Below are 115343 nucleotides of genomic sequence, written 5' to 3'. Positions count from 1 at the left end.
AGCCTCGCTACTTAATGGGCGTAGGCACGCCTGAAAACATTTTAGACGCTATCGGTTTAGGGGTGGATATGTTTGATTGCGTGATGCCCACCAGAAACGCCAGAAACGCCACCCTTTTCACGCATTCTGGCAAAATTTCTATCAAAAACGCACCCTATAAATTGGATAATACGCCTATTGACGAAAATTGCACCTGTTATACTTGCAAACGCTATTCTAAAGCCTATTTGCACCATTTGTTTAGGGCTAAAGAACTCACTTACGCCCGTTTGGCTAGCTTGCACAATTTGCATTTTTATTTAGAGTTGGTTAAAAACGCCAGAAACGCCATTTTAGAAAAGCGGTTTTTGAGTTTTAAAAAAGAATTTTTGGAGGAATACCACTCCCGCTCTCATTGAATGATGGAAGTTTTTTTAAAACAAAACCCTATCTTTGATAAATCTCAGGGTGGGTGCTTTTAAAACGCCTGTGGAACCAAAAATAACTTTCCGGATGCTTTCTAATCACTTCTTCGCACAAACTCGCTTGCGCTTGCGTGCATTCTAAAATATCGTTTTCAGCGTTATCGGTGATTTTAGATCGGATACTTGGGTAATAGGTCGCTGTGTAATGCGAATAATCGTCATTAAAATCAATGAATACCGGCTGGATGTCAATATTGTAGCGGCGCGATAAAATAGAAGCGATCGTGGTGTGCGTAGCGTCTTTATTGAAAAATTTCACCACCACCCCATCTTTAGGTGCAACATTTTGATCCACTAAAATCCCCACAAGGCCATTGCCTTGATTATACATTTTAATGAGTTCTTTCATCGCTCCCACTTTATTGACAAAACGCACCCCAAACGCTTCTCGCCTGCTCATAATCATGTGATTGATGGGGGCGAATTTAGTCAAACGCCCCAAACACCCCCTACCATAATCCTTATAATATTGTGCTAAAGTCGTGCCTACCGCTTCCCAATAGCCAAAATGCATGCATAAAGTGATCGCTTGGCCTTCCTTGTTTAAAGACTTCCACACGTTTTCTTCATTGATGAGCGTGAAACGAGCGTCGTATTCATCTTTAGGGATAAAAATCACTCTAATGGTTTCTAAAATAATGAAGGCAAAATTTTCATAACCCTTTTTAATAATCCTTTTTTTCTCTTCTTCGCTTTTAGAATCTCCAAACACAAAATCCAAATTGGCTTTAGCGTCAAAATAACGATGTCTATCAAAAGTTTTCATCAGCCACGCCACAGCTTTAATACACCTTAAAAACCACGAATGGGGCATTTTAGCTAAAATAAACCCTAAAATATTCACTAAAAATTCCACGATAAAAACGCTCAAAATGCGCAATTCTGTTTTAAAACCCTTATCGTCTTGTTTTAATATTTTTTCGTGTATGAGTCGTTCTTTATAAGTCATTCTTTTTCCTTTAAAATGTTTAAAACGCATTCTTTAATTTTTTTAGGCTCTATGTTTTGGATAGAAAAATCCTTTTTATGGTAGTTGGCGTTTGAATTACCGGTGAGCGAAACATTGATCGGGCTTTCTAGTTTAAAACGCTCCATGGGCGTGTTGCCATAAAGGGTGATGCTGGGTTTTTGCAACGCCCATGCTAAATGCGTAATACCCGTATCGCCCCCAATAATCAAATCCATTTTAAAGAGCAACGCCTTAACCTCGTTTAAAGTGAGTTTAGGGAGCAATAACACATCGCGCTGGTTTTTTAAAGTGTGATAAAGCGCAGTGGCCTTATCTTCACTAGCATGCCATAACAAGCAAATTTGAAAATTTTCTAACGCTAACGCTAACTCTTTAAAACGCTCTATGGGGTAGGTTTTATTGATTTTAGAGGTTTCTAAAACAAAAAGGATTTTTGGCTTGTTTTCATTCAAACTTAACGCATCAATTTTTGGAGAATCTTGATAAGAAAACACTTTAGATCTAGAGCTTAAGCCCTCTGAAATTTCTTTTTGGGGCAAGTTTAGGGCATGGAATAGGAGCGTGAAATTGCGCTTTAAAACGGGCTCATTATAAGCGATAGAAACTTTTTGCGAGTAAAAAAACGCGCTCAAACCCTCCCTAGCCGAAGTGCAATCAAAGCCGACTTTTTTAGGGGCTTTTAACATTTGAGTGATGAGAGCGGATTTGATCAAACCTTGCATGTCAATGACTATATCGTATTCATAAGCCCTTAAAGATTTAAAAAGTTTGAAAATCTTCAAAGGGTTAAAGGTCGTAAGAGTGCTTTTTAAAGCGATGGGGTGTAATTTATCAATATAAGGGGAATGCTCTAAAATCGCGCCAAATCTTTCATCCACGAACCATTCTATTTGAGCGTTAGTAAAACGCTCTTTAATCAGTGCTAAAAACACCGCGCTCACGATAATATCCCCAAGCGCTGAAAGCCTAACAATCGCTATCTTCAAGCAAACTCTATCGTCAAAGGAATGGGTTTAACGAGTTTTGGGAGCATCTCTTTAGCCAAGTAAAGCGTGTCATTAGAATGGATCACAAGCTTGTTTTTTTCTAGCGTGTATTTTAGATGGTGGTTGTCTGTCAGGCACAGATTTTCGGCTAAAGAAAGGATGAAACTCAGCCATTGTAAGGTTAAAAGGCTTGGCATCATCGTGCTCATGTGGGCGATAGCGTTGTCTTTAGGGATTTTTTTATGGCTGAATTGCGCCAATAAGCAAATGATCGCTCTGTCTTGGTGGCTAAAGCCATAACTCAAAGCGTTTAAGATAAAATACGCGCTGTGCTTGTGGGCTAAATAGACGCTTAAAATCTTACCCATGCTCGCTAATTCCCCCGCAATCTTTAAATGGAAAAGGTATTTTTCATCTATTTTATGCAAAGGCGATAAGGCTTCAAACAATTTCACGCATTCTTTTTTGACCTTTTGGCTGTGCTTTTCATGGGGTAAAAAGCGATCTTTTAAAGAGATCAGAGAGGGGTTGATATTGGGGGGGAATTTATGGTAATGATGGCGCAATAAATCGCTTAAAAACACGCCTTCTCTCACCCCTACGCCGCTGGTGATCATCAAAGAAGTTTTTAAATGCTCCAAAACGACTAGTAAAATCAACGCCCCGCTCCTGATACTATCCAAACGCTCTTCATTCACCCCTAAAAGCCGTAATTGATCTTCTTTGAGCGTAACAATTTTTTCAATGAACACTAAATTTTTATGTGCATCTATTTCATAACCATGCAAAGAATCAATGGGGTAATCAAAGCGTTTCATCAATACCTTACTCAACGCCCTAATCGTCCCCCCCACCCCAAAGGCGTTTTTATGCTTAAAGGGCAGTTTAGAAACCTCTTTTTGGATAAAAGCTTTAGCGGTTTTGGCATCTAAGTCTTTATCTAAAAACATTTCTTTAATGCGAATCGTGCCAACATCAAGCGAGATGAGATCCTTAATCTTGCCTTTTTCAATCAACGCGCACTCCGTGCTACCCCCTCCAATATCTATCGTGATCCCTGAATTTTTATGCAACAAATTCGCGCACGCAATCCCGCCATAGAGCGCTTCTTTTTGCCCGTCAATGATTTTGATTTGCAAACCGCAAGCCTTTTTCACTCTCGCCACAAACTCCAGCCGATTAGGGGCATCGCGCACCGCTGAGGTCGCCACGCATAAGATTTTTTTGCTTTTGTATTTAAGGGCGATTTCTTTAAATTCGCTCAAGGCTCTAATGGCTCTTTGCATGGGGATTTCTTGCAAAACTCCATCAAACGCATAACAGCCCTCTGAAATCCTAACCCTAGATTTGGTCTCAAAAAGCAAGTAAAACCCAAACTGGCTCGTCTTTTTAAAGATAGCCAAACGCACCGAATTGGATCCTATATCAATCACGGTTGTGATTTTAGCCATTACTAGCCTTTAATCTTGCTCTTTTAAGCTTTCGTATTTGTATTTCAATTCCTCTTTGCTCTCTGCATTGTTAGGATCCGGTAAAATCGCATCTACAGGGCATACGCTCACGCAACGCGGCTCATCATCATCATACCCGTAACACTCTGTGCATCTGTCTGGATCAATATTATAAATGGGATCGCCCTCTTCAATCGCCTCACTAGGGCATTCTTCTCTGCAAGCATCGCACGCAATGCATTCATCATTCACCAATAATGACATGACTAACTCCTTTTAAAAGTTTGAATACGATTTTTACTCTAAATTAGCTTAAAATTCAATCTAAAAAAACTATTTTTTTTTGATTTTGTTGAGAATGGGGGACTTTTTCTAGCACGCCTAAAACCCCTAAATCTTTTAAATGGGTGTAGTCTTTTTTGTGGGTTTCTACAAACACGCTTAAGCCCAAACGCCAAGCGAATTCTGTCATGCCCTTTAAATCTTCTTTCAAAAGCTCTTCATCTAAAATGACCCCATCAGAGCCTTGAACAAGCGATTCTAAAAGCTGGTAATGGCTGATGAAAAGATCCTGATGGACAATCAAAGAACTCGCATGGCGGCGCAATAACCCTAAAACTTCTAAATCAAACACGCTTGGCGTGCCTATTTCGTATAATCCTTTGAAATTGACAATAACGCATTCTGTGCGGGTATTTTCTTCCAAAAGCTTTCCTAAAACCTCATCAGGGGTTACAAAAACACAATCTTTAGTTTGAGGAATGACTCTAGGCAAGTAAGGGTTATACGATAGGCTTTTACCTAGCATTTCATAAGAAAGCATGCCCTCTTTTAAGGCCAAGCTTTTTTGTAAATTTTCTAAAATCCTTATTTTTTGCATTCTTGAATGATTTTATTGTGTTCTTTTAATTCGGGTTCGGCTTGAATAGACTCTTTAGCGATGCTAGAAAAGATTTTTTTAGCCTCCAAACAATTCCCTAATTTGTAATAACCCCATGCTAAAGAATCCAAATAAAGCACTGAGCCAGAATCCAACGCTAAGGCTTTCCTCACAAAATCCATACCCCTTTTAATATCTAAGTCATAATCTATTAAGGAATACCCTAAAAAATTATAAAAGAAAGCGTCTTGCGCGTCTTCTTTGTCTTTAGTTTTAGCGAGGATTTGCTGGCGCTCTTTGGTGGCTTGCTCTAATTTTTGAATGATAGGCAGCATCTCTTGTTTGGTGAGTTTTTTATTTTTTGCGCTCAAGCTCTCATAATGATAAATAGCCTCTAATCCTAAGAATTTAGGGTCTTTTTTTTCTTGATAGATCAAAGAAGCCTGTTTGGAAGCTTGAGCGAATTTTTTTTGTGCGGTGTATAAGTCTAATAACAAACGCCTATCAAATGGGAATAATTCTGCGATTTGCTGGGCCTTATCAAACTCTTTTAACAAGATTAATACCCCTATATAAAATTGGGCGTTTTGAACAATAGGGTTTTTTTCATACAAACGAGCAAAAGTCGTTTTAGCCAAATCAAGCTCGTTAAATTGCGTGAAAGTGTTGAGCGCTTTTTGGCACAATTGCTCTGAGCAACCATACCTGTCTATATGAGATTGCAACAAATCCAAGCCCTCTTTTTTACGATTTTGCAAAAAATAGATCGTAATGAGTTTTTCTAGGCTGTCTTCATCATGCACTTGGTTATAAAACTTATTCAACAACGGGAAAGCCTTATCCAAACGCTTTTGAGTCAAATACAAAGTCCCTAACACATTGTCTGTGGCTATGGTCTTTTCTTCTTTACGGATTTTGTGTAGCAATTCAATCGCTTTATCAATCTGCCCCATTTGCGCATAGCCATCCACTAAAATCTTATTGATAGAAACATCATTACGATTATTGGTGATTTTTTGATAGAGCATGGCTAAATGCATCGCGGTTTTAATATCCCCTAAACTCGCCGCTGAAATGGCCGCTTCTTTAGCATACACCACCTTATTGGTTTGCTTATAGAGATTCATATAGCCTTTTTGAGCACTAGCAAAATCCCCTCTATGGAAAGCGTCTGAACTCAACAGGATTTGATGATCTTCTGAAAGGGTTTCAGCCTTAAGGCAAAACAGGCTAAAAAGCAATAAACTTGCTAAAAATCTTTTCTTTGTTTGAATATTCATTATTTTATTTCCTTTTTTGTATCACTATAGTGAATTTTAGCGCACTTTAGTTTCTTTGGTTTTTTGTGTAATGCCCGGACAGCTTTGACAAAAAGCTTCTTTTTGCTCTTTAGAGAAAGTTTTCACGCCCTCCCAAAAAGGAAAAGTCTGGCATTGTTTAGGGCGCACGCTATAAATCTGGCATTTTTTGGTTTCTAAATCCAAAAACACGCACGCCAAACCCAACTCTTTAGCGTCTTTTTCTAGTAAAGAGAACTTATACCCCACCTTTTTAACGTATTTTTGACTGAATTCTTCTAATTCTAATTGTAAAAAAGCGCTAATTTTTTGCATTTCTTAGATATTTAAAAAAATATACCCGCTTTCCCCCACGCAACACTTTGCCCCACAACCCTCGCATGCCTTAGGATTAAAACTAAAATCAAAATCTTGCATTAAACTACCCCTAATCCTATTGGAGATCAATACTCACGCTAAATTGCACCAACAACCCTTCATCATCTTTAGAGATTTTTAAGGGCAATTGGCTTTGAGCGCTCGGTAAATACTTGTTGATTAAGGTGAAAAAAAGATAGGTCTTTTCTAATTCGCTCGCTCTGGCCATGATAAAAAATTGGGTTTTTTGAAGGGGGTTTTGAGAGAGTAAGGGTTTGATTTTATAGGCATCAAAACATTTTTTTAAAATCTTTTCTAAAATCCGCCTGGACTCTTCATCATTAAAAATCTTTAATAAGGATTCGCCTGTTTCTTTTTGATTGCGGTAATTGGTTAAAGCTGTTTCAAAATGCCTTTGTGCGTATTCTAAAACGCTTTTTTTACGATTTTCTTCTAAAAGGATTTTTTTCAATTCCAGCATGCTAGGCCATAGAAAATACTCGGTATTCAACCAACCAAATAAGGAAAAAACCCCTAAAAAAACGAGGTTTTTGATGATAAACCCCACATCGCCTGATTGCTCTCTGTCCAGGTGTGAAAAATGCAATGGCTTCATTTAATAGACTCCGGGTTTTTTATCAGTAAGGAATTAGAAAAGTTGGTGGAGACAAAATTAAACCACCCATCGCTTAAGGGGAAAAATTCCGCCCTAGAATAATCAAACATGGGGTTTAGTTTGTTTTGAAACAAAAAATAAAAGGCTTCTTTAGAAGGGGTTTTACCACTAACCACCACGCTTTGCTGGTCTATTTCAATGCTATTAATAGTAATGAGATCCGGCACAATGTTTAAAAGCCCTTGCAAAACATCTCGTATATCATCATTGTAATTCAAACGCTTTTTGGCTTCTTTAATGAGTTTTAAGGTTTCATCAGTTTTAACCTGCAAGCGGCTGATTTCATGGCGATAAAGCCTTTCTTGGATCGTCAAATCAGACGCATTATTTTGAGTGTTTTTAATAGCGTTATGCATAAACCACACTAACCCCCCTATTACCACAAAAGATAAAAAAATGTAAAAAACCCAAATTTTGGAAAGCTTGCTGATAAGGTATTTCGCTCTTGGCTCAATGTAGCTAAAACGCATACTTTTCATTCTCCATGCACGCTAAAATATTCAAGCGCTCCACTAAAGAAAAATCAATCCTATCCACTTCTATCATCAAAGTTTCTTGCAAATGCATTAACGCTTTTTGGTGGATTTGACAGCTGTCTAAAACAACCACTTTTTCTACAAAGTCCATATCTCTAGAATGATAGACGCTGCGCAATCCCTCTTGCAAAACGCCTGCAATTAGGGGGATATTCGTCATGCCTTCAATCAAACTATAAGCGTCCTCATTTTTTTCGCTATTATCCTTACTGCTATCTAGGCCTATCGCTTCTTCAAGGCTGTCAATATCTTCTTGGATTTCACTCAAAAACAAATTCACAGCTTCATTATCCATCTCCATAGAATCCTCCTCCTTGCTCTCTATAAACTCTTCAGGTTGCTCTTCTAAAAACACGGATTTGGCTAAAAAAATCTCTTTTTTATCCGCAATCAAAAAATAGAATCTTGAACGCTCCAAAAGCAAATACAACAACGGCTTTTCTTCTAAATTATCGCGCACAAAATCATAAATAAGGCTAAAAGGCGAAAACAAAAAATCCACATCCTGGATTTTAAAACGCTTGAAATCCTTTAAAAAATCCTTAGATTCCACATAAACGCAATACTTTTGATTGACTTCACAAGCCCGATAATCTTGATTTTCTCGTTTGATTTGTTCAAACGCCTGCTTTTCGCATAAAACCTCTTTAGCTTTACTCATCGCGCTAAAATAAGTGTAGGGGTATTTTTGGCTATAAGTTCTGGCGATTTTTAAGGCTTGAATGGGGACTTCACCATTTTTAGTCTCCACTTTAGTTTCAAAAGTTTTAAAAAATTTCTCTTTAATGCGGTGGTTTTTGATCCTTAAAATTTGAGCGGATAAAAGATTGTGATCCACATTAAAAGAAATATACACTTGAGAGCAAAACCTCTCTTTGAACGCTTTTTTTAACCCTTTAAGCACCCAAACCCCTTTGAGATTCTTCAAATCCAACAGAATCCATGCGCGTCTTTAAATATTCTTTAGCCTTTGAAAGCTCCCATTCTTTAGGGATGATTACAGATTCTAGCATGTAATAATACACTTCGCTAAAAGGCTTAGGGATTTCAAATTGATCCCAAGTGTTCAATCGCCATGCGTTTTTACAAACCACCCGACAAGCGCTAATCCCCACGCCTGATTTTTGAGCCAAAGCGATCACCCCATCCGCTATGCTGTGTCGTGGGCCTTTGGGGCCATCAGGAGTGATAGCGACATCGCAACCTTCTTTCAAACGCTTAAGCCCTTCTATCAAAACCTTAACCCCCCCTTTTTTGCTAGAACCTCTAATGTTTTTAAAACCAAAGCTTTCAAACAAACCCGCCGCAATAGAGCCGTCAAAATGCTGGCTTGCGATCACATAAACAGAAGGTTTTTGAAGCCTTAAATACGCAAACCCAATCATGCCAAGCTCCCCATGCCAACAGCTTACAATAAAGGGTTTTTCTTTTAAATTTTGAGCTAAAAAATAGCGGTTTTTACAAGTTTTATGCAACAACCAAAGGACTCCAAACGCCAAGCGTGGGACAACCTTTAAAACGATATTTTTCCTGAAAAATTTTAAGCTCAATTCTCGCCTTTAAACCCGCTTTTTCATTGGTTATTTTTATTAGTTGCCTTTAGCGGTCGCTATCAAGCGCCCTTTAGAATGAGAAACAATCTCCACTTTTACAAGCTCGCCCGGACTTCTTTTTTCTTTACACGCTACTTCAATGAATTTCCCCGTATCGCTACGCCCTTCAAAACCCACGATTTGATTGTCAATTTCACGCCCATTTTCCACCAACACCACATGCGTTTTACCCACTTCTAGCTTGGCTTTTTCTTCTAAAATTTCTTTGTGCTTGTTTTGCAACCTCTCCAACCTTGAAGATGAAACCTCTAATGGCACTCTTTCCTTCCAAGCTCCCGCTTCAGTGAAAGGGCGTGGGGAGTAAATGAAACTATAGAGCGTGTCAAAGCGCACTTTTTCTAGCACTTCCATCGTGTCTTCAAAATCCTTATCGCTCTCATTAGGGAAGCCTACGATAATATCCGTGCTAATGCCCACTTCAGGCACTAAAGCCTTTAACCTCTCCACCCTATTTAAAAACCACTCCTTACTATAACCCCTTCGCATCATCTTTAACACCGCGCTAGATCCGCTCTGTAAGGGCATGTGGATACTCTTGCACACTTTAGGGTTTTTGGCAAAGCGCTCTAAAAATGCATCATTCATGTGTAAGGGGTGAGGCGAAGTGAATCGTATCCTTTCAATGCCTTGGATTTCGCTCAATTTATCCAACAAATCGCTAAAATCCACTTTCGCATGCTCGCTACTGAAACGCACGCCGTAATTATTCACATTCTGCCCTAAAAGCATCAGCTCTTTAGTGCCGTTACTCGCCAATTTCTCAGCTTCTTTTAAAATCAAATCCATAGGGATAGAAATTTCTTTTCCCCTAGTGTGCGGGACAATGCAATAAGCGCATTTCTTATCGCAACCTATAGAAATATTTAGTAACGATCTGATTTGAGCCTTTTTTTCAAAAAATTCAAACGCATACGCGCTTTCATCATAATCAATCGCCACTTCAACCGCTTTTTCTTTATGGATCACTTGAGAGATTTTAGACACATTCCTAGCCCCTAACACAAAGCTCACGCTCGGGGCTTTTTTCAAAATATCCGCTCCCATGTGGCTTGCAGTGCAACCGCAAACCCCGATTTTGGCGTTGGGTTTTTTGATTTTAGCGAATTGACCGATTTCTGAAAACAATTTCCGTTCGGGTTTTTCGCGCACGCTGCAAGTGTTGATTAAAATCAAATCCGCTGTTTTAGGGTCGCTAGTTTCTTTATAGTCTAGTTTGGAGAGCTCGCTCAACAAATGCTCGCTATCCCTAGAGTTCATGGCGCAACCCATGGTTTCAATATAAACTTTCAATACAAGCCTTTAAATAATGTGCAATTCATAAAGAAAATCTTTTTCATCGCTGCTGACCCTCACCTCATCTAAATAAGCCGTATGGCCTTTTTCTTTGAAAAAATCCACCGCTTTGAGCATGTCTTTGTGGGCGTTTGTGGGGGCAAAATAGAAAATAGAACGCTTGTCTTCACTAAATTTGTGATACAAATCCTCTAATTCCACGCTCTTAGCGTCTGATTTTCTTGTATTCTTGGCTAAAACTAATTTCATTGACTCTTTCCTTAATTGATTTAGATTTCTCATTTTAACGCATTCTGTCTTTAAAACAAATTAGATCACCCTTTTCCCCCCCAAAAACAAGCGTTCCACTTCTTTAGCATGCAATAAAAATTGCAAAATCGCTTGCTCTTTAATGAATTTTTCACCAAAACCAAACACGCTCAAATCCGCTCTTTTATTAGCTTCTATCTCGCCATTATTTAAAGCTAAAGCTTTAGCCCCATGCCTAGTCGCTCCTAAAAGAGCGATCTTGGCTAATTTTAATAACGGCATGTTATGGGTGAGCAAGAACGCCCTTAATTCGTCTAAAAGGCTCAGCGAAATGTTAGAACTCAAGCCATCAGTGGCCACGCTCACGCTCAAACCGGCCTCTTTGATTCTTTCTAAATCCAACGCTTGCCCGCTCAATAGGCGGTTAGAAAAGGGGCATGTGATTAAAAAAGCGTTTTTGACTTGAGATTTAATCCTTTTTAACGCTTCCAAAGAAGCGAACTGGTTATGCACGAATAAAGTGTGCGTGTCTTCAAACATGTCAATGTAATCGTTCGCGCCCTTATAGAGCGATTTGAAATGAGACTCCTTTAAAAAATGCTGGTAAAAATTTTCAAACCACCCTTTAGAATTTTCCACCCATTCTAATTCTTCAAACGATTCTAAAAAATGCGTAGAAAGCAGGCTTTGTGAATCTTTGGCTAATTGGATGACGCTTAAAGCCATGTCTTTTTGAACCGAATAAGGGGCATGCACAGCAAGAGCGGCTTTAAGCTTTTTGTCTTCTGAATCTTTTAACTCTTTGAATTTTACCTCAAACGCTTTTAGTTTTTCTAAAGAATAGCTACTCCCTAAAAACTCTAAAAACACGACAGCACTCAAGGGGCTTTCTTTTAACAAATTAACTTCTATCAGGTGGTTAGAAATCGCTCCCACGCTCCCCACACCGCTTTTTAATTGCGTAATGATAGCGTTTTGAATAGCCCCTTGGCAATTTTCTAAAATCGCTCCCCCATTGTTTAACACGCTCCCTAACCAGCCAGAAAAACTCCCGTAATCAAAACTCGCCTTGTTGTTGGAAAATTCAAAATGGGTATGCGCGTTGATAAAAGCGGGCAACAGAACGGAATTTTCAAAAAACTGCGCCTTTAAGTGGGGGTATTTAAGCGTTAAACTTTTATAATCGCCCGCTTCAACAATCTTTTCATCAAAGACCACGCCATAATCTTCTAACACTTCGCATTGTTCATTGCATAAAAAAACTAAAGACGCTCCTATGATTTCTTGCATGCACTCTCCTTAATAAATATGGTTTGCCCTTTTAAGATCATTCTTTGAACTTCGCCATATAATTCTAAACCATAAAAGGGCGAATTTTTATTAATAACTCTTGTTTGGGCGCTCAAATCCACAATCATGAGATTGGCTAATTGATTTTTTTTAACCTCACCTGCATTGAGTTTTAAAAATCTCGCTTGATTAGTCGCCATGACTTTAATGAGCTGTTGGAAGCTGATAACCTTTTTTTGAACTAAAAAAGTATAAGCCACGCCAAAAGCGTCCTCTATGCTCTCACACCCAAAAGCGCTTTCTTCAAAAAGCTCTGCGTTAGAGTTTTTAAAAACATGGAGGCTTGTGAGCATGGCGATTTCATCATTCTTTAGGGCTTCTTTTAAGGCGTTTTGGCTTTCTTTATCCCTTAAAGGAGGGGCGATTTTAAATCTAGGCTCATAATCTTCATACACGCTCTCATCTAAGATTAAATGGCTTAAGGGCGTTTGGGCCTGCAGGTACGCTCCTAAATTGTTAAAGGCTTTGATGAGTTTGAGCGTGGCGGTGCTGCTCACTTTATCTAAAAGCATAGGGATTTGTAACGCTCTAGAAACTTCCATAAAACGCACCAAGCGCGTGTTTTCAAACGCATTTTCTACAAAATTCTGCCCCAATTCATAGGCTAACACCCCGCTATTTAGGGCTTCAAAAGAATTTTCTAAAGAGATTAAAAGAGGCAAGTTGTAGGATTTGGCGTAATGGCTGATGAGTTCTAAAAAAGCGTCAGATTGCGCGATTAAAATTTCCCCTCCTTTATTTTTAAGCGTAGCGATGTCGGCTAGCTGGTTGTTTTTAACCGCCATAATATTTTTAATGCCGCTTTGATCGCAATTAAAAACATTGAGTAACCCTACCCCCCCTTTAAAAGCCTTTTGCTTTAAATTTTCATAACCCTCCAAACCAGTAACGCTCAAATCAATGAAGCTTGGCAGCACGAATAAATTCGCGCACTCAATTACTTCTTCATTTTTAATAGGGCTTAAGTTTTCTTTAATCTCTGCAATGAGAGAATCTTTTAAGCGGATATCCGCTCTTTTTAAAACCTCACCATCATAAAACGAAGCGTTTTTTAACAGCATCAAACCCTCCTATTTTTGCAAGAAATCCGTCAAGCTTTCTAAAGAATTTGTCATGATCAATATCCCCATTAAAATAAGCACCAATCCTGAAACAATTTCAATCGCGCGGTTGTATTTCTTTAAGGATTTTAAAAACAAAAGCGCTCTTTCTAGCATTAAAGCCACCAATAAAAAAGGGATCGCCAAGCCCACCACAAACACCACCATAAGCATTAAGCCATAAGCGTCCTTACTTGCGCTCATGATCACTATAGAAGTGAATATCGGCCCGATGCATGGCGTCCAGCCCAAAGCGAAACTCATGCCTAAAAGAAAGGGGTAAAAGCGCTGCATGCTATTAGATTTGCTCGCTAAACGAACGCTTTGGGTTTTATACAAAAATGCAAAACGAAACACGCCTAAAAAATGCAAACCAAAAAGGATCACAATCCCCCCAGCGATATAATTCACCCAAGAAAACGAAAAGCTATGGATAAGCTTGGCCATAGACATGCCCACGCCCAAAAACACGAGCGAAAACCCCACCACAAACATCAAAGATTTTAAAAAAACCGAAACCCTTTTAGCCTTGCCATCTTTAATATCCTCTAAAGAAATTTGAGAAATATAAGACATATACGCCGGGATTAAAGGCAACACGCAAGGGCTTAAAAAAGTTAAAATCCCGGCTAAAAGCGAAGTCAAAAGAGGCGCTGTGTCAAAGAGATTAACAAGCGTGTTATCAAACATCATTGAATCCTTTTTTAAAAATAATCATTTCTTGTCTTTTTTAGGATAACAAAAGCTCACTTAATCTTAGGCACAATTTCGTTATTTTCTACCACAAACGCCACGCTGTCATTCTCTTTAACTTTATCCTCTAAAATGAGTTCAGCGAGCTTGTCTTCTACCATTTCATAGAGCGCACGCTTCAAGGGTCTAACGCCATAAAATCTGTCAAATCCCACTTCAGCGATCAATTCTTTTGCCTCTTCGTCTAGGGTTATATTAATGCCTCTTTCAAGCGCTTTTTTTTGAATGTTTTCAAAGAGTATCCCCACGATATTAGCGACAGCATGGCTATCTAGGGCGTTAAAGGAGATGATTTCATCTAAGCGGTTTAAAAATTCCGGCTTGAAGAATTGCCTCAAACTCTCTTTAATCGCTTTTTGTTTATCAGCTTCACTCAAACTCTCTTCTAAAAGCGCGCCGCTAGCCACATTGCTGGTTAAAATCAAAATCGTGTTTTTGAAATCCACCCTCACGCCCTTACTATCGGTCAAATGCCCTTCATCTAAAACCTGCAACAAAAGGTTAAAAACATCCGGATGGGCTTTTTCCACTTCATCTAACAGCACCACGCTATAAGGTTTTCTGCGTACCGCTTCGGTCAATTGCCCGCCTTCTTCATAGCCCACATACCCAGGAGCGGCCCCAATAAGACGGCTTATGGCATGTTTTTCCATGTATTCGCTCATGTCAATTCTTATAAGATTTTTATCGCTATCAAACAAGAATTGCGCCAAGGCTTTAGCGCTCTCGGTTTTACCCACGCCCGTTGGCCCTAAAAAGAGAAAGCTCCCTATGGGTTTATTGCTATCGCTAAGCCCGGCCTTATTCCTTTTAATCGCTTTAGCGATCGCTTTGATTGCTTTTTCTTGCCCCACCACTCTTTTTTGCAACTCGCTTTCAATGTTTAAAACCCTATTTTTTTCGCTCTGGAGCATTTTTTGGACCGGGATATGCGTCCATTGGCTCACGATCTCAGCGATGTTGTTTTCGGTTAAAGCGTTTTGCAATAACGCTCCGTTTTGTTGCATCGCTTCCCATTTGTGTTGCAATTCTTCTTCTTTCTTTTTGTTTTCAGGGATTTTAGAGTATTCAATTTCACCCGCTTGCTGGTAATCCCCATTGCGCTTAAACCTCTCAGCCTCTTTTTTCAAGCTTTCCGTTTCCATTTTCAAGCGTGAAATTTCTCTAAACACTTCTTTTTCGTTTTCAAATTGCGCTTCTAATTGGATTTTTTCTTCTTTTAAATCGCTCAATTCTTTAAGGATTTCTTGCATGCGTTTGGCATTGCTCTCTTTTTTTTCCATTTCAAGGGCTTGTTTTTCCATTTCTAATCTTTGAATGGAGCGCTTAACGCTAGAGAGTTTTGCCGGCTCGGATTCCATTTGCATTTTTAATTGAGCCGCCCCCTCATCAATCAAATCAATCGCTTTATCGGGTAAAAACCTATCAGTGATATAACGGCTAGAGAGTTTAGCGCTCGCTATGAGCGCGGAGTCGTTGATGGTGATATTATGGTGCGTTTCTAAAGTTTCTTTTAACCCCCTTAAAATCTGTAAAGCCTCATTGATGCTAGGCTCATTGAGTAAAATGGGTTGGAAACGCCTTTGTAGCGCCATGTCTTTTTCAAAATACTTGCGGTATTCTTTCAAAGTGGTCGCTCCAATCGTGTGCAATTCCCCCCTAGCGAGCGCGGGTTTTAAAATATTAGCCGCATCCATGCCCCCCTCACTCGCTCCAGCCCCTACAATCGTGTGGATTTCATCAATGAATAAAATCACATTCGCGCTTTTTTTAACCTCTTCAATCACCTTTTTCAAGCGCTCTTCAAACTCGCCTCTGTATTTGGCTCCAGCCACCAACAAACTTAAATCTAAAGCGACGACTCGTTTGTTTAAAAGCGTTTTAGGCACTTCCTTATTCACAATGCGTTGGGCCAAACCCTCCACAACCGCCGTTTTCCCCACTCCAGGCTCACCCAATAAAATAGGGTTATTTTTTGTTTTTCTTATCAAAATTTGCATCATGCGAATGATTTCTTCATCCCTCCCAATCACCGGATCGAGCTTATTTTCTAAGGCTTTTTGCGTCAAATCAATGCCAAATTTTTCCAAACTTTCCAAATTAGAATCATCGTTTTTATCTTGGATAGTCGCGCCTTTTCTTAAAGCCTCTAAAGTTTTTTGCAATTCCTTAGTGTCTAAATAAGGTTTTAGAACGCTTTCAAAAAGGCTCATGTTCGCCAAAAGATACACATCTGTAGCGATGAAAGAATCGCCCATTTTAGCCATCAAGCCTTGAGCGTTTTCTAAACTTTGGATTAGAGCTTGGTTTAATTGGATATTTTGCTTGTTGATTTGTGAAACTTTAGCCAACTTATTCAACTCGCTTTGAACGCTAAGCCTTAAGGCTTGAATATCCACAGACATTTTTTGTAAGGCTTGAATGAGGATGCCTTGGGAGTTATTGAGCATGACAAAAAGCATGTGCAAGGGCGTTACTTCAGCGTTTTTATGGTGTAAGGCTAGAGCGAGCGCGCTGTCTAAAGTCTCATGCAATTGGTCGGTCATTTTTTCAAATAAATTCATTATCAATCCTTTTTGAGTTTTAAAATCTACTATTTTACACTATTTTGACCCTCAAAGGTTTTTTAAAACGCTCGCACTAATGATAAACTCTCTAAAATACGCTTTTTAGACAACTCGCAATATTCTTTTTCAATCTCTAAACCCACGCTAAAACGCCCTAAAGCGTTCGCCTCTAAAATAGTCGTGCCCGATCCGCTAAAAGGATCAAAAATCGTGTCTTCCAAAAAAGAAAACAATTTAATGCAACGCCTGGGTAATTCCCTTGGGAATGGGGCTGGGTGTTTTAAGCGCTTTTTGGATTCGCCGCTAAAACTCCATAGCCCATTCGTGTAGAGCAAAAACTCCTCTTTACTGATTGTAGAAGTTTGCTTTTGGCGTTTGTATTCGTTTTTATAAAAAACAACGATCAACTCCACAGGAGCGATAGCATAAGGCGCGCTAGCTTGCAACCAACTCCCCCAAGCGGTGCGTCTTGAGATATTACTCTCATTCCAAATAATCGTATTTTGGTATTTCCAACCGCATTCTTTAGCTATTGCAATCATATCAGCCCCTAAACTTTGCTTGCCATGTTTATTCGTGTCTAAAGGGACATTCAAGCACAATCTCGCATGCTCCTTGCCCCAAAAATAGCAATTTTTAAGCCAATTTTTGCACCAATTTAAATAATCATCATAAACTCTAAAATCATTACTCCCTTGATATTCAATACTCAAATTATAGGGCGGTGAAGTGATACACAAATCATAAAAACCTTTTTCAAAAGTCTCTAAAACGCTGGCATCGCCATGGTATAAATCCAATTTTTCCAAACTGAAATAAGGTTTCATAAAAGCCTTCTTAAATCTTCTAACAAACTTTCTATACCCTTAATTTTAGAGCTTTGATCAAAATGGCTTTTGGCTAAATAGAGGCCGTTTAATTCATGCTCCATCATGATCCTGGCTTTTTTAGGCCTGTCTTTAAAGCTGATTTCATCATCGTTATCCGGCGTTATCATAAAGACTTTAATGTGAGAAGTTACGGGCGATTGCAGAAGTTTTAATTTACATCTGTAACTCTCTAAACGAATTTTTTACCGACAAGATCGCTAGGATTTTGACATTATCCTTGTTGGTTTGATAAAGAACAATATCTGGCAAAACGCTATATTCTCCAAAATGCACCAATAAAGCCCGTTTGACTTTATCTAGCTCGTCATTAATGCGCTTAGCCCTTAAGATTTTATCGTTCGTCATTTTTACATTGTTTTTAATACAAAAATCTTTTAATAAAAGTTCTATGATTTTTTCTAACACCCTTCCTATGGTGCTGACAAAACCTTGTCTGGCTAAAATACTAGCTTCTTCCTTGCCTTTATTTTGCTTAATATAATCGTTCATTCTATCATTTAAAAAGCGTTCTTTTTCTTGTGCGTAAAAAACTTGCAAAAACTTGTAAGGCTCAGGTTGTTCTCTCATAAAATCTTTAAAACGCTCTAAAAAAATATCGGCTAAACTCAATTCAAACACCTTAATCAATAGAAATCAGTCAAATTATAATACAAAACTTTTTGATAATGGCTGGTGTTTAAACAAGCTTATGATAAAAATGAAATGCAAATTTTAGATATTCTGCTTAAAAGTATTGCTAATGAATAATATATTTTCACTAAAATAATATTGACAGAATTTAATCAAAGGGCTAGATATGCAATTTTTAAATCAATCTTTGGGATTTTTTAATAAAGGACACTTTGAGCCCATTGATAGAAACTTCATTGCAGAAAGCTATCAGGCATTAAAGCCGATTGAAGAAATTCAAAATAAATACAATAAACATGACAACGATTCATTTTTGAATGAACTAAGAGACAGCATGGTGGCTCTATATTTAGATTATGAGCTTATCAATATTCAAAAGCATGGTCTTGATGCCAAAAGAAGTTCAAGCGATGAATTTTTAGAAATCAAACAAGTATCCTTTCAAAGTAAAACTTGGAGCGCGACTTTTAATGACACCACTTTAGAAAAAGCCAAAGTTTTTTGCGATATTAAAACGACTTTAGCCGTGGGCGTTTGGAATAATATTTCTAATCTTTTATTCATTGTTTATGGAAAGCACCCTAAAATTGGCTTGTATTTAGAACAAAAAGTAAAAGAGTGTCATAATGAGAGCAGGCGTTCAACTCAAACGGTAGGAATTAGTAAATTAATTAAAGAATTTGATTTTAAAATGAAACCCATTGATTTAAAAGAACAAGAGCTTATCAATCTCTTTTTAATCTTAAATTTGGTCATTTTTCTTGGGAAAACCATCTTGCATAAAGTTTTTATTATGGAAGCTTTGGAGTGTTTGAAAAGAATAGAAAAAGAAAGTATCCAAACTATCTATATAGACCCCCCTTATAACACTAAGAGTTCTAACTTTGAATATGAAGACGCTCATGCTGACTATGAAAAATGGATTAAAGAACATTTGATTTTAGCAAAGGCTGTGTTAAAACAAAGTGGTTGTATTTTTATCTCTATAGATGATAATAAAATGGCTGAAGTTAAAATCATTGCCAATGAAATTTTTGGAACGCGCAATTTTTTAGGCACTTTTATCACTAAACAAGCCACAAGGTCTAACGCTAAACACATCAATATTACCCATGAATATGTTTTAAGCTACGCCAAAAATAAAGCGTTCGCTCCTGGTTTTAAAATCTTACGAACGCTTTTGCCCATTTATGCTAAACCATTAAAAGATTTAATGCGAACGATTAAGAATGTTTTTAAACAAAAAGGACAAGCTCAAGCCCAACTTGTCTTAAAAAAACAAATCAAAGAGTTATCCCAAAAAGAACATTTTAATTTTTTAAAAAATTATAATTTAGTGGATGAAAAAGGTGAGATTTATTTCGCTAAAGATTTATCAACGCCTTCAAACCCACGCAGTGTAGCGATACAAGAAATCAATCTTTTTTTAGAACCCCTAAAAAGCAGAGGGTGGAGCAGTGATGAAAAGCTTAAGGAATTATATTATCAAAATAGACTTATTTTTAAGAATAATCGCCCTTATGAAAAATATTACCTAAAAGAATCACAAGATAATTGTTTGAGTGTGCTGGATTTTTATAACCGACAAGGCACAAAAGATTTAGAAAAATTAGGCTTAAAGGGGCTTTTTAAGACGCCAAAACCTGTAGAACTGATTAAATATTTATTATTATGCTCCACCCCTAAAGATTCTATTATTTTAGATTTTTTTGCAGGTAGCGGGACAACAGCGCAAGCGGTTATAGAAGTTAATAAGGATTATTATTTGAATTGGTCTTTTTATTTGTGCCAAAAAGAAGAAAAAATTAAAAATAACCCACAAGCTACTAGCATTTTAAAAAACAAGGGGTATAAAAACACGATTTCAAACATCATGCTGTTGCGTTTAGAAAAGATCATCAAAAGCCATGAGTACGAAATATTAAAAACAAAATCTATTTTATTTTAAATATTCTTTTTCAAACCCCTACACCCTATCCACGCTTAAAATAGTAGCGCTCGCTCTAGCTTTTTCATCACTCAATTCAATTTTATCGCCTCTTTTTAATGCCTCTAATTCTATCGCTTGGTTATTTTTGCTCACAAACGCCCCAAATTGGGGCAATTTCAAATTTGCATGAGCGAGTTTAAGGGCGTTTTCTAGTGCGTTCAATCGCTCTGTTTTAGTTTGTAAAAAAGGGCTTGTTAATGTTTGAGTAGAGATTTTTTCTAAAAGCGTTTTTTTGAAGCGTAAAAATTCTAGGGTTTTATTTTCTAGAGCGATTTTTAATTTCTCTAGTTTTAAAGCGTTTAAATGGTGCTTGTTTTCAAAACTCAATCGTTTTAAAGAAGCCTCTAAATGTTCTAAATGTGCCTTTTTTTGATGGAGCAAAATTTTAAAAGAGCGGTGCAATTTCACATTAAACCCATCAAGTCTTTGCCGCCATTCATCGCTATTAGGGAGTAAAATCTCCATCGCGTTTGAAGGCGTAGAAGCCCTTAAATCCGCTACTAAATCGCTCAATAAAAAATCGCTCTCATGCCCAATAGCTGACATGCTGAAAGTTTTAGCCAAATGCAATGCATCAGCGATTTTCTCATCATTGAAAGAATACAAATCCTCCATGCTCCCCCCACCCCTAGCCACCACAATCGCATCAAAAGCATTTTTTGTGCCATGAAAGCTATCCGCATAAGCGATGCTCTCCACCACGCTTTGAGCGCAGCCCTCCCCTTGCATTAGAGTGTTGATGCAAACCAATTCACACATCGGCCATCGTTTGGAAGCGATCTTTTGCATGTCCGCCCAAGCGGCTGAATTTTGAGAAGTGATGACTGCCACTCGTTTAGGAAAATGCGGTTTGGGTAATTTATTGGCTTCATCAAAATAGCCCTTAAGGCGTAATTTTTCTTTCAATTGCTCTAAAGCTAGGGTTAATGAACCTATATCTTTAGGCTCTATTTCAAAGCAATTGATTTGATAATCCCCCCTTGGAACATACGCGCTAATGCCCCCAAAAACAACCACTTCCTGCCCTTCTTTTAAAGCGAATTTGAGCTTGTTAGCGTTCCCTTTAAACAGCACGCATCTGATGACTGACTGGCTGTCTTTGAGCGAAAAATACGCATGGCCGCTCACCTTATGGATAGTCAAATTGCTCACTTCCCCTTGAACCCTAACTTGCAAAAAAGTCGCTTCTAAAAGAGCTTTGATTTGTGCATTGATTTCGCTCACGCTCAATACATCCACCAATTCCCCCTTTTATAGCAAACGAGTGATGTCATTGAAAAGCCCTAAAAACATGATAAAAACCAAAAACCCCACACCCGCTAGCCACAACGCATTTTGCATAAATGCTGGCAAAGTGATCTTAAAAATATTTTTAAAAACAACCCCTAACATTTGTGCCCCATCTAGCGCTGGAATGGGTAATAAATTTAAAATCCCTAAATTGATAGACAAAAACGCCCCAAACAACAAAAGCATGCTCAAACTACTCGCATGGCTTAACGCTCCCACAATGCCTACCACCCCGCTCAATTCTTTAACTGAAGCGCTTCCCATAATCAAACGCCTTAAAGAATCCACAATCAAAACAACGCCCTCTTTAAACCGACTCAAGGCCTGCTCAAACGCTTGAAACAAGGAATAAGAGACAACGCCTGTTTTTTGCATGTCCGGTTTAATGCCTATTACTTTATATTTGATGATTTCATTAGGATCGTTAGAATCGCTTATCACCGCCACGATTTTGGGGGTCAGTCGTTTTTCTAAAATCTGATGGTTGCGCTCTATTTCTAAAACCAACTCGCCTCTAGCATGCGCCACTACGCTTCTAATCTCTCTAAAACTCGCTATTTTTTTGTGGTTGATAGAAAGGATTTTATCCCCCTTTAATAGCCCGGCTTCTAGCGCGTTTTTTTCTAAATCGCCAATGATGGGCAGTAAGACTTTTTCCCCACCCAATGCCAGAAAAAAATACACTAAAATCGCAAAAAGAAAATTAAAAAACGCCCCCCCAAATAGTATCCATAGCTTTTGGAAAGGGCTTTTTTGCGCGTAACTATCATTCGCACTTTCATTCGTTTCATTTTCTTCTTTATCCATGCCCTTTAATTTCACATAGCCCCCAAGCGGGATCAAAGACAAAGCGAATTGCGTGCCAAAAAGCTTAAAAAAACAGAGTTTTTTACCAAAACCAATGCTAAATACTTCTACCTTCACCCCACAAATCCTAGCGATAGTGAAATGCCCTAATTCATGGACAAAGATTAAAAACGCCAGCATTAAAACCGCTACAATGAACATCATACCCCTGCAGGCTCTTTGGCGTTAGGATCTTTTATCATCGGCTCTTTAGGAGGTGTGGGTGCTATAGGAGGCGTGGGTGGTATGGTTTTTGGGCTTTCTTTATTTTCTCGTGGGGGTTTTTGCCACAACTCTGTCAAAGCCGCCGCTTTTTTAGGATCCATTTTGGCTAAAATTTTACCTAATTCTTGGGGTTTTAGCGCCATTAAGATTTCTAAGGCGTTTTGAGTGGGTAGATTTTCTAAAATCAAGGCGGACTTAGAATCTTTCATTTTAGAATAAGTCTCGCCAATCTTGCTGTCTTTAGCCTGCTTGATTTCTCTTAAAATGCCTTCGTTTTCTTCTATCAAATTTTTAAGGCGTTTTTTTTCTTCCGTTTGTAAGGTTTTAAAGGCTTCTTCTTTAGCGGCTAAATTTTTCAGTTTTTCTTCCACTTCTTTTTCTTTTTTGTTTAACAGATCGTTTTTTTCATCTAAAAGGCGGGCGTTTTCGGTTTGCAAGATCCTTAAAGACTGCTCTTTTTCGCTCAATCGGCGCAAATCGTCTTTCAATTCGGCTTTTTTGGATTCAAAAATCGCAGAGCATTGCAACAATTCTTGCGTAGCTTCTTCGCCAAAGAGCGTTTGTAAAATCAGACCCATTAACAAGATTTTACGCATGCAAGCCCTCTTTTTGCCAGTGTAAAATCATGGCGTTTTCGTCTAAAAGAGCCTGCTCTTTTTTTTCCAAAACTTCCTTTTCTTTTCGCTTTTCATTTTCTAAAATGATTTTAGCTTTTTCTAATTCCTGGTTAGCCAAAAGACAATCTTTTTCTAAAATTTTTAAATCCTTAATTAAATTCTCGCCCTGTTGTTGGTAATATTCTATCTCCATTCTTAGAGCGCTTTTTAATTGCTGGGTTTGTAAAAAAAGGCTCATTCCCCCCAATTCAGGGTTTTTAAACGCGCTCAGTTGGGCTTGTTTGTCCAAAATTTCTCGCTCATTTTGCCGCCATTCTAAACGCTTGCTTTCAAGCTTTTGCTCTATTTTTTCTAACGCAAGGGCTTTTAATTGCACCCATACAGAAGCGAATTTTTTCATAGAAAAATCGTGTCTTCTCTTTCAGGGCTTGTAGAAATAAGACGGATTTTTACACCCACTTCTTTTTCAATAAAATGGATATACTCTCTAGCGTTTGGCTCTAAATCGTTCAATTTTCTCACGCCCGCGCTTTTTTCCCAGCCTTTAAAAGTTTGATAGATCGGTGTGCAATCTTTCAGATCGCTAGGGAAAGCCTCTAATCTTTCGCCCTTTCTTTCATAAGCCACGCACACCTTAATCGCATCAATCCCGTCTAAAACATCTAATTTCATTAAAGCCAATTGCGTGCAACCATTCAAAGCGCAAGCGTATTTTAAAGCCACCAAATCCAGCCACCCGCAACGCCGTGGGCGCTTGGTTGTCGTGCCAAACTCCGCACCCCTAGTCCTTAAATGATCGCCCATGGGTGTAGTGTCTTCGCTAGGGAAAGGCCCATTACCCACACGAGTAGAATAGGCTTTCGTGATGCCTATCACTTCATTGATCGCTTTAGGGTTTAAGCCGGTGCTCACGCATGCGCTAGCGCTCGTGGTGTTAGAGCTTGTTACAAAAGGGTAAGTCCCTAAATCAATGTCTAAAAGCGTGCCTTGCGCCCCTTCTAGTAGGATTTTTTCACCCTTTTGGTTCGCTTCTATCAGCATGCTTGTCGTGTCTTTGATAAAGGGGCAGATTTTTGGAGCGTAAGTTTTAAAATACTCTCTCAAATCTTTTTCGTAATTCTCGCCCAAATCATACGCTTCCTTAAAAGGCTCAATAGCTTTGAAATGAGCGTTTAGCCTTTCTTCTAAGATTTTATCGTCTAATAAATCCCCCATTCTTATCCCGCTCCTCGCCATTTTATCCTCATAGCAAGGGCCTATGCCTTTTTTAGTCGTGCCGATGTTTTGAGATTGTTCTTTAAAAGCGTCTTTTTTGGCATGATAAGGCAAGATCACATGGGCTCTGTCGCTGATAAACAAACGATTTTCTAAATCCTCAAACGCGCTGATTTCTTCGCACAAATCCTTAATGCTCACGACCACTGCGCTAGAAATGATGTTCTTGCATTGGGGGTATAAAACCCCTGAGGGCATTAAATGCAAAGAATGCTTAACCCCCTTATGCACAATGGTATGCCCGGCATTATGCCCGCCTTGATAGCGCACCACAAAGTCATAATCTTTAGCGATCCTATCAACAATTTTTCCCTTCCCCTCATCTCCCCACTGAATCCCCACAACGACATCTGCCATAAAATATTATCCTTAAAACAAAGTAGATTGGATGGTTTAAAAGCTTGTTAGAATACCAAAAAAAAGTAAAGAGCCTCTTTATAAGCCCTAAAAAGAGCTTAAAAACCTATCGTGTAATTGATATAGAACGCATACAAACGCCTGTAATCCACATCAGCCCCATTCGCTTTCAAATACCTTTGATTGATAGCTGGGATTTTCACGCCAAATTCCATACCATGCTGAATGCTTTGAGACGCGCTCAAAAACCGGCGGTGCATGGTGCTGGCAAAATGAGCCCTTAAGCCCAAATTGAATAAAAATTGGAAATTCGTGGGAGTGGGGTATTCTTTAAACGAGTTTTCAATTTGACCTCTTAAAGAGCTATCCCAAGTGTTACCCGCTATTTGAATGCCCCCAAACACCCCCACATTCAAGGACTGATCGCTAAAAACCCTCCTGAAGATATTCCATAAAAAGTCTGTGCCAGCGCCATAAGTAAAGATATTCGCTTTAACAGCGCTGCTAAGACTGCCCAATTGCGTAAAGCCATAATCAAAGAAAGCGTAATATCGTAAGCCTATATTCCTCTTTCTCCCAAAAAATTGCTTATAGCCCATTTGAATGCCAAAGCCATTAATAACCCCATGCTGAGAGCTTTTGCCTGGCCCAAATTGGGGCAAGTAGGGCTCATCGTAATGATTCAGCATCCCTCCTAGCTGTTTTAGATTCTCTTGGTAAGTAGCGATTCGATCCGAGATGGTTTTCACATCCTTTTGGAGCATTGATCCTGCACCACCGCTCTTATTCAAGCCTTCTGCGATCTGGCCTAGCTTTGTTGAAGAAGTGTCATTAAAAAGCTGCATTTGGGCTAAGAGCCCTTTTAAAAACACCGAATTACTATCCAAATTCACCCTTGTAAGCGCGTTTAAAAGCGCCACGCTCTCCGTGGCTAAGAGACTGAATTCATTTTGAGAACCATAGAGAACCTTTATAATCCCTACATATTCAGGAACCACTCCATTAATACTGCCATTATTACTATTATTAACCAAGTTATAAAGCACATTACTCAAATACACTTGCAAGGCTTGAACGCTATAAGCGTTTTTATTCGTCTCAAAGCGTTGCTCAATTTGGGGGAGTATTTTTTTAAACTGGGTTAATTCTGCGTTGTTGTTGCCAACAGCTGTATTAGTATTGATAATTTGATTACCTATCCCTAAAAGAGCGTCCATGGTCGTGTTTGTCGCTAAGGCTAAAAGCCCATTACTCCCTGCCATACCCACTCCCACTTGGCGGAAATCATCAATGACATTATTCCTTAAAGTGCTGCCTTTGTTATTGATGTTTTGTTGCGCACCGCCGATTTGATAGCCCACTCCCATATAAAAGCCATTATCTTCAGCTAACGCCATGCTTAAAGGAAGGCTAAAAAGCAGAGCGGTTTTTAAAAGCCCTTTTTTGAGCGCGTGGTATTGACTATAACCTTTTTTCATTCTTATATTCTTTATCTCTTTTATATTGGTATTTTTCATCAAGAGCCTTCCTTAAAAACCGACTGAATAGCCCACATAGAAGCTAAAATTCCTCATATAGCTCGCGCTTGAGCCTTGGGTTGCGAAATATTTATGAGCGATAACAGGGATTTTCACCCCAAATTCTATCCCTTGGTCTAGCTTGTGCTTATTGAAATTGGTTTTTGCAAAGTTGGTGCGCACGCCCAAATCAAACAAGAATTGGAACGAACTGGACTTCACATCAGGCCTTTGCCCGCTCAATAAATTCGTTACATTAGTGCTCCAAGTTTGCCCTGCAATTTGAGCACCAAAGAAAAGGCCGATTGTAGTCCTTTCTCTCCTTCTAGAGCGTTCATACACGTTGTATAAAAAATCCGTTCCTACCCCATAAGTAACAAGATTCGCTCCCACTTTTAAATTCGTATCGCCAAAATTCGCATAGCCATAATCCAAAAACCCATAATACCTTAAGCCGATATTTTTCTTATGGGTGAAAAATTGTTTATAACCCATCTTAGCCCCAAAGCCGTTCATGCTCGCTGACTGGTAATCTCTGAGCGAAAAGAGATTAGGGATATAAGAAATCTTATAAAGAGAACTAGCCGAATATTCAAACTGACCTAAGCTCGCACTGATGATGTTTATGACTCTATCTAGCCCTTTCTTATAGATAAGCTGATTCCCACTAAAACAAGACGATGCGCTGCTACAGATATTTTTTTCAATAAAACTCCCTAACCCCAAAGTCTCACGATCTAAAGAAATCCCGCTCTTAATCAAAGCGTTGATCTCGCTAACCGTAGAATTAGCCCCTATCAAGCCCGTTTGCGAAGAAAAATTTTGCATGCCTGTGGCAATATCGCCCACACTCACGCCATTATACGCTCCATTAGTCCCGCCTGCACCTAAAAGCATGACTTTCACAATGTTTTCGTATAGCTGTTTGTTATTATTGTTTTGTTGGATTTTGCTCAAATCCACTTGCCCTAAAGCTAAAACGATGTTTTGAGCCACTGAGAGCATGCTGTCAGTGATACCGATTTGCTCTTTCCCTACATCCACCACCAAAGGCTTAATGACACCCTGATTAGCGTATTGTTGGGATAGATCCAATAGCTTTCCTAAAATCTCTAGAGATTGCTCTAAATTGACTAAGGCTTGGTGTGATGGTCCGTTTTGCTGTGATGCTTGCGCATTGCCTTTCATGCTTTCACTCAAAAGAGTTTTTGTTTTATTCCCTAAAATATCCAAGTAGTAGGATAAGGGAATGGCAGAAGTTTGCAACCTCACAGCCCCATCTCTAATCAACTGCTTTAATTCTTGCGCTTGAGTGAGGCCTGGATTTTTCAATTCCTGTCTGGCCAAACTCGTTTGATAATCTATGACAAAAAACGCCCCATCTTCTTCAGCGTTACACAAAGACATGCTCGCTAGCAAGGAAAGAGCGATCGTTTTTTTAAAGGAGTGGTTTTTCAAAAATATCCTTTTTGCTTTGGCTTTGATAAGTGATTTTACTTAATCCATAAAAGAAACTTCCTAATTTTAAGATAATCATTCTTAATTTGCTATTAAGCGTTTCAAAAAAGCATCAAATTGACATCTTTTAAGCAAAATGTTATAATGCTCGCTTAATTTTAGTGGGGTGTTAGCTCAGTTGGGAGAGCGCAACGCTGGCAGCGTTGAGGTCAGGGGTTCGAACCCCCTACACTCCACCATTAATTATTACGCTTATCATCTTTCTTTATGGATCAAACCCATTTTCTTGCTAGTATTACCCATAATTAATTATAATCTTAGGAATTGTTTTTCATCAAGGGAGTTTGAGCGTGAGCAGTTTGTTTAAAATGCGCATTCTTAGTTTTAAAAAGAATAAGCGGGCGGTGTTTTCGCTCTATCTTTTTATCGCTTTATTAGCGCTTTCTCTTTTAGCCCCCTTATGGGTCAATGATCGCCCCTTATTCATCTATAAAGATAATAAAGCGTATTTCCCCATATTCAAAAACTATGCGGAAGTGGAGTTTGGAGGCGATTTTTTCACCCCCACAGATTATAACGATCCTTATGTGAAAAACACGCTTTTAAAAGACGCTTTCATCATCCATGCGCTCATCCCCTATAGCTACGATACGATCATTATGGATTTAGACTCGCCTGCCCCCACCCCCCCAAGCTTCAAACACTTTTTAGGCACAGACGATCAAGCCAGAGATGTGTTAGCCAGACTGGTTTATGGCTATCGTGTTTCGTTAGTGTTTGGGATTTTACTCACCCTTTTTAGCGTTCTTATTGGCGTGAGTTTGGGAGCGTTTCAAGGGTATTATGGAGGGTTAATAGACTTAGTGGGGCAAAGGTTGAGCGAGATTTGGAGCGCGATCCCTATGCTTTTTTTACTCATTGTGATTTCTAGCGCGTTTAATTCTAATTTCTGGATCATTTTATTTCTAGTCTTGCTCTTTAGCTGGATGGGGCTTTCTCAAGTCGTGCGCACGGAGTTTTTAAAAGCAAGAAACATGGACTACACCAAAGCCGCTAGAGCGCTTGGGGTGAATGATTTAAAAATCATTTTCTACCATGTTTTACCCAACGCTTTAGTAGCGACGATCACTTATGTGCCGTTTTTAATGGCGGCTAGTATTTCTACTTTAGTGTCTTTGGATTTCTTGGGTTTTGGCATGCCTATAGGGAGCGCGAGTTTGGGAGAATTAGTCAATCAAGGCAAAGATAATCTCACCACGCCCCATTTAGCCATCGTTGCATTTGTGGCCATTAGCTTGTTGCTTTCTGTTTTGGTGTTCATTGGCGAAGGGGTGCGCGATGCTTTCAACGCTAACATGCTCAAATAAGGGGGTTGCATGCTAGAAATCAAAAACTTGAACTGCGTTTTAAACGCGCATTTTTCGCTCCAAAACATCAATATTTCGTTAAATCCTAGCGAAAGGGTGGCGATCGTGGGCGAGAGCGGGAGCGGGAAAAGCTCTATCGCTAACATCATCATGCGTTTAAACCCTAGATTCAAGCCCCATAATGGGGAGGTGCTGTTTGAAACAACCAACCTTTTAAAAGAAAGCGAAGAATTTATGCAGCATTTAAGGGGTAATGCGATCGCTTACATCGCTCAAGACCCCCTATCCAGTCTAAACCCCTTGCATAAAATCGGCAAGCAAATGAGTGAAGCCTATTTTTTACACCATAAAAACGCTTCTAAAACGCTCCTTAAAGAAAAGGTTTTAAACGCCATGCAACAAGTCCAATTAGATGAAAAATTTTTGAATCGTTACCCTTATGAATTGAGCGGAGGGCAGTGCCAAAGGGTGTGTATCGCTATGGGCATCATTAATGCACCCAAACTGCTCATTTGCGATGAGCCTACCACCGCATTAGATGCGCAAATCCAAAACCAGATTTTAGACTTGCTCAAGCAATTGAGCGTGGAAAAAAACATCGCCCTTTTATTCATTAGCCATGATTTGAAAGCGGTCAAACGCTTGGCTGATAGGGTTTATGTGCTAAAAAAAGGCGAGATAGTAGAAACCAATGCCACTAAAGAGCTTTTTAATGACCCCAAGCACGAATATTCAAAACTCTTGATTCAAGCTTCAAACTTGCCCGCTAAAAATTTAAAAGCGCTAGATGAAACGCTTTTAGAGGTGAAAGATTTTAGCGTTTATTACTTGCAAAAACGCTTTTTTAGGCCTTCTTTAAAAAAGCCCCTTATCGCATCAGTCAATTTTTCCCTCAAAGCCAAAGAAAATATCGGCATCATTGGCAGAAGCGGGAGCGGGAAAAGCTCTTTAGCGTTGGGGCTTTTAAAACTTGCGTTAAATAGCGGGGAAGAAAAGATTTTAGGCCAAAGCGTGGGGCTTTTAAATTCTAAGGCGTTCAAACCCTACCGCAAGATTTTGCAAATGGTGTTTCAAGACCCTTACGCATCACTAAACCCTCGCTTAAGCATTCAAAGCATTTTAACAGAGGCTTTGCGCTTTGCTTACCCCAAAGCTTCCAAAAAAGAATGGCACCATCTCGCAAAACTTTGTTTAGAAGAAGTGTGTTTAAACCCTGAATTGCTTAACTTTTACGCTTATGAACTCAGCGGTGGGGAGCGCCAAAGAGTGGCGATCGCTAGAGCGATTGCCTTAAAACCTAAAATCATTCTTTTAGATGAGCCCACTTCTGCTTTAGATAAAAGCATTCAAAAAAGCGTGTTGGAATTGTTGTTGGATTTACAAGAAAAGCAGGATTTGAGCTATTTGTTTATCAGCCATGATTTAGATGTAATCAAAGCGTTTTGCGATAAGGTGTTAGTGATAAGCGAGGGGAAAGTCGTAGAAACAGGCGCTATTGAAGAGGTGTTTGAAAACCCAAAACACGCTTATACGAAGCGTTTGTTAGAATCCAGGCTTTAAAAACGCTTTGTTTTAAAAATTTATGTTTTTTAGCGTTTTTAACCGCTTTTATAATGAATGTTATCTCGGGCGTTATCTTTTAGCTTTCTACAAACAAAACAAAGAAACTTGATAGGGGGCTGTTTTTGAATAAGGGTAGTTGTCAATAAAGAATGAAAAAACCTTGGATTCTTCAGGCAAAATCCTTTCTTTAAATGTTTTTTCATAGCTTTTTTTGACAAACCATTTAAACGCATGCTCTTCTACAAAATTGTGAGGGTTTTTAAGCACTTCTAGGCGTAAAACGCATTTGTTTAAAGTAAATTTGGAATTGTTTTTGACTCCCACTTGCAAAGAAAAAGCGTTGCTATAACTTAAAGGGTTAGCGTGCAAGATGCGTGTTTCTATGGGGTAAATCGTTTGAGTGAGTAAAACCTTCAAAACAAAAGGCATGCTTAAAAACGCGCCCAAAAAAGCCGCTACCGCTATGTATCTGGCCAAGCGGTTCCTTAAAAGCAAAGCCAAAAGGAGCAAAATCGTGCAAAAAAGGATTAAAACGCTCGCTATTAAAACGCTAATTAAAGTCGCTTGACTTAAAAAGCCCTTAAAAGACTCCAAAAAAACTTGGATAAAGGCAAGAGACGCCATGCGTTTTTAAGGCTCTTTAGTCTCGGCAATACTAGATTTAACCTTACTTTTAGTGTCAATCCAAATATTAGGCACAGCCCCACCTGGAGTGAGCATGATTTGAGCGTTATTGTTCGTTTTTAACGCTTCATTAAACTGGCCTTGAACTTCAATTTGGCGCAGTCTTAAAAGCTTGTCGCTCAAGCTTTGCGAAATGCTTAAATTAGCTTGAGATTTCGCCTTAGCTTCAATCACGATCGCATCCGCCACGCCCTGAGCCTTAATCCTGTTAGCGTCCGCTTCCCCTTTAGCCAGAGCGGCTTGCTTTTGAGCTTCTTGCTTGGAGCGCTCCACCTCGTATTTCACCCTTTCTGATTCTTGGCGCGCGATTTGGACTTTTTCAATTTGCTCTTTAATCTTAGCGGGCAAGACGATCTCTCGCAACTGGATAGAGCTTAATTCCACAGGGGTGTTGGGGAGCTTAGAAACTTCTTTATTGATACCGCTATTGATCAAAGCGGCGATTTCATTGCGTTTAATGGGTAAATCTTCAGCCGGGTAGCGCCCCACGACAGAGCGCACCACATCGCGCACCACAGGGTTGATGATTTTTTGCTCCCAAGATAAGCCATAAGTAGCGATCGTTTGGGGGGTGGTTTGAGGGTTTAGGCGGTATTGCACGGTGAGTTCAATAGAAACGGTCAAACCCCTACTATCCATCACATTAATAGCGTCGTTTCTAAAAATCCCTTGGTTTTTACCCGCCACGCCCATGTCTTCAGTGCGTGAAAAATTGATATTTCTGATCCTTGTATCCACAATGAGGATGTCTTGAATGATAGGCACAAAAAAGTGGATCCCTGGCTGTAAGGGGGTGGGTTCGTATTTCCCGGCGGTGATTTTAATGCCAATTTCTCCTGAGCTAATCACTTCAAAAGGCTTAGCCAAAAAAGCGATAACGCCTAAAAGGACAATGACAATTAAAACCGATAGTTTTTTAGAATTAAAAGAGTTAGACGGCGGGATGAAACGCCCCCCATTATTAGGCGTATTAGGCGTGGGGGTTTCTCTTTGAGAATTTTTCTTTTTTAAATGTTCGTTCAAATCAATGGGCATGAATTTCCTTTTTAAATATTTTAACGGCGTTTGGGTTTTTTAGAATGGTGGTTCGTTTTAGAGCCTTTTTCTCTGTAATGGCTCTTTTTGAAAGAACGCACTGGCTCATGCGGGTGCGTTTTTTTGTTAGAGAGTTTTGGCGTTTTCTCTTTAGGGTTTTGAATCGCATCAATTTCTTGCTGGTTCAAGCCGATTTTGCTGGTTTCAAACTGCAAACTCAAAAGTTTTAAAACCAATTGAGACGGCTCAAAAATTTCGGTAAGCTGTTCATAAAGGCTGATGATTCCTTCAGACACTTTAGCGTCATGCAAGGTTTTGATGATCTGATTTTCGTTAATGGTGGGGATTTCAAAAAGTTCAATCTCTGAATCAATTTCTTTTTGCATGCGTAAAAGCTCTTTGTATTCTAAGGGGGTTACTAAAGTGATCGCCATGCCTTTTTTGCCCGCTCGCCCGGTTCTCCCGATGCGATGGATATAGCTTTCGGTATTTAGGGGCAAGTGGTAATTAAACACATGGCTTACACCGCTAATGTCTAGCCCACGGCTCGCCACATCTGTAGCCACCAACACATCAGCGTCATTTTTTTTAAACGCCATGATAGAAGAGCGCCGATCCCTTTGATCCATATCCCCATGCAAGGCGGTGCTTTTGTAATTTTTAGAAGCAAGGAATTGGTGCAATTCATCGGCTTCTTTTTTGGTGCGCGTGAAAACAATGCTCTTTTTGGGCGCTTGGGTGTCTAAAAGGCGCATGATCGCTTCAGCCCTCTCATGCTCATTGATCACATAAAAGCGTTGGGTGATGTCAGTGTTAGTGATATTAGAGGGGGCGATATGGATTTTAATAGGGTTTTCTAAAATCTTATCCGCTAGTCTTTTAATCGGCTCTGGCATCGTGGCTGAAAAAAGCAAAATCTGCGCTTCGCTAGGGAGGTAGTCAAAAATCTCTTCAATATCGTCTAAAAACCCCATATCCAGCATTTCATCGCTTTCATCTAAAACGACCACTTTAGGCACAAATTTATGGATGCGTTCGTTTTTTAAATGATCCAATAGCCTTCCTGGTGTAGCGATCATCACTTGGGGGTTTTTCTTAATAAATTCGCATTGCTTTTTAACGCTCTGGCCTCCATACACGCACACGGTTTTAGTCCTGGTGTGTTTGCCCAATTTGAAAATCTCATCGCTAATTTGCATGGCTAATTCTCTGGTGGGCGTGATCACTAAGGCCTCTATGGTGTGGTTGTTTTTAAGGTTGTTGATAATGGGCAAAGCGAAAGCGGCGGTTTTTCCTGTGCCTGTTTGGGCTTGCGCGATGACATCTCGGCCTTGCAAAACAGCCGGAATGGCCTTTTCTTGAATGGGGCTTGGGGAAGTGAAACCGGCTTCATAAACGGATTTTAAAACCGATTCTTTTAAGCCCAAATCATTAAAACTCGGCTTATGGTAAGCGTCATCATCAATTTCTGTAGGGAGTGGTGGTTGGTTAAATTCCATGGGAGATTCATACCTCAATTTAATTTGAAACTTTATAAAAAGCTAATAAAAGGCTAAAATTAAAATCTTTGATTTAAAGTTTATAAGATTTTTGAGTATAGCATAAAAATACGCTCAATTAGGTTTAAAGTTTTTATAAAAGGCTTATGCTAAAATAATTAGAATTTAAGGAATAAGAAAGGGTTTGATTGAAACGGGTGTTTTTGTGGCTTATTTTTGTATTAGCCTTTCACAAGCTTTTCGCCGAAAAAATAGGCGATATAGCGAGCGTGGTGGGCGTAAGGGATAACCAGCTGATTGGTTATGGGCTTGTGATTGGCCTAAATGGCACAGGCGATAAATCCGGCTCAAAATTCACCATGCAATCCATTTCTAACATGCTAGAGAGCGTGAATGTCAAAATCTCTGCAGATGATATTAAATCTAAAAATGTCGCTGCAGTGATGATTACAGCCTCCTTGCCCCCCTTTGCAAGACAGGGCGATAAAATTGATGTTCAAATTTCTTCTATTGGGGATGCAAAATCCATTCAAGGAGGGACTTTGGTGATGACCCCTTTAAATGCGGTAGATGGGAATATTTACGCCCTCGCTCAAGGGGCTATCACTTCGGGTAATTCTAATAACTTGCTCTCAGCCAATATCATCAATGGAGCGACTATTGAAAGGGAGGTTTCGTATGATTTGTTCCATAAAAACGCTATGGTTTTAAGCCTAAAAAATCCCAATTTTAAAAACGCTATCCAAGTGCAAAACACTTTAAATAAGGTATTTGGCAATAAAGTAGCCATAGCGCTAGATCCAAAAACCATTCAAATCACTCGCCCAGAGCGTTTTTCTATGGTGGAGTTTTTAGCCTTAGTGCAAGAAATCCCTATCAATTACAGCACGAAAAATAAGATCATTGTAGATGAAAAATCAGGCACAATCGTTTCAGGAGTGGATATAATGGTGCACCCGATAGTGGTTACAAGCCAAGACATCACGCTTAAAATCACTAAAGAGCCTTTAAGTGATTCTAAAAACACGCAGGATTTAGACAATAACATGTCCTTAGACACCGCTCATAACACGCTGAGTTCTAACGGGAAAAATATCACCATTGCCGGGGTGGTAAAAGCCTTACAAAAAATTGGCGTGAGCGCTAAGGGGATGGTTTCAATCTTGCAAGCCCTAAAAAAAAGCGGCGCGATTAGCGCTGAAATGGAGATACTATGATAAACAACAATAAAGCCATGTTAGAGCAATACAATGTTTCTAAATTAGCGAGCGAAGAGAAATTAAAAACGCTAGCTCAAAATAAAAACGACAAGCTCCTCAAAGAACAAACCGATTCTTTTGAAGCATTGCTTTTAAAATTCATGCTAGATAGCGCTATGAAAATGGATAACCCTTTGTATCCTAAAGCCCCAGGCGATGAGATTTACACTTCCATGTATAAGGACACCCTTTCTAAAGAATTGAGCGGGAATTTTGGCTATAGCGAAATGCTGTTTAATTTCTTAAAAGAGCAAGAAAAACAAAAACCATGAAAAAATCCAAGCGTTTAAAACGCCCTTATTTAAAGCGTTCCCATTTGAAACACTCTGATAAGGCTTCTTCTTTCAAGGGGTTGTCAAAAAAAGAGGATAATGTGATTTCATTAGAAAATTTTAAATCTAAAGAGAGCGAAGATTTATTAGAAAATTTTTCCAACAAAAAAGACATGCAAGAATTGCTAGGGCTTTTAAACCAATTTATTTTACAAAGCTACAAGGTAGAAAAGGAATTTAAGGATTATAAAGCCCTTTATGAATGGGTCATAGAGATTTTACCGCAAGCCATTTGGGTGGTGAATGAAAACGGGAGCTTTTTTTATAAAAATTCTTTAGCCAATCAAAGCCATGAGGTGTTCAATAAGGCTAAATTAGAAAATTTTAACACTGAAATTGAACATGAAAATAAAAGCTATTTAGTCCAGCAAAACAGCATTCAAGGCAAGCAAATCATCACCGCAACCGATATTAGCACTCAAAAACGCCAAGAGCGGCTCGCTTCTATGGGGAAAATCTCAGCGCATTTAGCCCATGAGATCAGAAACCCTGTAGGCTCTATCTCTCTTTTAGCTTCGGTGTTATTAAAGCATGCGAACGAAAAGACTAAGCCCATTGTTATAGAATTGCAAAAAGCTTTATGGCGCGTGGAAAGAATCATTAAAGCCACCTTGCTTTTTTCTAAAGGCATTCAAGCCAACCGCACCAAGCAAAGTTTAAAAACGCTAGAGAGCGATCTCAAAGAAGCCCTAAATTGCTACACTTACTCTAAAGACATTGATTTCCTTTTTAATTTTAGCGATGAAGAAGGGTTTTTTGACTTTGATTTAATGGGGATTGTGCTACAAAATTTCTTGTATAACGCCATTGATGCGATTGAAGCCTTAGAAGAGAGCGAACAGGGTCAAGTGAAGATTGAAGCGTTCATTCAAAACGAATTTATTGTCTTCACCATTATTGATAATGGCAAGGAAGTGGAAAACAAAAGCGCTTTATTTGAGCCTTTTGAAACCACTAAATTGAAGGGTAATGGCTTAGGGTTAGCCCTGTCTTTACAAGTGGTTAAAGCCCATGAAGGGAGCATTGCGCTATTAGAAAATCAAGAAAAAACCTTTGAAATTAAGATTCTTAACGCTTCTTAACTTTGATAACCATCCCCCTTAAAAAATGAGTTTTACTATAAAACAAAATTTTAAAAAGATTAAATAATATTAAATTGAATAGGGTTTATCAATATTTAACAAAAATAAGATCAAAAAAATTTTTCATTAACTCTTTTGGTATAGAATGGCGGTCAAGGTTTTTATGAAAATAAAAGCCTAAAACAATTTTAAAAAAAGGATTTTTGATGAAAACATTTGAAATTTTAAAACATTTGCAAGCGGATGCGATCGTGTTGTTTATGAAAGTGCATAACTTCCATTGGAATGTGAAAGGCACGGATTTTTTCAATGTGCATAAAGCCACTGAAGAAATTTATGAAGAGTTTGCGGACATGTTTGATGATCTCGCTGAAAGGATTGTTCAATTAGGACACCACCCCTTAGTCACTTTAACCGAAGCACTCAAACTCACTCGTGTTAAAGAAGAAACTAAAACGAGCTTCCACTCTAAAGACATTTTTAAAGAAATTCTAGAGGACTACAAACACCTAGAGAAAGAATTTAAAGAGCTCTCTAACACCGCTGAAAAAGAAGGCGATAAAGTCACCGTAACTTATGCGGACGATCAATTAGCCAAGTTGCAAAAATCCATTTGGATGTTGCAAGCCCATTTGGCTTAAACTCCCCAAAAGAAGCCAGCATGAGAGATTACAGCGAGCTTGAAATTTTTGAGGGAAACCCCTTAGACAAGTGGAATGACATTATTTTTCATGCGAGTAAAAAGCTTTCTAAAAAAGAGCTAGAAAGGCTTTTAGAGCTTTTGGCTCTCTTGGAAACTTTCATAGAAAAAGAAGACTTAGAAGAAAAGTTTGAATCTTTCGCTAAAGCTTTAAGAATTGATGAAGAGTTGCAACAAAAAATAGAGAGCAGAAAAACAGACATTGTGATCCAATCCATGGCGAATATTCTCAGTGGGAATGAATGAGCTTATCCGCTATGGCTTGATATTTCTCTTTTTTTTAAAGGCGTTTGGGCTTGATTATGGGATAGATAAAACGCTAGAATTAAAAAAAGATGAAGTGTTTAAAGCGGTTATCAAAGACACTTCAAACGAACAAACCAAAGAAATCACGCTCTATTGGACGCTATATGCAAATAAAGGTTTAGTCATCAACATGCGTTTTAACCATTTCCCTTACCAGTTTATTTTATACACCGATCATGCGAGAAACACCTATAACCTCAAAGTTTTTGAAGAAAAATTTTCTTCTAACAGCACTCTGTCGCTTGTGTTTAAAGACTTTAAAGAAGATAAAGCCACTTTAAGGCTTTTAGCCCTTATACCCCTTGTTTTTTCTCCTAAAGAGCCTTAAGGAATTTGCATGCAAGAAAAACAACTCAAAGCCATTCAAAATAAGATCGCTTCTTGGATCAAAGAAATAGAAAGTGCCTTTATAGATGAATTGTTTTCTAAGATTGGCCCTTCAAAAATGCTGCGCTCCAAACTCATGCTCGCTTTATTAAATGAAAAAACGGACGCTATTTTATTGGATAAAGCATTCAATTTGTGCGCGATTGTAGAAATGATACAGACCGCTTCTTTATTGCATGATGATGTGATTGACAAGGCGACCATGCGCCGAAAGCTCCCCAGCATTAACGCTCTTTTTGGTAATTTTAACGCCGTGATGCTTGGAGATGTGTTTTATTCTAAAGCCTTTTTTGAACTCTCTAAAATGGGTGAATTAATCGCTCAAGCCCTCTCTAATGCGGTTTTAAGGCTCTCTAGGGGCGAGATTGAAGATGTGTTTGTGGGGGGATGTTTCAATAGCGACAAACAAAAATACTGGCGTATTTTAGAAGACAAGACCGCTCATTTCATAGAAGCGAGCCTAAAAAGCATGGCGATTCTTTTAAATAAAGACGCAAAGATATATGCGGATTTTGGATTAAATTTTGGCATGGCGTTTCAAATCATTGATGATTTATTAGACATCACTCAAGACGCCAAAACTTTAGGTAAGCCCAATTTTAGCGATTTTAAAGAGGGCAAGACCACTTTACCCTACTTGCTTTTATATGAAAAATTAAATCAGCATGAACAAGGGCTTTTAATTTCTTATTTTAAACAAGATAGTCATGAAATCATAGAATGGACTAAGGAAAAATTCAAGCAATATGGTATCATAGAAGAAACCCTTAAAACCGCTCAAGTTTATTCTAAAAAGGCCCTTGAAGCCATTAAAGGGGAAAACAATTTGATTTTAGAAAAACTAGCACAAGATGTCATCTATAGGACTTTTTAATGGAGTTAGAAACTCATTTGTCAAAATATTTCACCCTAGCCTTTACGCATAAGAGCATGAGCTTAGAAATGCGAGAAAAACTCGCTATCAATTCGAGCGCAACGCTTAAAGAATTTTTACAAACCATTAAAAACCATTGCCCTAACATCAAAGAGTGCATGGTGTTATCCACATGCAATCGCTTTGAAATCTATGCGAGCCTAAAGCATGGCGCTCACGCTAACGAGCAAAAAAGCGCGTTATTAAAAATTTTGGCTCAAAATAAAAAAATGAGCGTGTCTGATTTAGAAAAATGCGCTCTAATGAGCGTTGATGAAAGCGCAGTCCATCATGTCTTTAGCGTGTGCAGCAGTTTGGATAGCCTAGTGGTGGGGGAAACTCAAATCACGGGGCAGATGAAAAACGCCTATAAATTCGCTTTTGAAGAGAAATTTTGCTCCAAAGATTTAACCCGATTGCTCCATTTTGCTTTCAAATGCGCCGCTAAAGTGCGCAATTTAACCGGCATTTCCAAGCAAGGGGTTTCCATCTCTTCAGTGGCGGTCAAAGAAGCGCTTAATATTTTTGAAAAAGAAAGGATTAAGGATAAAAAAGCCCTTGTGATAGGGCTTGGCGAGATGTCTCAATTAGTCATCAAGCACCTTTTAAACAAGCAATTTGAAACGCTTATCTTAGGGCGTAATGCGGCTAAATTTGAAGATTTCATCAAAGAATTAGAAGAGCCTAAAAAAGTGAGCTTTCAAAATATAGAAAATTTAAACGCTTATATCAATGAATGCCAACTGCTTTTTTGTGCCACTTCTTCGCCGCATTTTATCGTGCAAAATTGTATGTTAAAAGAAACGATTTTCAGGCGTTTTTGGTTTGATTTGGCCGTGCCACGGAATATTGAAAAGCCGGTATTGGATAATATTTTCTTATACAGCGTGGATGATTTAGAGCCTATGGTTAAAGAAAATGTGGAAAACAGGCAAGAAAGCAGAACGAAAGCTTATGAGATTGTAGGGCTTGCCACAATGGAGTTTTACCAATGGATCCAAAGCTTAGAAGTAGAGCCTGTGATTAAGGATTTAAGGGAATTGGCTAGGATTTCAGCCCAAAAGGAATTGCAAAAAGCGCTTAAAAAACGCTATGTGCCTAAAGAATGCGAAAGCAACATTGAAAAGATCTTGCACAACGCTTTCAATACCTTTTTACACCACCCCACCATTGCCTTAAAAAAGAACGCTCAAAAAGAAGAATCCGATGTGCTTGTGGGCGCGATTAAAAACCTGTTTAATTTGGACAAATCTAACGCTAACCATGCTCAGAATTTGAATCTCTATAAATGCGAATATTACGAGGAATAATGCATGCTATTTTCAAAACTCTTTGCCCCCACCCTCAAAGAACCCCCTAAAGATGCCGTGTTAAAAAGCCATAAACACTTAGCTCAAGCAGGATACATTTATCAAGTAGGCAGCGGGATTTATAATTTCTTGCCCTTAGCTAAAAAAGTGCTAGACAAGATAGAAAACGCCACGCACAAACGCATGCAAGAGCATGGGGCGCAAAATATTTTAATGAGTTTTGTCGTTTTGGCGAGTTTGTGGGAAAAATCAGGCCGTTTGGATAAATACGGCAAGGAATTATTGGTTTTTAAAGACCGAAAAGACAATGATTTTGTTTTAAGCCCCACTTTAGAAGAAAATATCACCGAAATTGCCGCTAATTTCATTAAAAGCTACAAGCAATTACCCGTCCATCTCTATCAAATCCACACGAAATTCCGTGATGAAATCCGCCCACGATTCGGGTTAGTGAGAGCGAGGGAATTTATCATGAAAGATGGTTATAGCTTTCATGAAGACGCTGAGAGCTTGGATAAGGAATTTTTAAACATGCAAAGCACCTATAAAGAGATTTTAAGCGATTTGGGTTTGGATTTTCGCGTTGTGGAAGCGGATAGCGGGGCGATTGGGGGGAGTAAAAGCAAGGAATTTGTCGTTTTAACCGAATGCGGGGAAGACACGATCGTAGTGTGTAAAAATTGCGATTATGCCGCCAATATTGAAATCGCTAAACGCTCTAAAAGGCCTGAGCCTTTAAATGTCCCAAAAGCGCAATTAGCGAAATTCCCTACCCCTAATACCACTAGTGCGCAAAGCGTGGCGGAGTTTTTTAAAACAGAGCCTTATTTTGTTTTAAAAGCGGTTGTTAAAAAAGTGATCCATAAAGATAAAGAAACCCTAGCGTGCTTTTTTGTCAGGGGTGATGACAATTTAGAGGAAGTTAAAGCCCTAAACGCCTTGAACATTATAGGGGCGAACGCCTTAGAATTGAGAGAAGCGAGTCAAAAAGATTTGGATAATGCGGGGTTAATAGCGGGTTTTATAGGGCCTTATGGCTTGAAAAAGCATGTTTCTTACATTATTTTTGATGAAGATTTAAAAGAGGGCGATTGCTTGATCGTTGGGGCTAATGAAAAGGATTTTCATGCGGTGGGTGTGGATTTAAAAGGGTTTGAAAATCTTGTTTATGCGGATATTGTCCAGGTTAAAGAAAGCGATCATTGCCCTAATTGTCAAGGAGAATTGAAATACCATAAGAGTTTGGAAGTGGGGCATATTTTCAAACTCGGGCAAGGCTATGCTAAAAGCTTGAAGGCTAGTTTCTTGGATAAGAATGGTAAGGAGCGATTTTTTGAAATGGGGTGCTATGGGATAGGCATTAGCCGATTGCTCAGCGCGATTTTAGAGCAAAAAAGCGATAATCTAGGCTGTGTATGGACGAAAAATACCGCTCCTTTTGATGTGGTGATCGTGGTTTCTAATTTAAAAGATGAAGCGCAAAAAAAACTCGCTTTTGAAGTGTATGAAAGGCTGCGTCAAAAGGGCGTTGATGCACTGTTAGATGACAGAGACGCTCGTTTTGGGGCGAAAATGAGGGATTTTGAATTGATTGGGGAACGATTGGCACTCATTGTTGGGAAGCAAACTTTAGAGAGTAAAGAATTTGAATGCATCAAACGCGCTAATTTAGAAAAACAAACGCTTAAAGACACAGAATTAGAAGAAAAAATTTTAGAAATGTTAGAAAGCGAATAAGGGGGAGTGAGTGGGAAATTTAGTGATTGGCTCTAGGGGGAGCGAATTAGCCTTATGGCAAGCGAATCACATTAAAGAACGCTTGAAAAAAGAATGCCTTATAGAAAGCGAGATTCAAATCGTTAAGACTAAGGGCGATAAAATCTTAGACACCCCTTTAAATAAGATTGGCGGTAAGGGGCTATTCACTAAGGAATTAGAAGAATTGCTTTTAAAAGGCGAAATTGATTTGGCAGTGCATTCTTTAAAAGATGTGCCGGTCGTGTTTGAAAAGGGGTTAGACTTGGCATGCATCACCAAAAGGGCTGATGTGAGAGACACTTTTTTAAGCGTGAAATTCCCTGATTTGATGAGTTTGCCTAAAGGGGCAAAGGTTGGCACGACTTCTTTAAGGCGCTCCATGCAGCTCAAACTGAAACGCCAGGATTTGGACACAGAAAGCTTAAGGGGGAATGTCCAAACCCGTTTGAAAAAGCTTGAAGGCGGAGAATTTGACGCTATCATTTTAGCTGAAGCCGGGTTATGCCGCCTAGAAATTCAAGGAGCAAAATACCGCAAGGCTTTTAGCGTGGAAGAAATGATTCCTAGCATGGGTCAGGGGGCTTTAGGGGTAGAAATGCTCAAAAACCACAAGCATTTTATTACGCTTCAAAAACTCAACGATGAAGAAAGCGCGTTTTGTTGCCATTTAGAAAGGGAGTTTATCAAGGGGCTTAATGGGGGGTGTCAGATCCCTATAGGCGTGCATGCGAGTTTAATGGGCGATAGGGTTAAAATCCGGGCGGTTTTAGGCTTGCCTAACGGGAAAGAAGTCATCACTAAAGAAAAGCAAGGGGATAAAACTAAAGCGTTTGATTTAGTTCAAGAGCTTTTAGAAGAATTTTTGCAAAGCGGGGCCAAAGAGATTTTAGAAAAGGCGCAGTTGTTTTAATGCGTTTGTTTATCGCGCTAGTTTTGTTTGGGTGGTGGTTAAGTTTGAACGCTAAAGAAGCGGATTTCATCTCTGATTTAGAATACGGGATGGCTCTTTATAAAAACCCTAGGGGTGTTGCGTGCGCGAAATGCCATGGCATTAAAGGCGAAAAACAAGAAATCACCTTTTATTATGAAAAAGGCGAGAAAAAAATCCTCTACGCCCCTAAAATCAACCATTTAGATTTTAAAACCTTTAAAGACGCTCTGAGTTTAGGCAAAGGCATGATGCCTAAATACAATCTCAATTTAGAAGAAATCCAAGCGATTTACCTTTACATCATCTCTTTAGAGCATAAAGAAGAGCGTAAGGATTCTCCTAAGCCTTAATCAAAGCGCTTGATTTATGCTAAAATGGAGCGTTGCATTTTCTGTTTTGATTGAGGAAAGGTTCTAAAAATCAGAATTTAAAAGAAGGTAAGAATGAGTGTCAAAATTTTAAAAATATTAGTTTGTGGGTTATTTTTTTGGTGCTTGAATGCCTATTTATGGGGGAAACAAGACAATAGCTTTTTAGGGGTTGCTGAAAAAGCCTATAAAAGCGGGAATTATTCTAAAGCTGCATCTTATTTTAAAAAAGCATGCAACGATGGGGTGAGTGAAGGTTGCACGCAATTAGGAATCATTTATGAAAACGGGCAAGGCACTAGAATAGATTATAAAAAAGCCCTAGAATACTACCAAAGCGCATGCCAGGCTGATGATAGGGAAGGGTGTTTTGGTTTAGGGGGGCTTTATGATGAGGGATTAGGCACGACTCAAAATTATCAAGAGGCCATTGACGCTTATGCTAAGGTGTGCGTTTTAAAACACCCTGAGAGTTGCTACAATTTAGGCATTATTTATGATCGAAAAATCAAAGGCAATGCCGCTCAAGCGGTTACCTACTATCAAAAAAGCTGTAATTTTGATATGGCTAAGGGGTGTTATGTTTTGGGCGTGGCTTATGAAAAAGGCTTTTTAGAAGTCAAACAAAGCAACCATAAAGCCGTCATCTATTATTTGAAAGCGTGCCGATTAGATGATGGGCAGGCTTGTCGTGCGTTAGGGAGTTTGTTTGAAAATGGCGATGCAGGGCTTGATGAAGATTTTGAAGTGGCGTTTGATTATTTGCAAAAAGCTTGCGGGTTAAACAATTCTGGTGGTTGCGCGAGTTTAGGCTCTATGTATATGCTAGGCAGGTATGTCAAAAAAGATCCCCAAAAGGCTTTTAATTTTTTCAAACAAGCATGCGATATGGGGAGCGCGGTGAGTTGCTCTAGGATGGGCTTTATGTATTCCCAAGGGGACGCTGTTCCAAAAGACTTGAGGAAAGCCCTTGATAATTATGAAAGAGGTTGCGATATGGGCGATGAAGTGGGTTGCTTCGCTCTAGCGGGCATGTATTACAACATGAAAGATAAAGAAAACGCCATAATGATTTATGACAAGGGCTGTAAGCTAGGCATGAAACAAGCATGCGAAAACCTCACTAAACTTAGGGGGTATTGAAAATTTAACCAACCCCCTAAATTATCATCGTGTTTGACTCAAAACTTTTCAAAGATTTGGCTCTGTTTTAAGAGCTAAAGCAGAAACCCACCCTATTAATTTTTAATCTTTAGTGTTTTTGGGGATTTGTCTATTTTCAAAAAGAAAACTTTTTGAATGTTTTTTGCGGTTGTTTGGTTGTGTTTGTAGTGTATTTTTATGGTGTAAATTTTTGTTAGGTTAGCTTGAAGTGGGTTTTAGGTTTAAAAGTCCTACAAAAATGTTTTAGCGTGTTTTTGCGCTATGGATAGATATGCGTTTGGTTGTGTTTTTCCAATGGCTTCAATTTATGGCTTTTGCGTGGTTGTTATTATAAGCACGCTACAAACACGAATCACACAATAATAGAGCGGTATGCGCACGCTATAAAAAGACTTGATAAAAATAACGAAAAATAGTTAAATTTCAAGCGTTCTTTTAAAAAATGTTGTCAGATGAGACAGATAAAAACGCTTTTAGTTTAAAGATAGAGTTTTAGGGGTTTGTGGGTTTAGTTATTCTTTAATTTTTTAAAAAATAGGGTTTTTAAAACTCATAAAAGGATAAGGGGTATTTTGAAATCATTCCCCTACAACCCCCTTTTTTAAAATCCCCCTAACCCCCTAAGAACGCGTTATGAGAAATTATCGCTTACGCAAGCTTTTTTATTTTGGTTGTCAAAACGCCCAAAAGGTATTTTTTAGATTTCATGACCAATATCCAAAACAGAGCTGATATTTTAATCCTACAAAGACCAATAGATCGCTCCAAAGAACACCACACTCCCTATCAAAACGCTTACAAACATGCGTTTAGTGTCCTTAAAAGCCACCATTAAAAATGCGCTCAAATAAAACAACAATAAAAACACGCAAAAAATCCCCGAAAGCGCCTTAAACACAACGCCCGCCTTAGCCTTATGCAGCATGATGAGTGCGCCCAAAAAGCCCCTTTCAATGGTTTTGATTTTTGTTTGAGCGCCTTTAGTTTCAAGGTTGATTTCATACAAAGGCGTGCCAATAACCAACGCTCCCCTATACTCTCTAGGCTCTATCTTTTTAGGCATAGCGACATGGTTTTCTTTTAGAAAGTCTTTCAAAAAATCCAATCGTTCTTCTTTTTTTAAGGATTTTTCTAAAACCCACTCTTTGATAGTAGCGCCAGTGTCTTGGCGCACCCCAAAGAGCAATGAAAGCCCGCTAACCGCAAAAAGAAGCGCCAAAGGGAAGAAAAAAGTGGTCGCATAGATGTGGAAATAACGCATCATTGCAGTCATTACTGCAACCTGTGGCTCACGAATTTAGAAAAATTATCCAAAATTAACCCCCCTTTTCTAAACCCTAACGCACAAGATTCATAAGCAAAAAACACATTAGGCTGATAATACAACCCGTTATGCGAATTGAGCTCGTAAAATTCTTGATAAATGGGTTTGTGGTTAGAATAAACGCCATCCGTTTTTAAAAGCGATTGCATGGAAGCTTCAAAAATTTCACTATTCGCCCCTTCCCTACCAAAAGCCACTTTTTTGATTTGCTTTTTATTGGCTAAAGGCTCATAACTCGTTTCTAACAATAAGGGGTGGTTGGGGTATCTGTCCCATAAAAGTTTTAAAAAACGCTTGGATTGGAAAAGGATCGTATAAGCCGGGTTTAAAAAAATCGTGTTTTTATTCTCCATCATGCCTTGCATCAAAAGGGCTAATTCTGGCTCATCAATAGCGATATTTTCCCATGGGATCAGTTTGAATAAAAACTCATAATTCAAGCCGTTTTTAAACACGCCCTCTTCTATATTAAATTCCACCTCATCAATGTAAGAAAAATCCGTTTCAAACCCCACGCTCTGAGCAACATCTTGCAAAAAACGCATGGTGCGCTCTTCTTCAATATTCCCCCTAACGCTTGAAAAAAGGATTTTCCACCCCTCATACATTTCCTCAAAACGGCTCGTGTCTTCGCCTAAAGTTACCATGCGTTTAAAATTCTCGCCAAGCGCTTCATAAAGGTTATTGAATTGCTTGTTTTCATCATAGCCATTCGCTTTGAGTAACGCCCATTGAATTACCGCCGTTTCATAGAGCATGGTGGGGGTATCAGCGTTAAATTCTAATAATTTAATAGGCTTGCCATCAAGCCCCCCGGCTAAATCAAAACGCCCGTAAATATGCCAATGCACTTCTTCTTCAAAACTCTGTTTGATCATAGGAATGAGCACGTTAGGAATATCCAATTCAAAAAAGCGATCGTTTTGAATGGCCCATTCAGCCGTCTCTACAAACATGTCATAAAGTTCATTACAAGCGTCATAATAAGCGTCCGCTTCTTTTTGAGAAACAACCACCATTTCATCAGCGATATAAGATGACATGTCGTCATTAGTGTGCCAATCTAAGCCGATTTCTTCTAAGGTCTTATTGTCTAAAGGTTTTAAAGGAATCACTTGCATTTTTTAGCCTTAAATAGATTAAATTATGAGTTAAAGCCCCTTGTCCCAGAGCTTACCGCAGGCGAACTAGTAGGCCTACTAGAGCCAAAAAACCCGCTCTGTCCCTTACTCGCTCCTCCCATGCTTGAAGCGCTAGGTGCGCTTTTAGAAAAGGAATTTTGAGAGCGTTGGTAAGCTTGTGGGGATTTGTAGGTCCGTTGGGCGTTTTGCTGATAATTAGGGTTATTGAAAAGCTTATTGCCAATATAACTCCCTAAAATCGCCCCCGCCGCACTCCCTAAAATCGCGCTCCCCAAGCCAAAGCCTGAGCCTTCATTACTCCCACCTCCATTATTAGGCTGAATAAGCTTGCTCGTGCCGTTATCAATTTTGGCTTCTTCTTCTTTGATGAGCTTTTGAATCTCTTCATTGCTTAACACTCGTTCATTGCCTTGCAAATCGCGCACTACAATGTGGGTTCTTGAGCTGGGGTATTCTTCAACAACCTTATAAGATTTATCCTTTTGCTCTTCTAAAATCACAAACGCGCCTTTTTGAACGCTTTGACTTAAAGAGCTTTGTTCTTTTGGTTTGTCATCGGCATTGCTCTTACACCCCACAATGCTTACCATCACTAACGCGCTCAAACCACCCACGATCGCATAATCAGAAATTTTTCTGTAGGGTTTTTTCATGAGAGTAACCTTATATCATGCCTTATAATGGTATAAGAAAGGTACACCCTTAATCATGCCAGATTCAAAAATCTTTTTAGTGGTATTTTCCACTTTAGTGCGTAAATCTTCAGGCTCTTTTTGAGCGTTAATATCGTATTGGGTGGAATAAATCTTTTCAAGGATAGAGATTTTATCTTCCACGCTCGCTCCCCTAGCCCTAGCTTTCGCCATTTCTTCTTGGATCAAAGCCGCTTTTTTAGCTGAATTGACTCCAAGCCACCCCACCACAACCATTCTCACGGTGTTTTCTTTCAAGTGATCCCTGAGTTTAGTGAGCTCTTTTTGGCAATGCGGGCACATGGGATCAGAAACAATATAAAGGATTTTATCCTTATTTTTAGCGTTAGTAGAGGGCAACTCTATCGCATAATCAGCCGGTATTTCATTAAAAATAGCGTTCAATTTCGCGCTATTTTGCTGGGTAGCGTTAAGGGCTTGGACTTTTTGATTGGTTTCTGCGACTAATTGCACATCTTCGCTTTTATTGCTAAAAAAGATATTGCTAAGCCCTATGATTAAATTGCCATCCTTACTCACCACAAGCGGGATATTGTATTTAGTGTCCGGATCTTCAATAACGACCATTTTTAAATCCTGGCTGGATTTTAAAGGTTTGATTTCTAAAATACGCACCTTTTTATTGGTCTGTTTTTCAATCACGCTCACTAAATTATCCTGCATCCGTTTGTCATTGGCTGAAACTGAATGTTTAGGGGCTGCCCCTAAGCCTACAAGAAGTAACGCACTCAACACACTCGCTCTTAATATCATTAAAACTCCTAAAGTTCAATAGCCTAAACCCTTACAATAAAAGGAATAAGCTTTTAATGGGTATAATACCATAAAAATCCCCTATTTTCATAAGGCTTAAAAAGGTTTAAAGATGATTATCATTCCTGCTAGATTAAAATCCAGTCGTTTTGAAAATAAAGTGCTAGAAGATATTTTTGGCTTGCCTATGGTCGTGCGTTGCGCTAAAAATGCAAATCTGGTAGATGAATGCGTAATCGCTTGCGATGATGAAAGCATCATGCAAACATGCCAAAAATTCCACATTAAAGCGGTGCTAACCTCCAAACACCATAATAGCGGCACAGAACGCTGTTTGGAAGCGGCGCAAATTTTAGGGTTAAAAAACGATGAAAGGGTTTTAAATTTGCAAGGCGATGAGCCTTTTTTAGAAAAAGAAGTCATTTTAGCGTTATTAGAAGCCACCAAAAACGCCCCTTTCATGGCGACTTGCGCTAAAATCATTGATGAAGAGCAAGCCAAAAGCCCTAATTTAGTCAAGGTGGTTTTAGATAGCCAAAATAACGCCTTGTATTTTTCGCGCTCCCTTATCCCCTTTTTACGAGACGCTGGTGCGAAACGCCAAACCCCCCTTTTAGGGCATATCGGTATTTATGGCTTCCACAATAAAGAAATATTAGAAGAATTGTGCGCTTTAAAACCTTGCGTTTTAGAGGAACTAGAAAAATTAGAGCAATTAAGGGCTTTGTATTACCAAAAAAAGATTGCAGTCAAAATCGTTCAAAGTAAAAGCGTGGGCATTGACACCAAAGAGGATTTAGAAAACGCTTTGAAAATTTTTAGCCCCAATCTCCTTTGAGCGCTAAAATTTACTCAAAACATTTTCACCATCAAAAACCTCTTTTTAAATCCAAAAAAAAGCAAAATTTCTTAATTTTTGCTCAATTTTATTAAAAATTCAATAAATTTATGGCATAATTTAAACGCATTGTAAATAAAGTTTCAATTTGATACAATTTTACAAATAAAACATTACTTTAAGGAACATTTTATGAAAAAAACGATTTTACTTTCTCTTATGGTTTCATCGCTCCTCGCTGAAAATGACGGCGTTTTTATGAGCGTGGGCTATCAAATCGGCGAAGCGGTTCAACAAGTGAAAAACACCGGCGAAATCCAAAAAGTCTCCAACGCTTATGAAAATTTGAACAATCTTTTAACCCGCTATAACGAACTCAAACAAACGGCCTCTAACACTGATTCAAGCACCGCTCAAGCGATTGACAATCTAAAAGAGAGCGCTAGCAGATTGAAAACGACCCCTAATAGCGCTAATCAAGCCGTGTCTTCAGCGCTCAGCTCTGCGGTAGCCATGTGGCAAGTGATAGCCTCTAATTTAGCCAGTGGCACGCTACCCACTAGCGAATACGACAAAATCAATGCGATTTCTCAATTGCTCCAAAATACCCTAGAAAATAAAAACAATAATCTCACGATTGCAAATGACTACGATCAGCTTTTAACTCAAGCTAGCACCATTATTAGCACCCTTCAAAGCCAATGCCCAGGAATAGACGGAGGCAATGGCAAACCATGGGGCATTAATGCAAGCGGGAACGCATGCACTATTTTTGGCAACACCTTTAACGCCATCACTAGCATGATTGATAGCGCTAAAGAAGCCGCCGAGCAATCCCGAAGAACTAGCCCAGAAAGTCCAAACCAACCAAACACTTTTACCAACGCTGATTTCAATAAAAACCTTAATCAAGTCTCAAGCGTTATTAATGACACTATCTCTTACCTCAAAGGGGACAATTTAGCAACCATCTATAACACCCTTCAAAAAACGCCCGATTCTAAAGGGTTTCAAAGTTTGGTGAGCCGATCTAGCTATAGTTATTCTCTCAACGAAACCCAATATTCTGAATTCCAAACTACCACCAAAGAGTTTGGCCATAACCCTTTTAGAAGCGTGGGATTGATTAATTCTCAAAGCAATAACGGAGCGATGAATGGCGTGGGCGTGCAATTAGGCTATAAGCAATTCTTTGGGAAAAATAAATTTTTTGGGATCCGTTATTATGCCTTTTTTGATTACAACCATGCCTATATCAAATCCAACTTTTTCAACTCCGCTTCTAATGTTTTCACTTATGGCGCAGGCAGTGATCTTTTATTGAATTTCATCAATGGCGGATCCGATAAAAACCGCAAAATCTCTTTTGGCATTTTTGGAGGCATCGCTCTAGCCGGCACAACATGGCTTAATTCGCAATTTGTGAATTTAAAAACCACCACTAGCATCTACAGCGCTAAAATCAACAACACCAATTTCCAATTCTTATTCAATACCGGTTTAAGGCTTCAAGGGATTCACCATGGCGTTGAATTAGGCGTGAAAATCCCCACCATCAACACGAATTACTATTCTTTCATGGGTGCTAAATTAGCATTCCGAAGGCTTTATAGCGTGTATTTCAATTATGTTTTGGCTTATTGATACTAAATCGGTTCTCATTAATTAATGAGAATAAAGCCAACTTTTTGGCTCTCAACGAATAACGGCACATTTTACTTGACTTTTTACAAAAAACACACTAAAATTTCTTTTTATCTTTGAGCGAAATTCCAGATTAGCTCAGCGGTAGAGTAGGCGGCTGTTAACCGCTTGGTCGTAGGTTCGAATCCTACATCTGGAGCCATATTTTTAACTCATCTTTTTTTATAGCAAAATTTCACGCAATCCCTTTTGATTTGATCCATAACGCATTGACTAAAACCCCCACCACAACCCCTATCGCTAAATTATGCGTGTATAAAACCACCGCCACGACTAAGAGCATGTTCAGCGTGTCATAGGGCTTGATTTTTTTAATGTTAATAACAGATTGGAAATTAAAAGTGGTGAAAGAAATCATCACCATCACCGCCACAACCGCTACAATGGGGATCTTAACTACATATTCATTAAACACTAATATTAGCACCATTAAAGAAAAGCCGGCAAAAAAAGTAGAAAGCCTTGTTCTGGCCCCGGATTTTGCGTTGATGATAGACTGCCCCACTAAAGCGCACCCTGTCATTCCCCCCAAAAGCCCTGAGATGATATTCCCCAAGCCTTGCGCTTTAGTTTCTTTATTTTTATCGCTCACGCCGTCTTTTAAAATAATATCTAAAGTTTTAGCGGTCAATAAACTTTCTATCGTGCCTACTAGCGCTAAAGAAAGAGCGTAAGGCAACAATCCTATCATTATTTTAAAATCCAAATTTTTGGGGATAATAATGAAATGAAATCCTGAAACCCCTTGCTCAATACTCCCCAAATTCGGCGCATGCGTATCAAAAATTAAAGCGATCGCGCTGATTGCAAGGATACAGATTAAATTAGAGGGGATTTTTTTAGTGATTAAGGGGAAGAGGTAAATGATCAATATCCCAATAAAAAGCAAGATAAACACCCCTAAATTTTGGTTTTGAAGGAATTTGAATTGCTCCATTAACAGCAAAATGCCTAGCGCGTTCACAAAGCCATACATCACTGATTGAGGGATAAACCTCAAAAGATTCCCTATTTTCAAATAGCCTAAAAGAATTTGCAACACCCCCGCCATAAGAGTCGCCACGCCCGCATATTCAAGCCCATAATTTTTGACCACGCCCACTAAAATGAGCGCCACTGAGCCGGCCGCTGCGCTAATCATCGCCTTTCTAGCCCCAAAAAAAGACAAAACAAAAGCCATATAAAAGGTCGTATAAAACGCCACGCCCACATCTAAACCCACCATGATCGCAAAGCCGGCCGTCTCTGGGATCACCGAAAGCCCCACCACAAAACCAGACAACAAATCCTTTTGAATGTTACTCAGCCATTCTTTTTGTATCTTTTCAAACATGCCTTTCTTTCTCATTAGAATGGCTTGATTGTAACCAAAGATTTAAAAACCAATTTCAAACCAGATAAAATCCCTTTTCTTAGCGTTAAGCTTTCTTAAAATATTTTATGGTAAAAAATACTTAAAATCGTTTTTTTTTTTTTTCAAAATATAAATTTTAAGCTAAAAATAAGCATTTTATGGTAAAATGGCGCTTTCATAAACATGACTATCATGGGAATGTCATGGGAATGTGAAACTAGCAAAAATCTATTAAAAGGAGAAAACATGAAAATCAAAAAATCCCTCTTACTTTCTCTTTCTCTCATGGCTTCATTATCAAGGGCTGAAGACGACGGATTTTACATGAGCGTGGGCTATCAGATCGGTGAAGCGGTCCAAAAAGTGAAAAACACTGGAGCATTGCAAAATCTTGCGGACAGATACGATAATTTAAACAACCTTTTAAACCAATACAACTACCTTAACTCTTTAGTCAATCTAGCCAGCACGCCAAGCGCGATTACCGGTGCGATTGACAATCTAAGCTCAAGCGCGATCAACCTCACTAGCGCTACCACCACTTCCCCAGCCTATCAAGCTGTGGCTTTAGCGCTCAATGCGGCTGTGGGCATGTGGCAAGTCATAGCCCTTTTTATTGGCTGCGGCCCTGGCCCTACCAACAATCAAAGCTACCAATCGTTTGGTAACACACCAGCCCTTAATGGGACAACCACCACTTGCAATCAAGCGTATGGGACAGGCCCCAATGGCATTCTATCCATTGACGAATACCAAAAACTCAACCAAGCTTATCAAATTATCCAAACCGCTTTAAACCAAGACCAAGGAGGCGGAATGCCTGCCTTGAATGACACCACCAAAACAGGGGTAGTCAACATACAACAAACCAATTATAGAACCACTACACAAAACAATATCATAGAGCATTATTATATGGAGAATGGGAAAGAGATCCCAACCTCTTATTCAGGCGGATCATCATTCTCGCCTACAATACAATTGAAATACAACAATAACGCTGAATACCTTTTGCAACAAGCCGCTACTATCATGCAAGTCCTTATTACTCAAAACCCGCATGTGCAAACGAGCAATGGCGGTAAAGCGTGGGGGTTGAGTTCTACGCCTGGGAATGTGATGGATATTTTTGGCCCTTCTTTTAACGCTATTAACGAGATGATCAAAAACGCTCAAACAGCCCTAGCAAAAACCCAACAGCTTAACGCTAATGAAAACGCCCAAATCACGCAACCCAACAATTTCAACCCCTACACTTCCAAAAATAAGCAATTCGCTCAAAAAATGCTCAATAGAGCTGAAGCTCAAGCAGAGATTTTAAGCTTAGCCCAACAAGTTGCGAACAATTTCCACAGCATTCAAGGGCCTATCCAAGGGGATTTAGAAGAATGTAAAGCAGGATCGGCTGGCGTGATCACTAATAACACTTGGGGTTCAGGCTGCGCGTTTGTGAAAGAGACTCTCAATTCTTTAGAGCAACACACCGCTTATTATGGCAACCAGGTCAATCAAGAAAAAGCTTTAGCTCAAACCATTTTGAATTTTAAAGAAGCCCTTAGCACTTTAAACAAAGACTCTACAGCAATTAATAGCGGTATCTCCAACTTGCCTAACGCTAAATCTCTTCAAAACATGACGCATTCCACTCAAAACCCTAATTCCCCAGAAGGTCTGCTCACTTATTCTTTAGATACCGACAAATACAACCAGCTCCAAGCCATCAGGCAAGAATTAGGCAAAAACCCTTTCAGACGCTTTGGCGTGATTGACACACAAAGCAACAACGGCGCGATGAATGGGATCGGTATTCAAGTGGGTTACAAACAATTCTTTGGCCAAAAAAGAAGGTGGGGCGCTAGGTATTACGGCTTTTTTGACTATAACCATGCGTTCATCAAATCCAGCTTTTTCAACTCGGCTTCTGATGTATGGACTTATGGTTTTGGAGCGGACGCTCTCTATAACTTCATCAACGATAAAGCCACCAATTTCTTAGGCAAAAACAACAAGCTTTCTGTGGGGCTTTTTGGCGGGATTGCGTTAGCGGGCACTTCATGGCTTAATTCTGAGTATGTGAATTTAGCCACCGTGAATAATGTCTATAACGCTAAGATCAACACCGCTAATTTCCAATTCTTATTCAACATGGGAGTGAGGATGAATTTAGCCAGGGCTAAGAAAAAAGGTAGCGATCATGCGGCTCAGCATGGCATTGAACTAGGCGTGAAAATCCCCACCATCAACACGAACTACTATTCCTTTATGGGGGCTGAACTCAAATACCGCAGACTCTATAGCGTGTATTTGAATTATGTGTTCGCTTATTAAAACCCTCTTTAAAAAAGGGGGGGCTTGGAAAAGGGGGCTTATGTAAAACGCTTGAAGGCATTTTAAAATTAAGCACTTTAAAGAGAGCTTATCTCTTGCAATCGCTCTCAAGCTCTAAAACTAAAGTAATCAAAACCCTATTTTTGCAATCATTAAAGAAAGATTTTTTAAAGATTATCACTCTTTTTTGATAAAGTAATAATTTAGAATTTAGGGAGTTTTTATGGAAGAATCAACAGCGTTTATTTTGGCTCTTGTGGGGCTATTCACCGGCATTACCGCTGGGTTTTTTGGGATTGGTGGGGGGGAGATTGTCGTCCCTAGTGCGATTTTTGCCCATTTTAGCTATAGCCATGCGGTGGGTATTTCGCTCATGCAAATGCTTTTTTCTTCAGTGGTCGGCTCTATCATCAATTACAAAAAGGGCTTATTGGATTTGAAAGAAGGCTCATTTGCCGCGTTTGGAGGGCTAATGGGGGCAATTTTAGGGAGCTTTATTTTAAAAATCATTGACGATAAGATTTTAATGGCGGTGTTTGTGGTGGTGGTGTGCTACACCTTTATCAAATACGCTTTTTCTAACAACAAGAAACCAGAACATTTTGAAGAAATGCATTTTGATTTGCATGCGAATAACAAAACGCCAGAAAAAAAACGCCCGATCCCTTTTGTGTCTATGGACAGAACGCATGGGGTTTTGATGCTCGCCGGTTTTGTTACCGGCATTTTTTCTATCCCGTTAGGCATGGGTGGGGGGATTTTAATGGTGCCGTTTTTGGGCTATTTCTTGAAATACGATTCTAAAAAAATCGTGCCTTTGGGGCTGTTTTTTGTGGTGTTCGCTTCTTTATCCGGGGTCATTTCTCTTTATAACGGGAGGGTTCTTGATGATATAAGCGTTCAAGCGGGGGTGATTACCGGTATTGGAGCGTTTTTAGGGGTGGGCATTGGCATTAAGCTCATTGCTTTGGCTAATGAAAAGGTGCATAAAATCCTGTTGCTCCTCATTTATGCTTTAAGCATTTTAGCGACTTTACACAAGCTCATCATGGGGTAATCTAAAAACGCTTCAAGGGCATTTTTAAAGATCAAACAGCAAAAGAGCTTGATTTAATCAAAGGATAGCTTTTAAAAAAGCTTTAATTATCCCTATTTATTTTAAGTGAAACCGCCCCTTTCTAAAAAAGGGGCTTCCTAACTAAAGCATTCCATTGAATGCTAACACGAAAGGCTCTTTATAGTCTGCATGGATATTTCCTACCCCAAAAAGACTAGGGGAATTTTAACCTATTTTAGCTTGAATATAGCCTAACGGCTATGCGCTTGCATCTTGCGACCTAAAGGACAGAGTTTTTCGTGCTGTTGGGATAAAAACCATTGTATAAGGCTCTTGCTTTTTTAGCGCGTTTGTGGTAGGATTAGGTTCAGTGAGTTTAAGTGAGTTTAGGGGGTCCAACCCTACCTCTTGTAATTGGGCTATAGGGCGGAATGGTAGCCCACTCTCACTATTATAAATTTCATAACTGCTTATTACCCACTTATTCTCTAGCTTTTGATTATCCCACTTATCATTAAGCCCTACTCGCATGCACTTGTATAGGGTTTTTTTTGAATAAGAATAGTTAAAAATAAATCAGCGAGTGGGTTTTAGCGTTTTTAGGATAACGCTTTAACCCCCATTAGGGGGCACTAGTCATTACCCCTTAATGCGTTTTTTTATCCTGGATGTATTTTTTCAATTCACCCTTTTTGATATAGGGGATAAACTCACCATAGCCCTCTTTTTCCATGTCTTTTAAGGGGATAAACCTTAAAGCCGCGCTATTAATGCAATACCTTAAGCCCCCTAATTCTTTAGGCCCATCGTTAAACACATGCCCCAAATGCGCCTTGCCAATACGGCTCAATACTTCAATGCGTTTCCTATTAAGGCTCTCATCGTCTTCGTATTTCACCACATCTTTATTGATAGGCTTAGAAAAGCTTGGCCACCCGCAACCGGAGTCGTATTTATCCGCTGAAGAAAATAACGGCTCGCCTGTGGTAATATCCACATAAATGCCCTCTTCTTCTTTGTTGTAATACTCATTTTCAAAGGGTTTCTCAGTGTGTTTGTTTTGCGTCACCTCATACTGGAGTTTGGTGAGTTTTTTCTTTAAAACTTCATCGCTTGGTTTGGTGTATTTATCGTCATCCACAATCACTTCATCCGCCTTTTTCAAATCAATATGGCAATAACCACCAGGATTTTTCTTCAAATAATCTTGGTGGTATTCTTCAGCCCTCACATAATTTTTTAAAGGCTCTACCTCAATAGCGATTTTGCCTTTCACTTCTTTTTGTAACGCTTTTAAGGCGTGATCTATCACTTCTTTATCCGCGCTATTGACATAATAAATCCCTGTGCGATACTGCCTGCCCACATCATTACCCTGCTTATTCACACTCACTGGATCAATCACCTTAAAATAGTAACGCAACAATTTGTCCAAACTGATTTTTTTAGGATCATAAACCACTTTCACGCTTTCAGCATGATCACTCTGATGCAATTTTTCATAATTCGTGCTTGAAGTCTTGCCGTTAGCGTAACCAGAGCTTGCGTCTATAACGCCATAAATCCTCTCCATATACGCCTCTAGCCCCCAAAAGCACCCCCCAGCCAAGTAAATCACTCTTTCATCGGTTTTTTGGTGTTTAGATCCCATGTTTTCATTCGCTTGCATAAACGCTCCTATTAGTAGAAAAAGATAAAAATGTTTCAAGTAAGATAATACTTTCATTGAATAACCTTTGTTTTAATTTTAATGGTGTCCGCCATTATAACTAAAAAAATGGTAATTGTTCTTTAAATTGAGTTTAAATTTCAATAAGGCTCTGTTCTATTAGGTAACAAAAGTTCCAATCACATCCATTCAACAATCTTGCCCACCGCATTGGCTTCATAGCATTTGATCGAGGTTTTTTGGCTGGGTTTTTTAGGCAAAATGGCTTTTAAAAAGCCGTAATTTTCCATTTCTTTCAATCTAGCGTTCAAATTGGGGGCTTCTAAAATCCTGCCATTCAAACTCACTTCGCCCAAAAACGCCGTTTTATTGTCAATTTTTCTGTTTTTAAAGCTTGAAAGGATACTGGCAATGACCGCTAAATCGCAAGCCGGCTCGCTAATCTTAATCCCTCCGCTCACATTGATGAACACATCATGGCGGTTTAAGGGGATTTCTAGCTTTTTTTCTAACAAAGCGATGAGCATGTTAAGGCGGTTGGTGTCAAACCCGTTCGCTAATCGTTTGGGCGCTCCAAAACTGCATTCGCTCACCAACGCCTGAATCTCTAAAATCAACGCTCTTGAGCCTTCTAAAGTGATGGTAATGGCACTCCCCTCCATAGGCTCTTCTTTAGAAAAAAACAGGCTTGAAGCTTCTTTTGCGCTCACCAAACCCTGCTCTTTCATCTCAAACAAGCCGATTTCACTCGTAGGGCCAAAGCGGTTTTTAAAACTCCTTAAAATCCTTAATTCCCTACTGGGATCGCCTTCAAAATACAGCACGCTATCCACCATATGCTCTAGCACTCTAGGCCCTGCGATGCTCCCTTCTTTAGTGATATGACCGATGATAAAAACAGCAATATCTCTTGTTTTGGCCAAACGCATGAGCTCAAAAGTGATCTCTCGCACTTGCGAAATAGAGCCGGGCGCTGAAGAAATCTCTGGCGAATAAAGCGTTTGAATGGAATCAATCACGCAAGCAAAATAATTTTCGCTTTCAATATTAGCCTTAATCACAGGCCAATTGATTTCATTGAGCAGATACAATTCTTTTTCTATGCAATCCAATCTAGTGGCGCGCATTTTAATCTGGCTCAAGCTCTCTTCCCCGCTCACATACAAAACCTTTTGCTGGTTTTTGGCTAAACCAGAAGCCACTTTTAAAAGCAGAGTGGATTTCCCTACCCCAGGACTCCCCCCCACTAAATACAGCCCCCCTTTAGCGATCCCCCCACCTAAAACAATATCCAACTCGCTTTGAGTGGAAGAAAACTTGATCACTTCTTCATGTTCAATTGCAGCGATAGAAACGCTTTTTTGCGCTTTTGGGATCGGATTTTTAAGCGCGATTAAAACTTCCTTTTGGGTTTGGTTCAATTCTATAAAACTCTCCCATGCGTTGCATTGAACGCACTTTCCTAGCCACTTAGGGCTTGTAAAACCGCAATGCTGACACTCAAATAAAGAAGTTTTTTTAGCCAAAATACCACTCTTTTTTAAAATCACACAGCTAAAAACTGGATAAAAACGGGGTTTTGGTTTTGTTCTGTAGCAAAACTCGTAAAGCTAAACTCAAAACAAGTTAAAAAGTTATCAAGCACCATTTTGCTCTATTTTTCTTAAAGCCTTCAAAATATAGCGTTTGATATAAGATCCCACGCTTTCTTCTTCTTCGTTAGCCATTTTCTCTAGTTTTTGGTATTGCTCATCAGAAAAATACAAGCTTACAGCGCGAGTTTTTTTATTAGCGTCTGCTTTTGGTTTGCGCCCTAGTTTATTTTTAGTGCCCCTTAAGCGAGTTTCATCTGTGTTTTCTGTCGTTTCCATCAAGTTCCTTCAATCATCATCGCAAATCGCTTCAAAATAGCATATTAGCATAAAAGTAGCGTATAATGAATAATGTTGCAAGCGCTAATCATTCCTCATTCTTAAGTTTATTAGCACTTCGCTTAAAAAAGGCCTCCACCCCCTAAAAAGTTCAAATCAAATCGGTAACACCCTGATACTGCGATCCAATAATTCCTGTAAGGCGTTTTCAATGGCAAATAAAGTCCCGGTAGTCGCACTCATGCACCCATCGCATGCCCCCATGTAGCGGATATACACATCAATGTAATCATCGCTTTCTTTAATGTCTAAAATCTCTAAATCCCCTCCATCCATCATAAGCATCGGGCGGATATTTTCATCAATGACTTTATCCACGGCTTTAATCTTTTGAACCATAGTCATTTCCCTGAAAGCCAATTCCCCGCTTTGGGATTTGTCAGCAGTGGCTTTGAGTTTTTCAGCTTCCATTTCTTCGCGCACTTCTTTAAGAATATCCACCAGGTAATAATCCCTTTTTTCATGCCCTCCAGGCCTCACACAGCTTTTACAAAAAGCACCGGCTTTGGTGTAGTTAGTGATTTCTTCAACGCTTTTTAAATCATTGAGTTTAATCACTTCCTTAATCGTGCCTAAACTCACCCTAGCACACTCGCACACGATGATTTCTTCTTCAAAATCTTCAGCGTTTTTCCCCAAATACATGCCGGCAGCTTTTTTGATCACATCATACGCCATCACAGAGCAGTGCATTTTTTGCCCAGGGACAGCCGGCGTGTCCGGTTCATCTCTCAAGCCTCTTTCCACATCTAAATTCGTGATTTTTACCGCCTCTTGGACTCTTTTATTCAAACACAATTCCACCATCATGTCTGAGCTTGCGATCGCTGTCCCGCAACCAAAGCTTTTAAACTTCGCATCAACAATCTTATCCGTGCTTTCATCTACAAGCCAATACAATCTCACCGCATCACCGCATGCCTCTGCACCATAATCTGCCACAATGAGCTTAGCGTTTTTAGCCTTAGCCTGCTCTTCGGTGATGACCCCTAAATGCGTAGGGTTATCCATGCGCCTTTGAACTTCTTTAGAATACGCATCCCAAAGAACTGATCCCACTAAATCATGTTTTGCCATTTTGATTCCTTTATATCCTTTTTAATAAGAGCTTGAAATGTTTCTCAATCTTATAGCCGCTTGAGAGAAAACTTCAATCGTTTTATCAATTTCAGCTTCCGTGTTAAAACGGCTCAATGAAAGCCTGATAGCGGTATGAGCTAATTCCTTACTCGCTCCAATCGCTACCATGACAGGATTAGCCTCTAAATCCTCACTCGCGCATGCGCTCCCTGTGGAAGCGGCGATATTAGAGCGATTCAAATCCCACAGCATAGCCTCTCCTTCAATCCCTCTCACGCTGATTAAAGTCGTGTTAGGCACACGATGGATTCGATCCCCCACCACCATCACATCAGGGATTTTCAAAAGCGCTTCTTCTAATTTGTCGCGCAACTTCCCTACCACTTCTTTTTCATAGTCTAAATGCTCTACGGCTAATTTCATCGCTTCGCCCATTCCCACAATATAAGGCACATTCAAAGTCCCGCTGCGCCTGCCATTCATATGCTCCCCACCATGAAAAAGAGGGGTCAATCCCACCCCACTTCTAATATACAACCCCCCAATGCCTTTAGGCCCATGAAACTTGTGCGCACTAAAAGAAAGGAAATCCGCATTCGCTTTTAACACATCTACAGGGATTTTACCAATCGCTTGCACCGCATCGGTATGGAACAACACGCCCTTTTCTTTACAAATAGCCCCAATTTCTTCAATAGGGAAAATGAGACCGGTTTCATTATTCGCCCACATCACGCTCACTAAAGCGGTTTTTTCTGTGATCGCTTCTTTGACTTGCTCTGCGGTGATACTCCCATGCTCATTAATGGGCAAGTAAGTAACCTCCACCCCCAAGCTTTCTAAAAAATTGCAAGTGGATCGCACCGCCGGATGCTCTGCAACCGTGGTTACAATATGGTTTTTGCCTTTTTTCAAGCATTCATCAAAATACACGCCCTTTAAAACCCAATTATTGCTTTCTGTCGCGCAAGAAGTGATAATCACATCATCTATATCCCTAGCGTTAATGCCCTTATAGAGCTTATCTAGCGCTTCTGCAATGGCTGGGTGGGTTTCTGTGCCAAACTGGTGCAACGAGCTAGGATTCCCGTAATGATCCCTTAAAAAAGGATCCATGATCTCTTTGACTTTAGGGTCAATCCTAGTTGTAGCGTTATTGTCTAAATAAATTCGTTGTAACAAATGAGTGTTCTCCTTAAAATTTTACATAGATTTTCTTATCTAGGTCTAAATTATGATTAAATACAAGATATTTTCTTAATTTTAACTTAAAATAAGATGAATTTTTGAAAACATTTTGAGAAATGCGAACATCCTCCTATCAAAAACCAACAACAGCCGCTACCAAGTCGCTTAAGATTTTTTAGGGGGTCTCCCACGCCTGTCTTTTAAAGCGTCTATCCCTCCTTGTTGGTAACGCTTCTCCCACACATAGAGTTTTTGCAATTGCTTCGCTACTTCTTTTTTAGTGGGCTTAATGCCCTTAAGGTTATAAAGAGCGGTAACTATAATGGGCTTTGGGACATTAAACCTTTGGATAAATTCCAAACAATCTTTTTTGAGCTGGGAGTCTTGCTTGTTTTTAGTAATATCCACATGGCTTAAATATTGCAACACGTAAAGGCGTTTTTCTTCATCTTCTTGCGCGATTTCTGGGGCTAACTCCATCCCTTGACTAACGCTTTTAAAAAACTTATTTGAAGCCTCTTGGGTAGGATAAACGCTAAAATAAGCTTCTAGTAAAGAAATCACTCTTTTTTGCTGTTCCAATAGTGCGTCTATCTTGGCGCTCAAACGATTTATTTTACTTTCCATGCGTTCAATACTAACCACTAAAAATAAATAGCTATTTAATCATTAAAAATGATTGTTCTAATACCATGCTCCAAATTAAGATGTGTTTTTATGATCATGCTACAATAAAAACGCAAAATGATTTCAAAGAAAAAGGGCTTAAAATGAAAACTTTTGAAGTAATGATTCAAACCGATTCAGAAGGGTATTTGGACGCTAAATTTGGCGGTAACGCTCCTAGAGGGTTTCTCAATCCAAACGGCTTACCCACTTATTCGCCTAAAATCTCATGGCAAAAAGTAGAAGGCGCTCAAAGCTATGCGTTAGAACTCATCGATCATGACGCTCAAAAAGTGTGCGGCATGTCGTTTGTCCATTGGGTCGTGGGCAATATTTCTTATAATGTTTTAGAAGAAAACGCTTCCATGATGGATAAAAGGATTGTTCAAGGGGTCAATTCGCTCACTCAAGGCTTTATCCGTTCTTCTCTCAATGAAAGCGAAAAACAACGCTCCAACCTCAATAACAGCACCTATATCGGCCCCATGCCCCCTAATGGTGATCACCATTACTTAATCCAAGTGTATGCCCTAGACATTCCTAAACTCGCCTTAAAAGCCCCTTTCTTCTTAGGCGATTTGCATGACAAAATGCGCGGGCATATCATCGCCATAGGGAGAAAGGAATTTCTATACAAGCAGTTTGTGAGAAAATAGGCTGCATGCTTGTAGCTATTCTTTCGCTAAATTGAATTTTTGATACATTTCTAAAATTCTCTTTTCATCTAGCATGCTTTCTTCAATCCTTGTGCCTATCAAATCGGCATGGTGCTTTTTAAAATCTTTTAAAGGGATTAAATCATTATAAACAAGAGCGTTTCGCCTCTTTTTAGCTAAAGGGAAGTGCCATTGCACGAGTTCTTTATCCTTAATATGATGTTTATCCTTAAGCTTTAAAGTTTCATAAGCATCACCATGATATTGCCAAATTTCAAAAGGCTCACAATCGTTATAAAATAACCAATGATCTCCCCATGCGTCTAAAAACCCAAAATCCCCATCATTACGCATAAACACTTCAAAATCTTGCACCACAAAATTAATGCGCGAATACATCACAACCTCTTTAATGCTCTTAGGGATATAAAAACTTTCATAAAGTTTTTTAGCGTCATAAATATGATCACAATCAATTTTGATAACCCACTCATTTTTAGGGATAAAAGAAAGCGTATAATTACAGCAATGATAGAATTGGTGCCACAAACTTGGGCAATCCTTTAGTATAACTTCATAAGGATAGCTGATAGGGATAAATGAGGGGAACTTTTTACAAAACTCTAAAATCACTTCTTTAGAGCCATCATCGCAATCATTAAAACCAATGACCCCCCTTTGAATGGCAGGAAGCATAGAAAACAAACTCTCTTCTAAAGTAACGATTTCATTTTTAACTCTAATAAAAGCCCATGGGTTTAGAGGGCTTTTAGGGTTTTGACTTTCTTTATCATAGTCAAAATAACCTGAATGCGTGGGATTGGGTAGAGTTAAAGTGGGATGGATAACCCTATCTTCTAAATGCCCCCCCCCCCCCATAATTATAATTAAGAGAACTATTTTTATAAATACTCTTATTGCGTTCAATGAAACTTTCATTACTTAAAGAAGCGATAGCCAAAAACACGCTTTCTTGATGGTCATGGTTGAATAAAGCTTTTTCTTGAAGAGAATGAAGTTTTTTAGCCTCTAACATTTCCTTAATTTCATGATTGATTTCATCATAAATATTTTTGGTCCCTTTTAAACTACGAACATATCTGACCACAAAAGGCATTCTCTCTTTAATAAAACCCTTGATTTTATTTTTTAACCCCATAAAAACTCCTGATTGAAATAAAACGCTACTAATAGCAAAATCTTATTATACTACACTCTCGCTACATTTCCAAAACGCTCCCTAACTTCCTTATCTAGCGCCAGCACTTCATCTAAATTAGAGAGCTTGAAAGGCGTTTTAGCGTATGATTCTAGGGCTTGAGAAATGGTTTTGATAAGCCCACCAAAAGCGATCTCTTTGTTCAAAAACTTCTCTATCGCCACCTCATTGCTCGCATTCAGCACCACGCCAAGCTTTGGGTTTTCCAACAACAAGTCTTTATAACGCCACAAAGTGTAGCGCTCCATGCTAATGGGTTCAAATTTAATTGCGCTTAAAGCGTATAAATCTAGGGGCTTGATAGACGCGCTCAAAGAAGCTAATTTAGGGTTAATGGCATAGCTTATGGGTAATTGCATGTCCGCGCTCGCCAAATGCACGATGATAGAGTTATCTTCAAACTCCACCAAAGCATGCACGATAGAACTCCTTTCAATCAGCGCATCAATCTTTAAAGACGCGCCAAAAAGCCAATAAGTTTCTAGGATTTCAAAAAGCTTATTGACCATGCTCGCTGAATCAATGGTGATTTTAGATCCCATGCTCCAATTAGGGTGCTTGAGCGCGTTTTGCGCGTTTTGAATAGGAATGAGTTCTAAAGGCGTGTCCCTGAAAGCCCCCCCACTCGCACTAATGATTAAGGATTTAGGCTTTAAAGCCTTGTTTTGCAACAACGCCCACAAACCAAAATGCTCGCTGTCAATGGGCGTGATTTGTGAAATGTCTAATAAATGCCCCGCGCTCACCAAACTTTCTTTATTCGCTAGGGCTAGTTTTTTGTTAGTTTGTAAGCTTTTAAAGCTCGCCCTTAATCCTGCCACGCCCACAATGGCGTTAATGACTAAATTTGAAACACACTCTTCTATCATCGTATCAATGCCCTCTAGCCCTACAAACACTTTCGCGCCCAAAGGCTCTAAAGCATTCAAATCGTTAGGATCTAAGATTGCCACTTTCTTGGGTTTGAAAACTTTGATTTGCTCATTGATTAAAGCGATATTTTTCCCACAGCTCAAGGCTTCTATTTTTACCTTGAATTTTTTTGCGATTTTTAGGGCGTTTTTCCCAATAGAGCCAGTGCTTCCTAAAACAACCATTCAATCCCCTAAAAACACCGCCGTTTCTTTCCAAACTTCTAAAAAATACAACAACACATGCAAGCCTAAAGCCCCAAAAAGCATGGAATCCAATCGGTCTAAAACGCCCCCATGCCCGGGCAAAATCTTACCGCTATCTTTGATCCCGACCTTTCTTTTCAAATAGCTTTCATACAAATCCCCAAACACCGCCACAAGAGCGATTAAAAAGCTGAATAAAAGCGCCATAAAAAAGCCTCCGCTCAATTTCCCCATGCCCACAAACGATCCTAAAACGCTCGCCAAAACCACGCCAATCAACGCACCCTCTAAGGTTTTATTTGGTGAAGTGGGTGTGAAAGAGGTTTTGCCTAAAAGCTTGCCTCCAAAAAACGCCCCCACATCGCTTGCAACCACCACGACTAAAAGCCAAATGATCGCTACTGCACCAAAATCCTTATAAACCCCAAAAAGCGCAAAAAACCCAACGCCCGGGTATAAAAAGGGTAAAATGGCTTCGCTATGGTGCGCTTTTTGATAAGCGATGATGCTAGCCATGACCATCGCGCTAATAAGAGCGCATTCTATAGGGTGCCCGTTAAAATACGCTGCTACCCATGACAACACTAAAATGAGATACAAACTAAAGCTCGCTTTAACTTGAAATAGTCTTAACGCTTCAGAAAACCCTGCCACATAAACCCCCCCTAAAACCGCCCAAAACAACAACAAATTGTCCGCATACAAAATCAATCCTGCCACAATGATTAAAACAAACCCTGTAATGTAACGAGATTTTTCTTTAAATAACTCTTCTTTCACTTTTTTCCTTAATCAATTAATCAATTAAATACCAGCGAAACTAAAAAATAACTAAACGCGCTAATCAAAACAACTCCTACCAGATTAAGCCACAAACCGGCTTTAATCATGTCCGTTATTTTAACATACCCAGAGCCATAAGCTATCGCATTGGGTGGGGTGGCTACAGGGAGCATGAACGCGCAAGTCGCGCTCAAGGCTACAGGAATGGTCAATAACAAGCTCTGATGATTTTCATAACCCATGCCCATCGCAACCCCTCCAATCACCGGTAAAAACGCCGCAGCGGTGGCGGTGTTAGAAGTGATTTCGGTTAAGAAAATGACCATTAAAGTTACCATGAAAATAATGAATAAAATCGGTAAATGCGAAAAGCCAGAAACTAAATGCCCGATCCACAAACTCAACCCGGTTTTAGAAAATTGCGCACTCAAGGCTAACCCGCCGCCAAATAAAAGCAACACATCCCAAGGGAGTTTTTTAGCAACACCCCAATCAATGAGCCTATCGCCCTGATGATTAGCGGGCAAAATGAATAAAAGCACAGAAACCCCCATAGCGATCACTGAATCAATTTTATCTATTTTAATGCCCCAAGATTTTAAGATCGTATCTAAAAAAATCCACCCTAAAGACGCTAAAATAAAAATAACGCCCACAGAGATTTCCGCCCAACTCAAACGGCCTAATTTTTTTAACTCTGCCCTAATGACTTCCTTACCCCCTGGGATTTCTTTAATCTTTAAAGGGAAAATCACATAAGTGAGCAAGAGCCACGATAAAATGAGCATGATGAAGGCTAACGGCGTCCCAAACACCATCCACCGGGCAAAATCAATTTCAATATTGAAAGCGGTTTTCATATAGCCGGCTAATAAAGCGTTAGGCGGCGTGCCAATAAGAGTGCCTAAAGAGCCAATAGAAGCCGCATAAGCGATGCCAAGCATCAAGCAAATACTGAAATTCGTGCGATAAATGATGGTCTTTTCTTGAATGACTTGAGAAATATCTTTGCCCTTATGCACGATATTTCCCATAATACCCCCATGCACTTTGGTGATTTCTTCTTTTTGATGCCATGAATTAGAGGCGTTTTCTTTGCCCACAAGTTTAGCGACTAATTGCAAAACGCTCATGCCAATAGGGAGCATCATCACCGCCGTTGCGGTATTGCTCACCCACATAGACAGAAAGCCTGTAGCTATCATGAAACCTAAAATCAATCTCCTAGGGCTTGTGCCTACTAATAAAATAATGCTTAAAGCGATGCGTGTGTGCAAGTTCCATTTTTGCATACTTAAAGCTAAAATAAACCCTCCCATGAAAAGAAAGATAATCGGCGATGCGTAAGAAGAGCTAACGCTAGAGAATTGATCCACGCTAAAGACGCTAAAAAGCACTAAAGGTAAAAGCGCGGTTGCGGGCAGGTCAATGGCTTCAGTCATCCACCATATCCCCATTAAAACAGCCACCCCAGCCACAACAGGCATCGCTTTATAATTTAAGGAATGAAGCTTGGGGATTTCTTCTACAATATGAGGCAGTTGAGCGTTTAAAGCGTAATAGATAATGAGCGCGATTAACACTCCCCCTATTAACCCCAACAAGCGCACGATCTTAGTGCTTTTATCATCGGTGCGCGTATCTGTATGCGTATTGGCATGCGAATGATTTTCCATTTTATTTTACCCTTTAAAATTACTAACCTCCATGCTACAATAAAACTTTTTCAAAACTAAGATTTTAGAAAAATCATATTAAAATAGGAAAAAGAGTGGTAAAAGAAAGTGATATTTTAGTGATTGGTGGGGGGCATGCAGGCATTGAAGCGAGCTTGATTGCAGCCAAAATGGGGGCTAGAGTGCATCTAATCACCATGCTCATAGACACGATCGGTTTGGCGAGCTGTAACCCGGCGATTGGAGGCTTGGGTAAAGGGCATTTGACTAAAGAAGTGGATGTTTTAGGGGGGGCTATGGGGATTATTACGGATAATAGCGGTTTGCAATATCGTGTGTTAAACGCTTCTAAAGGGCCGGCAGTTAGAGGGACTAGAGCGCAAATTGATATGGATACTTACCGCATTTTTGCAAGGAATCTTGTTTTAAACACCCCTAATTTGAGCGTCTCTCAAGAAATGACTGAAAGTTTAGTCATTGAAAATGATGAGGTAGTGGGCGTAACCACGAATATTAACAACACTTATAAAGCTAAAAAAGTGATCATCACCACAGGCACTTTTTTAAAAGGGGTGGTGCATATTGGCGAGCACCAAAACCAAAACGGGCGCTTTGGGGAAAACGCTTCTAATTCTTTAGCCTTGAATTTAAGAGAGCTTGGCTTTAAGGTGGAGAGATTAAAAACCGGCACTTGCCCAAGAGTGGCGGGCAATAGCATTGATTTTGAAGACTTAGAAGAGCATTTTGGGGACACAAACCCTCCCTATTTTAGCTATAAAACCAAAGATTTTAACCCCACCCAACTCTCTTGTTTCATCACTTACACCAACCCTATTACCCACCAAATCATCAGGGATAATTTCCACCGAGCCCCCCTATTTAGCGGTCAAATTGAAGGCATAGGCCCAAGGTATTGCCCTAGCATTGAAGATAAGATCAACCGCTTCAGCGAAAAAGAACGCCACCAGCTGTTTTTAGAGCCTCAAACCATTCACAAAAGCGAATATTATATCAACGGCTTAAGCACCTCTTTACCCCTAGATGTGCAAGAAAAGGTCATCCACTCTATCAAAGGCCTAGAAAACGCCCTCATCACGCGCTATGGCTATGCGATAGAGTATGATTTTATCCAGCCCACGGAATTGACCCACACTTTAGAAACCAAAAAAATCAAAGGGCTTTATTTGGCCGGGCAAATCAATGGGACTACCGGCTATGAAGAAGCAGCGGCTCAAGGGCTTATGGCTGGGATTAATGCGGTATTAGCCTTAAAGAATCAAGACCCCTTTATTTTGAAACGCAATGAAGCTTATATCGGCGTGTTGATTGATGATTTGGTTACTAAAGGCACGAATGAGCCTTACAGAATGTTTACCAGCCGAGCCGAATACCGCTTGCTTTTAAGAGAGGACAACACGCTTTTTAGGTTAGGCGAACATGCCTATCGTTTAGGGCTTATGGAAAAGGATTTTTATGAGGGATTAAAAAAAGACAAACAAGAAATACAAGACCATCTCAAACGCCTTAAAGAATGCGTCCTTACCCCCAGTAAAGAAGTGTTAAAACGCTTGAATGAATTAGACGAAAACCCTATCAATGACAAGGTTGATGGCGTTAGCCTTTTAGCACGCGATAGTTTTAATCTAGAAAAAATGCGCTCCTTTTTCAGCTTTTTAACGCCTTTGAATGAGCGGGTTTTAGAGCAGATTAAAATTGAATGCAAGTATAATATTTATATTGAAAAGCAACACGAAAATATCGCTAAAATGGATAGCATGCTCAAAGTTTCTATCCCTAAAGATTTTGTGTTTAAAGGCATTCCAGGCTTAAGCTTAGAAGCGGTAGAAAAGTTAGAAAAATTCCGCCCCAAAAGCCTTTTTGAAGCCTCAGAAATCAGCGGAATCACCCCGGCGAATTTAGATGTTTTGCATTTATACATCCATTTGCGAAAAAACTCTTAAAGGATTTTAATGGACGCTTTAGAAATCACCCAAAAGCTCATCAGCTACCCCACCATCACGCCCAAAGAATGCGGTATTTTTGAATACATTAAATCGCTTTTTCCTAATTTTAAAACTCTAGAGTGTGGGGAAAATGGCGTGAAAAACCTTTTTTTATACCGCATTTTTAACCCCCAAAAGCATACAAAAGAAAAGCATGCAAAAGAAAATGTTAAGCCCTTGCATTTTTGCTTTGCAGGGCATATTGATGTCGTGCCTCCTGGAAATCATTGGCAAAGCGATCCCTTTAAACCCATTGTTAAAGAGGGGTTTTTATACGGCCGTGGGGCTCAAGACATGAAAGGAGGCGTGGGGGCGTTTTTGAGCGCGAGTTTAAATTTTAACCCTAAAACCCCTTTCATGCTTTCTATTTTACTCACAAGCGATGAAGAAGGGCCAGGGATTTTTGGCACTAGGCTTATGTTAGAAAAACTCAAAGAAAAAGATTTGCTCCCTCACATGGCGGTTGTGGCTGAACCCACTTGCGAAAAAGTCCTAGGCGATAGCATCAAAATCGGCCGAAGAGGCTCCATTAATGGCAAACTCATTTTAAAAGGCACTCAAGGGCATGTAGCTTACCCGCAAAAATGCCAAAACCCCATTGATGCGCTCGCTTCTGTTTTGCCCTTGATTTCAGGAGTTAATTTAGACGATGGCGATGAATATTTTGACCCTTCAAAATTGGTTATCACCAACTTGCATGCAGGGTTAGGAGCGAATAATGTAACGCCCGCAAGCGTAGAAATTATTTTTAATGCGCGCCATTCTTTAAAAACCACCAAAGAAAGTTTGAAAGAATATTTAGAAAAGGTTTTAAAAAGCGTGCCTTACACTTTAGAATTAGAATCAAGCAGTTCGCCTTTCATCACGGCTTCTCATTCAAAGCTTGCCAGCGTTTTAAAAGAAAATATTTTAAAGACATGCCATGCCACCCCCCTTTTAAACACCAAAGGCGGCACGAGCGATGCACGATTTTTTAGCACTCATGGCATAGAAGTGGTGGAATTTGGCGTCATTAATGATAGGATCCATGCCATTGATGAAAGGGTGAGCTTGAAAGAATTAGAGCTTTTAGAAAAAGTGTTTTTGGGGGTTTTAGAGAATTTAAGCGAGAAATAAATGGGTATAATAATGGTTTTGGCGTAAGGATTTTTCTTTTAACACCAACGCCTTTTTCGCTGATACAATCACCAAACCAACTCAAGCCTTAGCACGCTTGCAATCCCATTTATTGTAACCTTTATAAGAGTGGGGCAATGCTTGACAAAGTAACCAAAGCTTGCTATAACCCAATTCGCCCTTTTTTTGTTTGAAATGCTCCTTTTGTTTTTAGTTAAATTTCTTAAGGGCTTTTACCAAAGCCACTCTTAAAAGGGTGGCGGTTCAATCAATTTTTTAAAACAAAATCTTTTAATACAGCTTTTAGAAGTATCCCTTTTAGCATAGCAATCCAATTCAAGCAGCACGCAGTCATTAAAAAAATAATTTTTTCTTTATCTCATCAAAGGTTCAATAAGGCTTTAATCGTCAATATTTGATTATAATTATAAAGGATTACATTTTTTTAATAGGAGATATATCATGCTAGGAAGTGTTAAAAAAACCCTTTTTGGGGTCTTGTGTTTGGGTGCGTTGTGTTTGAGAGGGTTAATGGCAGAGCCAGACGCTAAAGAGCTTGTTAATTTAGGTATAGAGAGCACAAAGAAGCAAGATTTCACTCAAGCTAAAACGCATTTTGAAAAAGCTTGTGAGTTAAAAGATGGCTTTGGGTGTGTTTTTTTAGGGGCGTTCTATGAAGAAGGGAAAGGAGTGGGAAAAGACTTGAAAAAAGCCATTCAATTTTACACTAAAGGTTGTGAATTGAATGATGGTTATGGGTGCCGCCTGTTAGGCAATTTATACTATAACGGGCAAGGCGTTTCTAAAGACACCAAAAAAGCCTCACAATATTACTCTAAATCTTGCGAACTAAACCATGCTGAAGGGTGTATGGTATTAGGAAGCTTATACCATCATGGCGTAGGCACGCATAAGGATTCAAGAAAGGCTCTTGATTTGTATGAAAAAGCTTGCGATTTAAAAGATAGCCCGGGGTGTATTAACGCAGGATACATATATGGTATAGCAAAGAATTTTAAGGAGGCTATCGTTCGTTATTCCAAAGCTTGCGAGTTGAATGATGGTAGGGGGTGTTATAATTTAGGGGTTATGCAATATAATGGACAAGGCACAGCAAAGGACGAAAAGCAAGCGGTAGAAAACTTTAAAAAAGGTTGTAAATCAGGCGTTAAAGAAGCATGCGACGCTCTTAAGGAATTAAAAATAGAACTTTAGTTTCAATGAAGTTAAGCTAAACTTTAGCTGGCTTTTACGCTTTTTAATGTTTTAATGAAAGCATAAACCCCACGAATTAATCTTTTAATCATAATAAGCTTTTATCGCACCCATTCATTGCCACTTTTAGATTAGCGCTTGAAGGGTTTAAAGCGTTTATTCAAACCCTTAAAAGGGTTTTAACCCTTACAACGCTTTCAATAGCACGCTATTTAGGCGTTCGTTAAAGCTTTTAGCGTCTTTTAAAGCCCCTTTTTCTAAAAGCTTCGCCCCATCATAAAGCAACCAGATAAAAGCGCTCAACTGCTCTTTATCTTCGCATTTTAAGAGTTTTTGTAAAATCGCATGGTTAGGGTTTAATTCTAGCGTTTTCTTGCTTTCAGGCACGCTTTGGCCCATTTGACGCATCCAATTAGCCATCATCGCATTTTGTTCATCGCCTATTAAAGCCACCGCTGAAGTGAGATGGTTAGAAAGCTCTACGCCTTTAACCTCATCTTTAAGATTTTCTTCAAACGCTTTCATTAAATCTTTAAACTGATTCTTTACTTCATCGTTGATTTCTTCCAAACCAAGCTCTTTTAGGCTCTCGCTATGGCTAGCGTCTTTAAAGGGCGTTTTATCGTATTCATTCACGCCTGGCATCACAAACGCATCAATTTCATCGCTCAATAACAAAACATCATAGCCTTTTTGAGCGTATTTTTCTAAAAGCGGGGACGCCTTTAGCAAGTCTAAATTTTCGCCTAAAAGGTAGTAAATGCTTTTTTGATTTTCTTTTAAATTTTCTTTGTATTCTTTTAAAGAAACCAATTTTTCTTTGTCTTTAGAATAGAATCTTAACAATTCTAAAAGTTTTTCTTTGTTTTCAAAATCCCCATACAAGCCTTCTTTTAGCACTTTCCCGAAAGGCTCATAGAATTTATGGTAATTTTTTTCATCCTTGCTCAAGCGTTCAATCTCGCTTAAAATCTTTTTTACTGAAGCCGAACGGATATTGGCTAAAATCTTGTTTTGCTGTAAGATTTCACGGCTCACATTCAAGGGTAAATCTTCGCTGTCAATCACGCCTTTAACAAACCTCAAATAAGACGGCAGCAATTCTTTGTCATCGTCAGTGATAAACACCCTTTTAACATAAAGTTTGACCCCGCTTTTATAATCCACCCTAAACATGTCAAAGGGTGCTTTGCTAGGGATGTAAAAAAGCGTTGTGTATTCTAAAGAGCCTTCCACTTTATTATGGATATAGCTCAAAGGTTCGCTGTTATCATGCGCAAACGATTGGTAAAACTCTTTGTAATCTTTGTCTTTCAACTCGCTCTTATTCATTTTCCATAAAGCGCTCGCTTGATTGATCTGATCGCATTTTTCTTCTTTAATTTCTTTTTGATTATCCCCTTCGCCCTCGTATTTCGTATCGGTGTAAGTTAAAAAAATAGGGAAAGGGATATGCTCAGAATACTTTTTAACAACGCTATCAATCTCCCAACGGCTCGCAAAATGAGAATCTTCATCTTTTAAAAAGAGGGTGATTTCTGTGCCTTGCTCCTCTTTGATGCACTCGCTGATTTCAAACTTGCCCTTACCATCGCTCACCCATGCATAAGCTTGCTTGCTATTTACCTTTTTGGTTTGAACGACAATCTTGCTCGCTACCATAAACGCTGAATAAAAGCCCACGCCAAATTGGCCAATCAGCGCGCTATCTTTTTTCTTATCCCCACTCAAAGCGCTTAAAAAACTCTTCGTTCCTGATTTAGCGATCGTGCCTAGATGCTCAATGAGATCGTTTTTATCCATGCCTATACCATTATCTTTGATCGTTAAGGTTTTTTTCTGGCTATCAAAACTCAAATGAATGCTAGGCGTGATATTCAGCCCTTTTAATTTCTCATCAGTCAGCATTAAATAATTCAGCTTGTCCAAAGCGTCGCTCGCGTTAGAAATCAACTCTCTTAAAAAAATCTCTTTATTAGAATACAAAGAGTGGATCATCAAATCCAAAAGCTGGTTGATTTCAGTTTGGAAGGTGTATTCTTGATTAGACATTGATCTTTTCCTTTAATAAAATTTTTAAGATTATACAATAAAAGCGCGCTTAAAAGGGGTATGACATGGCTTAAAAAATAACATGAAAGAATGTTTAATTTTTTAAAAACGATAGCTCATAGAGCTCATAAAATAGCTTCTATCTTGAATGGTTTGAGCGAAATCAGGGTTGTAGCCGCTTGTAAAAAACCCTACCTTATAACCCTTATGCATCGTGATTTGATAGCCATTAAACATTAGCATTAAATAGATATGTTTTTTAATGTTATATTTAAAAGTAACCCCTAAGCTTTGCGAATTGGCCCTTGGGGAATAGGTCAATTTCCCATACAATTGCACCAAAAGATTCTTAATACTCTTCCCTATAAAAGCGTTAATGGTCATGGAATTAGCGTTGTAAAAATTGGAATAAGCGTCTTCATAAGGGGTGTCATCTTTAGTGTCATAAAAAGGATCAATTGGTGAGCCGTTCCAACCTAATTGAGCGCTCCCGTTCCCAAAATTCTTATACACGCTCCAGCCAAAAAGATAAGATCGAAAATGCACCCTTTGAAACACAAACAAACTTGCGCTTTTTTTCCCTATTAACGAAGCTCTGTAATAATCTTTAGACAAATAATCGCTATAAAGGGGGAACCATGCGTAAAAAGTCGTTTGGATGCGCCAATCAGATTTCCAATAAGATTTTGTATCATGGGTGATTTCAAATCCAGGAGCGTTAAAATTCTTAGGGTAAAACCAAATAAAAGGCGCGACCCTAATGTATTTATTTTCGTAAATGAGGTTTAAATTGTGCATGCCGTAGTTGGTTTTTTGCTTGTAATTGACAGGAGCGTAAAAATCTCTAATATATTGCTCATTAGCTAAAGCCCTTCCAAAGGTGCTAAACCACTCTATCCTAAACTTTTTCCACCTATAAAAAAGCTCAAACCCTTGATTAAACCCACTCAAAAACAAAGCTTTAGAGGGGTAACGCCCTAATTTAATCCCAAAAATATCCTTATATTGATAATCTAAATACAAATTGTATAACACATAGGGCCTGGCGTTTTGCGCCTTTTGCTCTCTGGTCCAATTTTGGCTGTGTTGCATCAAATAGCCCTCCCATCGCCCCATATAATACCAGTTCGCCGGCTGAAACCCTGCCTTAGGGTCGGCTTCATCCATCAAAAACTTCGTGGAATCATAAGCTAACGATCCTATTTCGCCCCCCACCCCAAAACCCAGTTTGTGGTTTTCAATCCCTTTAGGGAGCAAACTAGAATCAACTTGTAAAGCCCCAGTAGTGGTTACATAACTCCCTGTAGGATAAATCCCTTTTTTGGAATTGATAACCGACTGATTGAAAGCGATGCGCGAAAATGATCCCACTCTCGCGCTGATTTGATACTCAAAAGCGTTGAGAAAAACCCCATTCAAAGCTAAAAACCCTAGCCAAACTTTTTGATTAAGCACCCTTTTATCAAACACCTTTTTATTGAAGTCTAATATTATGCCATAAAACAAACTCGCAAGTCGCTCGCTCCTCGCTCATTGTAGAAAAAAAAAAAAAAAACGATAAAATCACAAAAACCCCCCTTTTTTTAGCGGGTTCAATTAAAGATTTAAGGATTGTGCATGCAAGAGATTGTCCCTATTGTTGTGGCTTTTGATAATAATTATTGTATCCCTGCTGGCGTGAGCTTATTTTCCATGCTAGCAAACGCCAAACGAGAGAGAGAGTAAAACTCTTTTATAAAATCCATTGTTTGGTGGAGGGTTTAAGCCCAGAGAATATAGACAAATTAGAAGAAACGATCGCTCCTTTTAGCGCTTTTTCTAGCATAGAGTTTTTGGATATTACTGATGAAAAATTAGAACCACGCCATAATTACCGCAAACTTGACCCTTTAATAGCTGGTGGAATTAAAAAATTGCATTTAAAACTCAATTCTTTTTCTCAAAAACGCTTTTCTAAAATGATCATGTGCCGTTTCTTTTTCGCTTCCCTTTTCCCCCAATACGATAAGATGATCATGTTTGATGTGGATACTTTGTTTGTGGGCGATATTAGCGAGAGTTTTTTTATCCCCCTTGATGATCATTATTTTGGGGCTGTGAGAGAAAAAGATTTGATCGCTATGAACAGGAATTCGGCTAAGGATTTATACGAATTACGCCAAATGCACGCAAAAAGCATTGGTGTCGCTGACGCTTTCCCTAATTTAAAAGAAGCTCAAATCCTTTTTGACAACTACTTTAACGCCGGGTTTTTAGCCTTAAATTTAAAATCATGGCGTAAAGAAAATCTTGAAAACCAATTGATGGGATTTGTCCTTTTGAAAAATGAAAAACTTTTATTTAGCGATCAAGATGCTCTGTGTTTTGTGTGCCGTGGTAGGATTTTAGAATTGCCTTATTCATACAATGCCCACCCTAGTTTCCTTGATACGCCCTCATTCCCTAGCGTTAAAGAAGCGCGCATGCTGCATTTTTGGGGCGATAAACCCTGGAAGCTCTTCAGCGTCATTGGCGCGAAAAAATGGCATGAAGCGTTGATTCAAACGCCTTTTAAAGACGCCTATTTTAACGCTCCTTTTTTGGATCACCTTTTTGAATCCTTTCAAAACAGGGATAAAGAAATCCACGCTCTTAATAAAGTCCTGTCTTTTTCAGACAAACGGCATTCTTTTGAATCTCTTCTGCCTAGGCTTTCTTCTAAACTCCTTATAGAATTTTTGCTTTTTAAAGCCAAACAAAAAGTGAAGCGATTGATTAAAAGGGTTTAAAAAACCCTTTCAAAACTAATGCGAGCAAGCATGGGTTTGTGTGGGCTGGATGTCTTTGTTATCGGCTAATTTTTCCTTTTCTACTTTTTCTAAAAAAGCGTTCAAATCTTGCGCCATTTTTTCAAAAATCTTAGCACTCACGCTATTAGGGTGAGAAATCACAATCGGTTCGCCCCTATCCCCCCCTAAACGCACTTTAGGCTCTAAAGGGAGCTTGGCTAAAATCTGCGTGTGGTAAGCTTCTAGCAACTCATTCATGGAATTTGATCCAAAAATCTCGCTCTCTTTCTTGCAATGCTCGCACACAAAACTCCCCATGTTTTCTACAATGCCCGCAATAGGAATGTGTAGTTTCTTAAACATGTCCAAACTCCGTTTCGCATCATCCAAACTCACGATTTGAGGCGTAGTAACGGTGATTCCTGCGCTCAAAGGCACAGCTTGGGCTAGCGTGAGCTGCGCATCGCCTGTTCCTGGGGGCATATCCACCACCAAAACATCTAAATCCCCCCAAATAATATCGCTTAGCATCTGCTCAATCGCTCGCATGAGCATGGGCCCTCTCCAAATGAGACTCTGCCCCTCATCATACAAAAGCCCCATGCTCATCACAGAAACGCCAAAAGCTTTTAAAGGAATGAGTTTTTTACCGCTAGGATCCATGATCACATCAGCGTTTTGTAAGCCCATCATTCTAGGGATATTAGGGCCATACACATCAGCGTCTAGTAGCCCCACTTTTTGGTTTAAATTCGCTAGAGCGATGCTTAAATTCACGCTGGTAGTGCTTTTACCCACACCACCCTTACCCGAGCTTATCATCACTACATGCTTGATATTTTTCGCCAAATTTTTAGTGGTGGGCTTTGGGGCTTGCGGTTTAGGCGGGGTTTTAATATCCAAATTCAAAGCCTTCACGCCCATTTTTTGCATCGCTTTGGAGATATTTTCCCTTAAAATCGCGCTCGTTTCTTCAGAGCTTGAGGGGATTTCTATTAAAAGCCCTAATTGGTTGTCATGCAAAGCGATGTTTTTGACAAAACCAAAGCTGACAATATCCTTTTCAAAATTAGGGTAGATGATCGTTTTTAACGCGCTTAAGATATCTTCTTGGGTGAGCATTTTAATCCTTAAAATGATAGTATTTGAATTTTCTTTATAGCATGTTTTGTTTAATTTTGCATTATAAATTGAGTTTGAGTTTTTAAAAAGGATAAGGCATGAAACTTTATAAGCGTGTTTTGAAATTGCACCAATTTAGGAATTTGGGTAAAAAATCGCCTACGGAGTTGCTTTTAAATTCAAGTTTTGAAAAGCATGGAGAGTTGGTGATCTTGGTGGGGGAAAATAATGTGGGCAAGAGCAATATTTTAGAGGCCTTGAAGGCGTTTAATGATACAGGTATCAAACTCTGTAATGAGAACGATTATTTCAAAGCCCATGAATTTGAAGACGCTGTTTTGAGCCTGGAAGAAGAAACAAGCCGTAACAATGAAACCATAGATTTTTCTTGCGTGGATTTGAAGATCCAAACTAAAGAGATTGGCGAGGGTTTAAAAGAATTATCAAAAACGCTAATCAGTTATCCTTTTAGTGTTTTTATAGGGGGTTTTATCAATCTTATCATGTCTTATGGTGTATTAGATTCGTTTTTAAAATTCTACAAAGAAAAATTAAAATTGAGCACATTTTCAACTAAACAAAACCACAATTTACTTTTCAAAAAATTAATCAAACATTTAAATGGCAGTAGCGAACTTATTAAAAATTTTTGTCAGTGTGTAAGAGAAATCATAGAGTGCAATACTCCAAATAAAAATCACAAACCCAATCAATTTTTTATAATAGGGAAAAACAGACAAAATCAATTAGCAGAAATTTATTCTCATTTTGAAAAACTTAGTGCAAGTGAAGTTAAATCACAAGATATGGGAGACATCTTAAAAAAGCTAAAGAGTTTAGATAATCTTTTTAAGACTATTGACTTTAATACAGAATTCATACCAAAAACTGAAGTGAAAGATATTATTAAAAAAATAGACGAAAAATACCCTATCAATGAAAATTTTAAAAAACAATTTGAGGAGTTCGAATCACATGTTAAACACCTTAATGAAATGAGAAAGGATTTTGAGCGAAAAAAAGAGTCGCTGATTCAAGAGATTGAAGATTACTGCAAAAATCAAAAAACGCTAGAGTTTAATTATGATGTTTTGCTAGACAATATCCAACAAATATGCAAAGAGTGTGCAGTAAGTCATGCTATTAATGATGAGTCTAAAGATATGAAATACATGATGTGCCAGTTTTATTTGGAAAAAATGGAATTGTTATCAAATTCAAAAATTAGGCGATACCAATACGATGATCTTTTAAAATCAGCAAGAAAATCTCTGTGGGAGAGTATAAAAACTTTAGATGAAAAGAGTGGCGTTCATTTGTTCCCCAAAAATATTGATGAAATCAAGCAAAAATTTGAAGCAAACAAGGAAAAATTCCAACAAAGTAAAAATTATTCTGAGTTCGCAGAATATTGCCGAAAGTGTAATCCTTATACAGCGTTTCAAGGTTTAAGAAACAGAGTTAATTTTCCTTTGAAAAATCACTCATTGGATAAATTTGTGCCAACCATGAAAGAATACAAAGAGCTAAAAATCACAGATAACGATCTTAAGACTGCATTATTGACTTGCCTTGATTATTCTTCCCCTTCTGAATTTGACCAATCGGATTGGTTCTTTAGAAATTCATTATTTAGAAAAATGGATTTTCATCCTAATACAATTTGGAATACTTTTGGGAAAATTTTGAATTATAAAAATTTTGATCAAAAAGACTTGAAATATGAACAAGCGTTAGAAATAATGTTTGATAAAAATAATGATTTAGAAGTTTATTCTATTTATAATAAATTGTTCAATATCCCTAAAAAATACTTGCAAAAAATCAACCAAGAATCACTAAAAGAGATCAAACAATCAAAATATCCTTTTAACATTGAAGCAAAAGGCGAATACAATAATAATGTATGGCAACTTGAATTTTTTAATGATAAAAGCTCTCTTTTATTTAAGGTAAATTTTACAGAAACATTAGAAAATATTGCAGAAATCCTGGAATACAGCATGCAATCAAGAATAGATTCTTTAATCGCAAAAGAATTTAATGAGCTTTTAGCGATCACTCAAGATAGTCCTCAAGATAATTACCAATTAAAAATTCGTGTCCGACACAACAATAAGTTTTTTAGAGAGAAATGCACGGCATATGAAATAAAACTTGAAATTTATGATTGCAGAAAATCCGACAATCAAAAACCAATCATTTTGAGCCAGCAAAGCACCGGCTTCCAATGGGCGTTTAATTTCATGTTTGGTTTTCTCTACAATGTGGGATCAAATTTTAGTTTTAACAAGAATATTATCTATGTTATGGACGAGCCAGCTACCCACTTGAGCGTGCCAGGAAGACGAGAGTTTAGAAAGATCTTAAAAAAATACGCCCACCAACATAATACCACTTTTGTTTTAGCCACCCATGACCCCTTTTTGGTGGATACGGATCATTTAGATGAGATAAGGATTGTAGAAAAAAAAGAAGAAGGCTCTGCGATTGAGAATACCTTTAATTATTCCCTAAAAAACGATGCAAACAGAAACTCCGATGCCCTAGATAAAATCAAACGCTCTTTAGGGGTGAGTCAGAATGTCTTTCACAACCCCCAAAAACACCGAATCATCTTTGTGGAAGGCACCACCGATTATTGCTATTTGAGCGCTTTCAAATTGTATTTCAATGAGCGAGAATTCAAAAACGACCCCATTCCTTTCACTTTCTTACCCATTTCAGGGCTTAAAGCTAATCCAAAAGACATGCAAAAAACCATTCAAAAACTCCGCAAATTGGACAACAACCCTATTATTTTGATAGATGATGACAGAAAAGATGGCTCTGACCCACAAAAAGCAAAAAGCAAACAATTCAAAAGAGCTAATGAAGAAAGGCTTGATCCTATCACAATCTTACAGCTCTCAAGTTGCGATGAAAATTTCAAACAAATTGAAGATTGTTTCAGCGCAAACGATAGAGAAAAATACGCCAAAAACAAACGCATGGAATTGGTCATGGCGTTCAAAACAAGGCTCTTGTATAGCGAGAAAGATGATGTGGTGGGTGAAGAAACAAAAAAGAATTTTCTAAAATTATTTGAGTGGATAAAAGAAAGAGTAAAACAACCCAACGATTAGAAAAGGGTATATCAAATTTGATTATAATACCCCACAAATATTATAAGTGAAAGGATTTTGATGTTTAAAAAAATGTGTTTGAGCTTGCTAATGATAAGCGGTGTTTGTGTGGAGGCAAAGGATTTGGACTTCAAGCTGGATTATCGTGCGACCGGGGGGAAACTCATGGGGAAAATGACGAATTCCAGTCTTTTAAGCATCACTTCTATAAACAATGAACCAGTGGTGATTAAAAATCTTATTGTTAATAGGGGAAATTCATGCGAAGCGACTAAAAAAGTGGAACCCAAATTGGGCGATAAGTTTAAAAAAGAAAAACTCTTTGATCATGAATTAAAGTATTCACAACAGATATTTTACCGCCTAAATTGCAAGCCCAACCAATTGTTAGAAGTTAAAATCATCACGGACAAGGGCGAGTATTACCACAAATTTTCTCAGTGAAACCGCCCCTTCCTCAAACAAGGGGCTTTCTAGCTAGATCGCTCCGTGAGAGCACCCCTTTCTAAAGAAAGGAGCTTCCTAACTAAAACATTCCATTGAACGCTAACACGAAAGGCTTTGTTCTTTAAAGTCTGCATGGATATTTCCTACCCTATAAAAGACTAGGGGGATTTTAACCTATTTTAGCCTAACGGCTATGTGCTTGCATCTTGCGACCTAAAGGACAGAGTTTTTTGTGCTAGTGGGATAAAATTTAAAAAAGAGTTTTGCCACAAAGCGACCAAAACCTCTCATGGAGTCTTTTGTTGGGACTGCTCTAAAGCCATTTGCGCATGCTTGCAATCCTTTTTAAAAGACTTTGTAATAAAATTAACCTTAAGAGTCGAATCAAAGGCTTCATGGCATTTTTTAAGCTTGTGATCGCGCTCTTGTGGGTCTTGCAAGTAATATTTCACTGAATGCACAAAACTAAAATGAAACCCCATAGGAGGGATACGGCTATCTGGAGTGCCTTCGCAAAAATCGCTGCAATAACTGCTTTGCGACTTTAACCCCCCCAACACCACTAAAAATAAAAAAATCATCTTTTTCATCAATACTCCTTCAATCCTTTTTACCCTCCAAAATACACCAACGCTGAACCCCAAGTCAATCCCCCACCAAAAGCGTCTAAAAGCATTAAATCGCCCTTTTTCAAACGCCCCTTTTCATAAGCTTCACACATGGCCATAGGGATACTGGCTGCTGAAGTGTTGCCGTATTTATGGACGGTTAAAACCACTTGCTCATCTTTAAAATCCAAATGCTCCCGCACCGCTTGAATGATCCTAAAATTAGCTTGATGCGGGATAAACAAACGCACATCTTCAGGTTTGAGAGCGTTTTTTTCTAAGATCATTTCCACATCTTTTAAAAGCGTTTTTACCGCTAGTTTAAACACTTCATTGCCTTTCATGTGCAAAAAAGGCTCTAAAGCTTCTTCTTTAGCGTTAAAGGGCGTGGGTTTTAGAGTCCTTGGCGTATAAAGATAATTGGAAAAATTCCCGTTCGCTGAAATTTGCACATCTAAAACGCTCTCTTTTAAACACTTGGTTCTGCCTATCACGCACGCCCCAGCCCCATCGCCAAATAAAATACAAGTCCCCCTATCTTTAAAATCTAACACGCTGCTCGTTTTTTCTGCCCCCACAATCAGCACATTTTCACACATCCCGCTCTCAACATAAGCCTTAGCCACCGATAATAAATAAATAAAACCCGTGCAAGCGGCTGAAATATCAAACGCCGGTTTGTTTTCAATGCCTAATTTCGCGCTCAACACGCAAGCGGTTGAAGGCATGGCTAAAAAATCAGGGCTTAAAGTCGCTACAACCACTAAATCAATGTCTTTTGGGGTTAAATGCGCTCTCTCTATGGCTTGTTTAGCCGCTATTACCCCTAAATCGCTACTTTTTTCTCCATCGTTAGCGAAACGGCGTTCTTTGATACCGGTCCTTTTTTCTATCCATTCATCGCTGGTATCCAAAAATTGCTGAAACTCTGCATTTTTCACACGCTCGCTTGGAACATGCATCGCAATGGATTTAAGAGAGGCGTAAAATTCCATTCAATCCCTTTACATAGTTATTTTTAAGCGTTTTGCTGATCACTTTGAGGCACAGAAACGCTAGGCTTCAAGCTCTCAAACGCCTTAGTGATTCTCAAACAAACCTGACTTTCAACAGCACTAATAGCCTGATAAATCGCGCACTCAATCGCTCTAGCGTTGCTCTTGCCATGGCTAATGATCACGCTTTTATTCACGCCTAAAAGCGGTGCTCCCCCATATTCAGCGTAATCGGTTTTTTGTTTTAAAATATCAAACGCATTCTTAAGCATCAAAGCCCCCATTTTAGATTTAAAAGAGCTTTTAATTTCATCTTTAAAAATAGAGCCTATCGCGCTAGCGACCCCTTCTGTTGTCTTTAAGACCACATTCCCCATAAAGCCATCGCAAACCACTACATCCACAACCCCTTTGAAAATATCGCTCCCCTCCACATTGCCATAAAAGAAGTCATAAGCTTTCAGCATTTTATGCGTTTCTTTAACGAGCATGTTCCCTTTAATATCTTCTTCGCCATTACTCAAAAGACCCACCTTAGGGCTATCATAGTGCAACACGCTTTTAGCGTATTCATACCCCATAAGAGCAAAATCAATCAAATATTCAGGCTTGCAATCCGTGTTCGCTCCTGCGTCTAATAGCACGCTAGGGCGTTTGCCAACGCTAGGCATTAAAGTGCAAATGGCAGGCCTTTCAACCCCTTTGATACGCCCTAAACGCAAGGTTGCTAAACCCATAGTCGCCCCGCTATGCCCCGCTGAAATCAAAGCGTCAGCCCCATTTTTTAAAATATCCATACCCAAGTAAATGGAAGATTCCTTACGCTTGATCGCCTCAGTGGCGGCTTCTTCCATTTTAATGTAATCTTGCGTGTGGATCATTTCCACTTTGCTGGCTAACTCTTTAGAAATAAAAGGGGTTGCTTTGTCTTTATCCCCCACTAAAACCGCACTAAAACTCTTATTTTCTAAAGCCCTTGAGACTCCCTCAATAACGGGTAAAACCCCATGGTCAGCCCCCATTAAGTCTATTACAATTTTCATCATGCGTCCTTAAAAGGCTTGTTGCAATCCGTTGCAATCCTTTAAAATACTTTCTATCACTAAAGATAGCTTTTATACTAGTATTCTTTAGTAAATTTGTTAATATGGTGGGGAAGCTTCCAAGTGCCATCTTTAGCTTTTATAGGCTTAGCCAACTTAACGCTATAATGCGTGCGCCTTTTTGCCGCTCTTGTCTTACTCACTCTTCTATCAGGTACTGCCATAAATTCTCCTTAATTTCAATCTGCATAATGGTAGTCCAATTTAATAGACTCCACTTCAGAGCGTAAAATCTCGCTCAAATCAATAAAACCATTGAAAGATTCAATAACATCTAAATTATCAAAATCCAAACTTTGGCTTTGCGTATCCCACAACCCGTCTGAAATATGCAAAACCAACGACTCATCAAGGCTCTTTTTAAACTCTTTACCGCTTGTATCGCAAACAAGAATCAATTCACCCTTAAGGTGTGCTTTCAAGCGGAACAATTTCACCCCCACCCGCCACAACTTCGCCCTCTAAAACCACTCCCTCATGCTCTAAAGAAAACGCTTTAGGCGCATTAAAAGCGATTTTACGCATTTCAAATTGCATGCTTATTTAAAACGCCCTTAAATCTTAAAGATCCCTAGCGGCAAAAAAGAAAGCGATTTCATTGTGTGCGTTTTCTAAGCTATCGCTCCCATGCACCGCATTAGCGTCAATGCTTTCAGCAAAATCCGCTCTGATAGTGCCTTTTTGAGCGAGTTTGGGATCAGTCGCTCCCATAAGATCTCTGTTTTTAGCCACCGCATCTTTGCCCTCTAAAACCATAACCACCACCGGACCACTGACCATAAATTCTATTAGATCTTTAAAAAAGGGTCTCTCTCTGTGGATCGCATAAAAATTTTCAGCGTCTTTAACGCTCAAATGCAAGCGTTTCATAGCAACCACTTCCAAGCCGTTACTCTCAAAACGATCAATGATCTTGCCTACCACTTTTTTCTTAAGTGCATCCGGTTTAATAATAGACAGCGTTCTTTGTTTCAATTTAAACTCCTTGTGAATTGTTGATTATACAAAAATTTTTTAAAATATTACCCTTAAAGTATTTTTTTAACGCTTAAAGAACGCTTTAATCTCTTCAGCTTTGTTGGTTTTTTCCCAAGTGAATTCCTCTAATTCGCGCCCAAAATGCCCATAAGCTGAAGTGAGCGAATAAATGGGTCTTAATAAGTCCAAGCTTTCAATAATGCCTTTTGGCGTGAGTTTGAAAACCGCTTTCACGCATTTTTCCAACTCCGCGCTTGAATACTTGCTCGTGTTATGCGTGTTCACATAAATAGACACAGGCTCTATCACCCCAATCGCATAAGCAAGCTGCACGGTCGCTTTATCGCAAACCCCACTCGCTACCAAATTTTTAGCCACATAGCGGGCCGCATAAGCCGCGCTCCTATCCACTTTGCTAGGGTCTTTCCCGCTAAACGCTCCCCCCCCATGCGGGCAACTCCCCCCATAAGTGTCCACGATGATTTTTCTGCCCGTTAAGCCCGCATCGCCTTGCGGCCCACCGATAACGAATTTTCCTGTAGGATTGACAAAAAACTTGATATTATCATGCAAATATTCTTTGGGTAAAACCTTATATACAATCTCTTCAATCACAGCTTCTTTTAAATGTTTTTGCGAAACTTCTGGGGAATGCTGGGTAGAAATGACAATCGTATCAATGCTTACAGGCTTGTTGTTTTCATAACGCACGCTCACTTGAGATTTGCCATCAGGCCTTAAAAAAGGCAGAGTGTTGTCTTTTCTTTTTTGAGCCAGAGCGAAAGTGAGCTGGTGCGCTAAATGAATGGGTAAGGGCATGAGCGTTTCAGTCTCCTTGCACGCATAACCAAACATAAGCCCTTGATCCCCTGCCCCAATCTCGCCATCTTCTCTATCCACGCCTTGATTAATATCAGGGCTTTGCTCGCCAACGCCATTTAAAACCGCCGCGCTTCTATAATCAAAGCCATAAAGAGCGTCTGTATAACCAATCTTTTTAACCACTTCTCTTGCAATCTCTTGCATAGGGGCATAGACAGAAGTTTTTAACTCGCCAGTGATCATGCAAAACCCGTTAGAAACTAAAGTCTCGCATGCAACTTTGGCTTTTTGATCGCGCTCAATAATGTAATCTAAAACCGCATCGCTGATTTGATCAGCCATTTTGTCAGGATGCCCCTCGGTTACTGATTCAGAAGTGAAAAGAAAACTATCTTTCATTGATTGTCCTTATTAAAATAATCATTCGTATTCAAAATGGGCTTATTATAGCTCATTTCATTCTTTAAGACTTAAAAAACCCTTTAGCTTTTTGCAACAAACTCGTTTTTTGCTGTTTTCTGAAATTCGTTCGTAAATAAGCCAGGAAATGGTGCCATTCATGGATTTCCATAGCAGGGATCGCTCCGGCAAAATTAGTGTTAGGGGGCAAGTCTTTACCCACCGCGCTTTTACCCCCAATTTGAGTGAATTCGCCCACATGCAAATGCCCCCCAATGCCCACTTGCCCGCCAAAAACCACATTACGGCCAGTGGTTGTAGAGCCGCTCAAGCCCACTTGAGAAACGACGATGCTGTGCTCGCCTAAAACGCAATTATGCCCGATTTGAACCAGGTTATCAATCTTAACGCCCTCTTTAATCAAAGTCTCACCAAACACCGCCCTATCAATCGCCGTGTTAGCCCCAATTTCTACATTTTTTTGAATCCTAACAATCCCCACATGCTCAATTTTGACATGCTCTCCTAAAGCGGTGTGCGCATAACCAAAGCCATCGCCTCCAATCACACTGCCTGCATGGATAGTAACGTTGTCTTCTAAAATCGTGTTTTGATACAAAATCACACGAGGATACAAAACACAATTTTTACCGATTTTGACCCCATCAGCGATCACCACGCCCGGATAAATCAAAGAGTTTTCGCCAATTTCTACGCTCTCTCCAATCACAACATTAGGCATGATCGTTACTTTTTCAAAATGTTTAGGCTCATTCACGCTTTCTGGGTTTTTAAAAAAAGGGATTTTAAAGGCATGCGAAGCTTTAGCAAAGGCTAGATGCGGGTTATCCACGATTAAAGCTTGCATGTGTTTTGGCACTTTAGAAGATTCTTTTTTACGGATAAACACCGCCCCGGCTTGTGAATCTTTTAAAAGTTTAAGGTAGCGCGTTTGATCAATATAGCTAATATCATTAGGCGTGGCCTTATCCAATTCCGCTAAAGCATGCACTTCAAAATCGTTTGAAAATTCCGTTTCAATAGAATAGGCGCTTAACAATTCGCTTAACTTCATCAATACCCCTTATTGTTCTTTATGCAAATCCCACGATAGCGTAGCTTTATTATCTTTTTCTTCCACAGCCCCCATGCCCATAACATGATAGCCAGCATCCACAAAATGCACTTCCCCACTCACCCCACTAGACAAGCTAGAGAGCAGATACATCCCGGCATTGCCCACTTCTTCTAAACTCACATTTTTTCTTAAAGGAGCGTTGATTTCATTCCATTTTAAAATCATTCTAAAATCAGCGATCCCGCTAGAAGCGAGCGTCCTGATAGGCCCAGCCGATAGGGCATTCACCCTTATATGATGCTTGCCTAAATCCACCGCTAAATAACGCACCGCGCTCTCTAGGGCCGCTTTAGCCAACCCCATCACATTGTAATGTGCCATGTATTTGGTGCTGCCTAAATAGCTTAAAGTCAAAACAGACGCTCCGTTATTTAATAAAGGTTTTAGGGTGTTTGTCAGTTCTATTAAAGAATAAACAGAAATTTCCATAGCGGTGTTAAACGCGCTTTTAGAAGTTTCCAACAAGCTCCCCTCTAAAGCCTCTTTAGGGGCAAAGGCCACGCTATGAACGATAAAATCCAATGAGCCTAAATCCTTTTTAACGCTATCATATAGCGGCTTGAAATGCTCTTCTTTGCTCACATCTAACTCATACACATAGGGGCTATTCAATTCCTGCGCGATAGGCCTCACGCGCTTTTCTAAGCTCTCATTCAAATAAGTGAAAGCCAAAGTAGCCCCTTGATTGAAACAAGATTGAGCGATCCCATAAGCGATGGATTTATTGTTTGCCACCCCTACAATAAGCCCTTTTTTACCTTTTAAAAATCCCATGATTTTCCTTTATAAAAATGAAATGATTGTTTTAAAATTTTCTAATTCCAAAGACGCGCTCCCGATCAACAAGCCATCCACGCTATCAATCCCTAAAATTTCTTTAGCGTTTTGCGTGTTCACGCTCCCCCCATACAACAAGGGCGTTTTTTGATTTAAAACTTGCTTTAAAAAACCATGCGTGAGATAAATATCTTCTAAAGAAGCGCTCTTTTTTGTGCCAATCGCCCAAATAGGCTCATACGCTACCACTAAATTAGGATAATTAAGATCAATATTTTCTAATTGCTCATTTAAAAATTCCTTTACAGCCTTAAAACCCTTTTCTCTGGTCGTTAATTCTTCGCCAATGCAATAGACAATTTTAAAATTTTTACTTTTAAAGAAATCAAACTTTTCTCTCAAAAAGCTAGGGCTTTCCTTTAAAAGTGCTCGCCTCTCGCTATGCCCTATTAAAAGCGTGTTGATTTTCAATTCTTCTAAATGCTGTGAAGTGATTTCACCGGTAAAAGCCCCACAATCTCTAGGGTAAGCGTTTTGCACTCCTAAAGTGAAATGCAAAAACGAATTAGGCAATAACCCCAAAAAATCAGGGAATACAAACACCCTATCAAAATGCTGCGGTTTTAAAGTCTTTTCTAATTCTTCTAAATACGCATGGCTTTTAAAAATAGGCATAGCGGATTTAAAATTAGCCATAGCAATTTTTGTCATTGAATGATCCTTATTTTATAGGTAGTAACTATCCCTTATTATATCTAATAGCGTTAAAAAATGTAAATTTTAAACAATAGCCCCCTTGAATTGCATTTTTTCTCAATTTAGGTTTTGTTTATAAGAAAAATTATTTCAAATGTAGTAAAATTAGGGCAGTGTTTTTGCGTCAAGCGATTCAGGTTGATTTTAGAGTTTTTAGGAGCAGTTTTATGCAACAAGAAGAGATTATAGAGGGTTATTATGGTGCTAGCAAAGGGCTTAAAAAGAGCGGTATTTATGCTAAGCTGGATTTTTTACAGAGCACTACGGGCTTGATTCTAGCGCTCTTTATGATAGCACACATGTTTTTGGTCTCAAGCATCTTAATTAGCGATGAAGCCATGTATAAAGTGGCGAAATTTTTTGAAGGGAGCTTGTTTTTAAAAGCAGGCGAGCCGGCTATTGTGAGCGTGGTTGCAGCAGGGATTATTCTTATTTTAGTCGCGCATGCTTTTTTGGCGCTAAGGAAATTCCCTATCAATTACAGGCAATACAAGGTTTTTAAAACCCATAAGCATTTGATGAAACATGGCGATACGAGCTTGTGGTTTATTCAAGCCCTCACCGGGTTTGCGATGTTTTTCTTAGCGAGTATCCACTTATTTGTCATGCTCACAGAGCCTGAAAGTATTGGGCCTCATGGCTCAAGCTATCGTTTTGTAACGCAAAACTTTTGGCTTTTGTATATTTTCTTATTGTTTGCCGTAGAATTGCATGGCTCTATCGGGTTGTATCGCTTAGCGATTAAATGGGGGTGGTTTAAGAATGTGAGTATTCAAGGCTTGAGAAAAGTCAAATGGGCGATGAGCGTGTTTTTTATTGTTTTAGGGCTTTGCACCTATGGGGCTTACATTAAAAAAGGTTTAGAGAATAAGGACAATGGCATTAAAACCATGCAAGAAGCCATAGAAGCTGATGGGAAATTCCACAAAGAATAAGGGTAGAAAATGAAAATAACATATTGTGACGCGCTAATTATTGGAGGCGGACTGGCTGGGTTAAGGGCTAGTATCGCATGCAAACAAAAGGGTTTAAACACCATCGTTTTAAGCCTAGTGCCTGTCAGGCGTTCGCACTCTGCAGCCGCTCAAGGAGGCATGCAAGCGAGCCTTGCGAACGCTAAAAAAAGCGAAGGCGATAATGAAGATTTGCACTTTTTAGACACGGTTAAGGGGAGCGATTGGGGGTGCGATCAGCAAGTGGCTAGAATGTTTGTAACCACTGCTCCTAAAGCCATTAGGGAATTGGCCAGTTGGGGGGTGCCTTGGACTAGGATTAAAAAGGGCGATAGGCCTGCGGTCGTCAATGGTGAGCATGTTACGATTACCGAAAGAGATGACAGGCATGGTTATATTCTAAGCCGTGATTTTGGCGGCACTAAAAAATGGCGCACATGTTTTACGGCTGATGCTACAGGGCATACCATGCTTTATGCGGTCGCTAATGAAGCCTTACACCACAAAGTGGATATTCAAGACAGAAAGGACATGCTCGCTTTCATCCATCATGATAGTAAATGTTACGGAGCGGTGGTAAGGGATTTGATCACAGGCGAAATTTCAGCGTATGTTTCTAAAGGCACGCTTTTAGCTACTGGAGGTTATGGGCGCGTGTATAAACACACCACTAACGCCGTGATTTGCGATGGAGCCGGGGCGGCGAGTGCTTTAGAAACCGGCGTGGCTAAATTAGGCAACATGGAAGCGGTGCAATTCCACCCTACCGCTTTAGTGCCAAGCGGGATTTTAATGACTGAAGGTTGTAGGGGCGATGGCGGGGTTTTAAGAGACAAGTTTGGCAGACGCTTCATGCCCGCTTATGAGCCGGAGAAAAAAGAGCTTGCGAGTAGAGATGTGGTCTCAAGACGGATTTTAGAGCATATCCAAAAAGGCTATGGAGCCAAATCGCCTTATGGGGATCATGTGTGGTTGGATATTGCTATTTTAGGGCGTAACCATGTGGAAAAAAACTTAAGAGATGTGCGCGATATTGCCATGACTTTTGCAGGCATTGATCCGGCTGATAGCGAAGAGCAAACCAAAGACAACATGCAAGGAATGCCCGCAAATGAGCCTGAATACGGGCAAGCGATGGCTAAGCAAAAAGGCTGGATCCCCATAAAACCCATGCAACACTATTCTATGGGGGGGGTTAGGACAAACCCTAAAGGCGAAACCCATTTAAAAGGCTTGTTTTGTGCGGGTGAAGCGGCATGCTGGGATTTGCATGGGTTTAACCGCTTGGGGGGTAATTCCGTGAGTGAAGCGGTGGTCGCTGGCATGATCATAGGGGATTATTTCGCTTCGCATTGTTTAGAAGCACAAATTGAAATCAACACGCAAAAAGTTGAAGCTTTCATTAAAGAAAGCCAAGATTATATGCATTTTTTATTGCACAATGAAGGCAAGGAAGATGTGTATGAAATCAGAGAACGCATGAAAGAAGTCATGGATGAAAAAGTGGGCGTTTTTAGAGAAGGCAAAAGGCTAGAAGAAGCCCTTAAAGAATTGCAAGAGCTTTATGCACGCTCCAAAAACATTTGCGTGAAAAACAAGGTTTTGCACAATAACCCTGAATTAGAAGACGCTTACCGCACCAAAAAAATGCTCAAACTCGCGCTTTGCATCACTCAAGGAGCGTTACTGCGCACTGAAAGCAGAGGGGCTCACACAAGGATTGACTACCCTAAAAGAGACGATGAAAAATGGCTTAATCGAACTTTAGCGAGCTGGCCTAGTGCTGATCAAGACATGCCCACGATTGAATACGAAGAATTAGATGTGATGAAAATGGAAATCAGCCCTGATTTTAGGGGCTATGGCAAAAAGGGCAATTTCATTCCCCACCCCAAAAAAGAAGAGCGCGACGCTGAGATTTTGAAAACGATTTTAGAATTAGAAAAACTCGGAAAAGACAGGGTAGAAGTCCAACACGCGCTCATGCCTTTTGAATTGCAAGAAAAATACAAGGCCAGGAACATGCGTTTAGAAGATGAGGAAGTGAGAGCTAGGGGGGAACATTTGTATTCTTTCAATGTCCATGATTTATTAGACAAACACAACGCTAACCTAAAAGGAGAACACCATGAGTGATAATGAACGAACGATTGTAATTAGAGTGCTAAAATTTGACCCCCAAAGCGCGGTGAGTAAGCCGCATTTTAAAGAGTATCAATTGAAAGAAACCCCATCCATGACGCTCTTTATCGCTTTAAACCTCATCAGAGAGCATCAAGATCCGGATTTGAGCTTTGATTTTGTGTGCCGCGCTGGGATTTGCGGCTCTTGTGCGATGATGGTTAATGGGAGACCGAGATTGGCTTGTAAAACCCTAACTTCTAGCTTTGAAAGCGGGGTGATCACGCTTATGCCCATGCCCAGTTTTACGCTCATTAAAGATTTGAGCGTGAATACAGGCGATTGGTTTGGCGATATGACTAAAAGGGTGGAGAGCTGGGCGCATTCTAAAGAAGAAGTGGATATTACTAAGCCAGAAAAAAGGATTGAGCCTGATGAAGCCCAAGAAGTCTTTGAACTAGACAGGTGTATTGAATGCGGGTGCTGTATCGCTTCTTGTGGGACTAAACTCATGCGCCCTAATTTCATTGGAGCTGCTGGCATGAACAGAGCCATGCGTTTTATGATTGACAGCCACGATGAAAGAAGCGATGACGATTTTTATGAATTAGTGGGCGATGATGATGGCGTTTTTGGGTGCATGAGCTTGATCGCTTGCCATGACACTTGCCCTAAAGAATTACCCTTGCAAAGCAGTATCGCTACTTTGCGTAATAGGATGTTGAAAGTGGGTAAAAGCCGCTAATTTCTTTTTAGTGGGTCGTTTTTGAAAATCTTTTTAGTCCTTTTAAGCGTCTTTTTTTTTAATGGGTGCTTTGGGTTAGTCTACAAGACTCCCATTTCAAGCCCCCCCATCTCTTATGATCCCTACACTACTGCCATTGGGAGCTTGTATGCTGAAAAATTAAAAGAAAACCCTAACCATAGCGCGGCCATTCTTTTAGAAGACGGCTTTGACGCCCTGTTGCATAGAGTGGGCCTCATTAGAATGAGCCAAAAAAGCATTGACATGCAAACTTATATCTATAAGAACGATCTCTCTTCTCAAGTGATCGCTAAAGAACTTTTAAATGCGGCCAATCGTGGGGTAAAAGTGCGCATTCTTTTAGACGATAACGGATTGGATTCGGATTTTTCAGATATTATGCTCTTAAATTTCCATAAAAACATTGAAGTGAAAATTTTTAACCCCTACTATATCCGCAATAAAGGCTTGCGTTATTTTGAAATGCTTGCGGATTATGAGCGCATTAAAAAACGCATGCACAACAAGCTTTTCATCGTGGATAATTTCGCTGTCATTATAGGGGGGCGCAATATTGGGGATAATTATTTTGATAACGATTTAGACACGAATTTTTTAGATTTAGACGCTTTGTTTTTTGGGGGGGTTGCTTCAAAAGCCAAAGAAAGCTTTGAACGCTATTGGAGATTCCACCGCTCTATCCCTGTTTCATTACTAAGGACCCATAAAAGACTCAAAAATAACGCTAAAGAAATCGCTAAACTCCATGAAAAAATCCCTATCAGCGCTGAAGACAAAAACCAGTTTGAAAAAAAAGTCAATGATTTTATAGAACGCTTCCAAAAATACCAATACCCTATTTATTATGGGAATGCCATTTTTTTAGCTGATTCACCCAAAAAAATTGACACGCCCTTGTATTCGCCCATCAAAATCGCTTTTGAGAAAGCCCTTAAAAACGCTAAAGACTCCGTTTTTATCGCTTCATCGTATTTTATTCCAGGCAAAAAGATGATGAAAATCTTTAAAAGTCAAATTTCTAAGGGGATTGAATTGAATATTCTTACCAATTCCCTTTCATCTACTGATGCGATAGTGGTCTATGGGGCGTGGGAAAGGTATCGCAACCAATTAGTGCGAATGGGTGCGAATGTCTATGAAATACGAAACGATTTTTTCAACCGCCAGATTAAAGGGCGCTTTAGCACCAAACATTCCTTACACGGCAAGACGATTGTTTTTGATGACAATTTGACGCTTCTAGGGAGTTTCAATATTGATCCGCGCTCTGCATACATCAACACTGAAAGCGCGGTCTTGTTTGACAACCCGTCTTTTGCTAAAAGGGTGCGTTTGTCGCTTAAAGATCATGCCCAACAATCATGGCATTTGGTGGTGTATCGGCATAGGGTTATTTGGGAAGCGGTGGAAGAAGGGATTTTAATTCATGAAAAAACTTCGCCTGATGCGTCCTTCTTTTTACGCTTGATTAAAGAATGGTCTAAAGTCCTTCCTGAAAGAGAGCTTTAAAACTTTTAATGCCCTTTATTATTTTGCGAAAAAGCGATGTTATTGGTAACGGCGGCTAAAAGCGCTGAACACACAAACACCAAATGGATCACCACTTGCCAAAAAATGGGGTTATGCGATAGGGGCGCATCCTTAGGAATGCTGGATAAAACATCTTCCAAACTCATGTAGCGTTTGAGCAAAAAAATCGCCGAAATTGCTACAATGGAGAGCGAAACCTTTAATTTTAAAGCGTTAAAATCCGTGTGCTTTAGCCAAGTGATTTCACTAGTATCCACCTTGTCTAATTTAGAAACAAAGCTTTCATAGCTGGCGAGCAACACCATTAAAACAAGCCCGGCCATAAACAATAAATCCACTAATCCTAAGGCTGATAAAACCAAATCCGTTTCGCTGATCGTGTCTAGGTGGCTTAGCATGTGCCACAACTCTTTCATGAACACATAGCCTAAAACCACCAGCACTAACGACATGGCAATGCATAAAGGGGCTAGCAACCAACGAGTGGCAAACAACACTCTTTCAATCAATTTTTCTAACATGTTCAAACTCTTTTTAAGGATTATGTCTTTTTTAAACCATTATAGCTAATAAAACGCCCCGAGTGGCTAATAGAACGCCTTGATGGAGTGAAATCTCAAGCCATTCTTATGGTGTTTATGGTATAAATTTGATTACTGCATGCAACAAAGGAGAAGTGAATGAAAACCACTATAAAAGAGATCTTTCAAGCGGAAGGATACAGCATCCCCAACTATCAGAGGGATTACGCCTGGAAGGACAAAAACTTTAGAGATCTGTGGGAAGATTTAGAAGAAGCGATAGAATACAACAAAAAGGGTTAGGGGCATTTTATAGGCACCATGGTTGTCGCTAAGAATGAAGACAACAAAAAATTGTATGACATTATTGATGGCCAGCAACGAACGACCACCATCTTCATGCTCTTGCATGTCTTGGTGAACGAGCAAAATGAGAAAGACAAGCAAGAAACAAGAAAATATCTATACCAAAAGGGGGAATTAAAATTAGAAGTCGCCCCTCAAAACCAAAGCTTCTTCAAAGTGCTCTTGGAAGCGGCAGAAAAGGGGAATATCAGCCATTGTGAAAAAGATGCAGACACCGAGGGTAAGCAAAATCTCTTTGAGGTTTTGAAGGCCATCTTGGACAAAGTCAGCAAATTGAATAAAGAAGAAGTGAATGAGCGTTTGGAGGTGCTGTTGGAAATGGTTTTGATGCGGCTTGAAGAGCCCGATCCTGGAAGAGCTATCAGAACCTTTCAGAGCGTGAATGACAGAGGCGTGCCTCTCCTCTTGCTGGACAAACTAAAACCCCTCCTCATCTATTATTCCAACACTTTTTGCGATGGGAAAAGGGGGCTAGACCAGTTCATCAACGATCATTTTGGAGAGTTCTTTAAGATCTTTGCCAAGATCAAAAAAAGCAACCACATCTTTAGTGTTGGAGGCTCAAATAAAGGCGACATCTTCCGCCACCACGCAGGGAGCCAAAAATTTGATGGGATCAAGTTTTTAGGACACCACGAAGCAAGCACAGAAAAAACATACGAGAAACTCAAGGATGAACTCAAAAAAGTTAAAAAGGATGAATTAGAGAACTTTATCCGATCCTATGTCAGCGATTTGAAAAATTTCTATCAGGCTTTCCTTGATCTATTAAGCGAGATTGACACCAACCCAACCACCCTTAAGGCCATGCTCATCAACAAGATCAACACGCGTTTTTTCAATTCGCTCATCCGCCTGAAAATCAACGACGAACTAGACGATGAAACGATGAGACTCTTTGCCAAAACCAATATTGTGTTTTTCAAAGTTGGTAAAACAATGCAAGCAACGGCCTGCAACTTGATTAATGAGTATCTTAAAAAGGGCAAAGAGGGATTGAAAAGCAAGATGATCGCCCAATGCAGAAATGATATAGAGCAGGCTTCTTGGAGGCTTGTAAAGAACGCACCCGACCTATCATGCTTCCACTATGTCTTCTTTGAAAAGAACTGCCAGGAGATGGGTTTTGCCGATCTCAAAAAATTGATCCAAGAGAAGCAATTCTCTCAAGAAAAAGAGCACATCATCCCCATCAATTTATTAGAATTGGACAATGAAATTGAGATCCAAAAACTTGGTTTTGAAGGCAAGACAGATCTTGAAGACTACATTAACACATACGGCAACCTCATCTCCCTAGAAAATTCGCTCAATCGTAAGGCAAGCGATAAGAATCTGTATGGAAAAGATGAAATCTACAAAAGTAGTGAGATCCCTTTTAATAGGCGGTTTAATGTAAAAGGTTTCAACAAAAAGGCCTTAATAAAAAGGAATGATGAAATGCGAGAGTGGCTGATCAACACCTTTTTTAAGGATTTCGCCGCCCACTAAGCGTGAGACTAAAGAAGCGTGAGCGTGCTTGCTCTCTTGCTTCTAGCCCCACCATCGCACCCCATCGCACCCATAAGACTAGTTTCAAACCGCTCTCTTCTTGGAGAGTTAGGGGGGTTGGAGAGCGTTGCTTTAAGCACCACTCTGTCTTTTGCCAACACACCCAAAGAAGCGTTTTTAAACTCTCCATTACTTATTCATGAGATAAACTTTGCTATCGTAGGGGCTTTTCCTACAATTCAATGAAGGAATGTCCTATCTAAAAAGTCTATAGCTAAAAACCCAACAAGTATAGTAATCAAAATTGTGTAAGGATTGAATAACAAGAAATAAATAAACACGGCAGTTATCTAGACTCTACCCCAAAAACTTTCTTCAATTTTCGTGAAGAAGCTTATCGCAACACTTATGACAAAAATAATAGGAAATGATAATAATACCGATAAGCCACCAAGAAAACACCCCATTGCGGTTTTTTCTATTCCGTCAAATAAGCTAAAAGAGATCCCCCCTCCTAGCTCAAAACCCCTAGCGCACTTCTATGACAACCGGCTTAGTCATCTTTTTGCTGACTTCATCAGCATGCATTAAGGCTTCTTGCTTGCTCTTATAAGGGCCTATGAGATAGCGCTTCGTCGCTCCCCTATCTTCAATCTTATGGGGGAATTGGTTAAACACTTGCAAAAACGCTTTATTGGGCGTGTGCGCAAAAACCCCCACTTGCAAATAATGCCCTTTAGTAAGATTGGTTGAATTGGCTTTTTTAGGAGCTTCTTTGTGAGCTTCTTTTTTGGCTTTTGGCTCTTTAGCCGCATGCTTAGCTTTATCTTTATGAGCTTCCTTATCTTTAGGGGTTACCTTAGGCTTTTTATGGGGGGTTTCTTTTTTAGCCACAGCTTGAGATTCTTTTTGAGCGCTCATGGGAGCGTGCTCAACAGCTTTTGATTCTTTTTTAGCTTCTTGCGTTTCTTCTGTTGTTTTCATCTCTGTTTGAGTTTGATTGGTTTGAATGGGCATTTTAAACGCATCGCTTTCTTGTTTTTTAACATTATCCGCTACTTTGTCCAGATCGCTTTCTTGTTTGGAAGGATCCAAATTCAAGCTTTCAAACGCATCGTCTTTTTTCTCGTCTTTAGTGTTGCCTATTTTTTGCATGCCGCTATCGGTTTGTAAAAAAGTCTCTTTAGGAGCGACTCTCGTGCTTTTCCAAAACACCATTAAAAGCACCGCTAAAATGATAATGGCTATAGCCACGATCAAAAACACTTTTTTAGTGCCACCCCCATTATTTTCTTCTTCTAAGATCACTTCATTCAGTCTTTCTTTTTCTGACATCAAAAATCCTTTCAAAAATTGTTATAAATGCTTCGCCCAAGAGCTCCCTCGCTCTTTTGCAAACACTTCATAAGGTAAAGCTAAAATATTAAATTCCTTAGGCCATTCATTGCTAGGGAAGACCCTCCATTCTTTAGGCAACCCTTGCGCTAATTTCATAGACAAAGTTTTAACCAACCTTTCACCCTCGCCCAATTCCGTATGCCCCTTATGCACATACAAATGCAAATGCCCTGGCGTCTTCGTGTTATAAGCGGTAAAATTCATAAAACCTTCCTCACGAAGCAATAACTGCGCCTTATGATAAAAACGCTCCGGGTTCCTCCCATTATAATCAAACACAATATTTTCCACCTTATCGTTACGCAAGATGAGGTTGTGCGCGATTTCTATTTCTTTTTTCAAATGCTTTTGAATGAGCGAGCTTGTGAGCATGGCATTCACTCTTTGGAATTTATTATAGAAGCAACGCCCCGCATAATCCACCCTCTCCCCCAAGCCTGGTTTTTTTTCAAAATAATGGCTTGTGTCTATCTTAATGAGCTTTAATTCCATTTCTGTCATCTTGACTGCCTTAAAAAATAGGTTGTTGATACACAGGGAATTGGCTAGCCATGGCCTTCAATTCTTCTTTCACATGCAATTGCAAACTAACATTATTAATATCATTCAAAATATCTGATATTTTATTCCCTATGATTTCAAATTCTCTAGCTCCCATGCCCCTTGCACTCAATGCCGCTGAGCCAATCCTTATCCCGCTCGTTACAAAAGGGCTGCGCGTTTCGCCAGGAATGGTGTTTTTATTCACGGTGATTCCGGCATTCCCTAATGCAATATCAGCGTCTTTCCCGCTATAAGGCTTATCCAAGAAATCCATTAAAAGCAAATGGTTAGAAGTGCCACCACTCACTAACTTATGGTTTTTTTCTTGTAACGCTTTAGCGAGAACTTGCATGTTAGATTTCACTAATTGTGCATAAGCTTTAAATTCTGGTTTTAGATTCTCTTTAAATCCCACCGCTTTAGCAGCAATTACATGCATCAAAGGCCCGCCTTGAGTTCCTGGAAAAATCGCTTTATCAATCTTAGCCGCTATCTCTTCATCATTGGTTAAAATAAGCCCCCCTCTAGGCCCTCTTAAGGTCTTATGAGTGGTACTTGAGACCACATGGCAATGCGGGAAAGGATTAGCATGCTCACCGGTTACCACAAGCCCTGCCACATGGGCTATATCGCCTAATAGTAACGCCCCCACTTCATCAGCGATTTCTCTAAATTTCTTAAAATCAATCTCCCTTGGATAGGCTGAAAACCCGCACACAATGATTTCTGGCTTAACGCTTTGAGCGATTTTTAGCGCTTCTTCATAATCAATATAGCCATCTAAATTCACGCCATAAGAAAAGCTCTGATAATGCTTGCCGGTTAAGCTCACTTTAGCACCATGCGTTAAATGCCCCCCGCAGCTTAAATCCATGCCTAAAATCTTGTCATAAGGCTTTAAAAGAGCGTGATAGACAGCGTTATTGGCTTGTGATCCTGAGTGCGCTTGCACATTAGCGAACTGGCAATTAAAAAGCTTTTTAGCCCTTTCTATGGCCAAGCTTTCTATTTTATCCACCACTTCACAGCCTCCATAGTAGCGCTTGTTAGGATAGCCTTCAGCGTATTTATTCGTTAAAACGCTCCCCATAGCCTCCATAACGCTTGCAAAAGTGTAATTCTCGCTCGCTATCATTTCTAAATGCTCGTTTTGCCGCTTGTATTCTTCAAAGATAAGCTCAAAAATTTCACTATCCGTTTGTTCTAAAAAATACGCCATTATTCTTCACTCTCCACATTAAAATCGTTTTTAACAGGACGCATCGCTGGGAATAAAATCACATCTTTAATGCTTTTAGCTCCAGTGAGTAGCATCACTAATCTATCAATGCCTATGCCTTGCCCTGCAGTGGGGGGCATTCCATGGGCTAACGCCCACACATAATCTTCATCCATGTATTGGGCTTCTTCATCGCCTTTTTCTTTTTCAGCCACTTGATTTTTAAAGCGTTCTAATTGATCTAAAGGATCGTTCAACTCGCTAAAGCCGTTAGCGATTTCTTTCCCTGCAATAAACAATTCAAACCTATCAGCAATATTAGGGTTACTATCGTTGCGTCTAGCTAGGGGGCTAATCTCAATGGGGTATTGGGTTACAAAAGTGGGGTTGATGAGCTGGTGCTCTACAAAATGATCAAACGCTTCAGCGAGCAATTTACCATAAGTGAGATTTGGCTCTACTTTAATGCCTTGCTCTAACAAATAAGCCAAAAGCCTGTCTTCTTTTTCTAAAATATCCCTACTAATGCCCCCTATTGTTTCTAAAGCGTCCAAATAAGAAATCACGCTCGTTTGGTTGAAATCCACTTCCATATCGTTATAAATGATTTTTGAAGGTAAGTTCAAAGTTTTTAGCAAGTAGTCAAATAGCCTCTTACTGAGTTCAATCAAATCTTCATAAGTGTGATACGCCCAATAAAACTCAATCATCGTAAATTCGGGGTTATGGCTGTGATCCATGCCCTCATTCCTAAAATTACGATTGATTTCAAACACCGCTTCAAAACCCCCCACAATCAAGCGTTTGAGGTATAATTCTGGAGCGATTCTTAAATACCTTTCAATTTCTAAAGCGTTATGGTAAGTGATAAAAGGCCTTGCGTTCGCCCCGCCAGGAATGGGGTGCATCATGGGGGTTTCCACTTCTAAAAACCCTTCCGTTTCAAAGAATTTCCGCACGCTAGAAACAATCAAACTGCGTTTTTTAAACACATCTTTAACGCTAGGATTGACTATCAAATCCAAGTAGCGCTGGCGGTAACGCAATTCTATATCGCTCAGTCCATGGAATTTTTCAGGCAAAGGCACAATGGTTTTGCTTAAAATATGAAATTCTAGGGCATGAACGCTTAATTCACCGGTTTTGGTAGCAAAAGGGAAACCTTTCACCAACACAATATCGCCCACTTCTAAATGCTTTTTCAGGCTTTTAAACTCATCGTTCAATTCATTTTGCGAAACATAAGCTTGCAAAATCGCACTTTCATCTTCAATTTTAATAAAACAAGCCTTACCCATTAAACGCAAAAGCTTGACCCTCCCTACAATACTCTCGCATTTTTCCTTGTCTTTAGGCTCTTCTAAACCCTTAATATAAGCATATTTTTCTAAAAAAGCGGCGTTTGTAAGGCTTCGTTTCAAGCCGTTTTTATAAGGGTTTTTCCCTTCTTCTCTCAAGCTATTGGCTTTATGGATGCGTTGTTGGATGTATTGGTTGGAAAACATGTTATGCCTTTATAGGGGTTCTTTATTAGATGGGGTGTGGTTTGGTGGGGTGTGGTTAGCTTTTGGATCTCGCATGTTTTTAGGCAAGTCTTTAGCCTTTTCTTTTAAAGCTTCCATGCCCTTATCCATCGCTTTATCAAAAGACTCTTTAGCTTTATTGGAAGATTCTTTATTTTTGACTTCATCGCTCATTTCTTCAAGGTTGTTTTTAAGGTTTTGCTCCACATGTTTGACGCCATCAAGGCACATGATTTTACTAGCAACGCTTTTCATGGTAGGAAAAAAAGCGCTTTTTCCTTGCAAGTAGGCGTTAGCGTCTTTCATGACCTCCATTTTAGAGAGCGCATAAAGGATGAAAGAAAGCACTAAAAAAGTCTTCAAACATGAAAAAATAAACCCTAACGCCCTGTCTATAATGCCTAACCCGCTAAAGACTAACACCTTGCCTAGCAACACTCCAAAAGCTAAAAAAAACACCCAAATAGACGCCAATACCAGTAAGAAACCAACAAGATTCATCATGGTCTCATTCTTTAGATCATACAAATGTTGTGAAAATAAATGCCCAACAGCCACAGAATAGCGAGACGCTAAATAAACGCCAAGCACAATCCCTAAAGTCCCCGCTACTTCACTCACGAAGCCATGATAAAATCCCCTAATCCCAAAGGCTACCACCACCACAAGTAACGCCAAATCAATATAATTCAAACCCAAACCTTTCTCTCATGTATCTCGCATAAAGATAGTGAGCGTTCAAAAACGCCCCAAAAAACGCTCATAATTTTTAAACGCTATCAATCCACGCTCTTTAGACTTGAAATTTGAAAATAATAACACAACTTAAAAAAAACTACCCTTAAAAAAATCAATCTAAAATTCTTAAATTAAAATATAGCTATAATACACCAAAACAATCTCAAGGTTTCAAAATTTAGCCATGCGTCTTATTTTATTCAATCAAAACGCTTTTTTATTAGCGTGTGCGTTTGTTTCAAGCGTGTATGTGAACGCTGTTTTAGACGCTTATGCGATTGAAAACCCCTATATTTCTATCATACTCACAAGCCTATTAGCCCCTTTAAGCATGCTAGCGTTTTTAAAAACCCCAAAAAACAGTGCTTTTGCTTTGGGGTTTTTTGTGGGAGCGTTATTGTTTTATTGGTGCGCTTTAAGCTTCCGCTACTCGGATTTCACTTATTTATTACCCTTAATCATTGTTTTAATAGCGTTAGTTTATGGGGTTTTATTTTATTTGTTGCTCTATTTTGAAAACCCCTACTTCAGGCTTTTGAGTTTTTTAGGCTCTAGTTTTATCCACCCTTTTGGATTTGATTGGTTAGTCCCGGATAGTTTTTTTTCTTATAGCGTGTTTAGGGTAGATAAATTATCGCTAGGGCTTGTTTTTTTGGCTTGCATTTTTTTGAGCGCTAAACCATTGAAAAAATACAGGATCATAGCGGTTTTATTGTTACTGGGCGCGTTGGATTTTAATGGTTTTAAAACAAGCGATTTAAAAAAGGTTGGAAATATTGAATTAGTCTCTACAAAAACGCCTCAAGATTTGAAATTTGACTCAAATTACCTTAATAATATTGAAAACAACATTCTTAAAGAAATCAAGCTCGCTCAAAGCAAGCAAAAAACCTTAATTGTTTTTCCAGAAACCGCCTACCCCATCGCTTTAGAAAACTCCCCCTTTAAAGCTAAGCTAGAAGATTTAAGCAACAATATTGCTATTTTAATAGGGACATTACGGACTCAAGGCTATAGCCTTTATAACAGTTCGTTTTTATTTTCTAAAGAGGGCGTTCAGATCGCTGATAAAGTGGTTTTAGCCCCCTTTGGCGAAACAATGCCTTTACCGGAGTTTCTTCAAAAACCCCTTGAAAAGCTCTTTTTTGGCGAGAGCGCTTATTTATACCGCAACGCTTCCAATTTCAGCGATTTTACATTAGACGATTCCACTTTTCGCCCCCTGATTTGCTATGAAGGCACTTCCAAACCCGCTTATTCAAACAGCCCTTCAAAAATTTTTATCGTGATGAGCAATAACGCATGGTTTAGCCCAAGCATTGAACCCACTTTACAAAAAACGCTTTTAAAATACTATGCAAGGCGTTATGGTAAAATCATCTTGCACAGCGCGAACTTTTCAACTTCTTACATTTTAAACCCTAGTTTATTAGGCGATATTCTTTTTAGGAAACGATAATGATTAAAGCGATTAATATTTCTCATGCTTTTGAAAAGCCTCTTTATAATGGCGTGAATTTGCACATCAAGCCCAAAGAAAGCCTAGCGATTTTAGGCGTGAGCGGGAGCGGTAAAAGCACGCTTCTAAGCCATTTAGCCACCATGCTAAAACCGGATAGTGGGACGATTAGTTTGTTAGAACACCAAGATATTTATGCCTTAAATTCCAAAAAGCTTTTGGAATTACGGCGCTTAAAAGTGGGCATAATCTTCCAATCGCATTACCTTTTTAAGGGTTTTAGCGCTTTAGAAAACTTGCAAGTCGCTTCCATCCTAGCCAAGCAAGAAATAAATCATTCCCTTTTAGAACAATTAGGCATAGCCCACACCCTAAAACAAGGCGTGGGCGAATTGAGCGGCGGTCAGCAACAACGCTTAAGCATCGCCAGAGTGCTTTCTAAAAAACCCAAAATCATTATCGCTGATGAACCCACCGGGAATTTAGACACCACTAGCGCTAATCAAGTCATCAGCATGCTGCAAAATTACATTACAGAAAAAGAAGGGGCGTTAGTTCTAGCCACGCATGATGAGCATTTGGCTTTCACTTGCTCTCAAGTCTATCGCCTAGAAAAAGAAGTTTTGATTAAGGAAAAATAAAATGTTACAACGCCCTAAAATTGTCGCTGAATTGAGCACTAATCATAACCAGGATTTAAACCTCGCCAAAGAAAGCCTTCATGCCATTAAGGAAAGCGGCGCGGATTTTGTCAAGCTCCAAACCTACACGCCAAGCTGCATGACTTTAGATTCTAAAGAAGATCCTTTCATCATTCAAGGCACTTTATGGGATAAAGAAAATCTGTATGAATTGTATCAAAAGGCTTCTACCCCCCTAGAGTGGCATGCGGAATTGTTTGAGTTGGCTAAAAAACTTGATTTAGGCATTTTTAGCTCGCCTTTTAGCTCAAAAGCTTTAAAGCTTTTAGAGAGCCTGAATTGCCCCATGTATAAAATCGCTAGTTTTGAAATCGTTGATTTAGACCTGATTGAAAAGGCCGCTCGCACACAAAAGCCCATTATCCTTTCTAGCGGTATCGCTACACACACCGAATTGCAAGACGCTATCTCATTGTGCAAAGGCGTGAATAATTTTGACATCACCCTTTTAAAATGCGTGAGCGCTTATCCCAGTAAAATAGAAGACGCTAACTTATTGAGCATGGTTAAATTAGGCGAAACCTTTGGCGTTAAATTTGGCTTAAGCGATCACACGATTGGCTCTCTTTGCCCCATTTTAGCCACCACTTTAGGAGCGAGCATGATAGAAAAGCATTTCATTTTAAACAAATCCTTACAAACCCCAGACAGTGCTTTTAGCATGGATTTTAACGAATTTAAAAGCATGGTTGAAGCCATCAAACAAAGCGTTTTAGCCTTGGGCGAAGAAGAGCCTAAAATCAATCCAAAGACTTTAGAGGAACGGAGATTCTTTATGCGCTCTTTATTTGTCATTAAGGATATTCAAAAAGGCGAAGCATTGACTAGCGATAATATCAAAGCCTTACGACCCAACCTTGGCTTACACCCTAAATTTTATAAAGAAATTTTAGGCCAAAAGGCATCAAAGTTCTTAAAAGCCAACACCCCTTTAAGCACTGATGGTATAGAGAAAAGAAATTTTAAATAATTTTTAATCACAGATTTCACACACGCTTTAAATAAAGCTCATTAAACAAAGTCCAAATAAGGGGCTAACACCCCTTATGACAAAAAAGCTGTGTCTAAAGCGCTAACTCAATAAAAAAATAATCTCACTTCACCTTTTCAAGATACTCTTCTGTTTCCGTATTGACTTTAATGATCTCACCCTCTAAAACATGGAAAGGCACTTGCACGACCGCACCGGTTTCTAAAGTCGCTGGTTTTTTGCTCGCGCTTGAAGTATCGCCCTTAAAATTAGGGGCTGTTTCTACAATCTTTAAAGCCACAACTTGCGGCACATCCACTGAAATTGCCTTGTCATTATGCAATAAAACCTGCACTTGCATGCCGTCTAGCATCCATTTAGAAGCCTCGCCCACTTGAGAGTCGTTCAAAGCAATTTGCTCATAGCTCTCTATGTCCATGAATTGGTATGTATCGCCATCGTGATAAAGGTATTGCATCGTTTTTTCAACCAGATTAGGCTCTTCGCACTTATCCCCCGCATGGAAAGTTTTCTCAATCACCTTACCATCTAAAAACGACTTGATTTTCGCGCGCACAAAAGCCGCACCCTTGCCGGGCTTGACATGCTGGTATTCCACGATCCTATAAGGCACACCACCCAATTCAATTTTCAAGCCCTTTTTGAGCTCACTCATCCCAATTGCCATGTTACACTCTTTCCTTGTTGGTTAAATTTTATTAGCGCTGCCCAAAAGTTTCATGCGCTCTTTGACCACATTTTTAAGCGCTAATTGGGCCGGAGAAAAAAACTTCCTCAAATCAAATTGGCTCTTATCTTCATTAGCCACCTTGCGCACTTCCGCGATGAAAGCGATCCTTAAGTCCGTGTCGGTATTGACCTTATTGATCCCTCCCTTAATGGATTCTTGTAAAAATTCAAAAGGCACGCCCTTAGAGCCTTTCAAATCGCCTCCAGCGTCCAAATAAGATTTCCTCACATCATCTGGTATCGCACTCGCTCCATGCAAGACTAAAGGGATATTAGTGAGCCTTTTGACTTCTTGCAAGCGTTCAAAATCCAATTTGGGCTCGCCCTTAAACTTAAACGCTCCATGGCTTGTCCCAATGGCTGGGGCTAAGTAATCCACTTGAGATTCTTTGACAAACTGCTCCGCTTCTTTAGGATTCACTAACACCGCATCTTTTTCATCCACTGAAATATTGTCTTCAATCCCCATTAAACGCCCCAACTCCGCTTCCACGCTCACTCCAGCGTTATGCGCCATTTTGACCACTTTAGAAGTCAATTCTAAATTTTCTTCAAAAGCATGATGAGACGCATCAATCATCACAGAAGTGAAACCCGCTTTCACGGCTTTTTCGCAACTTTCAAAAGTCGTGCCATGATCTAGGTGTAAGGCTACAGGAATATGCGGGTAGCGTTCGCACATGATTTTCACCATGCCCACCGCCATATCAATCCCCATGTATTTGATCGCTCCTTCACTCGCTTGAATGAAAAGCGGGGAATTTTCCTCATTTCCTGCTTCAAAAATAGCGTTTAGCATTTCAAAATTCACGAAATTAAACGCCCCTACCCCATAACCTTCTTTATGGGCTTTCAATAAGATTTCACTGCCTTTAACTAACATAAATAACACCTCATCAATTACTTGTTGATAACAATTTTAGCGTGCTTTCTTAGTTCCTCAATGCGTTGATTCATGCGTTCTTGGAAAAGCTTTTCTTGTAACATCCCCTTAATGGTGGGTTTAGCCTGCTCATAAGTGTAAGTTACAGGGCTATCTTTAGAAATCAAATAGATGATATGATAACCAAACTCCGTTTTAACAGGGGTTTTAGTGTAATTCCCAGGAGTTAAAGCGAAAGCGGCTTTAGAAAAATCCGGAGCCATTTGGTTCTTTTGGAATTTCCCCAAATCACCGCCATTTTGTGCGTTCTTGCTGTTAGGATCAATCGTATCCCGATTGGCTAACTCAATGAATTTGGCTTCTTTTTTAGTCTTTGGCTGTTTGTCAATCTCAGAAATAATCCGTTTAGCCTCATCTTCGGTTTTTACTAAAATATGTCTAGCATGGGCTTCTTGCTTGACAAAAAGCTGATCTTTATTAGCGTTGTAAAAATCTTGCATTTCTTTTTCTGGGATTTGGATTTTTTTCACTTCTTCAGCCTGTTTTTTAGCCCAAAATTCCACCAAAGCCTGTTTTTTAACCGCTTCCATCATTGCCTTAAATTCTGGAGTGCTGTCCAATCTCTCGGTTTTAGCTTCATTTTCTACAAGCACGGTGCGAATGGCTTGCTCAATCAAGGCTTCTTTTTCTTTCTCTTTAAGCTTGTCAAAATCAAAATTAGGATTTCGTTGCTTAATCATATCAAAATCGCTTTTGGTGATGGGCCTGCCATCCACTGTAGCTAACACGCCTGCTGAAGAATCAGTCGTTTTTTTCGTGTTATGTGCAGCGTTATTTGCGTTATGAGCCGGCTTAGCCATCAAAAACGATGCGCTCAACGCGCCCACTAACGCTAAACTTAAGATATTTTTTTTCATCTGTGTGTTCTCCACCTTAAACTAATTTTCATCATTAAATTTACATTATAGCAAATTTAAAACAAAATCAGCTATCATGATTACAGAAAACTCACATTAAGGGGTAAGAAACGCTTAAAGTTATTCATTCCGTTAAAAGTGGGTAAAAGTGTTCGCTGCAGATATTGTAATAATATTTATTGTATTTATTGGTGTTAGTTACATTCTTTTTGGAAAGAAAAAAGGATATTAAAGAAGATTCAAAATTTTATAAGACAATGATGAATATTATATTTACCATTGGTTGCTACAATCATTTTGTGCCCTTGGATACTGATGGCATTATTTTACCCCATAATGTATTTACTACTATATGTTATTCCATATTAAATAACTCCTATATTCTAATTCTTTTAGTCAATCTCGTATTTATAAGCTTACTATGTAAGATTAAGGGACTTTGCGCTTAAATTACCCTAGCAAAGTGAGTGAAGAAGGATTTCAAGTTATGGTTTTGTCTTTATCTATCCTTAAAAAAAGCTTTAATGATTTTTTAAGCGCTAGAATGCTTTTAATCAATCTTGGTCCTATCCTTTTGAGCTTGGCGTTTTTTGGAGCTGTTTTTTACTACAATGGCACAAATATTGTGGGTTATTGCCAAACCTTATTACCGCAATCTTTGAATGGCTATTCCCATTCTCAAGGCTTTTTTGCTGGCGTGTTCGCATGGGTTTTTAAAGTGTTAGTGTATTTTCTTGTTTTTTGGATCGTGATTCTTTTGAGTTTAGTCATCAATATTTTTGCGTCTGTTTTTTACACCCCTTTGGTGGTTTCTTATTTGCACCAAAAACATTATCCCCATGTTGTTTTAGAAGAATTTGGCTCTATTCTTTTTTCTATTAAATATTTTTTAAAATCGCTCATTTTTATGCTTTTATGGATGGCGGTTTTAACGCCCTTTTATTTCATTCCCTTTATAGGGGTCTCTGGGGTCTTTTTTTCTATAATCCCGCATTTTCTTTTTTTTAAAAACACCATGAGTTTGGATATAGCCAGCATGATTTTTAATCATCAAAGCTATCAAAATTTACTCAAACAGCACCGATTGAAGCATTATCGTTTCTCGTTTTTTTGCTATCTTTTTTCCTTAATCCCTTTTTTTAATTTTTTTGCCACTTTATTGCAAACCCTAATGCTAACACACTACTTTTTTATCCTTAAAGAAAAAGAATGCTAGATTTCATTCAAGAGCTTAGCACCCCCCATGTTAGGGATTTTTTCTTGTTGTTTTTAAGGGTTAGCGGGGTGTTGTCTTTTTTCCCTTTTTTTGAAAACCATTTAGTGCCTTTGTCGGTGCGTGGGGCTTTGAGTTTGTATGTGAGCGCGATTTTTTACCCCACTTTAGAATTTTCAAACGCCGCTTACACGCCAGAGGGTTTTATTATTGCTTGCTTGTGCGAGCTGTTTTTAGGGGTGTGCGCGTCTGTCTTTTTACAAATCGTCTTTGCAAGCTTGGTGTTTGCAACCGATAGCATCAGCTTTTCTATGGGGCTTACGATGGCGAGCGCGTATGATCCTATTTCAGGATCGCAAAAACCCATTGTAGGGCAAGCCCTTTTATTGTTAGCGATTTTAATTTTATTGGATTTATCGTTCCACCATCAAATCATTTTGTTTGTGGATCACAGCTTAAAAGCCGTCCCTTTAGGGCAATTTGTCTTTGAGCCAGCGTTAGCTAAAAACATTATCAAAGCCTTTTCGCACTTGTTTGTCATAGGGTTTTCTATGGCGTTCCCTATTTTATGCTTGGTGTTATTGAGCGATATTATTTTTGGCATGATCATGAAAACCCACCCTCAGTTCAACCTGCTCGCTATCGGGTTTCCGGTTAAAATTGCGATCGGGTTTGTGGGCATTATTTTAATCGCTTCGGCTATCATGGGGCGTTTTAAAGAAGAAATCAGCCTAGCCTTTAGCGCCATTAGCAAAATCTTTTAAAGGATCAATATGGTTAGTTTTAAAGAAGCTCTAAAAATCCATTCTAGCATTCCCCTAAAACCCTTAGAAATAGAGGTTATTTCTTTGCTTGAAAGCATAGGGTGCATTTTAGCAGAGGATATTATTTGCGCTCGTGCCCTGCCTAAATTCAATCAAAGTGCAATGGATAGCTTTTGATTCTACCCTTATTGGAGCGCTTATCCTTAAATAAAGATTTTAAACTAAAACCCTTTAAGGCTCAAATCAATGCCCCTTTAAAGCTTAAAGGCGAACGCACGCATTTAATTTTAGGCAACTATTTAAACAACCAATTCATTCCTTACAACAACAACCGCTATGACTCAGGAGCGATTCAAGCCCTTGTGCAAGTTGATTCTATCGCTTTAATTGATGAAGGAGTTAGATTGGTTCAGGGCGAAATTGAAATTTTAAGGTTTGAAAATTAAAATGGCTTTTTGCTATAATGATAAGCTTAAAACCCCACTCATAAAGGTTCTGTTTGTGGATAACTACACCTATAGCGAATTGTTAAAAAGCTTGCAAAACAAATGCGATAATATTGCTTTAATCATCAAGCCTGAAAAGATCAAACAAGAATTAGAACGCATTGAAAAAGAGCAAGAAGACCCTAATTTTTGGCAAGATGTCTTAAAGGCTAGAGATACCAATAAAGAAAAAGTGCGCCTAAACCGCTTGCTAGAAACCTATCAAAAAACCAAAAATTCTTTAGATGAAAGCACAGAATTGTTTGAACTCGCTCAAAACGATAACGATGAGGTTACTTTATCCTTGCTCTATGAAGAGGCTCCTATTTTAGAGCACAGCGTCCAAAAAGTAGAAATTGAAATCATGTTAAGCGGTGAAAATGACGCTTCAAACGCTATTATCACCATTCAGCCTGGAGCTGGGGGGACGGAGAGCCAGGATTGGGCGAGTATTTTGTATCGCATGTATTTGAGGTGGGCGGAAAGAAGGGGCTTTAAAAGCGAGATTTTAGATTATCAAGATGGCGAAGAAGCGGGCATTAAAGGGGTTGCCTTTATCATTAAGGGCGAAAACGCTTATGGTTATTTGAAAAATGAAAATGGGGTGCATAGGCTTGTAAGGATTTCGCCCTTTGATGCGAACGCCAAACGGCACACGAGTTTTGCGAGCGTGCAAATTAGCCCTGAATTAGACGATGATATTGATATTGAAATTGATGAAAAAGATGTCCGTTATGATTATTATAGAGCCAGTGGGGCGGGCGGTCAGCATGTCAATAAAACAGAAAGCGCAGTTAGAATCACGCATTTTCCTACCGGTATTGTGGTGCAATGCCAAAACGACAGGAGCCAGCATAAAAACAAAGCGAGCGCGTTAAAAATGCTTAAATCCAAGCTTTATGAATTGGAATTAGAAAAGCAGCAAAGCAGTGCCAAAAATGAAGAAAAAAGCGAGATCGGCTGGGGGCATCAAATAAGAAGTTATGTCCTAGCCCCCTACCAGCAAGTCAAAGACGCGCGCTCCAATACCGCTTATAGCAATGTGGAAGCGATACTAGATGGCGATATTGATGCGATTTTAGAGGGCGTTTTGATTGCTAAAGCTTAAGTGCGCTAAAATGACAGCTAATAAATTATGGTTACTATAAAACGCTTTTTAAAACCAATTGGCAAGGAACAACAATGACACAAGAAGAATTAGACGCTTTGATGAATGGTGGTGATTTAGAAAATTTGGAAGCCCTAGAGACTAAAGAAGAAACTAAAGAGGAGCCTAAAGAGAGTAAAGAAAATTCCAATCATAGTGAAAAAATGACCGTCAAAAAAGAAGACGCTGAAAAATACGGCAAGATTAGCCCCAATGAATGGCCTCCCCCTCCCCCCACTGAAGAGCATAAAGTCGTGCATCAATTAGATGATGTTACAAGAGATTCTGAAGTGAAAGCCACGCAAATTTTTGATCAATTGGATTTGATCGGGACTAGTGCTGAAAAGATCGCTAAAATGGTTAAAAAAATCCAAGAACCTTTGCAAAAACACCAAGAAATTTTTGACAATTTGCATGGCCATTTCCCCAATATTGAATCTTTTAAAACCGTGCTCAATGAGCAACAAGAAATCCTAAACGCCCTTAAAAGCATTGAAGAAGAAGCCGCTAATTGCTCTGATAGCTCCATGCAAGCGATGGATATTATGCAATTTCAAGATATTCATCGCCAAAAAATTGAGCGCGTGGTCAATGTCATGCGAGCGCTCAGCCAATACATGAATTCGCTTTTTGAAGGCAAAATTGATGATTCTAAGCGCGTGAGTTCAGCGACTTATATCACCGGCGATGACGATAAAGATTTAGCCAGCGCTGATGATATTGAAGCCTTGATCGCTTCTTTTGGAGCCAAGTAGTTTTGAGTCAAGTTGAATTACTCTCTCCAGCCGGTAATTTAAAAAAACTTAAAATCGCCCTCAACTATGGGGCTGATGCGGTTTATGGGGGAGTGAGCCATTTTTCTTTACGCAATCGTGCAGGCAAGGAATTCACTCTAGAGACCTTTAAAGAAGGGATTGACTACGCCCATGCGCTAAATAAAAAAGTCTATACCACGATCAATGGTTTCCCTTTCAATTCACAGCTCAAGCTTTTAGAAGAACATATTGATAAAATGGCAGAATTGAAGCCAGACGCTTTTATTATCGCTGCACCTGGGGTAATCAAACTCGCACAAAAAATCGCCCCGCATATCCCTATCCATTTATCCACGCAAGCGAATGTCTTAAATTTGCTGGATGCGCAAGTGTTTTATGATTTAGGGGTTAAACGCATTGTGTGCGCTAGGGAATTGAGCCTGAATGATGCGATTGAAATTAAAAAAGCCTTACCCGATTTAGAATTAGAAATCTTTGTGCATGGGAGCATGTGCTTTGCCTTTTCAGGGCGTTGCTTGATTTCGGCTTTACAAAAGGGGCGCGTGCCTAATAGGGGGAGTTGCGCGAATGATTGCCGGTTTGATTATGAATATTATGTGAAAAACCCGGATAACGGCGTGATGATGAGGTTGGTTGAAGAAGAGGGCGTAGGCACGCATATTTTTAACGCTAAAGATTTGAACCTCTCTAGCCATATCGCTGAAATTTTAAGTTCAAACGCCATTAGCGCGCTTAAGATTGAAGGGCGCACCAAGTCCAGTTATTACGCCGCGCAAACCACGCGCATCTATCGTTTAGCGGTTGATGATTTTTACCATAACACCTTAAAGCCGAGTTTTTATGCTAGCGAATTGAACACGCTTAAAAATAGGGGTTTCACCGACGGCTATTTGATGCGAAGGCCTTTTGAAAGGTTGGATACCCAAAACCACCAAACAGCCATTAGCGAAGGGGATTTTCAAGTCAATGGCGAAATCACAGAAGACGGGCGTTTTTTTGCATGCAAATTCACCACGACCACTAACATTGCTTATGAAATCATCGCTCCCAAAAATGCGGCTATCACGCCCATAGTCAATGAAATTGGCAAGATTTACACCTTTGAAAAACGCTCTTATTTAGTGCTATATAAAATCCTTTTAGAAAATAACACCGAGTTAGAAACTATCCATAGCGGGAATGTGAATTTAGTGCGACTGCCCGCACCCTTACCGGCTTTTAGTTTTTTACGCACCCAAGTCAGAGTCTAAAAATGGCGTTTAGAGATTAGGTATTAAAACGATTAAGAGGAACGCATGCCCTTAGAAACGATCACGCTCGCTAGTATTTATGAAGAACAAGGGTTTTTTGAAGAAGCGTTGCAAATTTATACTAATATTTTAAAAAAAACCCCTGACCATGCAGAGGCGTTAAAGCAAATGAAGCGTTTGGAAAAAATCCAAAAAAATCTCGCTCCTTTCAAACACGATGCATTGTTGGAGCGGCACTATTTAAATTTTATCAAAGGGGATTATTTGAGCGTTGAGAATTTAGAAAAATGGCTGGTAGAATGGAATTGAAAAACATTATTTCAGAAACCCTTAACGAAATTGAAAAAATGGCTAAAACCATTGATGATGGTTTTAATACGGCGCAAAAAACGCCCTCTTTTTTTAAAACGCCCCCCCATTTGCAAAACACCCCAAAAAACGCTAACACTTCTTTAGAGTCAAAAAACGCTGCTAAAATAGAAACGCAAGAAAAAATCACAGAAGAAAAAGAAGAAGAAATTCCAGAAATCATTACAGAAAAAATCACAGAAGAAAAAGAAGAAGAAATTCCAGAAATCATTACAGAAGAAATCGCACAAGAAAACCCCACGCAAGTGTTAATTCCAAACGAGCGGGTTTTTTTAAAAGGCTTATTAGAGAGAACCTTAGTGTTGTTTAAAGGCATACAGGCTTTAGAAGAAAAAGAAGCACTGAAGCGTTTGGATTTAGTGGCGCGTTTCTTGCAATACCAATTGAGCGTGCTTGAAAAACGATTAGAATCTTTGGAGCGAGAAAACACAGAGTGAAAAAGGAGCAAAGGAATTTTTTAAAAACATTAAAAAATAAGACTTTAATTTTCAATATTTTATGAAAACAAAGCCTTAAGTTTCAATTAATAACTATGATAATGTTTTGAATTTTTATTTTTAAGATATTTTCAAGGTATCTTTAATAATAAAATGCTAGAATTAGTTCCCTAAAACATTAACAAAGTTAATCGTTTTATAAAGTTGCAAAAATCATTGAAGGAGTTAATTGAAGTATGATAGAAGTTTTAATGATAGAAGATGATATAGAATTAGCCGAGTTTTTGAGCGAGTTTTTGCTCCAACATGGCATTCATGTAACCAATTACGATGAGCCATATACCGGCCTTAGTGCGGCTAACACACAAAATTATGATTTGTTGTTGTTGGATTTAACTTTGCCTAATTTAGACGGGCTTGAAGTGTGTAGGCGCATCTCCAAACAAAAACATATCCCTATTATTATTTCTTCAGCAAGAAGCGATGTGGAAGATAAGATTAAAGCGCTAGATTATGGGGCTGATGATTACCTCCCTAAACCCTATGATCCTAAAGAATTATTAGCTCGCATCCAGTCCTTACTCAGGCGTTCTCATAAAAAAGAAGAAGTGAGTGAGCCAGGCGATGCGAATATCTTTAGGGTGGATAAGGATAGCCGAGAAGTGTATATGCATGAAAAAAAGCTAGACTTAACTAGGGCTGAATATGAAATCCTTTCGCTTCTCATTAGCAAAAAAGGTTATGTGTTTAGCCGTGAAAGCATTGCGATTGAGAGCGAGAGCATCAACCCTGAAAGCTCCAATAAAAGCATTGATGTGATCATTGGCCGTTTGCGATCTAAGATTGAAAAAAACCCTAAACAACAGCAATACATCATCTCTGTTAGAGGGATTGGTTATAAATTAGAATACTGATATTCTAATAAGGAGTTAAGGGGTTTTGCGTTTCTCTATCTTTTTTAAAGTTGTCGCTTTGTTTATGATAACGCTCTTTAGTTTTGGAGCGTTCGCTTACTATTTCGTGTCTTCTCAAATCAATCACGAAAACTATCAAAACGAAATGCGCCATTATCAGTTTGTTACCACCATCAATGAAATTTTAAATAATTACTCTGATTATAGAGCCATAGAAGAT

Annotated in this window: 109 protein-coding genes, 2 tRNA genes and 9 pseudogenes (2 of these 120 cut by a window edge); 51 read left to right on the top strand and 69 right to left on the bottom strand. The window is 39.3% G+C overall.

Annotated features, from left to right (window positions below):
* On the top strand, positions 1–398 hold the 3' portion of the coding sequence (gene tgt / locus P6280_RS03195; protein ID WP_283236975.1) for a tRNA guanosine(34) transglycosylase Tgt. Its footprint begins 718 nt before the window's first position; 398 of the gene's 1116 nt are visible here — the last part of the coding sequence; its start codon lies off the left edge, out of view; the stop codon is at positions 396–398.
* A 28-nt stretch (positions 399–426) separates the two neighbouring features.
* Here the strand turns inward: tgt and P6280_RS03190 are convergent, their stop codons facing one another.
* The 19 genes and pseudogenes from P6280_RS03190 to P6280_RS03100 form a co-directional block, all read right to left on the bottom strand.
* Positions 427–1413: a lipid A biosynthesis lauroyl acyltransferase gene (locus P6280_RS03190; RefSeq protein ID WP_283236974.1), complete on the bottom strand. Its 987-nt coding sequence runs from the start codon at positions 1411–1413 to the stop codon at positions 427–429.
* The gene (gene waaC, locus P6280_RS03185) at positions 1410–2420 is read right to left on the bottom strand and encodes a lipopolysaccharide heptosyltransferase I (protein ID WP_283236973.1); all 1011 of its coding nucleotides are present in this window, start codon (positions 2418–2420) and stop codon (positions 1410–1412) included. Before waaC ends, P6280_RS03190 begins: the two co-directional genes overlap by 4 nt.
* A complete protein-coding gene (locus P6280_RS03180) occupies positions 2417–3871 on the bottom strand; it encodes a Ppx/GppA family phosphatase (protein ID WP_283236972.1) in 1455 nt (484 codons plus the stop codon). Before P6280_RS03180 ends, waaC begins: the two co-directional genes overlap by 4 nt.
* A 9-nt stretch (positions 3872–3880) precedes the next feature.
* Positions 3881–4135: a YfhL family 4Fe-4S dicluster ferredoxin gene (locus P6280_RS03175; protein ID WP_000055463.1), complete on the bottom strand. Its 255-nt coding sequence runs from the start codon at positions 4133–4135 to the stop codon at positions 3881–3883.
* Positions 4136–4190: 55 nt separating this feature from the next.
* On the bottom strand, positions 4191–4751 hold the full coding sequence (locus tag P6280_RS03170) for a beta/alpha barrel domain-containing protein (protein WP_283236971.1): 561 nt from the start codon (positions 4749–4751) through the stop codon (positions 4191–4193).
* Complete coding sequence (locus P6280_RS03165) at positions 4739–6031, bottom strand: tetratricopeptide repeat protein (protein ID WP_283236970.1); 1293 nt, start codon at positions 6029–6031, stop codon at positions 4739–4741. Before P6280_RS03165 ends, P6280_RS03170 begins: the two co-directional genes overlap by 13 nt.
* Before the next feature lie 36 nt (positions 6032–6067).
* A pseudogene (locus P6280_RS03160) lies at positions 6068–6466 on the bottom strand (YkgJ family cysteine cluster protein).
* Positions 6467–6482: 16 nt separating this feature from the next.
* Positions 6483–7022: a hypothetical protein gene (locus P6280_RS03155; protein WP_096521678.1), complete on the bottom strand. Its 540-nt coding sequence runs from the start codon at positions 7020–7022 to the stop codon at positions 6483–6485.
* Positions 7019–7552: a PilN family protein gene (locus P6280_RS03150; protein ID WP_001212809.1), complete on the bottom strand. Its 534-nt coding sequence runs from the start codon at positions 7550–7552 to the stop codon at positions 7019–7021. The genes P6280_RS03155 and P6280_RS03150 overlap by 4 nt, the downstream gene beginning before the upstream one ends.
* On the bottom strand, positions 7542–8522 hold the full coding sequence (locus P6280_RS03145) for a DUF8569 domain-containing protein (RefSeq protein ID WP_283236969.1): 981 nt from the start codon (positions 8520–8522) through the stop codon (positions 7542–7544). Before P6280_RS03145 ends, P6280_RS03150 begins: the two co-directional genes overlap by 11 nt.
* A complete protein-coding gene (locus tag P6280_RS03140; protein ID WP_000053540.1) occupies positions 8515–9168 on the bottom strand; it encodes a lysophospholipid acyltransferase family protein in 654 nt (217 codons plus the stop codon). Before P6280_RS03140 ends, P6280_RS03145 begins: the two co-directional genes overlap by 8 nt.
* A gap of 39 nt (positions 9169–9207) precedes the next feature.
* The gene (gene miaB, locus P6280_RS03135) at positions 9208–10521 is read right to left on the bottom strand and encodes a tRNA (N6-isopentenyl adenosine(37)-C2)-methylthiotransferase MiaB (protein ID WP_283236968.1); all 1314 of its coding nucleotides are present in this window, start codon (positions 10519–10521) and stop codon (positions 9208–9210) included.
* Positions 10522–10530: 9 nt separating this feature from the next.
* Positions 10531–10773, bottom strand: a complete 243-nt coding sequence (locus P6280_RS03130; RefSeq protein WP_000780041.1) for a nuclease — start codon at positions 10771–10773, stop codon at positions 10531–10533.
* Positions 10774–10833: 60 nt separating this feature from the next.
* Positions 10834–12063, bottom strand: a complete 1230-nt coding sequence (locus P6280_RS03125) for an adenosine deaminase (RefSeq protein ID WP_283236967.1) — start codon at positions 12061–12063, stop codon at positions 10834–10836.
* Complete coding sequence (locus P6280_RS03120) at positions 12048–13184, bottom strand: amidohydrolase family protein (RefSeq protein ID WP_283236966.1); 1137 nt, start codon at positions 13182–13184, stop codon at positions 12048–12050. The genes P6280_RS03125 and P6280_RS03120 overlap by 16 nt, the downstream gene beginning before the upstream one ends.
* Before the next feature lie 9 nt (positions 13185–13193).
* A complete protein-coding gene (locus tag P6280_RS03115) occupies positions 13194–13913 on the bottom strand; it encodes a cytochrome c biogenesis protein CcdA (RefSeq protein WP_212889425.1) in 720 nt (239 codons plus the stop codon).
* Between the two features lie 56 nt (positions 13914–13969).
* Complete coding sequence (locus P6280_RS03110; RefSeq protein ID WP_283236965.1) at positions 13970–16540, bottom strand: ATP-dependent Clp protease ATP-binding subunit; 2571 nt, start codon at positions 16538–16540, stop codon at positions 13970–13972.
* Between the two features lie 62 nt (positions 16541–16602).
* Positions 16603–17370: a DNA-methyltransferase gene (locus tag P6280_RS03105; protein ID WP_283236964.1), complete on the bottom strand. Its 768-nt coding sequence runs from the start codon at positions 17368–17370 to the stop codon at positions 16603–16605.
* Positions 17367–18042 (bottom strand): annotated as a pseudogene (locus P6280_RS03100) (BsaWI family type II restriction enzyme). Before P6280_RS03100 ends, P6280_RS03105 begins: the two are co-directional and overlap by 4 nt.
* A 187-nt stretch (positions 18043–18229) precedes the next feature.
* Here P6280_RS03100 and P6280_RS03095 point away from each other — a divergent pair.
* Both P6280_RS03095 and P6280_RS03090 read left to right on the top strand, forming a co-directional pair.
* Positions 18230–18846: pseudogene (locus P6280_RS03095) on the top strand (hypothetical protein).
* Entirely contained in the window at positions 18839–20011 is a 1173-nt protein-coding gene (locus P6280_RS03090) for a DNA methyltransferase (RefSeq protein WP_283236963.1), read from the top strand. The pseudogene P6280_RS03095 and the gene P6280_RS03090 overlap by 8 nt, the downstream one beginning before the upstream one ends.
* Before the next feature lie 18 nt (positions 20012–20029).
* Here the strand turns inward: P6280_RS03090 and xseA are convergent, their stop codons facing one another.
* The 7 genes from xseA to hopF all read right to left on the bottom strand — a co-directional run bounded on the left by xseA (position 20030) and on the right by hopF (position 27638).
* Positions 20030–21292: an exodeoxyribonuclease VII large subunit gene (xseA, locus tag P6280_RS03085; protein ID WP_283236962.1), complete on the bottom strand. Its 1263-nt coding sequence runs from the start codon at positions 21290–21292 to the stop codon at positions 20030–20032.
* Positions 21293–21304: 12 nt separating this feature from the next.
* Positions 21305–22351 (bottom strand): RIP metalloprotease RseP, encoded by a 1047-nt coding sequence (gene rseP, locus P6280_RS03080; protein ID WP_283237455.1) that lies wholly within the window; start codon positions 22349–22351, stop codon positions 21305–21307.
* Positions 22351–23010 carry a MotE family protein gene (locus P6280_RS03075; RefSeq protein WP_283236961.1) on the bottom strand — a complete coding sequence of 220 codons (660 nt, stop codon included), beginning with the start codon at positions 23008–23010 and terminating at the stop codon, positions 22351–22353. Before P6280_RS03075 ends, rseP begins: the two co-directional genes overlap by 1 nt.
* A complete protein-coding gene (locus P6280_RS03070) occupies positions 23003–23431 on the bottom strand; it encodes a flagellar export protein FliJ (RefSeq protein WP_283236960.1) in 429 nt (142 codons plus the stop codon). Before P6280_RS03070 ends, P6280_RS03075 begins: the two co-directional genes overlap by 8 nt.
* Complete coding sequence (purA, locus tag P6280_RS03065) at positions 23428–24663, bottom strand: adenylosuccinate synthase (protein WP_283236959.1); 1236 nt, start codon at positions 24661–24663, stop codon at positions 23428–23430. The genes P6280_RS03070 and purA overlap by 4 nt, the downstream gene beginning before the upstream one ends.
* Positions 24664–24761: 98 nt before the next feature.
* Positions 24762–26180 (bottom strand): Hop family outer membrane protein HopG, encoded by a 1419-nt coding sequence (gene hopG / locus P6280_RS03060; protein WP_283236958.1) that lies wholly within the window; start codon positions 26178–26180, stop codon positions 24762–24764.
* Positions 26181–26192: 12 nt separating this feature from the next.
* Positions 26193–27638, bottom strand: a complete 1446-nt coding sequence (gene hopF / locus P6280_RS03055) for a Hop family outer membrane protein HopF (protein ID WP_283236957.1) — start codon at positions 27636–27638, stop codon at positions 26193–26195.
* 163 nt (positions 27639–27801) lie between these two features.
* On the opposite strand from hopF, the gene P6280_RS03050 reads away from it, so the two are divergent.
* The 3 genes from P6280_RS03050 (at position 27802) to nikE (ending at position 30565) form a co-directional block, all read left to right on the top strand.
* Positions 27802–27877: transfer RNA gene (locus P6280_RS03050), tRNA-Ala, on the top strand.
* Positions 27878–27982: 105 nt separating this feature from the next.
* Positions 27983–29005 (top strand): ABC transporter permease, encoded by a 1023-nt coding sequence (locus tag P6280_RS03045; protein ID WP_283236956.1) that lies wholly within the window; start codon positions 27983–27985, stop codon positions 29003–29005.
* A gap of 9 nt (positions 29006–29014) precedes the next feature.
* Complete coding sequence (gene nikE / locus P6280_RS03040) at positions 29015–30565, top strand: nickel ABC transporter ATP-binding protein NikE (protein ID WP_283236955.1); 1551 nt, start codon at positions 29015–29017, stop codon at positions 30563–30565.
* An 87-nt stretch (positions 30566–30652) separates the two neighbouring features.
* Here the strand turns inward: nikE and P6280_RS03035 are convergent, their stop codons facing one another.
* The 3 genes from P6280_RS03035 to P6280_RS03025 are packed head-to-tail and all read right to left on the bottom strand — an operon-like array spanning position 30653 to position 33786.
* Positions 30653–31192, bottom strand: a complete 540-nt coding sequence (locus P6280_RS03035; RefSeq protein ID WP_283236954.1) for a DUF2393 domain-containing protein — start codon at positions 31190–31192, stop codon at positions 30653–30655.
* Positions 31193–31198: 6 nt separating this feature from the next.
* Complete coding sequence (locus P6280_RS03030; RefSeq protein ID WP_001121076.1) at positions 31199–32287, bottom strand: prohibitin family protein; 1089 nt, start codon at positions 32285–32287, stop codon at positions 31199–31201.
* A gap of 20 nt (positions 32288–32307) precedes the next feature.
* On the bottom strand, positions 32308–33786 hold the full coding sequence (locus tag P6280_RS03025) for a DEAD/DEAH box helicase (RefSeq protein WP_283236953.1): 1479 nt from the start codon (positions 33784–33786) through the stop codon (positions 32308–32310).
* A 188-nt stretch (positions 33787–33974) separates the two neighbouring features.
* Here P6280_RS03025 and P6280_RS03020 point away from each other — a divergent pair, with 188 nt between their 5' ends.
* The 12 genes from P6280_RS03020 to hcpE all read left to right on the top strand — a co-directional run bounded on the left by P6280_RS03020 (position 33975) and on the right by hcpE (position 44275).
* On the top strand, positions 33975–35003 hold the full coding sequence (locus tag P6280_RS03020) for a flagellar basal body P-ring protein FlgI (RefSeq protein ID WP_283236952.1): 1029 nt from the start codon (positions 33975–33977) through the stop codon (positions 35001–35003).
* Positions 35000–35317 (top strand): hypothetical protein, encoded by a 318-nt coding sequence (locus P6280_RS03015; RefSeq protein WP_000609421.1) that lies wholly within the window; start codon positions 35000–35002, stop codon positions 35315–35317. Before P6280_RS03020 ends, P6280_RS03015 begins: the two co-directional genes overlap by 4 nt.
* A complete protein-coding gene (gene flgS / locus P6280_RS03010) occupies positions 35314–36459 on the top strand; it encodes an acid survival sensor histidine kinase (RefSeq protein ID WP_283236951.1) in 1146 nt (381 codons plus the stop codon). Before P6280_RS03015 ends, flgS begins: the two co-directional genes overlap by 4 nt.
* A gap of 206 nt (positions 36460–36665) precedes the next feature.
* Positions 36666–37100, top strand: a complete 435-nt coding sequence (gene dps / locus P6280_RS03005; RefSeq protein WP_000846475.1) for a DNA starvation/stationary phase protection protein — start codon at positions 36666–36668, stop codon at positions 37098–37100.
* 20 nt (positions 37101–37120) lie between these two features.
* Positions 37121–37405 carry a DUF2018 family protein gene (locus P6280_RS03000; RefSeq protein ID WP_001206044.1) on the top strand — a complete coding sequence of 95 codons (285 nt, stop codon included), beginning with the start codon at positions 37121–37123 and terminating at the stop codon, positions 37403–37405.
* The gene (locus P6280_RS02995; protein ID WP_283237454.1) at positions 37398–37793 is read left to right on the top strand and encodes a hypothetical protein; all 396 of its coding nucleotides are present in this window, start codon (positions 37398–37400) and stop codon (positions 37791–37793) included. The genes P6280_RS03000 and P6280_RS02995 overlap by 8 nt, the downstream gene beginning before the upstream one ends.
* A 9-nt stretch (positions 37794–37802) precedes the next feature.
* On the top strand, positions 37803–38726 hold the full coding sequence (locus P6280_RS02990; protein WP_283236950.1) for a polyprenyl synthetase family protein: 924 nt from the start codon (positions 37803–37805) through the stop codon (positions 38724–38726).
* The gene (hemA, locus tag P6280_RS02985) at positions 38726–40075 is read left to right on the top strand and encodes a glutamyl-tRNA reductase (protein WP_283236949.1); all 1350 of its coding nucleotides are present in this window, start codon (positions 38726–38728) and stop codon (positions 40073–40075) included. The genes P6280_RS02990 and hemA overlap by 1 nt, the downstream gene beginning before the upstream one ends.
* A 3-nt stretch (positions 40076–40078) precedes the next feature.
* Positions 40079–41812 carry a proline--tRNA ligase gene (gene proS, locus P6280_RS02980; protein ID WP_283236948.1) on the top strand — a complete coding sequence of 578 codons (1734 nt, stop codon included), beginning with the start codon at positions 40079–40081 and terminating at the stop codon, positions 41810–41812.
* 10 nt (positions 41813–41822) lie between these two features.
* The gene (hemC, locus tag P6280_RS02975; RefSeq protein WP_283236947.1) at positions 41823–42743 is read left to right on the top strand and encodes a hydroxymethylbilane synthase; all 921 of its coding nucleotides are present in this window, start codon (positions 41823–41825) and stop codon (positions 42741–42743) included.
* Complete coding sequence (locus P6280_RS02970) at positions 42743–43114, top strand: c-type cytochrome (RefSeq protein WP_283236946.1); 372 nt, start codon at positions 42743–42745, stop codon at positions 43112–43114. The genes hemC and P6280_RS02970 overlap by 1 nt, the downstream gene beginning before the upstream one ends.
* A 93-nt stretch (positions 43115–43207) precedes the next feature.
* Positions 43208–44275, top strand: a complete 1068-nt coding sequence (gene hcpE / locus P6280_RS02965) for a Sel1-like repeat protein HcpE (RefSeq protein ID WP_283236945.1) — start codon at positions 43208–43210, stop codon at positions 44273–44275.
* A gap of 763 nt (positions 44276–45038) precedes the next feature.
* On the opposite strand, the gene P6280_RS02960 is transcribed toward hcpE, so the two are convergent.
* From P6280_RS02960 to dsbK, 4 genes are read right to left on the bottom strand one after another with little or no spacing between them, the layout of a single operon-like run.
* Complete coding sequence (locus tag P6280_RS02960) at positions 45039–45569, bottom strand: hypothetical protein (RefSeq protein ID WP_283236944.1); 531 nt, start codon at positions 45567–45569, stop codon at positions 45039–45041.
* Positions 45569–46741: a glutathionylspermidine synthase family protein gene (locus P6280_RS02955; protein WP_283236943.1), complete on the bottom strand. Its 1173-nt coding sequence runs from the start codon at positions 46739–46741 to the stop codon at positions 45569–45571. The genes P6280_RS02960 and P6280_RS02955 overlap by 1 nt, the downstream gene beginning before the upstream one ends.
* 23 nt (positions 46742–46764) lie before the next feature.
* A complete protein-coding gene (locus P6280_RS02950; RefSeq protein WP_199496244.1) occupies positions 46765–47415 on the bottom strand; it encodes a UPF0323 family lipoprotein in 651 nt (216 codons plus the stop codon).
* A 15-nt stretch (positions 47416–47430) separates the two neighbouring features.
* The gene (gene dsbK / locus P6280_RS02945; RefSeq protein WP_180494805.1) at positions 47431–48228 is read right to left on the bottom strand and encodes a protein disulfide-isomerase DsbK; all 798 of its coding nucleotides are present in this window, start codon (positions 48226–48228) and stop codon (positions 47431–47433) included.
* A 112-nt stretch (positions 48229–48340) separates the two neighbouring features.
* On the opposite strand from dsbK, the gene kdsB reads away from it, so the two are divergent.
* From kdsB to P6280_RS02930, 3 genes are all read left to right on the top strand, one after another.
* Positions 48341–49066 (top strand): 3-deoxy-manno-octulosonate cytidylyltransferase, encoded by a 726-nt coding sequence (gene kdsB, locus P6280_RS02940; protein ID WP_283236942.1) that lies wholly within the window; start codon positions 48341–48343, stop codon positions 49064–49066.
* Between the two features lie 192 nt (positions 49067–49258).
* Positions 49259–50710 (top strand): porin HopA, encoded by a 1452-nt coding sequence (gene hopA / locus P6280_RS02935; RefSeq protein WP_283236941.1) that lies wholly within the window; start codon positions 49259–49261, stop codon positions 50708–50710.
* A 127-nt stretch (positions 50711–50837) separates the two neighbouring features.
* A tRNA-Asn gene (locus P6280_RS02930) sits at positions 50838–50912 on the top strand.
* 33 nt (positions 50913–50945) lie between these two features.
* Here P6280_RS02930 and P6280_RS02925 read toward each other — a convergent pair.
* Positions 50946–52103 (bottom strand): SulP family inorganic anion transporter, encoded by a 1158-nt coding sequence (locus P6280_RS02925; RefSeq protein WP_283236940.1) that lies wholly within the window; start codon positions 52101–52103, stop codon positions 50946–50948.
* Between the two features lie 267 nt (positions 52104–52370).
* On the opposite strand from P6280_RS02925, the gene hopM reads away from it, so the two are divergent.
* Entirely contained in the window at positions 52371–54452 is a 2082-nt protein-coding gene (gene hopM / locus P6280_RS02920) for a Hop family outer membrane protein HopM/HopN (RefSeq protein ID WP_283236939.1), read from the top strand.
* A gap of 256 nt (positions 54453–54708) precedes the next feature.
* Positions 54709–55509 (top strand): sulfite exporter TauE/SafE family protein, encoded by an 801-nt coding sequence (locus P6280_RS02915; RefSeq protein ID WP_349306389.1) that lies wholly within the window; start codon positions 54709–54711, stop codon positions 55507–55509.
* Positions 55510–55782: 273 nt separating this feature from the next.
* On the opposite strand, the pseudogene P6280_RS02910 reads toward P6280_RS02915, so the two are convergent.
* From P6280_RS02910 to P6280_RS02880, 7 genes and pseudogenes are all read right to left on the bottom strand, one after another.
* Positions 55783–56049, bottom strand: a pseudogene (locus tag P6280_RS02910) (DUF3519 domain-containing protein); the annotation flags it as partial.
* A 106-nt stretch (positions 56050–56155) separates the two neighbouring features.
* Positions 56156–57235, bottom strand: coding sequence for a peptide-methionine (R)-S-oxide reductase MsrB (gene msrB, locus P6280_RS02905; protein ID WP_000866547.1), 1080 nt, complete (start codon positions 57233–57235; stop codon positions 56156–56158).
* A gap of 122 nt (positions 57236–57357) precedes the next feature.
* Positions 57358–58704 (bottom strand): DNA repair protein RadA, encoded by a 1347-nt coding sequence (gene radA, locus P6280_RS02900; RefSeq protein WP_283236937.1) that lies wholly within the window; start codon positions 58702–58704, stop codon positions 57358–57360.
* Positions 58705–58815: 111 nt separating this feature from the next.
* Positions 58816–59049: a ribbon-helix-helix domain-containing protein gene (locus tag P6280_RS02895; protein ID WP_000450349.1), complete on the bottom strand. Its 234-nt coding sequence runs from the start codon at positions 59047–59049 to the stop codon at positions 58816–58818.
* Positions 59050–59205: 156 nt separating this feature from the next.
* Positions 59206–60186 carry an iron-sulfur cluster assembly scaffold protein gene (locus P6280_RS02890; RefSeq protein ID WP_231218687.1) on the bottom strand — a complete coding sequence of 327 codons (981 nt, stop codon included), beginning with the start codon at positions 60184–60186 and terminating at the stop codon, positions 59206–59208.
* 21 nt (positions 60187–60207) lie between these two features.
* Positions 60208–61371, bottom strand: coding sequence for a NifS family cysteine desulfurase (locus P6280_RS02885; protein WP_000941687.1), 1164 nt, complete (start codon positions 61369–61371; stop codon positions 60208–60210).
* A gap of 171 nt (positions 61372–61542) precedes the next feature.
* Complete coding sequence (locus tag P6280_RS02880; RefSeq protein WP_283236936.1) at positions 61543–62004, bottom strand: helix-turn-helix domain-containing protein; 462 nt, start codon at positions 62002–62004, stop codon at positions 61543–61545.
* Positions 62005–62147: 143 nt separating this feature from the next.
* Here P6280_RS02880 and P6280_RS02875 point away from each other — a divergent pair, with 143 nt between their 5' ends.
* On the top strand, positions 62148–62699 hold the full coding sequence (locus P6280_RS02875) for a YbhB/YbcL family Raf kinase inhibitor-like protein (RefSeq protein WP_128481581.1): 552 nt from the start codon (positions 62148–62150) through the stop codon (positions 62697–62699).
* Between the two features lie 15 nt (positions 62700–62714).
* On the opposite strand, the gene P6280_RS02870 is transcribed toward P6280_RS02875, so the two are convergent.
* The 5 genes from P6280_RS02870 to P6280_RS02850 are packed head-to-tail and all read right to left on the bottom strand — an operon-like array spanning position 62715 to position 67495.
* A complete protein-coding gene (locus tag P6280_RS02870) occupies positions 62715–63578 on the bottom strand; it encodes a beta-1,4-N-acetylgalactosamyltransferase (RefSeq protein WP_180392981.1) in 864 nt (287 codons plus the stop codon).
* Complete coding sequence (locus P6280_RS02865; RefSeq protein ID WP_283236935.1) at positions 63550–63858, bottom strand: beta-1,4-N-acetylgalactosaminyltransferase; 309 nt, start codon at positions 63856–63858, stop codon at positions 63550–63552. The genes P6280_RS02870 and P6280_RS02865 overlap by 29 nt, the downstream gene beginning before the upstream one ends.
* Before the next feature lie 50 nt (positions 63859–63908).
* A complete protein-coding gene (gene dxr, locus P6280_RS02860) occupies positions 63909–65015 on the bottom strand; it encodes a 1-deoxy-D-xylulose-5-phosphate reductoisomerase (protein WP_283236934.1) in 1107 nt (368 codons plus the stop codon).
* The gene (locus P6280_RS02855; protein ID WP_283236933.1) at positions 65016–65816 is read right to left on the bottom strand and encodes a phosphatidate cytidylyltransferase; all 801 of its coding nucleotides are present in this window, start codon (positions 65814–65816) and stop codon (positions 65016–65018) included.
* Between the two features lie 20 nt (positions 65817–65836).
* Positions 65837–67495: an SLC13 family permease gene (locus tag P6280_RS02850; RefSeq protein WP_283236932.1), complete on the bottom strand. Its 1659-nt coding sequence runs from the start codon at positions 67493–67495 to the stop codon at positions 65837–65839.
* A 95-nt stretch (positions 67496–67590) separates the two neighbouring features.
* Here P6280_RS02850 and mnmG point away from each other — a divergent pair, with 95 nt between their 5' ends.
* The 3 genes from mnmG to hcpA all read left to right on the top strand — a co-directional run bounded on the left by mnmG (position 67591) and on the right by hcpA (position 71829).
* On the top strand, positions 67591–69456 hold the full coding sequence (gene mnmG / locus P6280_RS02845; protein ID WP_283236931.1) for a tRNA uridine-5-carboxymethylaminomethyl(34) synthesis enzyme MnmG: 1866 nt from the start codon (positions 67591–67593) through the stop codon (positions 69454–69456).
* Positions 69457–69465: 9 nt separating this feature from the next.
* The gene (gene dapE, locus P6280_RS02840; RefSeq protein WP_283236930.1) at positions 69466–70614 is read left to right on the top strand and encodes a succinyl-diaminopimelate desuccinylase; all 1149 of its coding nucleotides are present in this window, start codon (positions 69466–69468) and stop codon (positions 70612–70614) included.
* 462 nt (positions 70615–71076) lie between these two features.
* Positions 71077–71829, top strand: a complete 753-nt coding sequence (gene hcpA, locus P6280_RS02835) for a Sel1-like repeat protein HcpA (RefSeq protein WP_180650188.1) — start codon at positions 71077–71079, stop codon at positions 71827–71829.
* 186 nt (positions 71830–72015) lie between these two features.
* Here hcpA and htpG read toward each other — a convergent pair whose 3' ends face one another.
* Together htpG and hofA are read right to left on the bottom strand one after the other, a co-directional pair.
* On the bottom strand, positions 72016–73881 hold the full coding sequence (htpG, locus tag P6280_RS02830) for a molecular chaperone HtpG (protein ID WP_283236929.1): 1866 nt from the start codon (positions 73879–73881) through the stop codon (positions 72016–72018).
* Positions 73882–73983: 102 nt separating this feature from the next.
* Complete coding sequence (gene hofA / locus P6280_RS02825) at positions 73984–75336, bottom strand: outer membrane beta-barrel protein HofA (protein ID WP_283236928.1); 1353 nt, start codon at positions 75334–75336, stop codon at positions 73984–73986.
* Between the two features lie 162 nt (positions 75337–75498).
* On the opposite strand from hofA, the gene P6280_RS02820 reads away from it, so the two are divergent.
* Both P6280_RS02820 and P6280_RS02815 read left to right on the top strand, forming a co-directional pair.
* Positions 75499–75606: a glycosyltransferase family 8 protein gene (locus P6280_RS02820; protein WP_001156388.1), complete on the top strand. Its 108-nt coding sequence runs from the start codon at positions 75499–75501 to the stop codon at positions 75604–75606.
* A gap of 26 nt (positions 75607–75632) precedes the next feature.
* Complete coding sequence (locus P6280_RS02815) at positions 75633–76649, top strand: glycosyltransferase family 8 protein (protein ID WP_283237453.1); 1017 nt, start codon at positions 75633–75635, stop codon at positions 76647–76649.
* 15 nt (positions 76650–76664) lie between these two features.
* Here the strand turns inward: P6280_RS02815 and P6280_RS02810 are convergent.
* A pseudogene (locus P6280_RS02810) lies at positions 76665–77905 on the bottom strand (Mrp/NBP35 family ATP-binding protein).
* On the opposite strand from P6280_RS02810, the gene P6280_RS02805 reads away from it, so the two are divergent.
* Together P6280_RS02805 and P6280_RS02800 are read left to right on the top strand one after the other, a co-directional pair.
* Positions 77870–80896, top strand: a complete 3027-nt coding sequence (locus P6280_RS02805) for an AAA family ATPase (protein ID WP_283236926.1) — start codon at positions 77870–77872, stop codon at positions 80894–80896. The pseudogene P6280_RS02810 and the gene P6280_RS02805 overlap by 36 nt on opposite strands.
* 60 nt (positions 80897–80956) lie before the next feature.
* The gene (locus P6280_RS02800; RefSeq protein WP_283236925.1) at positions 80957–81340 is read left to right on the top strand and encodes a hypothetical protein; all 384 of its coding nucleotides are present in this window, start codon (positions 80957–80959) and stop codon (positions 81338–81340) included.
* Between the two features lie 290 nt (positions 81341–81630).
* Here the strand turns inward: P6280_RS02800 and P6280_RS02795 are convergent, their stop codons facing one another.
* The 10 genes and pseudogenes from P6280_RS02795 to P6280_RS02750 all read right to left on the bottom strand — a co-directional run bounded on the left by P6280_RS02795 (position 81631) and on the right by P6280_RS02750 (position 88874).
* Positions 81631–81933, bottom strand: a complete 303-nt coding sequence (locus tag P6280_RS02795; protein ID WP_001868657.1) for a hypothetical protein — start codon at positions 81931–81933, stop codon at positions 81631–81633.
* A 20-nt stretch (positions 81934–81953) separates the two neighbouring features.
* A complete protein-coding gene (locus tag P6280_RS02790) occupies positions 81954–82946 on the bottom strand; it encodes a ketoacyl-ACP synthase III (RefSeq protein WP_283236924.1) in 993 nt (330 codons plus the stop codon).
* Between the two features lie 23 nt (positions 82947–82969).
* Complete coding sequence (gene plsX, locus P6280_RS02785) at positions 82970–83989, bottom strand: phosphate acyltransferase PlsX (RefSeq protein WP_283237452.1); 1020 nt, start codon at positions 83987–83989, stop codon at positions 82970–82972.
* 77 nt (positions 83990–84066) lie between these two features.
* A complete protein-coding gene (gene rpmF, locus P6280_RS02780; protein WP_000290428.1) occupies positions 84067–84213 on the bottom strand; it encodes a 50S ribosomal protein L32 in 147 nt (48 codons plus the stop codon).
* A 15-nt stretch (positions 84214–84228) separates the two neighbouring features.
* Positions 84229–84586: pseudogene (locus P6280_RS02775) on the bottom strand (DUF177 domain-containing protein).
* 24 nt (positions 84587–84610) lie between these two features.
* Positions 84611–85024, bottom strand: a complete 414-nt coding sequence (gene ndk / locus P6280_RS02770; protein WP_000813744.1) for a nucleoside-diphosphate kinase — start codon at positions 85022–85024, stop codon at positions 84611–84613.
* Between the two features lie 66 nt (positions 85025–85090).
* The gene (gene metK / locus P6280_RS02765) at positions 85091–86248 is read right to left on the bottom strand and encodes a methionine adenosyltransferase (protein WP_000655155.1); all 1158 of its coding nucleotides are present in this window, start codon (positions 86246–86248) and stop codon (positions 85091–85093) included.
* A gap of 64 nt (positions 86249–86312) precedes the next feature.
* Positions 86313–87323, bottom strand: coding sequence for a UDP-3-O-(3-hydroxymyristoyl)glucosamine N-acyltransferase (lpxD, locus tag P6280_RS02760; protein ID WP_283236923.1), 1011 nt, complete (start codon positions 87321–87323; stop codon positions 86313–86315).
* A 9-nt stretch (positions 87324–87332) separates the two neighbouring features.
* Positions 87333–88160, bottom strand: coding sequence for an enoyl-ACP reductase FabI (fabI, locus tag P6280_RS02755; protein WP_017280039.1), 828 nt, complete (start codon positions 88158–88160; stop codon positions 87333–87335).
* Positions 88161–88169: 9 nt separating this feature from the next.
* Positions 88170–88874 (bottom strand): triose-phosphate isomerase, encoded by a 705-nt coding sequence (locus tag P6280_RS02750; RefSeq protein ID WP_283236922.1) that lies wholly within the window; start codon positions 88872–88874, stop codon positions 88170–88172.
* Between the two features lie 212 nt (positions 88875–89086).
* Between P6280_RS02750 and P6280_RS02745 the strand changes: the two genes are divergently transcribed.
* The 4 genes from P6280_RS02745 to clsC are packed head-to-tail and all read left to right on the top strand — an operon-like array spanning position 89087 to position 94268.
* Complete coding sequence (locus tag P6280_RS02745) at positions 89087–89854, top strand: fumarate reductase cytochrome b subunit (protein WP_124733696.1); 768 nt, start codon at positions 89087–89089, stop codon at positions 89852–89854.
* Between the two features lie 9 nt (positions 89855–89863).
* On the top strand, positions 89864–92008 hold the full coding sequence (locus P6280_RS02740) for a fumarate reductase flavoprotein subunit (protein ID WP_283236921.1): 2145 nt from the start codon (positions 89864–89866) through the stop codon (positions 92006–92008).
* Positions 92001–92738 (top strand): fumarate reductase iron-sulfur subunit, encoded by a 738-nt coding sequence (locus tag P6280_RS02735; protein ID WP_001282395.1) that lies wholly within the window; start codon positions 92001–92003, stop codon positions 92736–92738. The genes P6280_RS02740 and P6280_RS02735 overlap by 8 nt, the downstream gene beginning before the upstream one ends.
* A gap of 21 nt (positions 92739–92759) precedes the next feature.
* On the top strand, positions 92760–94268 hold the full coding sequence (clsC, locus tag P6280_RS02730; protein ID WP_154423309.1) for a cardiolipin synthase ClsC: 1509 nt from the start codon (positions 92760–92762) through the stop codon (positions 94266–94268).
* 5 nt (positions 94269–94273) lie between these two features.
* Here clsC and P6280_RS02725 read toward each other — a convergent pair whose 3' ends face one another.
* Positions 94274–94810, bottom strand: coding sequence for a TIGR00645 family protein (locus P6280_RS02725; RefSeq protein ID WP_096420068.1), 537 nt, complete (start codon positions 94808–94810; stop codon positions 94274–94276).
* A 159-nt stretch (positions 94811–94969) separates the two neighbouring features.
* Here P6280_RS02725 and P6280_RS02720 point away from each other — a divergent pair.
* Positions 94970–96667, top strand: a pseudogene (locus P6280_RS02720) (DUF262 domain-containing protein).
* An 8-nt stretch (positions 96668–96675) separates the two neighbouring features.
* Here the strand turns inward: P6280_RS02720 and P6280_RS02715 are convergent.
* The 6 genes from P6280_RS02715 to P6280_RS02690 all read right to left on the bottom strand — a co-directional run bounded on the left by P6280_RS02715 (position 96676) and on the right by P6280_RS02690 (position 102043).
* Positions 96676–96825: a hypothetical protein gene (locus P6280_RS02715; RefSeq protein ID WP_283236920.1), complete on the bottom strand. Its 150-nt coding sequence runs from the start codon at positions 96823–96825 to the stop codon at positions 96676–96678.
* A 370-nt stretch (positions 96826–97195) separates the two neighbouring features.
* Positions 97196–98002, bottom strand: a complete 807-nt coding sequence (locus P6280_RS02710) for an SPOR domain-containing protein (protein WP_283236919.1) — start codon at positions 98000–98002, stop codon at positions 97196–97198.
* 21 nt (positions 98003–98023) lie between these two features.
* The gene (locus tag P6280_RS02705; RefSeq protein ID WP_000138080.1) at positions 98024–98566 is read right to left on the bottom strand and encodes a DUF1882 domain-containing protein; all 543 of its coding nucleotides are present in this window, start codon (positions 98564–98566) and stop codon (positions 98024–98026) included.
* 10 nt (positions 98567–98576) lie between these two features.
* A complete protein-coding gene (locus P6280_RS02700; RefSeq protein WP_000323103.1) occupies positions 98577–99827 on the bottom strand; it encodes a serine hydroxymethyltransferase in 1251 nt (416 codons plus the stop codon).
* A complete protein-coding gene (gene lysS, locus P6280_RS02695) occupies positions 99827–101332 on the bottom strand; it encodes a lysine--tRNA ligase (protein ID WP_283236918.1) in 1506 nt (501 codons plus the stop codon). Before lysS ends, P6280_RS02700 begins: the two co-directional genes overlap by 1 nt.
* A gap of 9 nt (positions 101333–101341) precedes the next feature.
* Entirely contained in the window at positions 101342–102043 is a 702-nt protein-coding gene (locus P6280_RS02690; protein WP_283236917.1) for a CvpA family protein, read from the bottom strand.
* 229 nt (positions 102044–102272) lie between these two features.
* Here P6280_RS02690 and P6280_RS02685 point away from each other — a divergent pair, with 229 nt between their 5' ends.
* The 3 genes from P6280_RS02685 to pseI are packed head-to-tail and all read left to right on the top strand — an operon-like array spanning position 102273 to position 105218.
* Positions 102273–103547: an apolipoprotein N-acyltransferase gene (locus P6280_RS02685; RefSeq protein WP_283236916.1), complete on the top strand. Its 1275-nt coding sequence runs from the start codon at positions 102273–102275 to the stop codon at positions 103545–103547.
* On the top strand, positions 103547–104188 hold the full coding sequence (locus tag P6280_RS02680) for an ABC transporter ATP-binding protein (protein WP_040155638.1): 642 nt from the start codon (positions 103547–103549) through the stop codon (positions 104186–104188). The genes P6280_RS02685 and P6280_RS02680 overlap by 1 nt, the downstream gene beginning before the upstream one ends.
* 1 nt (position 104189) lies before the next feature.
* A complete protein-coding gene (gene pseI, locus P6280_RS02675; protein WP_283236915.1) occupies positions 104190–105218 on the top strand; it encodes a pseudaminic acid synthase in 1029 nt (342 codons plus the stop codon).
* 124 nt (positions 105219–105342) lie between these two features.
* On the opposite strand, the gene efp is transcribed toward pseI, so the two are convergent.
* The 3 genes from efp to cbf2 are packed head-to-tail and all read right to left on the bottom strand — an operon-like array spanning position 105343 to position 107768.
* The gene (gene efp, locus P6280_RS02670; protein WP_000974265.1) at positions 105343–105906 is read right to left on the bottom strand and encodes an elongation factor P; all 564 of its coding nucleotides are present in this window, start codon (positions 105904–105906) and stop codon (positions 105343–105345) included.
* Positions 105907–105927: 21 nt separating this feature from the next.
* Positions 105928–106851 (bottom strand): class II fructose-bisphosphate aldolase, encoded by a 924-nt coding sequence (locus tag P6280_RS02665; protein ID WP_033767282.1) that lies wholly within the window; start codon positions 106849–106851, stop codon positions 105928–105930.
* A 17-nt stretch (positions 106852–106868) separates the two neighbouring features.
* On the bottom strand, positions 106869–107768 hold the full coding sequence (cbf2, locus tag P6280_RS02660) for a peptidylprolyl isomerase CBF2 (protein ID WP_283236914.1): 900 nt from the start codon (positions 107766–107768) through the stop codon (positions 106869–106871).
* Positions 107769–107916: 148 nt separating this feature from the next.
* Between cbf2 and P6280_RS02655 the strand changes: the two are divergent.
* From P6280_RS02655 to arsS, 12 genes and pseudogenes are all read left to right on the top strand, one after another.
* Positions 107917–108137, top strand: a pseudogene (locus P6280_RS02655) (hypothetical protein).
* Positions 108138–108255: 118 nt separating this feature from the next.
* The gene (locus P6280_RS02650) at positions 108256–108984 is read left to right on the top strand and encodes an EI24 domain-containing protein (protein ID WP_283236913.1); all 729 of its coding nucleotides are present in this window, start codon (positions 108256–108258) and stop codon (positions 108982–108984) included.
* On the top strand, positions 108978–109745 hold the full coding sequence (gene fliR, locus P6280_RS02645) for a flagellar biosynthetic protein FliR (RefSeq protein WP_017284114.1): 768 nt from the start codon (positions 108978–108980) through the stop codon (positions 109743–109745). Before P6280_RS02650 ends, fliR begins: the two co-directional genes overlap by 7 nt.
* A 9-nt stretch (positions 109746–109754) precedes the next feature.
* Positions 109755–109922, top strand: a complete 168-nt coding sequence (locus P6280_RS02640) for a hypothetical protein (protein ID WP_283236912.1) — start codon at positions 109755–109757, stop codon at positions 109920–109922.
* Positions 109916–110191: pseudogene (locus P6280_RS02635) on the top strand (molybdopterin molybdotransferase MoeA); the annotation flags it as partial. The gene P6280_RS02640 and the pseudogene P6280_RS02635, both read left to right, overlap by 7 nt.
* A 55-nt stretch (positions 110192–110246) precedes the next feature.
* Entirely contained in the window at positions 110247–111338 is a 1092-nt protein-coding gene (prfB, locus tag P6280_RS02630; protein WP_001871718.1) for a peptide chain release factor 2, read from the top strand.
* 74 nt (positions 111339–111412) lie between these two features.
* On the top strand, positions 111413–112132 hold the full coding sequence (gene cheZ / locus P6280_RS02625) for a protein phosphatase CheZ (protein WP_075653105.1): 720 nt from the start codon (positions 111413–111415) through the stop codon (positions 112130–112132).
* A 2-nt stretch (positions 112133–112134) separates the two neighbouring features.
* Positions 112135–113403 (top strand): peptidase U32 family protein, encoded by a 1269-nt coding sequence (locus tag P6280_RS02620; protein WP_283236911.1) that lies wholly within the window; start codon positions 112135–112137, stop codon positions 113401–113403.
* Positions 113404–113448: 45 nt separating this feature from the next.
* Positions 113449–113712: a tetratricopeptide repeat protein gene (locus P6280_RS02615; protein ID WP_283236910.1), complete on the top strand. Its 264-nt coding sequence runs from the start codon at positions 113449–113451 to the stop codon at positions 113710–113712.
* On the top strand, positions 113703–114209 hold the full coding sequence (locus P6280_RS02610) for a CiaD-like domain-containing protein (protein WP_283237451.1): 507 nt from the start codon (positions 113703–113705) through the stop codon (positions 114207–114209). The genes P6280_RS02615 and P6280_RS02610 overlap by 10 nt, the downstream gene beginning before the upstream one ends.
* Positions 114210–114445: 236 nt before the next feature.
* A complete protein-coding gene (gene arsR / locus P6280_RS02605) occupies positions 114446–115123 on the top strand; it encodes an acid response regulator transcription factor ArsR (RefSeq protein WP_283236909.1) in 678 nt (225 codons plus the stop codon).
* A gap of 25 nt (positions 115124–115148) precedes the next feature.
* Positions 115149–115343, top strand: partial view of an acid-sensing histidine kinase ArsS gene (gene arsS, locus P6280_RS02600; RefSeq protein ID WP_283236908.1) — the 5' portion only. It continues 1149 nt past the right edge of the window; 195 of the gene's 1344 nt are visible here — the first part of the coding sequence; the start codon lies at positions 115149–115151; the stop codon falls past the right edge of the window.

Source organism: Helicobacter sp. 219-2 (genome assembly GCF_030053225.1).
GTDB lineage: Bacteria > Campylobacterota > Campylobacteria > Campylobacterales > Helicobacteraceae > Helicobacter > Helicobacter pylori_C.
This window is presented reverse-complemented; position numbering and strand designations above follow the sequence as displayed.

Coding starts and splice junctions, on each gene's coding strand:
- P6280_RS03190 (WP_283236974.1), bottom strand. CDS start 1,413: ATGACTTATAAAGAACGACTCATACACGAAAAAATATTAAAACAAGAC.
- P6280_RS03180 (WP_283236972.1), bottom strand. CDS start 3,871: ATGGCTAAAATCACAACCGTGATTGATATAGGATCCAATTCGGTGCGT.
- P6280_RS03175 (WP_000055463.1), bottom strand. CDS start 4,135: ATGTCATTATTGGTGAATGATGAATGCATTGCGTGCGATGCTTGCAGA.
- P6280_RS03170 (WP_283236971.1), bottom strand. CDS start 4,751: ATGCAAAAAATAAGGATTTTAGAAAATTTACAAAAAAGCTTGGCCTTA.
- P6280_RS03165 (WP_283236970.1), bottom strand. CDS start 6,031: ATGAATATTCAAACAAAGAAAAGATTTTTAGCAAGTTTATTGCTTTTT.
- P6280_RS03155 (WP_096521678.1), bottom strand. CDS start 7,022: ATGAAGCCATTGCATTTTTCACACCTGGACAGAGAGCAATCAGGCGAT.
- P6280_RS03150 (WP_001212809.1), bottom strand. CDS start 7,552: ATGCGTTTTAGCTACATTGAGCCAAGAGCGAAATACCTTATCAGCAAG.
- P6280_RS03130 (WP_000780041.1), bottom strand. CDS start 10,773: ATGAAATTAGTTTTAGCCAAGAATACAAGAAAATCAGACGCTAAGAGC.
- P6280_RS03125 (WP_283236967.1), bottom strand. CDS start 12,063: ATGCAAGAAATCATAGGAGCGTCTTTAGTTTTTTTATGCAATGAACAA.
- P6280_RS03120 (WP_283236966.1), bottom strand. CDS start 13,184: ATGCTGTTAAAAAACGCTTCGTTTTATGATGGTGAGGTTTTAAAAAGA.
- P6280_RS03115 (WP_212889425.1), bottom strand. CDS start 13,913: ATGTTTGATAACACGCTTGTTAATCTCTTTGACACAGCGCCTCTTTTG.
- P6280_RS03110 (WP_283236965.1), bottom strand. CDS start 16,540: ATGAATTTATTTGAAAAAATGACCGACCAATTGCATGAGACTTTAGAC.
- P6280_RS03105 (WP_283236964.1), bottom strand. CDS start 17,370: ATGAAACCTTATTTCAGTTTGGAAAAATTGGATTTATACCATGGCGAT.
- rseP (WP_283237455.1), bottom strand. CDS start 22,351: ATGTTCATTGTAGCGGTTTTAATGCTGGCGTTTTTAATCTTTGTCCAT.
- P6280_RS03075 (WP_283236961.1), bottom strand. CDS start 23,010: ATGCGTAAAATCTTGTTAATGGGTCTGATTTTACAAACGCTCTTTGGC.
- P6280_RS03070 (WP_283236960.1), bottom strand. CDS start 23,431: ATGAAAAAATTCGCTTCTGTATGGGTGCAATTAAAAGCCCTTGCGTTA.
- purA (WP_283236959.1), bottom strand. CDS start 24,663: ATGGCAGATGTCGTTGTGGGGATTCAGTGGGGAGATGAGGGGAAGGGA.
- hopG (WP_283236958.1), bottom strand. CDS start 26,180: ATGAAAAATACCAATATAAAAGAGATAAAGAATATAAGAATGAAAAAA.
- nikE (WP_283236955.1), top strand. CDS start 29,015: ATGCTAGAAATCAAAAACTTGAACTGCGTTTTAAACGCGCATTTTTCG.
- P6280_RS03035 (WP_283236954.1), bottom strand. CDS start 31,192: ATGGCGTCTCTTGCCTTTATCCAAGTTTTTTTGGAGTCTTTTAAGGGC.
- P6280_RS03030 (WP_001121076.1), bottom strand. CDS start 32,287: ATGCCCATTGATTTGAACGAACATTTAAAAAAGAAAAATTCTCAAAGA.
- P6280_RS03025 (WP_283236953.1), bottom strand. CDS start 33,786: ATGGAATTTAACCAACCACCACTCCCTACAGAAATTGATGATGACGCT.
- P6280_RS03015 (WP_000609421.1), top strand. CDS start 35,000: ATGATAAACAACAATAAAGCCATGTTAGAGCAATACAATGTTTCTAAA.
- flgS (WP_283236951.1), top strand. CDS start 35,314: ATGAAAAAATCCAAGCGTTTAAAACGCCCTTATTTAAAGCGTTCCCAT.
- dps (WP_000846475.1), top strand. CDS start 36,666: ATGAAAACATTTGAAATTTTAAAACATTTGCAAGCGGATGCGATCGTG.
- P6280_RS03000 (WP_001206044.1), top strand. CDS start 37,121: ATGAGAGATTACAGCGAGCTTGAAATTTTTGAGGGAAACCCCTTAGAC.
- P6280_RS02995 (WP_283237454.1), top strand. CDS start 37,398: ATGAATGAGCTTATCCGCTATGGCTTGATATTTCTCTTTTTTTTAAAG.
- P6280_RS02990 (WP_283236950.1), top strand. CDS start 37,803: ATGCAAGAAAAACAACTCAAAGCCATTCAAAATAAGATCGCTTCTTGG.
- hemA (WP_283236949.1), top strand. CDS start 38,726: ATGGAGTTAGAAACTCATTTGTCAAAATATTTCACCCTAGCCTTTACG.
- proS (WP_283236948.1), top strand. CDS start 40,079: ATGCTATTTTCAAAACTCTTTGCCCCCACCCTCAAAGAACCCCCTAAA.
- P6280_RS02970 (WP_283236946.1), top strand. CDS start 42,743: ATGCGTTTGTTTATCGCGCTAGTTTTGTTTGGGTGGTGGTTAAGTTTG.
- hcpE (WP_283236945.1), top strand. CDS start 43,208: ATGAGTGTCAAAATTTTAAAAATATTAGTTTGTGGGTTATTTTTTTGG.
- P6280_RS02960 (WP_283236944.1), bottom strand. CDS start 45,569: ATGACTGCAATGATGCGTTATTTCCACATCTATGCGACCACTTTTTTC.
- P6280_RS02955 (WP_283236943.1), bottom strand. CDS start 46,741: ATGCAAGTGATTCCTTTAAAACCTTTAGACAATAAGACCTTAGAAGAA.
- P6280_RS02950 (WP_199496244.1), bottom strand. CDS start 47,415: ATGAAAAAACCCTACAGAAAAATTTCTGATTATGCGATCGTGGGTGGT.
- dsbK (WP_180494805.1), bottom strand. CDS start 48,228: ATGATATTAAGAGCGAGTGTGTTGAGTGCGTTACTTCTTGTAGGCTTA.
- kdsB (WP_283236942.1), top strand. CDS start 48,341: ATGATTATCATTCCTGCTAGATTAAAATCCAGTCGTTTTGAAAATAAA.
- hopA (WP_283236941.1), top strand. CDS start 49,259: ATGAAAAAAACGATTTTACTTTCTCTTATGGTTTCATCGCTCCTCGCT.
- P6280_RS02925 (WP_283236940.1), bottom strand. CDS start 52,103: ATGTTTGAAAAGATACAAAAAGAATGGCTGAGTAACATTCAAAAGGAT.
- hopM (WP_283236939.1), top strand. CDS start 52,371: ATGAAAATCAAAAAATCCCTCTTACTTTCTCTTTCTCTCATGGCTTCA.
- msrB (WP_000866547.1), bottom strand. CDS start 57,235: ATGAAAGTATTATCTTACTTGAAACATTTTTATCTTTTTCTACTAATA.
- P6280_RS02895 (WP_000450349.1), bottom strand. CDS start 59,049: ATGGAAACGACAGAAAACACAGATGAAACTCGCTTAAGGGGCACTAAA.
- P6280_RS02890 (WP_231218687.1), bottom strand. CDS start 60,186: ATGGCAAAACATGATTTAGTGGGATCAGTTCTTTGGGATGCGTATTCT.
- P6280_RS02880 (WP_283236936.1), bottom strand. CDS start 62,004: ATGGAAAGTAAAATAAATCGTTTGAGCGCCAAGATAGACGCACTATTG.
- P6280_RS02875 (WP_128481581.1), top strand. CDS start 62,148: ATGAAAACTTTTGAAGTAATGATTCAAACCGATTCAGAAGGGTATTTG.
- P6280_RS02870 (WP_180392981.1), bottom strand. CDS start 63,578: ATGGGGGGGGGGGGGCATTTAGAAGATAGGGTTATCCATCCCACTTTA.
- P6280_RS02865 (WP_283236935.1), bottom strand. CDS start 63,858: ATGGGGTTAAAAAATAAAATCAAGGGTTTTATTAAAGAGAGAATGCCT.
- dxr (WP_283236934.1), bottom strand. CDS start 65,015: ATGGTTGTTTTAGGAAGCACTGGCTCTATTGGGAAAAACGCCCTAAAA.
- P6280_RS02850 (WP_283236932.1), bottom strand. CDS start 67,495: ATGGAAAATCATTCGCATGCCAATACGCATACAGATACGCGCACCGAT.
- dapE (WP_283236930.1), top strand. CDS start 69,466: ATGGACGCTTTAGAAATCACCCAAAAGCTCATCAGCTACCCCACCATC.
- hcpA (WP_180650188.1), top strand. CDS start 71,077: ATGCTAGGAAGTGTTAAAAAAACCCTTTTTGGGGTCTTGTGTTTGGGT.
- htpG (WP_283236929.1), bottom strand. CDS start 73,881: ATGTCTAATCAAGAATACACCTTCCAAACTGAAATCAACCAGCTTTTG.
- P6280_RS02820 (WP_001156388.1), top strand. CDS start 75,499: ATGCAAGAGATTGTCCCTATTGTTGTGGCTTTTGATAATAATTATTGT.
- P6280_RS02805 (WP_283236926.1), top strand. CDS start 77,870: ATGAAACTTTATAAGCGTGTTTTGAAATTGCACCAATTTAGGAATTTG.
- P6280_RS02800 (WP_283236925.1), top strand. CDS start 80,957: ATGTTTAAAAAAATGTGTTTGAGCTTGCTAATGATAAGCGGTGTTTGT.
- P6280_RS02795 (WP_001868657.1), bottom strand. CDS start 81,933: ATGAAAAAGATGATTTTTTTATTTTTAGTGGTGTTGGGGGGGTTAAAG.
- P6280_RS02790 (WP_283236924.1), bottom strand. CDS start 82,946: ATGGAATTTTACGCCTCTCTTAAATCCATTGCGATGCATGTTCCAAGC.
- plsX (WP_283237452.1), bottom strand. CDS start 83,989: ATGAAAATTGTAATAGACTTAATGGGGGCTGACCATGGGGTTTTACCC.
- rpmF (WP_000290428.1), bottom strand. CDS start 84,213: ATGGCAGTACCTGATAGAAGAGTGAGTAAGACAAGAGCGGCAAAAAGG.
- metK (WP_000655155.1), bottom strand. CDS start 86,248: ATGAAAGATAGTTTTCTTTTCACTTCTGAATCAGTAACCGAGGGGCAT.
- lpxD (WP_283236923.1), bottom strand. CDS start 87,323: ATGAAGTTAAGCGAATTGTTAAGCGCCTATTCTATTGAAACGGAATTT.
- fabI (WP_017280039.1), bottom strand. CDS start 88,160: ATGGGATTTTTAAAAGGTAAAAAAGGGCTTATTGTAGGGGTGGCAAAC.
- P6280_RS02750 (WP_283236922.1), bottom strand. CDS start 88,874: ATGACAAAAATTGCTATGGCTAATTTTAAATCCGCTATGCCTATTTTT.
- P6280_RS02745 (WP_124733696.1), top strand. CDS start 89,087: ATGCAACAAGAAGAGATTATAGAGGGTTATTATGGTGCTAGCAAAGGG.
- P6280_RS02740 (WP_283236921.1), top strand. CDS start 89,864: ATGAAAATAACATATTGTGACGCGCTAATTATTGGAGGCGGACTGGCT.
- P6280_RS02735 (WP_001282395.1), top strand. CDS start 92,001: ATGAGTGATAATGAACGAACGATTGTAATTAGAGTGCTAAAATTTGAC.
- P6280_RS02725 (WP_096420068.1), bottom strand. CDS start 94,810: ATGTTAGAAAAATTGATTGAAAGAGTGTTGTTTGCCACTCGTTGGTTG.
- P6280_RS02710 (WP_283236919.1), bottom strand. CDS start 98,002: ATGTCAGAAAAAGAAAGACTGAATGAAGTGATCTTAGAAGAAGAAAAT.
- P6280_RS02705 (WP_000138080.1), bottom strand. CDS start 98,566: ATGACAGAAATGGAATTAAAGCTCATTAAGATAGACACAAGCCATTAT.
- P6280_RS02700 (WP_000323103.1), bottom strand. CDS start 99,827: ATGGCGTATTTTTTAGAACAAACGGATAGTGAAATTTTTGAGCTTATC.
- lysS (WP_283236918.1), bottom strand. CDS start 101,332: ATGTTTTCCAACCAATACATCCAACAACGCATCCATAAAGCCAATAGC.
- P6280_RS02685 (WP_283236916.1), top strand. CDS start 102,273: ATGCGTCTTATTTTATTCAATCAAAACGCTTTTTTATTAGCGTGTGCG.
- P6280_RS02680 (WP_040155638.1), top strand. CDS start 103,547: ATGATTAAAGCGATTAATATTTCTCATGCTTTTGAAAAGCCTCTTTAT.
- pseI (WP_283236915.1), top strand. CDS start 104,190: ATGTTACAACGCCCTAAAATTGTCGCTGAATTGAGCACTAATCATAAC.
- efp (WP_000974265.1), bottom strand. CDS start 105,906: ATGGCAATTGGGATGAGTGAGCTCAAAAAGGGCTTGAAAATTGAATTG.
- P6280_RS02665 (WP_033767282.1), bottom strand. CDS start 106,851: ATGTTAGTTAAAGGCAGTGAAATCTTATTGAAAGCCCATAAAGAAGGT.
- cbf2 (WP_283236914.1), bottom strand. CDS start 107,768: ATGAAAAAAAATATCTTAAGTTTAGCGTTAGTGGGCGCGTTGAGCGCA.
- P6280_RS02650 (WP_283236913.1), top strand. CDS start 108,256: ATGGTTTTGTCTTTATCTATCCTTAAAAAAAGCTTTAATGATTTTTTA.
- fliR (WP_017284114.1), top strand. CDS start 108,978: ATGCTAGATTTCATTCAAGAGCTTAGCACCCCCCATGTTAGGGATTTT.
- P6280_RS02640 (WP_283236912.1), top strand. CDS start 109,755: ATGGTTAGTTTTAAAGAAGCTCTAAAAATCCATTCTAGCATTCCCCTA.
- cheZ (WP_075653105.1), top strand. CDS start 111,413: ATGACACAAGAAGAATTAGACGCTTTGATGAATGGTGGTGATTTAGAA.
- P6280_RS02615 (WP_283236910.1), top strand. CDS start 113,449: ATGCCCTTAGAAACGATCACGCTCGCTAGTATTTATGAAGAACAAGGG.
- P6280_RS02610 (WP_283237451.1), top strand. CDS start 113,703: ATGGAATTGAAAAACATTATTTCAGAAACCCTTAACGAAATTGAAAAA.
- arsR (WP_283236909.1), top strand. CDS start 114,446: ATGATAGAAGTTTTAATGATAGAAGATGATATAGAATTAGCCGAGTTT.